108 protein-coding genes, 6 tRNA genes, 3 rRNA genes and 2 riboswitches (2 of these 119 running past the window's edge) are annotated in these 115343 nt (G+C 46.3%); of the genes, 25 read left to right on the top strand and 92 right to left on the bottom strand.

The genetic code is table 11. The features are described from left to right. From rplB to FLM48_RS01290, 21 genes are all read right to left on the bottom strand, one after another. Positions 1–541: the 5' portion of a 50S ribosomal protein L2 gene (gene rplB, locus FLM48_RS01390; RefSeq protein ID WP_028774665.1), read on the bottom strand. The gene continues 287 nt to the left of window position 1, outside the view; 541 of the gene's 828 nt are visible here — the first part of the coding sequence; the start codon lies at positions 539–541; its stop codon lies off the left edge, out of view. Between the two features lie 16 nt (positions 542–557). Continuing rightward, entirely contained in the window at positions 558–857 is a 300-nt protein-coding gene (gene rplW, locus FLM48_RS01385; protein ID WP_028774664.1) for a 50S ribosomal protein L23, read from the bottom strand. Then, entirely contained in the window at positions 854–1459 is a 606-nt protein-coding gene (gene rplD / locus FLM48_RS01380; RefSeq protein WP_028774663.1) for a 50S ribosomal protein L4, read from the bottom strand. The genes rplW and rplD overlap by 4 nt, the downstream gene beginning before the upstream one ends. Before the next feature lie 16 nt (positions 1460–1475). Continuing rightward, on the bottom strand, positions 1476–2114 hold the full coding sequence (gene rplC, locus FLM48_RS01375; protein ID WP_028774662.1) for a 50S ribosomal protein L3: 639 nt from the start codon (positions 2112–2114) through the stop codon (positions 1476–1478). A gap of 27 nt (positions 2115–2141) precedes the next feature. Then, positions 2142–2453, bottom strand: coding sequence for a 30S ribosomal protein S10 (gene rpsJ / locus FLM48_RS01370; protein WP_011070616.1), 312 nt, complete (start codon positions 2451–2453; stop codon positions 2142–2144). A gap of 368 nt (positions 2454–2821) precedes the next feature. Further along, on the bottom strand, positions 2822–4006 hold the full coding sequence (gene tuf, locus FLM48_RS01365; protein WP_179022988.1) for an elongation factor Tu: 1185 nt from the start codon (positions 4004–4006) through the stop codon (positions 2822–2824). Positions 4007–4096: 90 nt separating this feature from the next. After that, positions 4097–6193 carry an elongation factor G gene (gene fusA, locus FLM48_RS01360; protein ID WP_028774716.1) on the bottom strand — a complete coding sequence of 699 codons (2097 nt, stop codon included), beginning with the start codon at positions 6191–6193 and terminating at the stop codon, positions 4097–4099. A 75-nt stretch (positions 6194–6268) separates the two neighbouring features. After that, positions 6269–6739: a 30S ribosomal protein S7 gene (gene rpsG, locus FLM48_RS01355; RefSeq protein ID WP_028774715.1), complete on the bottom strand. Its 471-nt coding sequence runs from the start codon at positions 6737–6739 to the stop codon at positions 6269–6271. Between the two features lie 76 nt (positions 6740–6815). Next, positions 6816–7190: a 30S ribosomal protein S12 gene (rpsL, locus tag FLM48_RS01350; protein WP_028774714.1), complete on the bottom strand. Its 375-nt coding sequence runs from the start codon at positions 7188–7190 to the stop codon at positions 6816–6818. Between the two features lie 190 nt (positions 7191–7380). After that, complete coding sequence (gene rpoC / locus FLM48_RS01345; protein WP_179022992.1) at positions 7381–11595, bottom strand: DNA-directed RNA polymerase subunit beta'; 4215 nt, start codon at positions 11593–11595, stop codon at positions 7381–7383. 84 nt (positions 11596–11679) lie between these two features. Then, the gene (rpoB, locus tag FLM48_RS01340) at positions 11680–15711 is read right to left on the bottom strand and encodes a DNA-directed RNA polymerase subunit beta (RefSeq protein WP_179022990.1); all 4032 of its coding nucleotides are present in this window, start codon (positions 15709–15711) and stop codon (positions 11680–11682) included. A gap of 237 nt (positions 15712–15948) precedes the next feature. Continuing rightward, positions 15949–16317, bottom strand: a complete 369-nt coding sequence (gene rplL, locus FLM48_RS01335; protein WP_028774711.1) for a 50S ribosomal protein L7/L12 — start codon at positions 16315–16317, stop codon at positions 15949–15951. A gap of 56 nt (positions 16318–16373) precedes the next feature. Then, positions 16374–16871, bottom strand: a complete 498-nt coding sequence (gene rplJ / locus FLM48_RS01330) for a 50S ribosomal protein L10 (RefSeq protein ID WP_028774710.1) — start codon at positions 16869–16871, stop codon at positions 16374–16376. Between the two features lie 280 nt (positions 16872–17151). Then, positions 17152–17853: a 50S ribosomal protein L1 gene (rplA, locus tag FLM48_RS01325; protein ID WP_028774709.1), complete on the bottom strand. Its 702-nt coding sequence runs from the start codon at positions 17851–17853 to the stop codon at positions 17152–17154. Between the two features lie 4 nt (positions 17854–17857). Beyond that, the gene (gene rplK / locus FLM48_RS01320; RefSeq protein ID WP_028774708.1) at positions 17858–18286 is read right to left on the bottom strand and encodes a 50S ribosomal protein L11; all 429 of its coding nucleotides are present in this window, start codon (positions 18284–18286) and stop codon (positions 17858–17860) included. 127 nt (positions 18287–18413) lie between these two features. After that, positions 18414–18965 carry a transcription termination/antitermination protein NusG gene (gene nusG / locus FLM48_RS01315; RefSeq protein ID WP_028774707.1) on the bottom strand — a complete coding sequence of 184 codons (552 nt, stop codon included), beginning with the start codon at positions 18963–18965 and terminating at the stop codon, positions 18414–18416. A gap of 9 nt (positions 18966–18974) precedes the next feature. Then, positions 18975–19346 carry a preprotein translocase subunit SecE gene (secE, locus tag FLM48_RS01310; protein ID WP_028774706.1) on the bottom strand — a complete coding sequence of 124 codons (372 nt, stop codon included), beginning with the start codon at positions 19344–19346 and terminating at the stop codon, positions 18975–18977. Positions 19347–19608: 262 nt separating this feature from the next. After that, on the bottom strand, positions 19609–20793 hold the full coding sequence (gene tuf / locus FLM48_RS01305) for an elongation factor Tu (RefSeq protein WP_179022988.1): 1185 nt from the start codon (positions 20791–20793) through the stop codon (positions 19609–19611). Between the two features lie 194 nt (positions 20794–20987). After that, positions 20988–21061, bottom strand: a tRNA-Gly gene (locus tag FLM48_RS01300). 35 nt (positions 21062–21096) lie between these two features. Further along, positions 21097–21181: transfer RNA gene (locus FLM48_RS01295), tRNA-Tyr, on the bottom strand. A gap of 7 nt (positions 21182–21188) precedes the next feature. After that, a tRNA-Thr gene (locus FLM48_RS01290) sits at positions 21189–21264 on the bottom strand. Between the two features lie 233 nt (positions 21265–21497). On the opposite strand from FLM48_RS01290, the gene coaA reads away from it, so the two are divergent. Beyond that, the gene (gene coaA, locus FLM48_RS01285) at positions 21498–22448 is read left to right on the top strand and encodes a type I pantothenate kinase (RefSeq protein WP_179022986.1); all 951 of its coding nucleotides are present in this window, start codon (positions 21498–21500) and stop codon (positions 22446–22448) included. A 24-nt stretch (positions 22449–22472) separates the two neighbouring features. Here coaA and birA read toward each other — a convergent pair whose 3' ends face one another. The 8 genes from birA to FLM48_RS01245 form a co-directional block, all read right to left on the bottom strand. Next, positions 22473–23432: a bifunctional biotin--[acetyl-CoA-carboxylase] ligase/biotin operon repressor BirA gene (birA, locus tag FLM48_RS01280; RefSeq protein WP_179022984.1), complete on the bottom strand. Its 960-nt coding sequence runs from the start codon at positions 23430–23432 to the stop codon at positions 22473–22475. Between the two features lie 3 nt (positions 23433–23435). Next, on the bottom strand, positions 23436–24452 hold the full coding sequence (murB, locus tag FLM48_RS01275; protein ID WP_179022982.1) for a UDP-N-acetylmuramate dehydrogenase: 1017 nt from the start codon (positions 24450–24452) through the stop codon (positions 23436–23438). Positions 24453–24906: 454 nt separating this feature from the next. After that, positions 24907–24983: transfer RNA gene (locus FLM48_RS01270), tRNA-Asp, on the bottom strand. Between the two features lie 95 nt (positions 24984–25078). Then, positions 25079–25194, bottom strand: a 5S ribosomal RNA gene (rrf, locus tag FLM48_RS01265). A 118-nt stretch (positions 25195–25312) separates the two neighbouring features. Next, positions 25313–28205 (bottom strand): 23S ribosomal RNA (locus tag FLM48_RS01260). 343 nt (positions 28206–28548) lie between these two features. Next, a tRNA-Ala gene (locus tag FLM48_RS01255) sits at positions 28549–28624 on the bottom strand. Positions 28625–28757: 133 nt separating this feature from the next. Continuing rightward, positions 28758–28834: transfer RNA gene (locus tag FLM48_RS01250), tRNA-Ile, on the bottom strand. Positions 28835–29033: 199 nt separating this feature from the next. Continuing rightward, positions 29034–30578, bottom strand: a 16S ribosomal RNA gene (locus tag FLM48_RS01245). Together the 16S, 23S and 5S rRNA genes with 3 tRNA genes alongside form the textbook arrangement of a ribosomal RNA operon. A 744-nt stretch (positions 30579–31322) precedes the next feature. On the opposite strand from FLM48_RS01245, the gene FLM48_RS01240 reads away from it, so the two are divergent. Next, positions 31323–31781 (top strand): RNA-binding protein, encoded by a 459-nt coding sequence (locus tag FLM48_RS01240; protein ID WP_028772903.1) that lies wholly within the window; start codon positions 31323–31325, stop codon positions 31779–31781. A 28-nt stretch (positions 31782–31809) separates the two neighbouring features. On the opposite strand, the gene murI is transcribed toward FLM48_RS01240, so the two are convergent. Further along, positions 31810–32586 (bottom strand): glutamate racemase, encoded by a 777-nt coding sequence (murI, locus tag FLM48_RS01235; RefSeq protein WP_179022980.1) that lies wholly within the window; start codon positions 32584–32586, stop codon positions 31810–31812. Between the two features lie 164 nt (positions 32587–32750). Between murI and trmA the strand changes: the two genes are divergently transcribed. Further along, positions 32751–33848, top strand: a complete 1098-nt coding sequence (gene trmA, locus FLM48_RS01230; RefSeq protein ID WP_179022978.1) for a tRNA (uridine(54)-C5)-methyltransferase TrmA — start codon at positions 32751–32753, stop codon at positions 33846–33848. A gap of 42 nt (positions 33849–33890) precedes the next feature. On the opposite strand, the gene fabR is transcribed toward trmA, so the two are convergent. Then, positions 33891–34505 (bottom strand): HTH-type transcriptional repressor FabR, encoded by a 615-nt coding sequence (fabR, locus tag FLM48_RS01225; RefSeq protein ID WP_028772900.1) that lies wholly within the window; start codon positions 34503–34505, stop codon positions 33891–33893. Positions 34506–34646: 141 nt separating this feature from the next. On the opposite strand from fabR, the gene FLM48_RS01220 reads away from it, so the two are divergent. The 3 genes from FLM48_RS01220 to mnmH all read left to right on the top strand — a co-directional run bounded on the left by FLM48_RS01220 (position 34647) and on the right by mnmH (position 38005). Beyond that, positions 34647–35768, top strand: a complete 1122-nt coding sequence (locus FLM48_RS01220) for a fatty acid desaturase (protein WP_179022976.1) — start codon at positions 34647–34649, stop codon at positions 35766–35768. Between the two features lie 93 nt (positions 35769–35861). Beyond that, on the top strand, positions 35862–36902 hold the full coding sequence (selD, locus tag FLM48_RS01215; RefSeq protein WP_179022974.1) for a selenide, water dikinase SelD: 1041 nt from the start codon (positions 35862–35864) through the stop codon (positions 36900–36902). Further along, positions 36902–38005 carry a tRNA 2-selenouridine(34) synthase MnmH gene (gene mnmH, locus FLM48_RS01210; protein WP_256871013.1) on the top strand — a complete coding sequence of 368 codons (1104 nt, stop codon included), beginning with the start codon at positions 36902–36904 and terminating at the stop codon, positions 38003–38005. Before selD ends, mnmH begins: the two co-directional genes overlap by 1 nt. 15 nt (positions 38006–38020) lie before the next feature. On the opposite strand, the gene FLM48_RS01205 is transcribed toward mnmH, so the two are convergent. From FLM48_RS01205 to nudE, 3 genes are all read right to left on the bottom strand, one after another. Next, positions 38021–39637: an MFS transporter gene (locus FLM48_RS01205; protein ID WP_179022971.1), complete on the bottom strand. Its 1617-nt coding sequence runs from the start codon at positions 39635–39637 to the stop codon at positions 38021–38023. 78 nt (positions 39638–39715) lie between these two features. Next, positions 39716–40525 (bottom strand): 3'(2'),5'-bisphosphate nucleotidase CysQ, encoded by an 810-nt coding sequence (gene cysQ / locus FLM48_RS01200; protein ID WP_028772896.1) that lies wholly within the window; start codon positions 40523–40525, stop codon positions 39716–39718. Positions 40526–40580: 55 nt separating this feature from the next. Continuing rightward, positions 40581–41126: an ADP compounds hydrolase NudE gene (nudE, locus tag FLM48_RS01195; protein ID WP_028772895.1), complete on the bottom strand. Its 546-nt coding sequence runs from the start codon at positions 41124–41126 to the stop codon at positions 40581–40583. A 190-nt stretch (positions 41127–41316) separates the two neighbouring features. Between nudE and yrfG the strand changes: the two genes are divergently transcribed. Further along, on the top strand, positions 41317–41979 hold the full coding sequence (yrfG, locus tag FLM48_RS01190; RefSeq protein ID WP_179022969.1) for a GMP/IMP nucleotidase: 663 nt from the start codon (positions 41317–41319) through the stop codon (positions 41977–41979). Between the two features lie 53 nt (positions 41980–42032). Here the strand turns inward: yrfG and FLM48_RS01185 are convergent, their stop codons facing one another. The 12 genes from FLM48_RS01185 to gspC form a co-directional block, all read right to left on the bottom strand. Continuing rightward, positions 42033–42794: a type II secretion system protein N gene (locus tag FLM48_RS01185; protein WP_179022968.1), complete on the bottom strand. Its 762-nt coding sequence runs from the start codon at positions 42792–42794 to the stop codon at positions 42033–42035. Positions 42795–42815: 21 nt separating this feature from the next. Then, positions 42816–43292 carry a type II secretion system protein M gene (locus tag FLM48_RS01180; protein WP_028772892.1) on the bottom strand — a complete coding sequence of 159 codons (477 nt, stop codon included), beginning with the start codon at positions 43290–43292 and terminating at the stop codon, positions 42816–42818. Between the two features lies 1 nt (position 43293). Further along, positions 43294–44484 carry a type II secretion system protein GspL gene (gspL, locus tag FLM48_RS01175; RefSeq protein ID WP_028772891.1) on the bottom strand — a complete coding sequence of 397 codons (1191 nt, stop codon included), beginning with the start codon at positions 44482–44484 and terminating at the stop codon, positions 43294–43296. Between the two features lie 105 nt (positions 44485–44589). Then, positions 44590–45594 carry a type II secretion system minor pseudopilin GspK gene (gspK, locus tag FLM48_RS01170; protein ID WP_179022966.1) on the bottom strand — a complete coding sequence of 335 codons (1005 nt, stop codon included), beginning with the start codon at positions 45592–45594 and terminating at the stop codon, positions 44590–44592. A 2-nt stretch (positions 45595–45596) separates the two neighbouring features. Continuing rightward, complete coding sequence (gene gspJ / locus FLM48_RS01165; RefSeq protein WP_179022964.1) at positions 45597–46343, bottom strand: type II secretion system minor pseudopilin GspJ; 747 nt, start codon at positions 46341–46343, stop codon at positions 45597–45599. Beyond that, positions 46333–46710, bottom strand: coding sequence for a type II secretion system minor pseudopilin GspI (gene gspI, locus FLM48_RS01160; protein ID WP_179022962.1), 378 nt, complete (start codon positions 46708–46710; stop codon positions 46333–46335). Before gspI ends, gspJ begins: the two co-directional genes overlap by 11 nt. Before the next feature lie 53 nt (positions 46711–46763). Beyond that, positions 46764–47342: a type II secretion system minor pseudopilin GspH gene (gspH, locus tag FLM48_RS01155; protein ID WP_028772887.1), complete on the bottom strand. Its 579-nt coding sequence runs from the start codon at positions 47340–47342 to the stop codon at positions 46764–46766. Positions 47343–47356: 14 nt separating this feature from the next. Further along, complete coding sequence (gspG, locus tag FLM48_RS01150; RefSeq protein WP_179022960.1) at positions 47357–47791, bottom strand: type II secretion system major pseudopilin GspG; 435 nt, start codon at positions 47789–47791, stop codon at positions 47357–47359. 75 nt (positions 47792–47866) lie between these two features. Then, positions 47867–49087: a type II secretion system inner membrane protein GspF gene (gene gspF / locus FLM48_RS01145; protein ID WP_179022958.1), complete on the bottom strand. Its 1221-nt coding sequence runs from the start codon at positions 49085–49087 to the stop codon at positions 47867–47869. Positions 49088–49089: 2 nt separating this feature from the next. Next, positions 49090–50661: a type II secretion system ATPase GspE gene (gspE, locus tag FLM48_RS01140; RefSeq protein ID WP_256871012.1), complete on the bottom strand. Its 1572-nt coding sequence runs from the start codon at positions 50659–50661 to the stop codon at positions 49090–49092. Continuing rightward, positions 50654–52822, bottom strand: a complete 2169-nt coding sequence (gspD, locus tag FLM48_RS01135) for a type II secretion system secretin GspD (protein ID WP_179022956.1) — start codon at positions 52820–52822, stop codon at positions 50654–50656. Before gspD ends, gspE begins: the two co-directional genes overlap by 8 nt. Before the next feature lie 27 nt (positions 52823–52849). Next, on the bottom strand, positions 52850–53767 hold the full coding sequence (gene gspC / locus FLM48_RS01130; RefSeq protein ID WP_028772882.1) for a type II secretion system protein GspC: 918 nt from the start codon (positions 53765–53767) through the stop codon (positions 52850–52852). A 256-nt stretch (positions 53768–54023) separates the two neighbouring features. Between gspC and hslR the strand changes: the two genes are divergently transcribed. The 7 genes from hslR to FLM48_RS01095 all read left to right on the top strand — a co-directional run bounded on the left by hslR (position 54024) and on the right by FLM48_RS01095 (position 60799). Further along, the gene (gene hslR / locus FLM48_RS01125) at positions 54024–54422 is read left to right on the top strand and encodes a ribosome-associated heat shock protein Hsp15 (RefSeq protein WP_028772881.1); all 399 of its coding nucleotides are present in this window, start codon (positions 54024–54026) and stop codon (positions 54420–54422) included. Positions 54423–54434: 12 nt separating this feature from the next. Then, positions 54435–55298, top strand: coding sequence for an Hsp33 family molecular chaperone HslO (gene hslO / locus FLM48_RS01120; protein ID WP_179022954.1), 864 nt, complete (start codon positions 54435–54437; stop codon positions 55296–55298). Between the two features lie 208 nt (positions 55299–55506). Beyond that, positions 55507–57063: a phosphoenolpyruvate carboxykinase gene (locus tag FLM48_RS01115; protein WP_179022952.1), complete on the top strand. Its 1557-nt coding sequence runs from the start codon at positions 55507–55509 to the stop codon at positions 57061–57063. 193 nt (positions 57064–57256) lie between these two features. Beyond that, a complete protein-coding gene (locus FLM48_RS01110) occupies positions 57257–57682 on the top strand; it encodes a hypothetical protein (protein ID WP_179022950.1) in 426 nt (141 codons plus the stop codon). Then, a complete protein-coding gene (locus FLM48_RS01105; RefSeq protein ID WP_179022948.1) occupies positions 57679–57888 on the top strand; it encodes a helix-turn-helix transcriptional regulator in 210 nt (69 codons plus the stop codon). Before FLM48_RS01110 ends, FLM48_RS01105 begins: the two co-directional genes overlap by 4 nt. 215 nt (positions 57889–58103) lie before the next feature. Beyond that, positions 58104–58844, top strand: coding sequence for a helix-turn-helix domain-containing protein (locus tag FLM48_RS01100; RefSeq protein WP_179022946.1), 741 nt, complete (start codon positions 58104–58106; stop codon positions 58842–58844). A 113-nt stretch (positions 58845–58957) separates the two neighbouring features. Further along, complete coding sequence (locus FLM48_RS01095) at positions 58958–60799, top strand: M14 family metallopeptidase (protein ID WP_028772875.1); 1842 nt, start codon at positions 58958–58960, stop codon at positions 60797–60799. 45 nt (positions 60800–60844) lie between these two features. Here FLM48_RS01095 and FLM48_RS01090 read toward each other — a convergent pair whose 3' ends face one another. Continuing rightward, entirely contained in the window at positions 60845–61630 is a 786-nt protein-coding gene (locus tag FLM48_RS01090) for a bifunctional 2-polyprenyl-6-hydroxyphenol methylase/3-demethylubiquinol 3-O-methyltransferase UbiG (RefSeq protein WP_179022945.1), read from the bottom strand. A gap of 217 nt (positions 61631–61847) precedes the next feature. On the opposite strand from FLM48_RS01090, the gene FLM48_RS01085 reads away from it, so the two are divergent. Further along, complete coding sequence (locus FLM48_RS01085) at positions 61848–62600, top strand: DUF4097 family beta strand repeat-containing protein (protein WP_179022944.1); 753 nt, start codon at positions 61848–61850, stop codon at positions 62598–62600. A 134-nt stretch (positions 62601–62734) separates the two neighbouring features. Here FLM48_RS01085 and FLM48_RS01080 read toward each other — a convergent pair whose 3' ends face one another. The 5 genes from FLM48_RS01080 to FLM48_RS01060 all read right to left on the bottom strand — a co-directional run bounded on the left by FLM48_RS01080 (position 62735) and on the right by FLM48_RS01060 (position 66838). Then, complete coding sequence (locus tag FLM48_RS01080; protein WP_179022942.1) at positions 62735–63538, bottom strand: phosphatase PAP2 family protein; 804 nt, start codon at positions 63536–63538, stop codon at positions 62735–62737. Between the two features lie 219 nt (positions 63539–63757). Continuing rightward, on the bottom strand, positions 63758–64039 hold the full coding sequence (locus FLM48_RS01075) for a GIY-YIG nuclease family protein (protein WP_179022940.1): 282 nt from the start codon (positions 64037–64039) through the stop codon (positions 63758–63760). After that, positions 64032–64226 carry a hypothetical protein gene (locus FLM48_RS01070; RefSeq protein WP_179022938.1) on the bottom strand — a complete coding sequence of 65 codons (195 nt, stop codon included), beginning with the start codon at positions 64224–64226 and terminating at the stop codon, positions 64032–64034. Before FLM48_RS01070 ends, FLM48_RS01075 begins: the two co-directional genes overlap by 8 nt. Before the next feature lie 8 nt (positions 64227–64234). Then, entirely contained in the window at positions 64235–64447 is a 213-nt protein-coding gene (locus FLM48_RS01065; protein WP_179022936.1) for a hypothetical protein, read from the bottom strand. A 282-nt stretch (positions 64448–64729) separates the two neighbouring features. Then, the gene (locus FLM48_RS01060; protein ID WP_179022934.1) at positions 64730–66838 is read right to left on the bottom strand and encodes a S9 family peptidase; all 2109 of its coding nucleotides are present in this window, start codon (positions 66836–66838) and stop codon (positions 64730–64732) included. Between the two features lie 146 nt (positions 66839–66984). Beyond that, positions 66985–67168: riboswitch (FMN riboswitch) on the top strand. A 141-nt stretch (positions 67169–67309) separates the two neighbouring features. On the opposite strand from FLM48_RS01060, the gene ribB reads away from it, so the two are divergent. Together ribB and FLM48_RS01050 are read left to right on the top strand one after the other, a co-directional pair. Beyond that, a complete protein-coding gene (gene ribB / locus FLM48_RS01055) occupies positions 67310–67963 on the top strand; it encodes a 3,4-dihydroxy-2-butanone-4-phosphate synthase (protein ID WP_179022932.1) in 654 nt (217 codons plus the stop codon). Between the two features lie 289 nt (positions 67964–68252). Beyond that, entirely contained in the window at positions 68253–71477 is a 3225-nt protein-coding gene (locus FLM48_RS01050) for an EAL domain-containing protein (RefSeq protein ID WP_179022930.1), read from the top strand. Between the two features lie 38 nt (positions 71478–71515). Here the strand turns inward: FLM48_RS01050 and ftnA are convergent, their stop codons facing one another. Then, positions 71516–72043 carry a non-heme ferritin gene (gene ftnA / locus FLM48_RS01045; RefSeq protein WP_028772868.1) on the bottom strand — a complete coding sequence of 176 codons (528 nt, stop codon included), beginning with the start codon at positions 72041–72043 and terminating at the stop codon, positions 71516–71518. 268 nt (positions 72044–72311) lie between these two features. On the opposite strand from ftnA, the gene FLM48_RS01040 reads away from it, so the two are divergent. The 4 genes from FLM48_RS01040 (at position 72312) to moeB (ending at position 78695) form a co-directional block, all read left to right on the top strand. After that, the gene (locus FLM48_RS01040) at positions 72312–75419 is read left to right on the top strand and encodes an efflux RND transporter permease subunit (protein ID WP_179022929.1); all 3108 of its coding nucleotides are present in this window, start codon (positions 72312–72314) and stop codon (positions 75417–75419) included. Continuing rightward, the gene (locus FLM48_RS01035; protein ID WP_179022927.1) at positions 75416–76498 is read left to right on the top strand and encodes an efflux RND transporter periplasmic adaptor subunit; all 1083 of its coding nucleotides are present in this window, start codon (positions 75416–75418) and stop codon (positions 76496–76498) included. Before FLM48_RS01040 ends, FLM48_RS01035 begins: the two co-directional genes overlap by 4 nt. A 176-nt stretch (positions 76499–76674) precedes the next feature. Continuing rightward, on the top strand, positions 76675–77919 hold the full coding sequence (gene moeA, locus FLM48_RS01030; RefSeq protein ID WP_179022925.1) for a molybdopterin molybdotransferase MoeA: 1245 nt from the start codon (positions 76675–76677) through the stop codon (positions 77917–77919). Between the two features lie 14 nt (positions 77920–77933). Next, entirely contained in the window at positions 77934–78695 is a 762-nt protein-coding gene (gene moeB / locus FLM48_RS01025) for a molybdopterin-synthase adenylyltransferase MoeB (RefSeq protein ID WP_179022923.1), read from the top strand. Between the two features lie 57 nt (positions 78696–78752). On the opposite strand, the gene FLM48_RS01020 is transcribed toward moeB, so the two are convergent. The 21 genes from FLM48_RS01020 to moaA all read right to left on the bottom strand — a co-directional run bounded on the left by FLM48_RS01020 (position 78753) and on the right by moaA (position 93215). Next, positions 78753–79424, bottom strand: coding sequence for a hypothetical protein (locus tag FLM48_RS01020; protein WP_179022921.1), 672 nt, complete (start codon positions 79422–79424; stop codon positions 78753–78755). After that, positions 79424–79906, bottom strand: coding sequence for an RNA polymerase sigma factor (locus tag FLM48_RS01015; RefSeq protein WP_179022919.1), 483 nt, complete (start codon positions 79904–79906; stop codon positions 79424–79426). The genes FLM48_RS01020 and FLM48_RS01015 overlap by 1 nt, the downstream gene beginning before the upstream one ends. After that, positions 79899–80672 (bottom strand): DNA-binding domain-containing protein, encoded by a 774-nt coding sequence (locus FLM48_RS01010; RefSeq protein ID WP_179022917.1) that lies wholly within the window; start codon positions 80670–80672, stop codon positions 79899–79901. Before FLM48_RS01010 ends, FLM48_RS01015 begins: the two co-directional genes overlap by 8 nt. After that, positions 80672–81511: a DUF692 domain-containing protein gene (locus FLM48_RS01005; RefSeq protein ID WP_179022915.1), complete on the bottom strand. Its 840-nt coding sequence runs from the start codon at positions 81509–81511 to the stop codon at positions 80672–80674. Before FLM48_RS01005 ends, FLM48_RS01010 begins: the two co-directional genes overlap by 1 nt. Beyond that, a complete protein-coding gene (locus FLM48_RS01000) occupies positions 81511–81795 on the bottom strand; it encodes a DUF2282 domain-containing protein (RefSeq protein ID WP_179022914.1) in 285 nt (94 codons plus the stop codon). The genes FLM48_RS01005 and FLM48_RS01000 overlap by 1 nt, the downstream gene beginning before the upstream one ends. A gap of 169 nt (positions 81796–81964) precedes the next feature. After that, on the bottom strand, positions 81965–83188 hold the full coding sequence (gltS, locus tag FLM48_RS00995) for a sodium/glutamate symporter (RefSeq protein WP_028772860.1): 1224 nt from the start codon (positions 83186–83188) through the stop codon (positions 81965–81967). Positions 83189–83471: 283 nt separating this feature from the next. After that, the gene (locus FLM48_RS00990) at positions 83472–83636 is read right to left on the bottom strand and encodes a DUF2986 domain-containing protein (RefSeq protein ID WP_084632502.1); all 165 of its coding nucleotides are present in this window, start codon (positions 83634–83636) and stop codon (positions 83472–83474) included. A 91-nt stretch (positions 83637–83727) separates the two neighbouring features. After that, the gene (locus FLM48_RS00985) at positions 83728–83895 is read right to left on the bottom strand and encodes a YqaE/Pmp3 family membrane protein (RefSeq protein WP_028772859.1); all 168 of its coding nucleotides are present in this window, start codon (positions 83893–83895) and stop codon (positions 83728–83730) included. Positions 83896–83920: 25 nt separating this feature from the next. Beyond that, a complete protein-coding gene (locus tag FLM48_RS00980; RefSeq protein ID WP_179022912.1) occupies positions 83921–84595 on the bottom strand; it encodes a TIGR01621 family pseudouridine synthase in 675 nt (224 codons plus the stop codon). A 7-nt stretch (positions 84596–84602) separates the two neighbouring features. Continuing rightward, the gene (locus FLM48_RS00975; RefSeq protein ID WP_179026237.1) at positions 84603–85826 is read right to left on the bottom strand and encodes a HAMP domain-containing sensor histidine kinase; all 1224 of its coding nucleotides are present in this window, start codon (positions 85824–85826) and stop codon (positions 84603–84605) included. An 82-nt stretch (positions 85827–85908) separates the two neighbouring features. Then, positions 85909–86586, bottom strand: coding sequence for a response regulator transcription factor (locus FLM48_RS00970; RefSeq protein WP_028772856.1), 678 nt, complete (start codon positions 86584–86586; stop codon positions 85909–85911). 3 nt (positions 86587–86589) lie between these two features. Then, positions 86590–87126 (bottom strand): PepSY domain-containing protein, encoded by a 537-nt coding sequence (locus tag FLM48_RS00965; RefSeq protein ID WP_028772855.1) that lies wholly within the window; start codon positions 87124–87126, stop codon positions 86590–86592. Between the two features lie 96 nt (positions 87127–87222). Next, complete coding sequence (locus tag FLM48_RS00960; protein ID WP_179022910.1) at positions 87223–87573, bottom strand: NirD/YgiW/YdeI family stress tolerance protein; 351 nt, start codon at positions 87571–87573, stop codon at positions 87223–87225. 148 nt (positions 87574–87721) lie between these two features. Next, a complete protein-coding gene (locus FLM48_RS00955) occupies positions 87722–88840 on the bottom strand; it encodes an ABC transporter ATP-binding protein (RefSeq protein WP_028772853.1) in 1119 nt (372 codons plus the stop codon). Beyond that, entirely contained in the window at positions 88821–89501 is a 681-nt protein-coding gene (gene modB, locus FLM48_RS00950; protein ID WP_179022908.1) for a molybdate ABC transporter permease subunit, read from the bottom strand. The genes FLM48_RS00955 and modB overlap by 20 nt, the downstream gene beginning before the upstream one ends. 3 nt (positions 89502–89504) lie before the next feature. Next, on the bottom strand, positions 89505–90257 hold the full coding sequence (modA, locus tag FLM48_RS00945; RefSeq protein ID WP_179026236.1) for a molybdate ABC transporter substrate-binding protein: 753 nt from the start codon (positions 90255–90257) through the stop codon (positions 89505–89507). Positions 90258–90335: 78 nt separating this feature from the next. Then, on the bottom strand, positions 90336–90803 hold the full coding sequence (gene moaE, locus FLM48_RS00940; protein ID WP_179022906.1) for a molybdopterin synthase catalytic subunit MoaE: 468 nt from the start codon (positions 90801–90803) through the stop codon (positions 90336–90338). Between the two features lies 1 nt (position 90804). Then, on the bottom strand, positions 90805–91056 hold the full coding sequence (gene moaD / locus FLM48_RS00935) for a molybdopterin synthase sulfur carrier subunit (RefSeq protein WP_179022905.1): 252 nt from the start codon (positions 91054–91056) through the stop codon (positions 90805–90807). Positions 91057–91074: 18 nt separating this feature from the next. Next, on the bottom strand, positions 91075–91506 hold the full coding sequence (gene moaC / locus FLM48_RS00930; protein WP_372847441.1) for a cyclic pyranopterin monophosphate synthase MoaC: 432 nt from the start codon (positions 91504–91506) through the stop codon (positions 91075–91077). A gap of 117 nt (positions 91507–91623) precedes the next feature. After that, positions 91624–92142, bottom strand: coding sequence for a molybdenum cofactor biosynthesis protein B (gene moaB / locus FLM48_RS00925; protein ID WP_179022903.1), 519 nt, complete (start codon positions 92140–92142; stop codon positions 91624–91626). Positions 92143–92234: 92 nt separating this feature from the next. Next, positions 92235–93215, bottom strand: coding sequence for a GTP 3',8-cyclase MoaA (gene moaA, locus FLM48_RS00920; RefSeq protein ID WP_028772846.1), 981 nt, complete (start codon positions 93213–93215; stop codon positions 92235–92237). Continuing rightward, a riboswitch (molybdenum cofactor riboswitch) is annotated at positions 93203–93338 on the bottom strand. It overlaps the preceding gene by 13 nt. A gap of 225 nt (positions 93339–93563) precedes the next feature. Here moaA and FLM48_RS00915 point away from each other — a divergent pair. Then, positions 93564–95213 carry an electron transfer flavoprotein-ubiquinone oxidoreductase gene (locus FLM48_RS00915; protein ID WP_179022901.1) on the top strand — a complete coding sequence of 550 codons (1650 nt, stop codon included), beginning with the start codon at positions 93564–93566 and terminating at the stop codon, positions 95211–95213. 378 nt (positions 95214–95591) lie between these two features. After that, on the top strand, positions 95592–97508 hold the full coding sequence (locus tag FLM48_RS00910; RefSeq protein ID WP_179022899.1) for a methyl-accepting chemotaxis protein: 1917 nt from the start codon (positions 95592–95594) through the stop codon (positions 97506–97508). Between the two features lie 63 nt (positions 97509–97571). On the opposite strand, the gene FLM48_RS00905 is transcribed toward FLM48_RS00910, so the two are convergent. From FLM48_RS00905 to FLM48_RS00875, 7 genes are all read right to left on the bottom strand, one after another. After that, positions 97572–97898, bottom strand: coding sequence for a DUF4870 domain-containing protein (locus FLM48_RS00905; RefSeq protein WP_179026235.1), 327 nt, complete (start codon positions 97896–97898; stop codon positions 97572–97574). Between the two features lie 72 nt (positions 97899–97970). After that, positions 97971–98660, bottom strand: coding sequence for an MOSC domain-containing protein (locus tag FLM48_RS00900; RefSeq protein WP_256871011.1), 690 nt, complete (start codon positions 98658–98660; stop codon positions 97971–97973). A 23-nt stretch (positions 98661–98683) separates the two neighbouring features. Further along, positions 98684–100141: a sensor domain-containing diguanylate cyclase gene (locus FLM48_RS00895; protein ID WP_179022897.1), complete on the bottom strand. Its 1458-nt coding sequence runs from the start codon at positions 100139–100141 to the stop codon at positions 98684–98686. Between the two features lie 301 nt (positions 100142–100442). Continuing rightward, positions 100443–101291, bottom strand: coding sequence for a PfkB family carbohydrate kinase (locus tag FLM48_RS00890; RefSeq protein WP_179022895.1), 849 nt, complete (start codon positions 101289–101291; stop codon positions 100443–100445). Positions 101292–101413: 122 nt separating this feature from the next. After that, a complete protein-coding gene (locus tag FLM48_RS00885) occupies positions 101414–101809 on the bottom strand; it encodes a GNAT family N-acetyltransferase (RefSeq protein ID WP_028772839.1) in 396 nt (131 codons plus the stop codon). After that, complete coding sequence (locus FLM48_RS00880; RefSeq protein WP_179022893.1) at positions 101797–102357, bottom strand: GNAT family N-acetyltransferase; 561 nt, start codon at positions 102355–102357, stop codon at positions 101797–101799. The genes FLM48_RS00885 and FLM48_RS00880 overlap by 13 nt, the downstream gene beginning before the upstream one ends. 4 nt (positions 102358–102361) lie before the next feature. After that, complete coding sequence (locus FLM48_RS00875) at positions 102362–102646, bottom strand: putative quinol monooxygenase (protein WP_179022891.1); 285 nt, start codon at positions 102644–102646, stop codon at positions 102362–102364. Positions 102647–102934: 288 nt separating this feature from the next. Here FLM48_RS00875 and FLM48_RS00870 point away from each other — a divergent pair, with 288 nt between their 5' ends. Beyond that, positions 102935–103093, top strand: coding sequence for a hypothetical protein (locus tag FLM48_RS00870; protein WP_157577497.1), 159 nt, complete (start codon positions 102935–102937; stop codon positions 103091–103093). A gap of 49 nt (positions 103094–103142) precedes the next feature. Here the strand turns inward: FLM48_RS00870 and FLM48_RS00865 are convergent, their stop codons facing one another. Beyond that, positions 103143–104480, bottom strand: a complete 1338-nt coding sequence (locus FLM48_RS00865; RefSeq protein ID WP_179022889.1) for a coproporphyrinogen III oxidase family protein — start codon at positions 104478–104480, stop codon at positions 103143–103145. Positions 104481–104804: 324 nt separating this feature from the next. Here FLM48_RS00865 and FLM48_RS00860 point away from each other — a divergent pair, with 324 nt between their 5' ends. Then, the gene (locus FLM48_RS00860) at positions 104805–105329 is read left to right on the top strand and encodes a hypothetical protein (RefSeq protein ID WP_179022887.1); all 525 of its coding nucleotides are present in this window, start codon (positions 104805–104807) and stop codon (positions 105327–105329) included. Between the two features lie 75 nt (positions 105330–105404). On the opposite strand, the gene FLM48_RS00855 is transcribed toward FLM48_RS00860, so the two are convergent. The 10 genes from FLM48_RS00855 to FLM48_RS00810 form a co-directional block, all read right to left on the bottom strand. Next, positions 105405–105734 carry a hypothetical protein gene (locus FLM48_RS00855; RefSeq protein ID WP_179022885.1) on the bottom strand — a complete coding sequence of 110 codons (330 nt, stop codon included), beginning with the start codon at positions 105732–105734 and terminating at the stop codon, positions 105405–105407. Between the two features lie 137 nt (positions 105735–105871). After that, positions 105872–107104 (bottom strand): MalY/PatB family protein, encoded by a 1233-nt coding sequence (locus FLM48_RS00850; protein ID WP_179022884.1) that lies wholly within the window; start codon positions 107102–107104, stop codon positions 105872–105874. Positions 107105–107511: 407 nt separating this feature from the next. Continuing rightward, on the bottom strand, positions 107512–107946 hold the full coding sequence (locus tag FLM48_RS00845) for an HNH endonuclease (protein WP_179022882.1): 435 nt from the start codon (positions 107944–107946) through the stop codon (positions 107512–107514). A gap of 103 nt (positions 107947–108049) precedes the next feature. Then, positions 108050–109042 (bottom strand): formate dehydrogenase subunit gamma, encoded by a 993-nt coding sequence (locus tag FLM48_RS00840; protein ID WP_179022880.1) that lies wholly within the window; start codon positions 109040–109042, stop codon positions 108050–108052. Positions 109043–109108: 66 nt separating this feature from the next. Continuing rightward, on the bottom strand, positions 109109–109678 hold the full coding sequence (gene fdh3B, locus FLM48_RS00835) for a formate dehydrogenase FDH3 subunit beta (protein WP_028772832.1): 570 nt from the start codon (positions 109676–109678) through the stop codon (positions 109109–109111). Positions 109679–109707: 29 nt separating this feature from the next. Further along, positions 109708–112563, bottom strand: coding sequence for a molybdopterin-dependent oxidoreductase (locus FLM48_RS00830; protein ID WP_028772831.1), 2856 nt, complete (start codon positions 112561–112563; stop codon positions 109708–109710). An 18-nt stretch (positions 112564–112581) separates the two neighbouring features. After that, complete coding sequence (locus tag FLM48_RS00825) at positions 112582–112779, bottom strand: twin-arginine translocation signal domain-containing protein (protein WP_028772830.1); 198 nt, start codon at positions 112777–112779, stop codon at positions 112582–112584. A gap of 476 nt (positions 112780–113255) precedes the next feature. Then, entirely contained in the window at positions 113256–114242 is a 987-nt protein-coding gene (locus FLM48_RS00820) for a formate dehydrogenase subunit gamma (protein WP_179022878.1), read from the bottom strand. Positions 114243–114321: 79 nt separating this feature from the next. Beyond that, entirely contained in the window at positions 114322–114891 is a 570-nt protein-coding gene (gene fdh3B, locus FLM48_RS00815; protein ID WP_179022876.1) for a formate dehydrogenase FDH3 subunit beta, read from the bottom strand. A 28-nt stretch (positions 114892–114919) separates the two neighbouring features. Then, on the bottom strand, positions 114920–115343 hold the end of the coding sequence (locus FLM48_RS00810; protein WP_028772827.1) for a formate dehydrogenase subunit alpha. It continues 2444 nt past the right edge of the window; the window shows 424 of its 2868 coding nt (coding positions 2445–2868); its start codon lies off the right edge, out of view; its stop codon occupies positions 114920–114922.

The raw sequence follows: 115343 nt of genomic DNA, 5'->3' as shown, positions 1-115343 counted from the left end.
TTTCGCCTGAGCGAAGACGTAGAGTAGCGTATTCGCCATCACGAGCAACAACTTGAACATAAGTACCAGCTGAACGCGCGATTTGAGCACCTTTACCAGGCTTCATTTCGACTGCGTGTACAACGCTACCCACTGGGATGCTGCGTAATGGAAGAGCGTTACCACTCTTGATTTCAGCGTCGATACCAGACTGGATTTGATCACCAGCTTGCATGCCTTTAGCAGCAAGGATATAACGACGCTCACCATCAGCATACAGAACCAATGCGATATGAGCTGTACGGTTTGGATCATATTCCAAACGCTCAACTTTAGCAGGGATACCGTCTTTGTTGCGCTTAAAGTCAACAATACGGTAATGCTGCTTGTGTCCACCACCTACGTGACGAACAGTGATACGACCAGTGTTATTACGGCCACCACTTTTAGACTTTTTCGCCAACAGGCCAGCAAAAGGTTTACCCTTGTGCAGATCGCTGTTTACCACTTTAACTACGTGGCGACGACCAGCAGAGGTTGGCTTACACTTAATAACTGCCATGATAATTCTCCTTTGCTTACTCAGCGCCGACGAAATCGATGTCAGCACCAGCAGCTAAAGTCACATAGGCTTTTTTCCAGTCGCTACGACGGCCAGTACGGGCACCGTGACGCTTGGTTTTACCTTTGTTAACTAGAGTGCGAACTGAATCTACTTCAACTTCGAACAACTTAGCTACTGCAGCTTTAATTTCAGCTTTAGTCGCGTCGATAGCTACACGGAAAACTACCGTGTTGTTATTTTCTGCGCAAACAGTACTCTTTTCAGAGATATGCGGCGCTAGAATAACTTTTAGCAAACGTTCTTCGCTTATCATCCCAGCATCTCCTCGATTTGCTTAACAGCATCAGCAGTCACTAGTACTTTGTTGAACGCGATTAGACTTACTGGATCGATACCAGCTACGTCACGAACGTCAACTTTGTATAGGTTACGTGCAGCTAAGAACAAGTTCTCGTCAATTTCTGGAGTAACAATCAACACGTCTTCCAGTTTCATTTCAGCCAATTTAGCTTTCAGCTCTTTAGTTTTAGGAGCTTCAACACCAAATGACTCAACAACAACAAGACGGTCTTGACGTACTAACTCAGACAGAATGCTCTTAAGCGCTCCGCGGTACATCTTCTTGTTAACTTTTTGGCTGTGATCTTGTGCTTTAGCAGCGAAAGTTACGCCACCGCCACGCCAGATTGGGCCTTTAACAGTACCAGCACGTGCACGGCCAGTACCTTTTTGACGCCATGGCTTTTTGCCAGAGCCAGTTACTTCTGCGCGAGTCTTTTGAGCACGAGTGCCCTGACGCGCGTTTGCAGCATATGCTACAACTACCTGATGAACCAGTGCTTCATTAAAGTCACGGCCGAAGGTAGTTTCGGAAACTTCCAGAGCACTTTGTGCGTCTTTCAATACCAATTCCATTACTATCTCCTCAGACCTAAGCTTTAACGGCAGGCTTGATGATCAGGTCGCCATTAGTAGCGCCTGGAACTGCACCCTTAACCAGAAGCAAGTTACGCTCTGCATCTACACGTACTACGTCTAGATTTTGAGTCGTTACACGCTCTGCACCCATGTGGCCTGACATTTTCTTACCTTTGAAAACGCGACCAGGTGTCTGGTTTTGACCGATAGAACCGTTGGCTCTATGTGCCAATGAGTTACCATGTGTTGCATCTTGGGTACGGAAATTCCAACGCTTAATACCGCCTTGGAAACCTTTACCTTTAGATTGACCAGTAACATCAACTTTCGCTACATCAGCGAAGATATCAACATTTAGCTCAGCACCTACTTCAATGCCTTCGCCTTCACCATCTGCCAAACGCAGTTCCCACAAACCACGACCAGCTTCTACGCCAGCCTTAGCAAAGTGACCTGCTTCTGGTTTAGTGATGCGATTAGCTTTTTTGGTGCCAGTAGTAACCTGAAGTGCACGGTAACCGTCTGTCTCTAAAGTTTTCACTTGAGCAACGCGGTTAGCTGCGATTTCGATTACTGTTACAGGTATAGACGCACCATCTTCTGTGAAGATACGAGTCATACCTACTTTACGACCGATAAGACCGATAGCCATCTCTCAAACCTCTTCTAAGGATCTCAATTAACCTAAGCTAATCTGAACGTCAACACCAGCCGCAAGATCAAGACGCATAAGTGCGTCTACAGTCTTTTCAGTCGGCTCTACGATGTCAACAAGACGCTTATGAGTACGAAGTTCGTACTGATCACGCGCATCTTTATTAACGTGTGGAGAGATCAAAACGGTATAACGCTCTTTACGCGTTGGTAGTGGGATTGGACCACGTACCTGTGCGCCTGTACGCTTAGCAGTTTCAACGATTTCCGCAGTAGACTGATCGATCAGACGATGATCAAATCCTTTTAAGCGGATACGGATTCTTTGGTTCTGCATTGACCAGAGCTCCTAAAATGGACACATAAAAAATCACCCTCTAGCTTCTTCCTTATTGGAAAAGCAGAGCGAGATGATTTAACCGTTCGACTCCAAATCGGAGTCGCTGTATTATTTTACGTCGGCTTCAAGAACCGACAATGTTTCGCCTAATGGTTAAGGCGAGGGGGTATTATACTGATCTAATAGTAGAGATCAACCCCGTTGTGTGAATTACCAACAATTTCATCTGCGGTGCATCAAGTGGCCGCTATTATACTGAGGAAATACAAAATAGCTAGTACCTTGTTTATCGCCTCTCTGAAAAATCGCAGCCAATAAAAAAGGCAGCCTAAGCTGCCTTTTCTTATCACTAAATCGACGACATATTAGTCGATGATTTTAGCTACAACACCAGCACCAACTGTACGGCCACCTTCACGGATTGCGAAGCGTAAACCTTCGTCCATCGCGATTGGGCAGATTAGTGTAACAGTCATCTTGATGTTATCACCTGGCATTACCATTTCTACGCCTTCTGGTAGCTCGATAGTACCAGTTACGTCAGTTGTACGGAAGTAGAACTGTGGACGGTAGCCTTTGAAGAATGGAGTGTGACGTCCACCTTCTTCTTTCGAAAGTACGTATACTTCTGATTCGAAAGTTGTGTGTGGAGTGATTGAACCTGGAGCTGCTAGTACTTGACCACGCTCTACGTCTTCACGCTTAGTACCACGTAGTAGTACACCACAGTTCTCACCTGCACGACCTTCGTCAAGCAGCTTACGGAACATTTCAACACCAGTACAAGTAGTCTTAGTAGTTTCTTTGATACCTACGATTTCTACTTCTTCACCAACTTTGATGATACCGCGCTCTACACGACCTGTTACTACTGTACCACGGCCTGAGATTGAGAATACATCTTCAATTGGAAGAATGAATGCACCATCGATTGCACGCTCTGGCTCTGGGATATAAGTATCTAGAGCTTCTGCTAGTTCAATGATTTTCGCTTCCCATTCTGCTTCGCCTTCAAGCGCTTTAAGTGCAGAACCTTGGATAACTGGTAGGTCATCACCTGGGAATTCATATTCTGAAAGAAGTTCACGAACTTCCATTTCTACTAGTTCAAGTAGCTCTTCATCGTCAACCATGTCACATTTGTTCATGAATACGATGATGAAAGGTACACCTACCTGACGTGAAAGCAGGATGTGCTCACGTGTTTGTGGCATTGGGCCATCTGTAGAAGCAACTACTAGGATTGCGCCGTCCATCTGTGCAGCACCGGTGATCATGTTTTTAACATAATCCGCGTGACCTGGGCAGTCTACGTGTGCGTAGTGACGAGTTGGAGTGTCATATTCGATGTGAGAAGTATTAATTGTAATACCACGCTCGCGCTCTTCTGGAGCGTTATCGATTTGTGCGAAATCACGTGCTTCACCACCGTATGTCTTAGTCAATACAGCAGAGATAGCAGCAGTTAGAGTTGTTTTACCATGGTCAACGTGTCCGATAGTACCAACGTTTACATGGGGTTTATTACGTTCAAATTTTTCTTTAGCCACGATATATTCCTTTCTTTTCAGAAGTGCCCACTTTGTTTAGTGAGCAATAGCAATCAATATAGCAGTTATGGCACTTAGCCGCGATTAATCTTAACCGCGCGCTTCCATAACTGATTTAGCAACATTTTGAGGTGCGTCAGAGTACTTCAAAAACTCCATAGAGTATGAAGCGCGACCTTGTGTCGCACTGCGCAAGTCAGTTGCATAACCAAACATTTCAGATAGAGGTACTACGGCTCGAACGATTTTGACGCCACCAATGCCGTCTTCCATACCTTCGATTAATCCGCGTCGTCTATTTAAGTCGCCAACCACATCACCCATATAATCTTCAGGTGTTGTTACCTCAACTTTCATACAAGGTTCTAACAAGGCAGGGTCTGCTTCAAGCGCACCCTTTTTAAAGCCCATAGAGCCCGCGACTTTAAACGCCATCTCATTTGAATCGACATCATGATATGAGCCGTCATACAAGGTGACTTTAACGTCCAATACAGGGAAGCCAGCTAATACGCCGTTCTTCATCTGCTCTTGGATACCTTTATCAACTGCAGGGATGTATTCTCTTGGAACCACACCACCAACAATCTCGTTGACAAATTCGTAACCAAAACCTTCTTCTTGAGGTTCTAGCTTCAACCAAACATGACCAAATTGACCACGTCCACCTGACTGACGAACAAACTTGCCTTCTACTTCTACAGCTGAGCGAATTGTCTCGCGGTAGGCCACTTGTGGTTTACCCACATTACACTCAACACTAAATTCGCGACGCATACGGTCGACGATGATGTCTAAGTGTAGCTCACCCATACCAGAGATCAGTGTTTGACCAGACTCTTCATCTGTTTCAACACGGAAAGACGGATCTTCGGCTGCCAATTTTTGCAGCGCAATGGCCATTTTCTCTTGGTCTGCTTGAGAGCGAGGCTCTACAGCAATCGTAATTACTGGCTCAGGGAACTCCATACGTTCCAGGATAACTTTGTGGTTAGCATCACATAAGGTATCACCAGTGGTGACGTCTTTAAGACCAATAGCTGCGGCGATGTCGCCAGCGCGCACTTCTTTGATCTCTTGACGGTCGTTAGCGTGCATTTGCACCATACGACCTATACGCTCACGTTTTTGCTTAACAGAGTTGTATACACCAGAACCGGTTTCTAATACGCCCGAATAAACGCGCATAAAGGTTAAGGTGCCAACGAATGGGTCAGTAGCAATTTTAAATGCCAACGCTGAAAACGGTTCATTGTCATCTGAATGACGCTCAACTTCGTTTTCATTGTCATCGATACCCTTAATAGCAGGTACTTCGACAGGTGATGGCAAGTAGTCAATCACTGCATCCAATACAGCCTGCACACCCTTGTTCTTAAAAGCAGAACCACAGGTCGCTAAGACTATCTCGTTCGCTAGAGTACGTTGACGTAGCGCTTGCTTAATTTCAGCTTCTGATAACTCGCCCTCTTCGAGGTACTTGTCCATCAGTTCTTCTGAAGCTTCAGCTGCACTCTCAACAAGGTATTCACGCATTTCAGCTGCTTTATCAGCAAGCTCAGCGGGAATATCTTCATAGGTGAACGTTGTGCCTTGATCAGCTTCAGACCAGTTAATGGCCTTCATCTTGATTAAGTCTACGACACCTTTGAACTCTTCTTCTGCACCAATATTCAAATGAATAGGTACACAAGTTGCGCCCAAACGGTTACGAATCTGCTCTACCACACTTTCAAAGTCTGCACCGGCTCGATCCATCTTATTGACGAATACGATGCGGGGTACATGATACTTATCGGCTTGACGCCAAACAGTCTCTGACTGTGGTTCAACACCCGAAGAACCACAGAACACAACAACAGCGCCATCGAGTACACGCAAAGAACGCTCAACTTCAATAGTGAAGTCAACGTGACCTGGAGTGTCGATGATATTGATACGGTGCTCAGTATACTGGGCATCCATACCACGCCAAAACGTAGTTGTTGCAGCTGAGGTGATAGTAATACCACGCTCCTGCTCTTGTTCCATCCAATCCATAGTGGCTGCGCCATCATGAACTTCACCGATTTTATGAGACATACCGGTATAGAACAAAACTCGTTCAGTTGTTGTGGTTTTTCCTGCGTCAACATGAGCACAAATACCGATATTACGGTAACGCTCAATAGGAGTTGTACGAGCCACGATTAAACCCTCTTTACTAGTGATAGCACACTAGTGATGTAAAACATGGTGCAGGCAAATGCCTGCACCAAGAGATTACCAGCGGTAATGTGCGAACGCTTTGTTCGCTTCTGCCATACGATGCACGTCTTCGCGCTTCTTAACAGCAGTACCTTTGTTTTCAGCAGCGTCTAGCATTTCACCGGCTAGACGTAGAGCCATAGATTTTTCACCACGCTTACGAGCAGCTTCAACTAACCAACGCATACCCAACGCGTTACGACGAACTGGGCGTACTTCACATGGTACCTGGTAAGTAGAACCACCAACACGACGAGATTTAACCTCGACTGATGGGCGAACGTTTTCCAGGGCTGCTTCAAGGATCACTAGGTGGTCTTCGCCTTTTTTCTCAGCGACAACATCTAGTGCCTTATAGATAATTTTTTCTGCAGTAGACTTTTTGCCATCCTGCATAATGACGTTGATGAACTTAGCCAGCAACTCACTATTGAACTTTGGATCTGGTAGGATTTTACGTTGTCCTACAACGCGACGTCTTGGCATAACAATTTCTCCGTATGCTTCAGGGACCCCAAAACTGGAATCAAAATATTAGCTTGGCCTTACTTAACGGAAAACGTTAAGACTTAGGACGCTTAGCTCCGTACTTAGAACGACCTTGACGACGCTCACTTACACCAGCACAGTCTAATGCGCCACGAACAGTGTGATAACGAACACCAGGTAAGTCTTTAACACGACCACCACGGATTAGAATCACGCTGTGTTCCTGCAGGTTGTGGCCTTCACCGCCGATGTACGAAGTTACTTCGAAACCGTTAGTTAGACGCACACGAGCTACTTTACGTAGTGCAGAGTTAGGTTTTTTTGGTGTGGTTGTGTATACGCGAGTACAAACACCACGTTTTTGTGGACACGCAGCCAGCGCTGGCACATTAGTCTTTTCGACTTTAGGCGCGCGAGGCTTACGTACCAACTGGTTTACAGTTGCCATGTATAGCTCCGAATCAGTTGAATTAACTCAACAGTAAGGTGTGAAAAATCTATGTCCCACAAATGTGGGAGGCGAAATTTTAGAAAGGTAATGCCCGCCTGTCAAGAAATAGCCAACTTTTAAGCGATTTAATGTAAAAAAAAGGCGCCAAAGGCGCCTTTTTTACATTCTATTTACCAAACTAGGTGAATTAATCTGAACTACCAGCAAGATTTAATAGATCTGCTAGGTTCTGTTCAGCTTCACTTGCGCTGATAGTTGGTGCTTCTTCGACAGCTGCATTCGGTGCCGCTTGAGAACGGTTCTGGTGATAGGCATAACCTGTACCAGCAGGGATCAAACGACCCACGATTACGTTCTCTTTCAAGCCGCGTAGCTTATCACTCTTACCACCAACAGCCGCTTCAGTAAGAACACGTGTGGTCTCCTGGAACGATGCTGCAGAGATAAACGACTCAGTTGCAAGCGATGCTTTGGTAATACCCAATAGTTCACGCTCGAACTTAGCAGGCAGCTTACCTTGTGCTTCCAACTCACGGTTAGCAATCTTAACGCGAGAAACTTCAACTTGTTCACCCGCTAAGAATTCGCTATCACCCGCTTCAGTGATCTCACACTTACGTAGCATCTGACGAATAATCACTTCAATGTGCTTATCGTTAATTTTTACGCCCTGTAGACGGTATACGTCTTGGACTTCGTTAACGATATAGTTAGCCACTTTATGAATACCGCGTAGACGCAGGATATCGTGTGCTGCTTCTGGACCGTCTGCAATAACCTCACCGCGTTCAACTTTTTCACCTTCGAACACGTTTAGGTTACGCCACTTCGGAATCATCTCTTCGTATGGCTTACCACCATCTGCAGGCGTGATCACTAGACGACGCTTACCTTTGGTTTCTTTACCAAACGAGATAGTACCTGAGTGCTCAGCAAGAATTGCAGGCTCTTTAGGCTTACGTGCTTCGAACAAGTCAGCAACACGTGGTAGACCACCGGTAATATCACGAGTCTTCGAAGACTCCTGAGGGATACGTGCCAAGGCGTCACCAACGTTAATTGGTGCGTTATCGTCTTGGTTAACGATCGCGTTACCTGGTAAGAAGTATTGAGCAGGTACTTCAGTACCTGGAATCATTAAGTCATTACCATCGGCGCCAACAAGACGAATCGCAGGACGCATCTCTTTACCAGCAGTAGGACGTTGACCCACTTCTAGTACTACGATTGACGATAGACCCGTTAGTTCGTCTGTTTGACGGTTCATGGTGACACCTTCAATCATATCAACGAACTTAATACTACCGGCAACCTCAGAAACGATTGGGTGAGTATGTGGATCCCAGTTAGCAATGATTTCGCCAGCTTCTACGCTCGCGTCTTCTAGCTTCTCAAGCACAGTACCGTAAGGCACTTTATAACGCTCTTTCTCACGACCTAGCTCATCAATAATGGCTAGTTCAGAAGAACGAGAAACAATCACTAACTTGCCGTCACTGTTAGTTACATGCTTAGCATTGTGTAGTTTCAGTGTACCAACGTTCTTAACTTGAACGTTGTTTTCAGCTGAAGCTCGAGATGCCGCACCACCAATGTGGAAAGTACGCATCGTAAGCTGTGTACCTGGCTCACCAATTGATTGTGCTGCAACAACACCAATGGCTTCACCTTGGTTGATGATATGACCACGTGCAAGGTCACGACCATAACAAGCGGCACACACACCAAAGTCAGTATCACAGCTGATCACAGAGCGAACAATCACTTCGTCAACTGAGTTTTCTTCTAACTTGTCACACCATGCTTCATCTAGCAGCGTGTTACGTGGTGCAAGTACGTCTTCAGTACCTGGATAGTAAACATCTTCAGCAACAACACGACCTAGTACACGTTCACGTAACGGCTCAACTACATCACCACCTTCAATAAGCGGCTTCATAGTTAGACCTTCGTGGGTACCACAATCTTCTTCGATAACAACCAAATCTTGTGCTACGTCAACTAGACGACGAGTTAGGTAACCCGAGTTAGCTGTCTTCAATGCGGTATCGGCAAGACCTTTACGCGCACCGTGAGTAGAAATAAAGTACTGTAGTACGTTTAGACCTTCACGGAAGTTAGCAACAATTGGGGTTTCGATGATTGAGCCATCTGGCTTAGCCATCAGACCACGCATACCCGCTAGCTGACGAATCTGTGCCGCACTACCACGAGCGCCTGAGTCGGCCATCATGTAGATGCTGTTGAAAGAATCTTGAGTTTCCTCTTCGCCTTCACGGTTAAGCACTGTCTCAGTAGACAGGTTATCCATCATCGCTTTAGATACTTTCTCGTTAGCACTTGCCCAGATATCAATGACTTTGTTGTAACGCTCACCGGCAGTTACTAGACCAGATTGGAACTGCTCTTGAATTTCAAGAACTTCAGCTTCCGCATCTGATACCAAAGTGTATTTCTCATCTGGAATCACCATGTCATTGATACCCACAGATGCGCCCGATACGGTTGCAAAGTGGAAACCGGTGTACATCAATTGGTCAGCAAAGATAACAGTATCTTTTAGACCCAATTGGCGATAACAGGTGTTCAACAGTTTAGAGATCTGCTTCTTACCCATGTTTTGGTTAACCAAATCATACGATAAGCCTTTAGGCAGAATTTGTGAAAGCAGTGCACGACCCACAGTCGTATCAACGATACGGCGTGTTTCGACTGGCTCACCATTGTCAGTAAACTGAGTTTCAGTAATACGAACTTTAACGCGTGCATGAATCTCGGCAACACCAGTACGATAAGCTTTTTCAACTTCATCGACTGATTCAAATGCCATCGCTTCACCTTTACCATTGACGCATTCGCGGCTGGTATAGTAAAGACCCAATACAACGTCTTGAGAAGGAACGATGATTGGCTCACCATTCGCTGGAGACAAGATGTTGTTGGTAGACATCATTAGCGAGCGTGCTTCTAACTGCGCTTCAAGCGTTAGCGGCACGTGAACAGCCATTTGGTCACCATCGAAGTCAGCGTTGTACGCCGCACAAACGAGTGGATGTAGCTGAATCGCTTTACCTTCAATGAGTACTGGCTCAAACGCCTGGATACCAAGACGGTGAAGTGTTGGTGCACGGTTAAGCATGACTGGATGTTCACGAATCACTTCGTCTAGTACATCCCATACTTCAGCCACTTCGCGCTCTACCATTTTCTTAGCAGCTTTAATCGTTGTCGCTAAACCACGACCTTCAAGCTTGCCATAAATAAACGGCTTAAATAGCTCAAGCGCCATCTTCTTAGGAAGACCACACTGATGCAGACGCAAAGTTGGGCCTACGGTAATTACCGAACGACCAGAGTAATCAACACGCTTACCTAGCAGGTTCTGACGGAAACGACCTTGCTTACCTTTGATCATATCAGCCAAAGATTTAAGCGGGCGCTTATTAGAACCGGTAATTGCACGACCACGACGACCATTATCTAATAGTGCATCAACAGACTCTTGTAACATACGCTTTTCGTTACGTACGATGATGTCTGGAGCAGCAAGGTCCAATAGACGTTTTAGACGGTTGTTACGGTTAATCACACGACGGTAAAGGTCGTTCAGATCAGACGTAGCAAAACGGCCACCATCTAGTGGAACTAATGGACGAAGATCAGGTGGCAGAACCGGAAGAACCTTAAGGATCATCCACTCTGGCTTATTACCTGAGTTGAAGAAGGCTTCAATAAGCTTAAGACGCTTAGTGATCTTCTTACGACGAGTCTCAGAATTGATTGATGGCAACTCTTCGCGCATCATTTCAATTTCTTTCTCTAGATCGATAGCACGTAGCAATTCAAGAACCGCTTCGGCACCCATCTTAGCTTCAAACTCATCGCCATATTCTTCTAGCGCGTCTAAGTAGTTTTCTTCAGTTAGCATTTGACCGCGCTCAAGGCTGGTCATGCCAGGCTCAATCACAACAAATGATTCGAAATAAAGTACGCGCTCGATGTCACGCAATGTCATATCTAGCATTAGGCCGATACGAGATGGCAGAGACTTCAAGAACCAAATATGCGCAACCGGGCTAGCGAGATCAATGTGACCCATACGCTCACGACGTACTTTAGTCTGTGTAACTTCAACGCCACACTTTTCACAGATCACACCACGGTGCTTAAGGCGCTTATACTTACCGCATAAACACTCATAATCTTTAACTGGGCCAAAAATACGCGCACAGAACAAACCTTCACGCTCAGGCTTGAAAGTACGGTAGTTGATGGTTTCTGGCTTCTTAACTTCACCAAATGACCAAGAGCGGATCAAGTCTGGCGACGCTAGGCCAATCTTGATACCTTCAAATTCTTCAGTCTTACTTTGCTGTTTCAGAAACTTTAATAAGTCTTTCACGTTTCTCTCCTGAAGGAGTTAAACCGGGTGCCCCGCTCGCGCAGAGCACCAATTTATCGCCGATAAATCGGCAGTCGCCAAGTGTTACTCTTGATCCAACTCGATATTAATACCGAGTGAACGGATCTCCTTCAGCAATACGTTGAAGGACTCAGGCATACCTGGTTGCATCTGGTGGTTACCGTCGACGATGTTCTTATACATCTGAGTACGACCGTTAACATCATCAGACTTAACAGTAAGCATTTCTTGAAGCGTGTAAGCGGCACCGTATGCTTCTAGTGCCCAAACTTCCATCTCACCGAAACGCTGACCACCAAACTGTGCTTTACCGCCCAGTGGTTGCTGAGTAACAAGACTATAAGAACCCGTTGAACGAGCATGCATCTTATCGTCTACCAAGTGGTTCAGTTTCAGCATGTACATGTAACCTACAGTTACTTGACGCTCAAACTCATTACCAGTACGACCATCATAAAGGGTACGCTGACCAGAGGTAGGCAGACCAGCAAGCGCTAGCATGTCCTTAATCTCTTTCTCTTTCGCACCATCAAATGCTGGAGTCGCTGTTGGCACACCACCTTTTAGGTTCTTAGCAAGACGTAAAACCTCTTCATCAGTAAATGAATCGATATCGACCTGCTGCTGCACGTCTTCACCTAACTCATATACTTGTTTGATGTAATTACGAAGCTCTGCTAATTCGCGCTGCTCTTCAAGCATAGCAGTGATTTGATCACCGATACCCTTAGCGGCTGCACCTAAATGCACTTCAAGAACCTGACCGATGTTCATACGAGATGGTACACCTAGTGGGTTCAATACGATGTCTACAGGGTTACCGTTTTCATCGTAAGGCATGTCTTCAACAGGGTTAATCTTAGAGATAACACCCTTGTTACCGTGACGACCCGCCATCTTATCACCAGGCTGGATAGTACGCTTAACCGCAAGGTAAACCTTAACGATCTTCAATACGCCAGGTGCTAAGTCATCGCCTTGAGTAATCTTGCGACGCTTGATTTCAAACTTCTTGTCGAAATCAGCTTTCAGCTCTTCATGCTGCTCGGCTAACTGCTCAAGTTCAGTTTGCTTAGCTTCATCATCAATAGATTGAACTAGCAACTGAGGGCGAGGAATCGCATCAAGTTGTGCTTCACTGAAACCCGCGGTTAATAGCAGGTTACGTGCACGGCCAAAGACACCTTCTTCAAGGATCTTGAACTCTTCAGTCAAATCTTTCTTAGCTTGACCGATATGCATCTCTTCAATTTCTACAGCACGCTTATCTTTCTCAACGCCGTCACGAGTAAATACTTGTACGTCGATGATAGTACCTTTAACAGAGTTAGGTACACGTAGTGAACTGTCTTTAACATCAGATGCTTTTTCACCGAAGATAGCACGCAGTAGCTTTTCTTCTGGAGTCAGCTGAGTTTCACCTTTAGGTGTTACTTTACCAACTAGGATGTCGCCACCCTTAACTTCTGCACCGATATAAACGATACCAGACTCATCTAGCTTAGAAAGCGCAGACTCACCTACGTTTGGAATATCAGCTGTGATCTCTTCGCTACCCAACTTAGTATCACGAGCAATACAAGAAAGCTCTTGAATGTGGATAGTTGTGAAGCGGTCTTCCTGAGCAACACGCTCAGAGATAAGGATTGAATCCTCAAAGTTGTAACCGTTCCAAGGCATGAACGCGATACGCATGTTCTGACCAAGCGCCAAATCACCTAAATCGGTAGATGGACCATCGGCAAGTACGTCGCCACGAACCACTGGATCGCCAACTGAACAACAAGGACGCTGGTTAATACAAGTGTTCTGGTTAGAACGCGTGTATTTGGTCAAGTTGTAGATGTCGATACCCGCTTCGCCTGGTGTTAGTTCAGCTTCGTTGACTTTAACAACGATACGGCTGGCATCAACGTAGTCGATGTAACCACCGCGTTTAGCAGCAACAACAACGCCAGAGTCAACAGCAAGTGTACGCTCAATACCGGTACCAACTAATGGCTTGTCAGCCTTCAGTGTTGGTACTGCTTGACGTTGCATGTTCGCACCCATCAATGCACGGTTAGCATCATCGTGTTCTAGGAACGGAATCAACGACGCAGCAACAGAAATAATCTGTTGTGGTGAAACGTCCATGTATTGAACATCTGCAGCGCGCATAAAGGTGGCTTCACCTTTGTGACGACATGCAATTTGCTCTTCAATCATGCGACCGTCGTTATCAACTTCGATGTTTGCCTGTGCAATCACATAACGACCTTCTTCGATTGCTGATAGGTAATCTACCTGATCAGTAATCACACCATCTACAACCTTACGGTAAGGTGTTTCTAAGAAGCCGTACGAGTTGGTACGTGCAAAACTTGCTAGCGAGTTAATTAGACCAATGTTTGGACCTTCAGGGGTCTCAATTGGACATAGACGACCATAGTGAGTTGGGTGAACATCTCGAACTTCGAAGCCCGCACGTTCACGTGTCAAACCACCAGGACCTAAAGCAGAAATACGACGCTTATGCGTCACTTCTGACAATGGGTTGTTTTGGTCCATGAATTGAGACAGCTGAGAAGAACCGAAAAATTCTTTAACAGCAGCAGAAATTGGCTTAGCGTTGATCAAGTCCTGAGGCATAAGCTCATTCAGATCGCCTAGGCTTAAACGCTCACGTACGGCACGTTCTACACGAACTAGGCCAACGCGGAATTGGTTTTCAGCCATTTCGCCAACACTACGGATACGACGGTTACCCAAGTGATCGATATCATCAACTTCATCTAGACCGTTACGGATCTTGATGATGTTTTGCATAACTGCAACGATATCTTCTTTAGTTAGGATACCAGTACCTTCATCATCGTCGATGCTTAGACGACGATTGAACTTCATACGACCTACTTTAGATAGGTCATAACGCTCTTCACTGAAGAACAAGTTCTGGAACAATGCTTCTGCCGCATCTTTGGTTGGTGGCTCGCCTGGACGCATCATACGATAAATTTCAACCAACGCTTCTAAGCGGTTAGTGGTTGAATCGATGCGCAGCGTGTCAGAAATGTAAGCGCCATTATCAAGATCGTTGATATATAGCGTGTCAATTTCTTTAATGCCTGCCATAGACAGCTTAGCAAGATCTTCTAAGCTAATCTCACCGTTAGCAGATACCAACACTTCGCCTGTATCAGGATCGATGTAGTCTTGAGCAGAAATCTTACCAGCGATGTATTCTACTGGTACTTCTAACTCAGTGGTGTTGGTCTTTTCTAGCTGACGAATATGACGTGCAGTAATGCGACGGCCCTTCTCTACAAGAACGGTACCTTCAGCATCTTTAATGTCATAGCTTGCTGTTTCACCACGTAGGCGATCAGCAACCAAGTTCATCACTAGTGAATCTTTCTTGATCTTATACTGAACACGATCGAAGAACAGATCTAGGATATCTTGGGTTGAGTAGTCTAGTGCACGTAAGATGATTGACGCGGCCAATTTACGACGACGGTCAATACGAACGAACAGTGCATCTTTTGGATCAAACTCAAAATCTAACCATGAGCCACGGTAAGGAATAATACGTGCGTTATAAAGCACCTTACCAGAAGAGTGGGTCTTACCACGGTCGTGATCGAAGAATACACCAGGACTACGGTGTAACTGAGATACGATTACACGCTCAGTACCATTGATAACAAAGGTACCGTTATCAGTCATAAGAGGGATATCCCCCATATAGACTTCTTGTTCTTTAATGTCTTTGACTGTACCAGGTGCAGCTTCACGGTCATACAGAACCATACGCAATTTAACGCGTAATGGCGCAGAGTATGTAACACCGCGGATTTGACACTCTTTCACATCAAAAACTGGCTCACCTAGCTTGTAGCTAACGTACTGTAGCTCTGAGTTACCAGAAAAGCTCTTGATGGGAAAAACGCTACGGAATGCAGCTTCTAAGCCGCGCTCACCCGTAGGATCTTGATCGGTGAACTTCTTAAAAGAGTCCAACTGAATTGACAACAGGTAAGGGATATCCAGCACTTGTGGACGCTTACCAAAGTCTTTGCGAATACGCTTCTTTTCAGAATAGGAGTAAACCATGGGTTTCCTCTGATTGCGAGATGTGACCAAGACTGAAACAACCTAATGTTGTAACAGCACGTTTGCCCATCACCGTTGAAAGCAAGAACCTAGCCAGTAATCTCTGCCAGGAACTGCAACATTTGGCGACAAACGGTGAATAAAAAATCGCCAACGCTTACAGCGCAAAAAAGGCCGACGGTTAAAAAACCGCCAGCCTCCGCCCGATTGCTCGGGGGTAGTAAGTTAAATTATAACTTACTTGATCTCAACAGCAGCACCAGCCGCTTCTAGATCAGTCTTAAGAGCTTCAGCTTCTTCTTTAGAGATAGCTTCTTTAACTGCTACTGGAGCAGATTCAGCCATGCCTTTAGCTTCTTTCAGGCCTAGACCTGTAGCGCCACGAAGAGCTTTAATTACTGCAACTTTGTTGTCGCCGTGAGAAGTAAGAATTACGTCGAATTCTGTTTTCTCTTCAGCAGCGCCAGCATCGCCAGCACCACCAGAAACAACAGCAGCAGCGGCAGATACGCCGAACTTCTCTTCCATTGCTTCGATTAGTTCAACAACTTCCATTACAGACATTTCTGCAAGGGCTTCTAAGATTTGGTCTTTAGTGATAGACATAACAAAAAATTCCTAATTGTACTGAATTCAATTTAATTAAGCGGCTAATCGTGTGATTAAGCTGCTTCTTTCTGATCGCGAAGAGCGGCCAATGTACGAACCAACTTGCCAGCAGATGCTTCTTTTAGAGTCATCATGAACTGAGCTAGTGCTTCTTCGTATGTTGGTAGTTTCGCTAAACGATCAATATCCGCTGCAGGGATTAGTTCCCCTTCAAAGGCTGCTGCTTTGATTTCAAACTTCTCTTGCTCTTTAGCGAAGTCTTTAAGAAGACGCGCTGCAGCACCTGGGTGCTCGTTAGAGAATGCAATCAAAGTAGGACCAGTAAACGTGTCAGCTAGGCACTCAAAATCAGTACCTTCAACAGCGCGCTTAGCTAGAGTGTTACGTACAACTTTAACGTATACACCAGCTTCACGAGCAGCTTTACGAAGACCAGTCATATCACCTACAGTCACACCGCGTGAATCGGCAACTACTGCAGATAAAGCACCCTTGGCAGCTTCGCTGACTTCAGCAACAATCGCTTTTTTGTCTTCGAGTCTTAATGCCATTGGCTTTACTCCTGGATTCTATCTAGGGATTTCCCCTAGCAATTACCATACTAAGCAATCAATTGCTTAGTTACTTACGGCGCGAATTTCCAGGCAGAAAAAATCTATCTGGGGTCCGACACCGTCTACGTAGGAAATTAAGTTAATCGTATGAAAAACACCTACGGTCTTGGACGGAAGTCTAAAAATCAACCACTTAGTGATTAAAAATTAGACCTCAACCCACAAAGTGCGCGAATTATAAATGAATTCACCCACTTTGTAAAACAAGCTTAAGAAATTAGCTTGAAGTAGTTAGGCTAGCCTGATCTACTGCAACACCTGCACCCATAGTGGTAGAGATGCTAACTTTCTTAAGGAAAACACCTTTAGCTGAAGCAGGCTTAGCCTTAACTAGAGCAACTAGAAGTGCTTCTAAGTTTTCTTTCAGCTGTGCAGGTTCAAAGTCAACCTTACCGATTGTAGAATGGATGATACCATTCTTATCGTTACGGTAGCGTACTTGACCCGCTTTAGCGTTCTTAACTGCTTCTGCAACGTTTGGAGTTACAGTGCCAGTCTTAGGGTTAGGCATAAGACCACGTGGGCCTAAGATTTGACCTAACTGACCAACAACGCGCATAGCATCCGGAGATGCGATAACAACGTCGAAGTTCATTTCACCAGCTTTAACTTGTGCAGCAAGCTCGTCCATACCGACTAGCTCAGCGCCAGCTTCTGTAGCTGCTTCTGCGTTTGCACCTTGAGTGAACACAGCAACACGAACTTCACGACCAGTACCGTGTGGTAGTACAGTAGCACCACGAACGTTTTGGTCAGATTTACGTGGGTCAACACCTAGGTTAACCGCTACATCAACACTTTCTACGAACTTAGCAGTAGCAAGCTCTTTAAGCAGTGCAACAGCTTCATTGATTTCGTAGTTTTTAGTCACTTCGACTTTTTCGCGGATCAAACGAGCGCGTTTAGTTAGCTTTGCCATTATATTAGTCCTCTACTACCAAACCCATTGAACGCGCAGTACCTTCAATAGAACGCATCATCGCTTCCATATCAGCACCAGTCATATCAGCTTGCTTAACTTCAGCAATCTCTTGAACAGCGCTACGCTTGATAGTGCCCACTTTCTCAGTGTTAGGACGGCCAGAACCAGATTTCAGACCTGCTGCTTTAAGCAGTAGGAAAGAAGCAGGTGGCGTCTTAGTTTCGAAAGTGAAAGAACGGTCGGTGTATACCGTAATAACAACAGGAATTGGCATACCTTTGTCGAACTTTTCAGTACGAGCGTTGAATGCTTTACAGAATTCCATGATGTTAACACCTTTTTGACCCAATGCAGGACCAACTGGTGGCGACGGATTTGCAGCACCGGCTGCTACTTGTAGTTTGATGTAACCATCAACTTTTTTAGCCATGAGACATTTTCCTCAAGTATGGGTACAAACGCTAAAGACGACATGTCTTATAGCTCCCCGAAAACAATGGGTGCGGATTATATAAAAAATCCGCACCCATTCCAAATAAATTTTGTACTTTAATTAATCAGCTTTTTTCGATCTGACTAAAGTCGAGTTCTACTGGTGTAGAGCGACCGAAGATCATCACAGAAACCTTAACGCGGTTCTTCTCGTAATCCACTTCTTCAACTGTACCGTTAAAGTCGGCAAAAGGACCGTCAGTAACGCGAACAATTTCACCAGGCTCAAACATAACGCGATGAGTTGGAGACTCTGTCGTTTCTTGTAGACGCTGCAAGATAGCATTAGCTTCTTTGTCAGAAATAGGCGCAGGTCGATCAGAAGTACCACCAATGAAGCCCATTACACGTGGAATGCTTTTCACTAGATGCCAGCTTTCGTCATTCATATCCATCTGAACTAACACGTAGCCAGGGAAAAATTTACGTTCGCTCTTACGACGCTGACCAGCACGCATCTCTACCACTTCTTCGGTCGGTACAAGTACCTCACCGAAATGGTGTTCCATGCTATGCATTTTGATGTGCTCTAGAAGAGACTTACATACTCGTCCTTCATAGCCTGAAAAAGCTTGAACAACATACCATCTCTTTTTAGCTTCAGTTGCTTCAGTCATGCGAAATGCCTATACGCCTGTAATAAAATTAACAATTCTTAGTAGTACTGCGTCCATACCCCAAAGGATAAGTGCTAGTACACCTGTCGCCGCTAGTACGATGAAAGTCGTGTTAAGTGCTTCTTGGCGAGTAGGCCAGACAACTTTACGAACTTCAATATGTGATTCACGGGCAAAAACAAGCGCCTGCTTGCCTTTCTCGGTTTGTAGTGCAATGAAACCAGCAATAGCAAAAGCAACCACCACACTAATAGCGCGAACCAACACACTCGCTTCGCTATACATTTGGTTACCAACAATAGCGGCAGCCAACAAAATGACCACTAGGCCCCATTTTACGATATCCAAGGAGTTGCCTTGGTTTTCTGTATTTGTTGTCATCGGTTAATTCCGTTACTTACTGCGACCTGAGCCTAACAGGCCAAACTTTATAGGCAAAACGATATCAAGAATTGATTTCTTGATACCTCACCCCGAGCCTACATCATAGATTGACATAATCCCAGAGGGTCAAAAATCGGCCATAGATTGTATGCTTATTCAGACCAATTGGCAAGGCGCGCAGTCTGGTTATCATTAAATATAACCTAAAACAAAAAAGGCAGCCTAAGCTGCCTTTTCTTATCACTAAATCGACGACATATTAGTCGATGATTTTAGCTACAACACCAGCACCAACTGTACGGCCACCTTCACGGATTGCGAAGCGTAAACCTTCGTCCATCGCGATTGGGCAGATTAGTGTAACAGTCATCTTGATGTTATCACCTGGCATTACCATTTCTACGCCTTCTGGTAGCTCGATAGTACCAGTTACGTCAGTTGTACGGAAGTAGAACTGTGGACGGTAGCCTTTGAAGAATGGAGTGTGACGTCCACCTTCTTCTTTCGAAAGTACGTATACTTCTGATTCGAAAGTTGTGTGTGGAGTGATTGAACCTGGAGCTGCTAGTACTTGACCACGCTCTACGTCTTCACGCTTAGTACCACGTAGTAGTACACCACAGTTCTCACCTGCACGACCTTCGTCAAGCAGCTTACGGAACATTTCAACACCAGTACAAGTAGTCTTAGTAGTTTCTTTGATACCTACGATTTCTACTTCTTCACCAACTTTGATGATACCGCGCTCTACACGACCTGTTACTACTGTACCACGGCCTGAGATTGAGAATACATCTTCAATTGGAAGAATGAATGCACCATCGATTGCACGCTCTGGCTCTGGGATATAAGTATCTAGAGCTTCTGCTAGTTCAATGATTTTCGCTTCCCATTCTGCTTCGCCTTCAAGCGCTTTAAGTGCAGAACCTTGGATAACTGGTAGGTCATCACCTGGGAATTCATATTCTGAAAGAAGTTCACGAACTTCCATTTCTACTAGTTCAAGTAGCTCTTCATCGTCAACCATGTCACATTTGTTCATGAATACGATGATGAAAGGTACACCTACCTGACGTGAAAGCAGGATGTGCTCACGTGTTTGTGGCATTGGGCCATCTGTAGAAGCAACTACTAGGATTGCGCCGTCCATCTGTGCAGCACCGGTGATCATGTTTTTAACATAATCCGCGTGACCTGGGCAGTCTACGTGTGCGTAGTGACGAGTTGGAGTGTCATATTCGATGTGAGAAGTATTAATTGTAATACCACGCTCGCGCTCTTCTGGAGCGTTATCGATTTGTGCGAAATCACGTGCTTCACCACCGTATGTCTTAGTCAATACAGCAGAGATAGCAGCAGTTAGAGTTGTTTTACCATGGTCAACGTGACCAATGGTGCCCACGTTCACGTGGGGTTTATTACGTTCAAATTTTTCTTTAGCCATGGTATTGCCCCAATCCAAAGTATTTGGTGATGAAACTGCATATAGCAAAAAATCCGATGCATTTAATGACATCGAATCAGTTAAAAAGATAATTGGGAAGTGAGAAGTAGGTCGGTGCTGATAGGTAGCCTTAAACCGGAAAAAGCACTCGATACCGAGTGCTTTCTACTGATTAAGTATTATCAGCAAGATTTTGGAGCGGATGGCGGGAATCGAACCCGCGTTATCAGCTTGGAAGGCTGGAGTAATACCATTATACGACATCCGCGCAACCTACTTCAGGTTACCTAACTACCTAGAATATGGTGGAGGGAGAAGGATTCGAACCTTCGAAGGCTGAGCCGTCAGATTTACAGTCTGATCCCTTTGGCCACTCGGGAACCCCTCCAGAGAAATGGTGCCGGCACCAAGAGTCGAACTCGGGACCTACTGATTACAAGTCAGTTGCTCTACCAACTGAGCTATGCCGGCGTGTCATTTCGGTAGCGGATATTAGGTAAATGTGAGCATAAGTGCAATACCTATTTTTAATTTTTCTCAAAAAAAGCGTCAAACGTTGCTTTTTCAGCCATAAAAAGGCGGTTTGGTGCATTTTTCACACTATCGTTGTAGCGACTAGGCGAATTCAATATCGCAAAGCTATGTTTGATGTTGTTCACATAATCACGATGGTGTACTGTGCGACTCCTAATGGGAGAGAATCAATGACATCGACAAATCAGATTCATCAAGCGCTCTATTTAGCGTTTGGTCGGCAGCAATGGGCAGAATTACGTAAATCTGTTCCGCTTACGCTCAGCGAAATAGATTTGGCCAACCTTCGTGGTATTAACGAGAATATCTCGCTGTCTGAAGTAACAGATATATACCTGCCATTAAGTCGTCTATTAAATCTTATCGTTGGTGCCAAACAAAAGCGCGGTGTCGTGCTCAATGAATTTCTCGGCCGTACGCCCCCCAAACGACCTTATATCATTAGTATCGCCGGCAGCGTTGCTGTCGGGAAAAGTACTACGGCGCGAATATTACAAGCGCTACTGCGTCAGTGGCCGGAGCACCCTAAAGTAGAATTAGTCACCACAGATGGGTTTCTTTATCCCTTAGCAGAGTTAAAACGCCGCGGTTTGCTGCAACGTAAGGGATTTCCAGAAAGCTATGACATGAAACTCTTAGTAGAGTTTATCGCTAAGGTTAAATCGGGAGAAGAGCAAGTCAGTGCCCCACTGTACAGCCACATCACTTACGACCGACTGGCCCAACAGCAAGTAATTAACCAGCCTGATATTTTAATCATAGAAGGGCTCAATGTGCTGCAAACAGGGCAAGACTCTCATCTGCCAATGCAAGAACCTTACGTTTCTGATTTTGTAGATTTTTCTATATTTGTTGATGCCAATGAAGCCTTACTAAAAGACTGGTATATACAGCGCTTTTTACAGTTTAGACAAGGGGCATTTAGCGACACAAATTCCTACTTTCATCATTACTCCAAACTGAATGATCAAGAAGCAAAACGCATTGCCGCCAACATCTGGGACAGTATCAATGGACCCAATCTCAACCTCAACATATTGCCCACGCGTGATCGCGCCAGTTTAATTTTACAAAAAGGCGCAGATCACTTAATGAGCCAAGTATTAATGCGTAAAAAATAACGTTTGCCGTCGAGCTAACTGCGGTTAGTTAGCTCGCAAACTGATCTCTCCGCCCACATAAGCACGCACTTCACCTTCAGATTCAAGTAACAAAGCGCCTTGCTCATCAATCCCTCGGCAAATACCCGAAATGCTTTTATCACCCATCGACAACTTAACTTGCTGATTCTCAAAAATGTCAGCCTGTTGCCAACGCGGCAAGAAGGCACCGAGCCCAGATTGCTCAAACAGTTTCAGGTCTTTTATTAATTGTGCGTGTAACGCTAAAGCTAACTCAGTCTTATTAGGCAGGTCGGTTTGCTGGCTAAGGTCACTCCATGGCTGATCAATCTGTTGTGCTTGTGCGGGAGACATTGCTAGGTTTATCCCTATGCCAATCACGAGATTACACTCGCTGTCTGCTTGGCCGCTCATCTCAACCAGTACGCCTGCCAACTTTTTATGATCGAGATAGATGTCATTAGGCCACTTAACCCCGACACCCGCTACACCGAACTGTTCAAGCACTTTAGATAAGGAACAGGCAACAACTAAGCTTAACCCCATCGCTTGTGCCATCCCCTGAGGAAAGCGCCAGAACAGCGAAAAGTACAGGTGGCCGCCATAAGGTGAAACCCATGTTCTTCCCCGTCTACCGCGCCCAGCCGATTGGTATTCTGCAACACATAAATCGCCGCTAGATAGCTCTTCAACATGCTTTAATAAAAAGCCATTGGTTGAAGCGACTTCATCAAAGTAAAAGCAACGCCCTTGAGAGCGCTCAAGCAGGGCTTTCTCATCTATCATCGATATAGGCGTGGCCAACTTATAACCTTTACCTTTGACGCTAAAAATATCGACACCGTACTCTTCAAGGCCGCCAATATGTTTACCAATTGCCGCACGGCTTATGGATAGCTCTGTGGCTAACTCTTCACCTGACACAAATTGCCCACTGCTCAGTAATTTGATAATTGCTCGCTTGCGAATCCATTGATCTTGCATCAACTACTCCTTTTCACCTTCAGCGCCAATAATTCTTGGCTCTATTTCTAAAGCAACACCAAAAAGGCGGCTAATTTGTTGTTTTACATACGACGCTAGCTGACAGATATCATCACCGCTAGCTTGCCCTTGATTGACCAACACTAACGCTTGCTGATCATGTACCGCAGCATCACCCAGCACATATCCTTTTAAACCAGCTTGTTCGATTAGCCAGCCCGCAGCAAGTTTATAGTCACCTTCAGTAAGCCGATAGGCAACCATGCTAGGATATTGTTCAAGCAATTGATGATAGTGCGCACTGTTGATCACAGGGTTTTTAAAAAAACTGCCAGCATTACCCAGTTGATTAGGATCTGGCAATTTAGTTGACCTTACCTGGCAGACCGTATCGAAAACCTCTTGGGCTGACACCGCTTTGCCTACGAAGCCTTTAAGTGGGCCATAATCTAGGCGAGGTTGCCACTGCTTGGGCAAGCGCAAGCCTACCTGAGTAATCACCGCTTTGCCTTTTAAGCGCCCTTTAAAAACCGATTCACGGTAAGCAAACTCGCATTCTTTGCCGCTTATCCTCTTTATGGCAAGGTCGGTTAAATCGAGATATTCGACCCAATCACAAACCTCTGCAAGCTCCAGACCATAGGCACCAATATTCTGTACAGGTGCAGCACCAACGCTACCAGGGATTAAACCTAGGTTCTCTAAACCACCTACCCCTTGCTGTAATGTCCATTCGACCAAGTCATGCCAATTCTCTCCAGCAGCCACCGACAAAAGGTAATCCTGCCCATTATCGGTCATGACTTTCCCTGTCGTTCTAATGACAATAACCGTACCAGCAAAATCTGCAGTTAGTACTACATTACTGCCGCCTCCCAAGATTAAATAAGGCCCATTAATCCCCTTGGTAAATAGCGCCTTTAGTTCCTGTGTAGAATCAATAAGGCATAAATGCTGGCATTGGTAGTCTAAGCCCAAGGTGTTATAGGGTTTCAACGAGGCGACGGGGAGTAGTTGCATGATCAGTTCTTTGAACAAAAAAAGTTATTGTAACGGAAATGGCTAACAGTGAATATCTTCAGTTCAAAGTTTTGCCCACCGACTTAACGGCTTGATGAGAGGTGCTTAATATAGCCAGGGCAATATAAGCCCCACTGAACCACAGATTATTTAGCGAATTGCAGATACGAAAAAGCCCTAGCATTGCTGCTAGGGCTTATCGTAATGTTGGCGGAGCGGACTTGCTCTTATCAAGAGACGAATCCGCGACCCCCGGCGAGACAGGTCGCTTTCTATTCAAAAGAGTCTAATGTCTCCATCGATAGAGATTGTGCTAAACATTGTCGGGAACAATTTAAGCCCCACTGAACCACAGCTTATTTGGCGAATTGCTTTTTAATTTCGACATGGTTTTCTTTCAAAATCACATACGAAAAAAGCCTCTGCATTGCTGCAGAGGCTTTCGTCTTAATGTTGGCGGAGCGGACGGGACTCGAACCCGCGACCCCCGGCGTGACAGGCCGGTATTCTAACCAACTGAACTACCGCTCCTTTAGCAAAGTGCTTACGCATCATGCTAAATTCTTTTTAAGTCGCTAGCTTGTCAGAGCTAGGAGACTCGATTTTCTAAGAAAATCTAAATAGGCGCCTGGAAATGACCTACTCTCACATGGGGAGACCCCACACTACCATCGGCGCAATTGCGTTTCACTTCTGAGTTCGGGATGGGATCAGGTGGGACCACAATGCTATGGTTTCCAGACAAATTAGGTACAATTTAGAAAGCTAATTATTTACGCCCTATTCAGGCTAAGTCCACTTCAATCAAGTGTTTGTATTCTTCTGTAAGTTTCACCACCAGTAAAACCCATTAGGGTTGTATGGTTAAGCCTCACGAGTCATTAGTACATGTTAGCTCAACGCCTCACAACGCTTACACACCATGCCTATCAACGTCCTAGTCTCGAACGGCTCTTTAGAGGAATTAAATTCCTAGGGATGACTCATCTTAGGACTCGCTTCCCGCTTAGATGCTTTCAGCGGTTATCGATTCCGAACGTAGCTACCGGGCAATGCTATTGGCATAACAACCCGAACACCAGCGGTTCGTCCACTCCGGTCCTCTCGTACTAGGAGCAGCTTCCTTCAATCATCCAACGCCCACGGCAGATAGGGACCGAACTGTCTCACGACGTTCTGAACCCAGCTCGCGTACCACTTTAAATGGCGAACAGCCATACCCTTGGGACCGACTTCAGCCCCAGGATGTGATGAGCCGACATCGAGGTGCCAAACACCGCCGTCGATATGAACTCTTGGGCGGTATCAGCCTGTTATCCCCGGAGTACCTTTTATCCGTTGAGCGATGGCCCTTCCATTCAGAACCACCGGATCACTATGACCTGCTTTCGCACCTGCTCGACGTGTATGTCTCGCAGTTAAGCTGGCTTATGCCATTGCACTAACCGTACGATGTCCGACCGTACTTAGCCAACCTTCGTGCTCCTCCGTTACTCTTTGGGAGGAGACCGCCCCAGTCAAACTACCCACCAGGCACTGTCCTCAACCCCGATTCAGGGGCCAGAGTTAGAACATCAACACTACAAGGGTGGTATTTCAAGGTTGACTCCACAAGAACTGGCGTTCCTGCTTCAAAGTCTCCCACCTATCCTACACATGTAGGGTCAATGTTCAGTGCCAAGCTATAGTAAAGGTTCACGGGGTCTTTCCGTCTAGCCGCGGGTATACGGCATCTTCACCGCAATTTCAACTTCACTGAGTCTCGGCTGGAGACAGCGTGGCCATCATTACGCCATTCGTGCAGGTCGGAACTTACCCGACAAGGAATTTCGCTACCTTAGGACCGTTATAGTTACGGCCGCCGTTTACCGGGGCTTCGATCATGAGCTTCTCCGAAGATAACCCAATCAATTAACCTTCCGGCACCGGGCAGGCGTCATACCGTATACGTCATCTTGCGATTTTGCACAGTACTGTGTTTTTGATAAACAGTTGCAGCCACCTGGTATCTGCGACTGCCGTCAGCTTAGGGAGCAAGTCCCATCACCAACAGCAGCGTACCTTCTCCCGAAGTTACGGTACCATTTTGCCTAGTTCCTTCAGCCGAGTTCTCTCAAGCGCCTTGGTATTCTCTACCCGACCACCTGTGTCGGTTTGGGGTACGATTCCTACTAACCTGAAGCTTAGAAGATTTTCCTGGAAGCATGGCATCAACTACTTCAGTCCCTTAGGACCTCGTCATCAACTCTCAGTGTATGCGCACCCGGATTTGCCTAAGTGCACCACCTACAGCCTTAAACGCGGACAACCAACGCCGCGCTAGCCTAGCCTTCTCCGTCTCTCCATCGCAGTTAGCAGAAGTACGGGAATATTAACCCGTTTCCCATCGACTACGCCTTTCGGCCTCGCCTTAGGGGTCGACTCACCCTGCCCCGATTAACGTTGGACAGGAACCCTTGGTCTTTCGGCGAGGGAGTTTTTCACTCCCTTTATCGTTACTCATGTCAGCATTCGCACTTCTGATACGTCCAGTGTGGGTTACCCCTTCACCTTCAACCGCTTACAGAACGCTCCTCTACCGCTCAATACAAAGTATTGAACCCATAGCTTCGGTGTATTGCTTAGCCCCGTTAAATCTTCCGCGCAGGCCGACTCGACTAGTGAGCTATTACGCTTTCTTTAAATGATGGCTGCTTCTAAGCCAACATCCTAGCTGTCTAAGCCTTCCCACATCGTTTCCCACTTAGCAATAACTTTGGGACCTTAGCTGATGGTCTGGGTTGTTTCCCTTTCCACGACGGACGTTAGCACCCGCCGTGTGTCTCCCGAGTAGTACTCATTGGTATTCGGAGTTTGCAAAGGGTTGGTAAGTCGGGATGACCCCCTAGCCTTAACAGTGCTCTACCCCCAATGGTATTCGCTCGAGGCGCTACCTAAATAGCTTTCGAGGAGAACCAGATATCTCCCGGTTTGATTGGCCTTTCACCCCCAGCCACAAGTCATCACCGCATTTTTCAACATACGTGTGTTCGGTCCTCCAGTTGATGTTACTCAACCTTCAACCTGCCCATGGCTAGATCACCGGGTTTCGGGTCTACACCTTGCAACTAAACGCGCAGTTAACACTCGGTTTCCCTACGGCTCCGCTATTCGCTTAACCTCGCTACAAAATGTAAGTCGCTGACCCATTATACAAAAGGTACGCAGTCACGGTCTCAAGGACCGCTCCCACTGCTTGTACGTATACGGTTTCAGGTTCTATTTCACTCCCCTCACAGGGGTTCTTTTCGCCTTTCCCTCACGGTACTGGTTCACTATCGGTCAGTCAGGAGTATTTAGCCTTGGAGGATGGTCCCCCCATGTTCAGACAAGATGTCACGTGTCCCGTCCTACTCGATTTCACGTAAAGTTAGTTTTCATGTACGGGGCTATCACCCTGTGCCGCTGTGCTTTCCAACACATTCCACTAACACCCTCTACGCTTAAGGGCTAATCCCCGTTCGCTCGCCGCTACTAGGGGAATCTCGGTTGATTTCTTTTCCTCCGGGTACTTAGATGTTTCAGTTCCCCGGGTTTGCCTCATAACGCTATGTATTCACGTTATGATACTCACTTATGTGAGTGGGTTTCCCCATTCGGACATCGTTAGCTCAAATGCTTGTTACTAGCTCGCCAACGCTTTTCGCAAGTTACTACGTCCTTCATCGCCTCTGACTGCCAAGGCATCCACCGTATACGCTTAGTCACTTAACCATACAACCCAAATAAGTTTCATAATGAAACCAACGCCCAAGCGGGTAAGCTCGGTGGTTGTATTGCAACTAATGGTGTTTACTTTCGCCAAAAGAATACTCATGAACACCCACCTTACGGTGTGTATTCGGCACTTGATTAAAGTGTTTGAGAACTCAATTATAAATAATTTCGCATTAATGCTATAAACAACAACTTAACTTAAGTCATCGTCCCTTTCACATTAATACTATCAGCTTTCCAAATTGTTAAAGAACGGGCTTAAAAAAGCCAAAGATAAATTCTGCATTTATCTTTGGCATCTCTATCCATGTGCATGACTTCAAGTAAAACAAGAAGTAAATGGTGGAGCTATGCGGGATCGAACCGCAGACCTCCTGCGTGCAAGGCAGGCGCTCTCCCAGCTGAGCTATAGCCCCATTTACATGCAGTCAAACAAAAATATCGAATACCAATTAGATTGGCTTGCCAATTCGTATGCTAATCAAGGCAGTTTAATGCGACGTTTAGCCTGCTAAACGAGTATTAAACTAACGAAGAGTAGAAAAGAATTGGTGGGTCAGAGTGGACTTGAACCACCGACCTCACCCTTATCAGGGGTGCGCTCTAACCAGCTGAGCTACAGACCCATTCTTTTTGGTCTTTTAATCCTTACTCGGCGTTACTTTCTTCGTTTCTCAGTCATGTGCTAAAGCACACTCCCTGCGAGACTCATCAAGTGCCTTGATTAAGAACTAAAATCCTCAAAAATATCTTTCGATACTTTGCTCTTTCTTCTATCAAGTAATCTGTGTGAACACTCAACAAACATTAAGTTAGTCGTATAGGTAAGGAGGTGATCCAGCCCCAGGTTCCCCTAGGGCTACCTTGTTACGACTTCACCCCAGTCATGAACCACACCGTGGTAAACGCCCTCCCGAAGGTTAAGCTATCTACTTCTGGTGCAGCCCACTCCCATGGTGTGACGGGCGGTGTGTACAAGGCCCGGGAACGTATTCACCGTGGCATTCTGATCCACGATTACTAGCGATTCCGACTTCATGGAGTCGAGTTGCAGACTCCAATCCGGACTACGACGAGCTTTCTGGGATTAGCTTCACCTCGCGGCTTCGCAACCCTCTGTACTCGCCATTGTAGCACGTGTGTAGCCCTACTCGTAAGGGCCATGATGACTTGACGTCGTCCCCACCTTCCTCCGGTTTATCACCGGCAGTCTCCCTAAAGTTCCCACCATTACGTGCTGGCAAATAAGGATAAGGGTTGCGCTCGTTGCGGGACTTAACCCAACATTTCACAACACGAGCTGACGACAGCCATGCAGCACCTGTCTCAGAGTTCCCGAAGGCACTAAACCATCTCTGGTAAATTCTCTGGATGTCAAGAGTAGGTAAGGTTCTTCGCGTTGCATCGAATTAAACCACATGCTCCACCGCTTGTGCGGGCCCCCGTCAATTCATTTGAGTTTTAACCTTGCGGCCGTACTCCCCAGGCGGTCTACTTAATGCGTTAGCTTGAGAACCCAGTGTTCAAGACACCAAATTCCGAGTAGACATCGTTTACGGCGTGGACTACCAGGGTATCTAATCCTGTTTGCTCCCCACGCTTTCGTACCTGAGCGTCAGTCTTTGTCCAGGGGGCCGCCTTCGCCACCGGTATTCCTTCAGATCTCTACGCATTTCACCGCTACACCTGAAATTCTACCCCCCTCTACAAGACTCTAGTTTGCCAGTTCGAAATGCAGTTCCCAGGTTGAGCCCGGGGCTTTCACATCTCGCTTAACAAACCGCCTGCGTACGCTTTACGCCCAGTAATTCCGATTAACGCTTGCACCCCTCGTATTACCGCGGCTGCTGGCACGAAGTTAGCCGGTGCTTCTTCTGCGAGTAACGTCACAGCTAACGGGTATTAACCGTTAACCTTTCCTCCTCGCTGAAAGTGCTTTACAACCCGAAGGCCTTCTTCACACACGCGGCATGGCTGCATCAGGCTTTCGCCCATTGTGCAATATTCCCCACTGCTGCCTCCCGTAGGAGTCTGGGCCGTGTCTCAGTCCCAGTGTGGCTGATCATCCTCTCAGAACAGCTAGGGATCGTCGCCTTGGTGAGCTCTTACCTCACCAACAAGCTAATCCCACCTAGGTACATCCAATCGCGAAAGGTCCGAAGAGCCCCTCCTTTCCCCCGTAGGGCGTATGCGGTATTAGCAGTCGTTTCCAACTGTTATCCCCCTCGACTGGGCAGTTCCCTAGGCATTACTCACCCGTCCGCCGCTCGTCAGCAAAGAAAGCAAGCTTTCTTTCTGTTACCGCTCGACTTGCATGTGTTAGGCCTGCCGCCAGCGTTCAATCTGAGCCATGATCAAACTCTTCAATTAAAGTTTTTTGTTCGACTACGTCGAACGGCTCAATGGAATTCTACTGTTTTGAATTCACTTCGTTCATAAAGAAGTTGGTGAATTCAATAACTACATTTCTGTAATTACATATTGCTATGAACACTCACTATTTCTAGTAAAGAATCATTGAGTAAAATTTTTGATTACCCGCTTTACGAATAAAGAATGGTAATTTCGAATAACTCAACACCTGTGAGTGTCCACACAGATTACTTGATAAATTGTTAAAGAGCGTTAGCACATCTCGGTAAGCCCGAGTGGCTAGGGCTGCGTATTCTACGCTTTCCCTTGTTGGCGTCAAGTAGTTTTTTAAATAAAGTTTCAATTAATCAGTTTGCATTGCAAAAGAAACTTGAAGACTCTATTTCCTACATTACGCTACACTTTGCTTGCTACGTTTAGGGTAACGAGTTTAGTGCAACTGATTCGGCAACATTCGCTATACCGCGCCGTTTGCCGTGTCAGTGGGAGCGCATTATAGGGAGCGCAATTCATTACGCAAGTGCTTTTTTTGTTTTTAAGTTTCGCATGTCGATCTTTTGCTCACATTGCTGTTTTTTGTGTCTAAAAGGCTAATTTTGAGGCTATGAGAGCAACTAGACCTTGGTTATAGGTGTTACCCCAAGGTCACTTTTTCGTCAATGGACTAGTGTAATGGTAAATAATTCATTACCATATACGAGCTATTAACAGTTATTTATCAATTCTTCAGAGAATCTATTTATGCAAAAGCCATTTCTTATTGTTTTGATCATCGCCGTTGTAGGGGCGTTGGCACTTTTTCAAATCGTAGACGTTAATGCTGCTATCGCTTTTTTCACCGGTGCTATTATTGCTAGTGCAGTTTTTACAATGCAGCCATCAAGCGCAGCCACGACTTCAAGCAGTCAATATAAAGGCCCTACAATGACACTTTATGTTGGTAATCTGCCTTACCGCGTTCATGAGGGGGAAGTTAAAGAGTTATTTGGTAAGTACGGCCCTGTCAATTCAGTGCGATTAGTACGTGACCGTAAAACAGGACGCCGCAAAGGTTTCGGTTTTATTGAGATGTCAGAAGCTGGCGCTAAAAAAGCGATGTCAAAGTTAAACGAATTTGATTTCCAAGAGCGCACGCTAAAAGTAAGAGAAGCTAAGTCGCAAGATGCCGATAAGTCAGAGAAAGCTGACACTAACGCATAATGATCTAGCTTACATTAACCAAGTGAATTTAAGCCTGATGTGGCAACACCTGGCTAAATCCCCACTTGGTTAATGTCTTCATTAATCCTGGCTCAATTCCCTCTGTTGTAAAATACGCTTGTTTGCTACCTTGCAATTGCGTGTCCATCGCCTCATCACACAAATCGACCACTCTCGCGGCTATCGCATAGGATGAATCAAGCAGCGTCACTTTTGAATCCAATAATGTATTGAGCTCTGTCGCCAATAAAGGAAAGTGGGTACAGCCTAATACCAAGGTGTCGATATCATCAGCAATAATAGGCTTAATAACAGCGTCCAATTGCTCTATATCGAATGTTCGTCCTGCCATTTTTGCTTCAGCCATTTCCACTAATTCGGAGCTGCCATATAGGCCAACATAGCAATGGCTGGCAAAACGCTTAATTAGATCGTGGGTATAACTTCTTGATACGGTCGCAGGGGTAGCCAGTAATCCAATTCGTTTTGAGCTTGATGTCTGAGCAGCGGGTTTAATCGCTGGTACAACCCCTACTATAGGTATTGAGGTTCGTGACCTTAATTGCGGCAGCAATATTGTACTGGCAGTATTACAGGCAATCACAATAATATCGGGTTGATGTTTAGCAATCATCGCCAGTATCAGCTTTAATGCACCGCTAACTAATGCTTGTTCAGCAAGCTCGCCATAGGGCAACCTCGCATTATCAAATAGATAATAGTAATTGGCTTGTGGTAACCGTTGCTGAATTTTCTCTAATACGGTCAAACCACCAATACCTGAATCAAACACCAGTATATTCAAGCAAGCAACTCCCTATTCTCTATGACCCGCCATGCGGCTTAAAGGTGAAACGCTACCTTGCCCTTGTTAACCTTGCAGGTAGTTAATTTTGTCATCCTGATACTGGACTTAAATACTAGGTAGTATACTATTTGCGCCCCAAATAAGACGAACGGTGATCAGAAATGAATTTAGCAGCGATGGATCCTAGCAAGTATGAAGCACAACTAGAAGCAAAAAGTGCCAAGCTTCAGCAGGCTTTTGGTACTTTTGAAACCCCAGCGCTAGAAGTCTACAGTTCTGATAAAGCCCATTACCGTATGCGCGCAGAGTTTCGCGTTTGGCATGATGGCGAAGACCTGTACTACTACATGTTTGACAAAGCGCTCAATCAAAAAGTGCGTTGTGAACAGTTTTTGCCCGCCAGTGAGCTGATCAATCAAATGATGCCTAAGCTCATGCAAGCATTAAAGCCCAATCAAGTGCTGCGCCATAAGCTATTTCAGGTCGATTTTCTATCAACACTTAGCGGCGAGATATTGGTGTCTCTGCTTTATCATAAGCAGCTAGATGAGCAATGGCAGCAACAAGCGCTCGCGTTAAAAGCAACGCTCAGTGAAGAGTTTAACGTTAACTTTATTGGCCGCGCACGTAAGCAAAAAATTGTATTAGACCAAGACTTCGTAATTGAGAGTTTGCAAGTCAACCAGCAAACCTTGACCTACAAACAAGTCGAAAACAGTTTTACTCAGCCCAATGGTAATGTATCGATTAAGATGCTTGAATGGGCTATCGATTGCACCAAGAACAGCCAAGGTGATCTGCTTGAGTTGTACTGTGGTAATGGCAACTTCTCCATCGCGCTGGCACAAAACTTTGAGCGAGTATTGGCGACCGAACTGGCTAAACCCTCAGTGGATTCAGCGCAATATAATATTGCGGCCAACCATATCGACAACTTGCAGATCATTCGCATGTCAGCAGAAGACTTCACCGATGCTTTGGCAAAGAAACGCAGTTATCGCCGTTTAGAGGGAATTGATTTAGACAGCTATAACTGTGAAACCATTTTTGTCGATCCACCTCGAGCCGGTTTAGACGACAATACGTTAAAGATGGTTCAGGGTTATCAGCGTATTATGTACATCTCTTGTAATCCAGATACGTTAAAAGCCAACCTAGAGGTGCTTAACGAAACACACAAGATCACCCGTTTCGCATTATTTGACCAGTTTCCCTATACCGACCATATGGAGTCGGGTGTGTTACTCGAGCGTCGATAGTTCAGTTGGTCATAAAAAAGGGTCCATCGCGGACCCTTTTTGTTAACGATTTTCCATTTTATGCTGCAAGGCTTCGGCGCCCTTAGCGACCATACGCAGCTGAATGACTAACCTGTCGGCTAAAACCTTACGGTCGACTCGCTTCATATCTAAAGCTGCTGCACCGGCATTAAAAACCAAAGTGACTAAAGCTTCTGCTTGAGCACGAGCAAAATCAGGTGCTCTGCCGGCGGTTGCTTCGGTGTAATGCGCCAGTTCAGAGATAAAATGCTCAATTTCTCGCGCGACTGCCGCCCTAAAAGGTGCAGAGGTGCCAGAACGTTCATGAAGTAAAATGCGAAAAACGTTAGGGTTAGACTCTAATACTTCCATAAAGGTATCGACAGAGATACGAATCACACTACCGCCAGCTTCGGCACGCTGACGTCCTTTACGCATCATCTGACGTAAGGTTAATCCACCTTCATCGACCATGGTCAGTCCCAGTTCATTCATATCTTTAAAATGACGATAAAAAGATGTCGGTGCAATATTGGCCTCGCGGGCCACTTCTCGCAAACTCAAACTAGAAAAACTTCGCTCAGCACTCAACTGATTAAAGGCCGCATCGACAAGTGCCCGCCGCGTCTTCTCTTTTTGTTGTGCTCTCACGCCCATCATGATCAACCTACTAAAATCCGCAATGTGCAAATCATACCTTCTTTAGCACAAAAACGCAGCCCAACTTGACCCATACTCACAAGCAAGTTAAATTAGCGTACAGATGTACGCTCAAAAAATTGATGTTGGAAAACTATAATGAAAAAACCACCGCTCATCTGGACCAATGTCCTGCTATTTGCCATCACTTTTGCTGGCGCCCTCATTGCCGTGCCTTGGTATGCAATAACGATAGGAATAAGCGCAACCGAGTGGATAGCCTTTATCCTACTCGCCTTTGCCAGTGGCCTTTCTATTACAGCCGGTTACCACCGTTTATGGTCTCATAAAACTTATAAAGCCCATGCTTCTATGCGCTTTTTGTTTGCCCTAGGCGGTGCTTTAGCGCTACAAAATAGTGCATTACATTGGTCATCTGATCATCGCGTGCACCATAAGCACGTTGATAACAATGACAAAGATCCCTATTCAGCTAACATGGGTTTTTGGTATAGCCACATAGGTTGGATGCTTAGGGAGTACCAAGCACAGCGCTACCACGATTATAAAAATGTCCGCGACCTGCAAAATGATGCCATCGTCATGTGGCAGCATAAATACTACTTACCTTTAATGCTGCTGATGAACATAGGTCTGCCGATATTGCTTGGCTGGCTCAATGGCAACATACTTGGCATGGTGTTGATTGCAGGATTACTGCGCTTAGTAGTGGTCCATCATTGCACGTTTTTCATTAACTCTTTGGCCCATGTTTGGGGCTCACAACCATACACTGATAAAAATACCGCTCGTGATAATGGCATTATTGCCCTGTTCACTTATGGAGAAGGTTACCATAACTTCCATCACATTTTTGAGAACGATTATCGCAATGGCATTAAGTGGTGGCACTATGATCCAACCAAATGGCTAATTAATGCTATGGCCTTTGTCGGCTTGGCCAGTCACCGACGTGTGACCCCGCAAGAGCGGATAGAAAAAGCCCAACTGCAAATGCAGCTTCAACGCACTGAAAGCTCTATTAAACAGTTAGCGAACTATGATGAAGTGATGGAACGGCTTCACCAAGAATATGAGTTAATGAAAACCCAGCTTAGCGAATACTACAATGCTAAAAAGGCATTGCTTGAAGCCCGAAAAAGCAAACTGGCCAATCATCAGCTTGCTGCGCAAGTCATACAACTCAAAAAACAGGTGCGGGCACAGCGCAAAGCCTGGCGCGCATTCACCGCAAATTACGCTAAATACCAAGTGGCGTAATCCCCCTAAAAAGCACAAATACTTAATTGACCGTATTGCACCGCGGTCAATTAAGTCTATGATGTTGAACAACAGCTATTTAGGATCAACATCATGGCAACTGCTCATATCAAACTCACCGAATACAGCCATGGTGCTGGTTGCGGTTGTAAAATATCGCCCAAAGTACTCGGCACTATTTTAGCTTCTCAGCTGCCAGTATTTCATGATGAAAACTTGCTAGTGGGTCACCAAAGCCGTGATGACGCCGCCGTGTATAAGCTCAATGATGACACGGGTATTATCAGCACCACTGACTTTTTCATGCCGATAGTCGATGACCCCTTTACCTTTGGCAGAATTGCCGCCACCAACGCCATTAGTGATATTTACGCCATGGGTGGGACACCTATGATGGCCATTGCGATTCTTGGTTGGCCGGTGGATAAACTGCCAGCTGAAATAGCCCAGCAAGTTGTTGATGGTGGCAGACAAGCCTGTGCAGACGCAGGCATCATGCTTGCTGGCGGCCATAGTATCGACTCACCAGAACCCATTTTTGGCTTGGCCGTTACCGGACAAATTCCACTTACAGAGCTCAAACAAAACAATACAGCTAAAGTCGGCGACAAACTCTATCTCACTAAGCCGATAGGCATCGGTATTTTAACCACGGCCCAGAAACAAAAAAAATTAGCCGAGGCTGACCAACATATTGCCCCTGAGGCTATGTGCCAACTCAATAAACTTGGGCCACAAATCGCTAAACTTACCGGCGTCAATGCGATGACCGATGTCACAGGCTTTGGCTTAGCTGGACACCTACTGGAAGTCTGCCTCGGTGCTGGCGTACATGCACAAGTCAATATTAAGCAAGTACCAGTACTACCACGTGCAATAGAATATCTGCATATGGGATGCATCCCAGGTGGTACCGAACGAAACTTTGATAGCTACGCGGCATATTTACCGCCACTCAGTGATATTGATAAAGCCTTATTATGTGACCCACAAACTAGCGGCGGACTGCTGATCGCCGTTAACGCTGACGATGAAGACAAGTTGGTACAGCTGCTTAATACCCACCAACTACCGAGTCAATGCATCGGTCAATTGTGCGCACCAGATACCACCAGTGTTATCGAGTTAATTTAATGAGCAATATTATCCCTAAGCAAGCATTTGCTCAGCTGCTTGCTAACGATCATCCACTGATCGATGTTCGCGCTCCCGTCGAATTTAATAAAGGCGCATTTCCTAGCAGTCACAACTGCCCTCTAATGGTCGACAGCGAACGCCAAAAAGTCGGGACATGCTACAAAAAGCAAGGGCAACAAGCGGCAATTGAGCTTGGGCATCGCTTAGTGTCTGGCAAGATAAAACAGCAGCGAATTGACGCTTGGCTGAGTCACATCAGCGCGCAATCCAATAGCTACCTGTACTGTTTTCGCGGTGGATTACGCTCTCAGTTGTCGCAGCAATGGATCAAAGATAGCCAGATTGATATTGCCTTCATTGAAGGTGGCTACAAGGCAATGCGCCAGTTCTTAATTGAAGTCATCGCTAAGCCAACCAAACAGCCGTTCTACGTGCTAAGTGGCGCAACTGGTTGCGGTAAAACCGATTTTATTCAACAACGTGCAGACGCCATCGATTTAGAAGCTATCGCTCATCATCGTGGATCGAGTTTTGGCCGTCGCCATGAGGCGCAACCTTCACAAATCAACTTCGAAAATCAGCTAGCAGTTGACCTGCTTAAACATGCACGGCGGCAAGAGGCTTGTTTAGTAGTAGAAGATGAGAGCTTTTTGATTGGCCGCTCTGCCATTCCGCAGCCCTTTTATCAAAGAATGTTACAAGCCGAACTGTTAATACTTGAAGAAAATGAAGCTGCCAGATTATCACGGCTGCTTGATGAGTATGTGCACAAAATGCATCAAGGCTTTGTCAGTCGACAAGGTGAAGAGGCAGGATTTGAAGCCTTTAGTCAGTACTTACAGCAAAGTATTCATAGCATTAAAAAACGGCTAGGTGGGCTGCAGCACGACCAATTAATTACCTTAATCAATCAAGCACTACAAACCCAACAGCAAAATGGCGATACCCAAGCACACCTCACTTGGATTCAAATTCTGCTCACGCAATACTACGATCCTATGTATCAGTACCAGTTAGAAAAGAAGCAACGCCCCATCAAGTTCCAAGGCGATCAACACGCCATTGGCCAATGGCTAGATGAGCAACAAAGCCAGCAATAATTGCCCATACAATCATTAACGCAACCGACTTAGGGTCATCGTGACTTTTTGGCGCCAGCTCGATTGAGCTTCAGTGCTATATTGCAATCTAAAACAGGGATTCTGCATTAAAAAACTCGGATCACGGATCAACAACTCAGACAGCTGCTTATCATCAATTAATATCATCTTGTGTTGCTGCAGCGCCTCTTTAACCTGCAAGGTTTGCTGGCCAACAATAATTGGCCGCAGTGAAATGGTCGACAGCAGCGCCCTTGGTATACGTTGCGCTTTCTCACTGACTAACAAGCACGCCCCTTCATAGGGCAAAATTACGCTATCAATACTGACTCGGTAGCGCAGCACACTGAGCAAATAGTGTTTAACCCGTACCCGAAACTCTAAATTGGCTGTAAAGATAGCCAGTCCAGCCAGCACGTTTGCGCAAGCTAAGGCTAAGAAAAGTTCACTAATTTGCCATTGCATCGCACCTAGCAGCACCATAGCAAGTATTGCTGAAATCACCATAAACAACGCGTTAAGTATATTGTTGGCAGCGATCATTTGAGCCCGCTGACTCGGTACAGCTCGCGCTTGCACAAAGGCGTATAAAGGTACGATATAAACCCCACCACTGATCCCAATACACAGTAAGTCGAATAAAAGTCGGTAGTGATTGGGTTGAGAAAGAAAGTCGCTCACCGACATTAATGGCTGCGCCGTCATAGTTGGTATCGCGTAATAGAGGTCGACACCAAAAATCCATAAACCCAACAAGCCTAGCGGCACCACGCCAATTTCAACCCGTTGCCTTGATAACCGGGTACATAACATCGACCCTAGCGCAATACCCACCGAAAACAACACCAATAACAGCGACACAACTGTCGCATCACCGTTTAAATGTACCCGCGAGAAATTAGCAAACTGAGTTAAGTAAGTCGCCCCCACAAACCAAAACCAACTGATAGCGATAATGGCTATCCAAATTACTGGCTGTTGGCGGCAAAGTGTCAAAGTACGCAGCATGCCAGAAAAAGGCGCAAAAGGGACATCATCGACTTGGTGTACTGGCGGCAATGGCGGAATTTGGCGGCTATAAAATACCCCTAGCAAAGCAAACGCCACCACACTAGCTGCGGCAACAACTTCCGCATAGGATTGGGTTAATATTAACCCCGCGCCAATGGTGCCAAGCAAAATCGATACAAAGGTGCCAACTTCAACCCAAGCATTACCTCGCACTAAATCTTCAGCGGTTAAGATTTGCGGCAACAACGAGTACTTTACTGGCCCAAAAAAAGCAGACTGCGTGCCCATAAGAAATAACAATACCAGCATCAGCAAGTAGCTGTGGGTCACTATCGCCGCAGCAGCGCAAGCCATAATCACAAATTCCAGCAGCTTGAGTCGCCTTATCAGTAGCGCTTTGTCCATATTATCGGCTACTAAGCCGGCATAGGCTGAAAACAGAAAGAAAGGCAGAATGAATAGGCCCGCGGCCAAATTGACAAACAGATTGACATCAAACGGCAAACTACTGACTTGTGAATAGGTCACCATCAGTAGCAGCACATTCTTATAGACATTATCGTTTAATGCACCTAGGCATTGAGTAACAAAATAGGGGAAAAAGCGTCGCGATAATAACATGTTACTCTCACTGTCTATCTAGCAAATAATAAAAAGCCATCCAACGGGATGGCCTTTAAAGAGTTAACCCGATTATCATCAGGAGATCAACAGTTCATCCCACGCTAAATGGGGCGAGCCAACCACGATAAAGTTGGGATTCTCTAACGATTCACGTTCATTGTAGCTCAGCGGTTGCAGGGTCAAATCCATAATTTGCCCGCCAGCTTCTTCGACAATAATTTGCGCCGCTCCGGTATCCCACTCACCTGTTGGGCCAATGCGAACATAACAATCTGCGCGTCCTTCAGCCACCAAGCAGCTTTTCAACGCTGCGCCACCAAGCACCACCAAATCACAATGCTTACCATGATTAAATAACTTAAGGACTGACTTAGGATCTTGCCGGCGACTAACAGCCAAACGTAATGACTGACTTTGCTCAGCGGTCAATTGTTTACTACTGATGCGCATGTCCGCACCATTGTCTCGTCGATAAGCGCCTAAGCCCGCAATGGCGTAGTAGCAAACATCTGTCATCGGCACATAAACGATGCCCATAATGGGACGATTATGCTCAACTAACGCGATAATGACCGAAAAGTCGCCGCTACCCGCAATAAACTCGCCAGTACCATCTAAAGGATCAACTAACCAATAACGCTGCCACTCACAACGTTGGCTAAAGGGAATATCGGCATCTTCTTCCGACAGCACTGGAATATCAGGGGTCAATTTAGCTAATGAAGCCGTGATTATTTTATGGGCCGCGATGTCGGCTGAGGTCACCGGAGTATTATCTTGCTTGATCTCGCGATCGAAACTTCCTTCAAGGTAGATATCTTTTATCTCCTTGCCCGCTTTTACCGCGATAGCGATCGCTGCTTCAACAATCTCTTCTGGCTTCATAACAACTCCAACAGCCTATGACTACGACATAATATCAATTCGACAAAAATGCCAACTACTTTAGTTTTAGATGTTCTTGCGCTAAAAACAAGGCGCTAACACTACGAGATTCAGAAAAATCGTCTTGCTGCAGCAACTCTCGCCACTTTTCTAATGGCCAAGGCACCATCTCGATGGGCTCGGGCTCATCACCTTCTAAACGACTTTGATACAGATCTTCGGCAATGAAGATCTGCATTTTGCTGGCAAAATACCCCGGCGCTAAACTCAGCTCCATCAGATGGGTTAAGCGGTGGCTACCAAAACCAATCTCTTCTTGTAACTCACGGTTGGCAGCTTGTGCGGCAGTTTCGCCGGGATCGACCAAACCTTTAGGAAAGCCAAGCTCATAACTGTGGGTACCTGCGGCGTATTCACGGCCTAACAGTAGCTGCCCTTGATGCACAGGTACAACCATCACCGCACCACGGTTGTTGCCTTTCATACGCTCGTACTGGCGTTCAACCTGGTTAGAAAACCGCAAATGCACCTGCTCTATCTGAAATAAGCGACTCTTAGCGACCACTTCTGCGTGCAGTATTTCTGGCTTATTATCCGACATGACAGTCCTTGGTAAAATGGCTTTTGCTTAACAATATAATCTTACTACTATGTTGCTAATCCACAACTGAAAAATCAATACTCAATAGCTCTGGATAGCATAATATAGAAATCTATGCGGCAGTTAGTGATTTATCGAAGCGCTTTTTTGGCTATACTGCCATCAAACTCCGCAGTCAGATTTCACACCTATGTTTCCATGGCAACAGATAGATACCGTACTACTCGATATGGATGGCACCTTACTCGACCTGCATTTCGATAATCATTTCTGGTTGCGATTGGTACCGCAAACCCTTAGCCAACAGAGAGGGATCAGCCTCAATGAGGCACAGACATTGGTTGAAACCGCCTACGAAAAAGTCAGCGGTACTTTAGATTGGTATTGCTTAGATTATTGGCAAACTGAGCTGCAACTCGACATTATTGCACTGCACCATACCTTGGTAGACCGTATCGCACTGCGCCAAGACAGCTTGCCCTTTTTGCAGGCCTTACAACAGCAAGGCAAACAACGGATTTTAGTCACCAACGCCCACCCCAAAAGTCTGGCGCTCAAACTACAACACACCGAACTACAAAGCGGGTTAGATGCCATGATTTCGAGCCATGAAACAGGTCACCCTAAAGAGCATCCGCACTTTTGGCAGCAACTCATTCAGCGCTTTGATTTAGATCCACAGCGTTGTTTATTTATTGATGACAGCGAAGTGATTCTCGCCGCGGCGAAAAAAGCCGGCATAGGCTATCAGTTGGGGATCAGCAATCCCGATAGCCAAAAGCCCAATAAAGTATTTAGTGATTTTCCGGCAATCCACGACTACCAAATGCTGTTTAAAGAGTTAATGGCTTAGACGATTGCAGCCAATAAAAAGGCTCCTTAAGGAGCCTTTTTAAATACTGATAATTACAAACCGGGCACTCGCCCTTGATAAGAGATGGGGTAATAGCCCTGGCTATCTTTTTTGCCAAGAAACGCCAACGCTTGCTTTAAGTCTTTAGGCTGCTGGGCCGTCTCTTTAACTTTGGCACTCACTTGCAATTGGCTATCTGCTTTTAACAACACATTACCCACAAAACCAAGCTGATTCATCGACTCATCAGATTGAAGTTTGACGTTGCCATCCACACAACTTAAACCAATTTCCATATCGCCAAGCGGATATTGACCAAACTGGTTATTCACTTGAGCACGGTTAACAAATAACTTGCCGCTTAACTGTTCACACCATGGTCTTCCTTGCGCGAGCTCATCAATAAACAGACTGATACTGCCATCGACTTCCGTTCTAAAAGGCAGACGGGTATTGCCAAGTAAAAATTCACTGGGTGCTTCAAAACGCAAACCTTGCGCATTGATGCCTCCCATCGATAGCGACACATTGCCCCGACCATTTACCGCGGTGGCGCGGTTGCCAATGACTACGTCTAAATTGGCGGTCGCCATTAGCAGCCCCCATGGGGACAATTGCCACTGCACAGACTCAAGTTGGCGCTGCTGTACCGTTAAATTAGCAATACTGCCGTTCCAAATAGTCCCACTCACGCCTGACACTGCCACCGAGTTAGGTAGCGGAGCCAAAGATAACGCCAGTTGCGCCGGAAACAATACCAGCAAAAATATCAGGTAAATGAATACACCGATTACAATCTTTTTAACTAAACTCACAGTTTATTCCTACTACTGGCTTTATTTAGACAATTGAATACGACGAACCCGCACTAAGCCCGGGGTGTCAGCTTCGGCTAAATCGATACTGTCTAGCGATAAGCCTTTGTCTTGCACTAGGTTATTTAAGTAATTCAACAGGGCTTCAAATGGCACATCATCCATCCAGATCTGTACCCTATCGCCCTGCGGCTGCATACGCGTGATCTCTAATCCATATGCACCTGCTGCTTGGTTAACCGTGGCGCTGATGCTACCTGAGGCTTTCGGACGATTACCTGCTTCACGCAGACCCGCTATTTTGTTCGCCGTCTGCTTAACATAATTGAGGGTACTTTGTTGGGCCTGCAACGAGCGTTCGGCATTTTCTTCCGCATTTGCGATAGGGGTCCATACACCCCAATACAAAATACCTATCACCAAGACAACGGCACAGGCTGCAACCATCTGTTGCTCTCGTTGTACTAACCCGCTCCACCACACTTTAAGGTTTTCCATACTATTTTCTCCTCAAAGTAATGGTACTGGTGACTTGATCTTCACCACTATTCATCGAACCGGTATCGACACGAAAATCCGCCGATGCTAGCTGCTGGAACTGTTCAATTTGTGCATAACTCTTGGCCGAGACCTGCATGCGTAGCTCGCCTCGTCCGGCATCAAACCGCAGCGTGCTTGGTTTAAGATCAGGAATTTTAACGAAGGTCGGCTCAAGGCTTTCTAACATGGTGAAGAATTCGCCGCCGGCTCCCTGCCCTTTAAGACTGCGTAATTCTCTATCCATTTGCGAGCGCAGATTAACAATGCGCGAACTGCCTGGGATCACTTGCTTGTAAATGGCTTCACTTTGCACCCGTAAGCGCTCTTGCTCGGCATTTAACTGATGAATATTCAATCCTTTATTGACCATCGCCAGTACCAGGCCGACCACAATCACAATGGCCGCATTACGCCACAGTGTCAGATGCTTGCCGTATTCACGTTTGGGCGTATAAGCGCCGCTAAGTAAGTTAAGCGGCGCGTTAACAATCCCTTGAGCGAGGACTAGCATAGGCAAATCAAGCGGTTGCGGCTCAATGTTAATGCCCTCAACGTTAAGCTCGGTATACCCCGCCACGGTAGGCGTATCGCTTTGTTTAGCCAGCATTTGCGGTAACGCCGCATTAAGCCAAGTTCCATTGAGGCTCATGCCTTCACCGGCACTGGTGCGAACTAAATAGTCTTGGTTAAAGGCCATCATAGCCCAATCACATTCGGCTAATGGTAGCGCCAGACAATCCGGTACGATTTGCTTGGGCTTAAGTCCCGCCTCTGTTAGCCAAGATAACCACTCTTGCATCTGCTCGTGAGCAACCACAGCCACACTGAGTGACTCACCTTCTCTTGGGCCTGTGACGAAATGCAGTTCATCTACATCTTCTGCCAATGTCTCTTCCAGCATAAACGGTAAGGCTTTAACCGCTTGGCGCTGACCTTTCTCTGGTAATTCAACCGCGGTTAAAGTGATAGCAGAAGACGGCACTAAAACATCAACGGGTCGCTGACCAGCGCGTTCAGAAAGCGTAGATAATGCCGCAGCATCAGGTAGCTCTCCCGAAGCAATAATTTCTCGCTCCTGTTCAGACCAAACCAGCCAAGAGCATGGTTGCTCTGCGGTTCTGCCTAAACGGATAAATAATCGTTCACTCACTGTCGTTCTCCGTGGTGTTATCGTTGCTGTAGGCCTTAGCACTGGCTAAGTACCGCAAACACCCTATTTGTTCTATTTGTTAGTCGTTACACAGTAGGAAAAATACTACTTTTGCCCGCCAAATTGCCGGGTAACAATTTCTAAGTTATTGCCGCCACCCAACTTCATCACACTTTCTAAGCGGAAGGTGGCATTATCAACAATCGCGCCAGCATCCAGTAAAAAGTAGCTACTCTTTAGTGCGAACGCAGACTTGTTAAAGTCAGGCTGTGACTGCACATTCCCTAGCGATGAATTAGACCAAAAGTCATCTATCGAATCATAGCCGTCACCAGGACGCTGGTTAATAATACTTTCGGCTTCGCCAATACCAATGTTGTTATCCATCATGCCCGCGAGCAATGCCGCTTGCTCAACCTCAATGGTATTCACATTCAATACCATGGTTTCTACCCCTGGAATCACACAAATATAAGGTAGCAGCTTAAGATAAATATCTTGGGTATACCCCATTACTGCGCGCAGTTCACTGCGGTGATTCATCAAGGTATTTGCCGCTCGATAAGGCACAGCACGCGACTCATACTCGGCATCTTCAGCACCAAACGGACTCGCTGTCGTATCTTCGTCAATATAATCTTGCAAGGTGTGAGTCAATCGCTCAGCGGCAAAATCATCCATACCTAGCGCGACTAATAAGCCTTTATACTGCACAGCTGGCGGTGAAAGTTTAGGCTGACCACCCTGCACTTCTGTGCTCTTTGTCGCTAATGAGTTTAAATTAAAACAAGACTGTAAATCGCTTATCTTACCGCCTATTTGGCCCTGCTCGGCAGGAAATACCACATCAGCCTGTGCCCAGTACTGTTGTAGATGCACTTCACCATCATCGGCATCTTCCATGTCTTGCTTGATCACTTTTTTGGCCAGCTCTTCAGCAGAAATCGCATACCAAAATGCTTGTTCATACTGCGCCAAATTCAATGTGCGCCTGACCGACAGCTGGTTGCGGCCATTAATGTTGGTAGCAATAATCGCTACCATCGCCACAATTAACATCACAACAATTAACGCAACCCCACGCTGCTTAGAGGGCAATCGACGTTTCATGGCTAATTACCTTGCCTATTGTTACCGGTATTATTGTTGCCACCGTTATTGTTGCCGCCATTTTCAGTGTCGTCGCTTTCGTTATCATTGCCGCCATTATTATTGCCACCGTTATTATTGCCGCCATTGTCATCACCACTGCTCTGTGATGTACCCGCTGGCAATAAGAACTTACGCTGAATAAGACCTAAACCTTCGACTTCAATTTCCACGGCAATCGCTTTGGGCAGCTTGGTCGCGTCAACTTTTCGCTCCCACTTATCTTCCATAAAGAAAGAGTATTCCACTGAGACCACATTTTCGATCACCACAGTTTTAATTGGCTCGGCACCAAACTCGGGTTCTGGGTAAGGAAAATGCCAACGCTCTAAATTACCTTCAACCACGACATAGGCCACCGATTGCAGACTGCCGCGGGGTAAGATCCCTTCAGGGTTTAACCAGCCAATTCTAAAAAACACTAACGATTCAGATTCTGAATCAAACATATCTGAGCCGGTTTGAAATACCGTGGTACCGCGACCACCTTCGAGTAAACGCGGTGTGCGAGCGACCATTTGCCCTAAGTCGCGCTGCAGCGCCCCAAACCCTTGTTGCATCGCTTTTAGGCGCACGGCAAAATCTTTGGTGGCTTCATCATTTTTCATTACCGTTTGCAGCACCGAATTCGCAGCTAGACCAATCATGGCAAAAATAGCGATTGCCACTAACATCTCAAGTAAGGTAAAACCACCACGTCTATTTGGCATCGGGGTTCAGCACATAGCTGCTCACTTGCGCAACAATTCGGTCGTAGCGTGAATCGTCACTAACACTGATACGGATCATCCGAAAATTATCATCGGTGGTTTTAATCACTTCTTTACGCCAAAACCACTCTTGATCAGCCAACTCTGTTGAGCCCTCTTTCTTGCCCAACTCGGGAAACTTACTTTCCAAGCGTGCTTCAACCATTTCGTTGCCAGCCACCCACTGAGCTAGAGTGCGCTGCTCTAAAATAGGCATATTGGCCATTTGGTCACCCAAGCTTTTTGTGATTGACACCGCGGCGATAGAAAATACCGCTAGCGCGACAATCACTTCTAGCAACGTCATCCCCTGCTGACTAGCACGCATGAGCAGACCCCACCATTAATGCGGTGATGTTACATCGGGCCCTATGGCATTGACTAATCGTCAAAACCATCGTCTCTCCCCAGAGTCATCCGACCCAATGCATCACCAACAACCAAAGCTTCAATCTCTTCACCGAGTTCATTTTCAGCCAAAAAACTCAGCTCAAAGCTACTCATTTCGCCGCTCGGAAACAGCATGATTTGCGGTTCTGGAAACTTCTTCTTGTCATCTTCTGACTTTTCAATCAAAGGTTCATCGAACCAAGACTCATCTTCTTCGTCTTCCTGAGTCAACGGTAAACCTTCAAGTATCAAGCTTAACGTCACGCCATATTCCATCTCTCTGGCGGTTAACATGCGATCGGCTTGCAGTGGCTTCCATTGACCATCATCATAAAACACATACTCATAGCGATTATCGTCAACAACAATGCCAAGAAAGTGGCCACTTAATACCGTTTCATCCAACACCATCTCTGTGGTGGCCATAAACTGATTGGCGATACGGTTGAGTTCTTGCTGACGATCTGCACCACTAATTGATAGGGTCACAGCCGCTGCTGCAAGCCCCATCAATAAAGCAACTAACATTACCTCCAGTAAGGTAAAGCCACGTTGGTGTGATGCGCGCATGATGTAGCTGTCGATTACTGGAAGTTTTGTAGGTTCCAGTTACCGATATCATCTTCGGTACCTGGTTGACGATCTGCGCCAGCACTAAAAATGTCTAAAGTGCCATTTTCACCTGGGCTCAATAGTAAATACTCATTGCCCCATGGATCTTGCGGTAAACGTCTAATGTAGCCGCCTTCACGATAGTTACGTGGCTCTGGAGAAAGCGTAGGTTTTTGAACGAGTGCTTCTAAGCCTTGTTCAGTTGTTGGGTATACGCTGTTATCGAGCTTATACATATCCAATGCATTTTCTAATGCCACAATATCTGAAACCGCTTTTTGCTGATCAGCTTTGTCTTTGTTACCCATTAGATTGGGGACGACCATAGAGGCCAAAATACCAAGAATCACGATTACAACCATGACTTCTAGCAAGGTAAAACCTCGATGTTTTTTGCTCATTTGCATTGATTACTTCCTCTGACGGTATTGCCCTTCAGCTGCCAGTATTCGTTAGCTAAAGGAAATGAAATTAATATCTGCTTAACCACTGATCATGTTGTTAAGCTCTAATATCGGCTGCAAAATAGCCAATACAATAAACAGCACCACGGCAGCCATACTGACAACCAGTAACGGCTCAAACACACCCAAGGCGATGTTAACATTTGACTCAAACTCACGATCTTGGTTGTCGGCAGCGCGCTCTAACATATGTTCTAGCTGGCCACTTTTCTCACCCGATGTGATCATATAGAGCATCATAGGCGGGAAAAGTTTCGTGTTACCTAAGGCGGCGCCCAAACTGGTACCTTCACGAACACGCGCAGTCGCTTCTTCAACGGCGGCGCGTACTTTAACGTTCATCAATACTTCGCTTGCAATGCGCATGGCATCAAGCAGCGGCACAGAACTGGCCGTCAAGATACTCAAGGTGCGAGCAAAACGAGCGGTGTTCAAGCCTTTACTGACACGACCAATCACTGGCAAGTGCAGCAGTAACGTATCGAACTTCATTCGATATTCGCTTTTACGCAATAGCTGCTTGATGACAAAAAATATCGCAACCATCACACCAAGAATAACTAAACCATAATCGCGGATGAAATCAGACGACACAATCAGCAACTGGGTTGTCCAAGGTAACTCTTGGCCCATGTGTTCAAACTGACCCACAACCTGCGGTACAACCGCGGCGAGCAAAATAGCAATAACCGTAATGGCGACCACAGTGAGTACCACTGGGTATATCATGGCTTGGGTCATCTTGCTTTTGAGCTGTTGACGGCGTTCGGTGTAATCAGCCAAACGATTAAGGACGACTTCTAAGTGGCCTGATTTCTCACCAGATGCCACCATGGCACGATAAAGATCATCAAAGATATGCGGAAACTCAGCCATAGAATCGGCCAAGCTGTAACCTTCAACAACCCGTGAGCGTACTGCCATCACCATACTGGCTAAGCGATCTTTCTCACATTGTTGACCAACGGCCTTTAACGCTTCTTCAACGGGTAGACCCGCTGCTACCAAAGTCGCGATTTGGCGAGTAATAAGGGCCAACTCGGCCACTGAAATGCCGCGCTTAAAATTGAAGCCGCCAGATTTAGCCTTACGCTCTTTTTCGACAACTGGGGTGATATCCAGCGGCATAAGGCGTTGTTCACGTAGCTGACTACGGGCATGACGAGCCGTATCAGCTTCAACCACGCCCTTTTGCTGCTTACCCGCCGTATCTAACGCTTTATACTCAAATGCTGGCATGATTATTCCTCGCGGGTGACACGCAGTACTTCTTCAAGCGTGGTCACACCGGCTAGCACTTTACTCATACCATCATGACGAATACTGGGCACTTCTGTGCGAATATACTTTTCAATGGCCAACTCACCACGGCCAGTGTGAATAAGCTCACGGACATTGTCATCAACCAGCAATAACTCATGAATACCGGTTCGGCCACGGTAGCCATTGAAACCACATGACTTACAACCCACCGCACGATAAATAGTGCGAGTATCACTGGCGTCGATGCCTAGTAATTCACGCTCACGCTCATCTGGTTGATGCTCAGACTTACACTCCTTACACAGCGTACGAATAAGACGCTGTGCTAGTACGCCCAGCAAACTCGACGATACCAAGAAGGGCTCTACGCCCATATCTTGTAGACGGGTAATCGCACCAGAAGCGGTATTGGTGTGCAAAGTTGAAATCACCAAGTGACCGGTTAACGAGGCTTGTACCGCAATTTGCGCGGTTTCTAAATCACGAATCTCACCAATCATCACCACATCGGGATCTTGACGCAAAATAGCACGTAATCCCCGCGCAAAGGTCATATCAACCTTAGTATTAACTTGCGTTTGGCCAATACCTTCAAGTTCGTACTCAATGGGATCTTCAACCGTGAGAATATTGGTATCTTTCGAGTTAATCTCGGTCAAACCGGCGTACAAGGTGGTACTTTTACCTGAACCAGTAGGACCGGTCACCAAAATAATACCGTGGGGCTTGCGGATTAAGTCATCAAATTGCACCCGAATATTTTCGGTCATACCCAGCTGCAGTAAATCTAAGTTACCGGCATTTTTATCCAACAAACGTAATACAACCCGCTCACCATGGCTTGATGGCATGGTTGATACACGCACATCAACTGCACGTCCCGCGATACGCAAAGAGATACGACCATCTTGTGGTACGCGCTTCTCCGCAATATCTAAGCGAGCCATGACCTTGATACGTGAAACTAATAACGATGAAAGCTTGCGGTTTGGCTTAAGCACTTCTTTAAGCACACCATCAACCCGGAAACGCACGACGAGCTGTTTCTCGTAGGTTTCAATATGGATATCTGAGGCTTCTTCTTTAATTGCTTCAGACAATAATGCGTTAATCAGCTTAATGATCGGCGCATCATCATCGCCTTCAAGCAGATCTTCAGTCTGGGGCAACTCTTCGGCTAGGGTGAACAAATCCATTTCATTACCAATATCTTCCATCAGCTGCTGCGCTTCTGAAGAGTTGGCTTGATAGACTTGCGTCAGTTTAGCTTCGAAGATAATGGGATCTAACTGGGCGATATTGAGCTCTTGGCCAGTATAGCGACGCACCTCAAGCATTGCTGCCAAAGGTGTCGTGGGGGTGTGATACAAGGTTAGCGCATCGTGTTCATCTTTATCTAACACTAACGCGTAGCGATGGGCAAACGCGAACGGTAAACGCTCGCGACTACTAGAGTGAAACACCTCATCCGACTCGGTTTCACTGGCCAACCCAAGCTCCGAGGAAACTTGGGTCAACTCTTCATTCGGAGTCGCTTGATTATCACTCATCTTCAGACTTTTCTGCCGCTTTTGCTTCTGTTTCAGCTTGCTCTACCGCTGCCGCATCGGCCGCTTTTGACTCGCTAATATGTCGCAATGCTGGGTCTGTTTCACGCATCTTGGTTTCTAAGCCTTTACCGTCTTTATAACGCTGCAGGACTTCGTTAACCTCTGGAGGCAGATACGCTTCTTGATCCCATTCTTCTAAAATCGGTACGTCAGCATTAGGCATTAAGTTCACACCACGTTCTTGCTGCTCAAGCTGCAATGCGCGGAAATAGTTGTACTTACGCCCGGCAATGCCTTCCATAGTGATACCGTCACGGATAATCGTTGGCTTAATAAACACCATTAAGTTCTTTTTCTTCTTACCGCTAGAAGAAGACTTAAATAAGTGACCGATAATAGGAATATCGCCTAAGAATGGCACTTTCTGCACACTTTCTTGAGTTTCTTCGTTAATCAAACCGCCTAATACAACAATTTGGCCCGAGTCAGCCATGACCGTAGTAGTAAGTCGGCGTGTCGCAAAGGTCACATCGACCCCGGTTTTACCGTTAATGCCTGATACTTCTTGCTCAATAGTGAGCTTAACCGTGGTGCCTTCGTTAATCTGTGGCACAACTTTTAATTTAACCCCAACTTCCTTACGCTCAACCGTTTGGAATGGGTTGTTATTGTTCGAGCTCGATGTTGAACCGGTTAGAATCGGTACTTCATCACCCACAATGAACGAGGCTTCTTGGTTATCAAGGGTGGTAATTGATGGTGTTGCTAATACGTTAGACTTGGTATCGCTCGACACTGCTTGAATCAAGGCGCCAAAATCGCCCATGGCTACACCCCATGCCATACCGTTTACCTTGCCCAGCGCTTGCGCTAGCAAAGTAATGTCACCTTGTACTTCTGGGTTGTCGGTACACGTTAGGTTGTCACCAGAACCAGTACAGGTTTGCGAGGCTTCTTGTGGCTGCGCTTGCCAAACACCCGCACCAATTTCACCAATGGTTGGACCTAAGTTGTTAAACTGTGTTCCGCCACCTGCGGCACTGGCCCACTGCACACCAAAACCAACGTCATCACCTTCGGCAACTTCTACAATAATGGCTTCAACCAATACTTGCGCACGGCGAATATCCAGTTGATTGACCACGCTCTCGATGGTACGCATCTGATCAGGCTCAGCACTGATCACCAAGGCATTGGTATCTGCGTGGGCCATAATGTTAATTTCGTTGCGGCGCTTACTACGACCCGCTTGTGGTTGACCGCCATCTTGATCATTAACCAGTTTTTCTGCAAATCCAGTTAACACTTCAACCAGATCTTCCGCTTTGGCATAACGCAGGTAACGAACTTTAGTGTTGCCCGTATTGGCTTGCTCAGCATCTAATTTACGAATTAGGCTAACAACACGCTGACGGCTTTTTTCATCACCACTAACAATCACTGCGTTGGTTCGTTCATCGGCAACGACTTTAGGTGCTTGTCCAGGTAACTGAGATTGGTTAGCAGTAGAACGGTATAGGGTATCGACAATACGCACTATTTCACCGGCAGAGGCATGTTCAAGCGGGACAACTTGAACCTCTGTATCACCTTGCTTATCAACACGACGAACAATCTCAACGAGCTTGTTCACTACCGCTGCTCGGCCAGAAATCATTAATACATTGGAAGGGTCATAGTTAACAACGTTACCGCCACCGGCGTTGTCATTAAGCTGCCTAAGCAATGGCGCCAGCTGTTTAGCTTCGGTGTTATAAAGTGCCACGATACGTGTCACCATCTCATCACCTAGACCGGGTGCATCATCATCTGCAACACGAATAGCAGATGTTTTCGCGTCTTTGTCTTTAATGACTTTAATGATGTTGTTGTCCATTTCGACAACCGCATAGCCGTAGACTTGCAATACATTGAGGAAGAATTGGTAATATTGTTCGTCATTAAGCAGATCATAGCTACGAACATTAATCTTACCGCGCACCGTCGGGTCAACGATGATAGTACGATTTAAGTTTTTACCAACAATGTTGATAAATTCTTGAATATCGGTGCCTTTAAAATTGGCCGCGTATTGCTCTGACCAAGCGAGTGTTGGTGCAAACAGCGAAGCACCCGCTATCACGCCAGCAATTAGCTTACGGCGAATCTTTTTATTATTCATTGTCGTTACGTCCCCTAAACCCTTTCTCTATTGCGGCAAACTAAACATGATCTCAACCAACTGATTATCTCGCTCGACCATAAGTGAGATTTCCGTCAGTTCGGGCAGCTGTGCCATGACTTCTAATGCTTGGCTCATATCGGTGAGATCATAGCCGTTCATTGATTTTGCTAAATCGTTGGCTTTAAAGCCAGCTTGTTTAAATAAGTCTCTATCTTTACCCGGGTTTAATCGATACCCGCTAAGCTCACCACCACTGCGCACGGGTGAAATGGCTAAATAATCGGTAATTTTGCTGGGATCAGCCAATAACTCATCCCGTGACTGTTGCAACTCAGCCGCCACTTTGCGGTTGGTACGTTGGTCAACTTGGGTCACTTTACGGTCGACTTTAGCTTGCTGAAGCTGCTGATTTGCTTGACTTTGTGTTTCATACTCTAAGCCATCAAGCATTAACGTCTCATAGCGACCGCTGTTGGTAATAATGATGCGATCAGCGTACACCTCTTTCAGTGACGCGGATGTGCCTTTAATTTTGTCACCTAAGCCATAGGTGTTTTGACTGCCGCTTGAGGCAATAACCGCTAAGCCTTTTTGCTCAGACGTGGACGCAACCACTCCGGTCAATTGAATCGACAGTGAAGTTTTGGGTGCATCGGTTATCATTTCGACAACATGCTCAACTTTGGCGTTACTTGAATCTTCATCATGTTGACCAAATAAGCCCAATTTTTGCAGCCCAGCAATATTGGCCGGTCCAGAACCCGAAGATGAAACCGGAGTTGGACGCCAATTTTGAGGCGAATCAGCGCCTGGAATGAGCTTCCATGTGATTTGCGCCAACAGGTAAAGAGCAATGACCAAACCAAGCCAAAATGTGGCTATACTCAAAGGCTTATGTGGTATCCCTGCCGCCTTGTTTAATACTTTATCTAATAAATCCATATAATGCGGACCCTCTACACAGGCCTCTGTTCTGATTAAGATAATTTAGGAATCTCTGACTCATGCTAACCTAGACAGCTAATAGCAACAAGCCCATAACAGTAGCTAAATTGGCGCACGCCTAGTAAATATGCTAACTTTACGCGCCTAAAAAGGGTGTGAAGTGAGTCGCTATATTAGGTGAAACCTGATTAAAAATACCGACTTCTTCCTCAGCTTGTGAGCTTGCCCACGCTACAGTGTAAATGGAGACGTCATGAGTCATTCCCATGAACCACAGCACACCGTCCGTCTCGATAAATGGCTATGGGCTGCACGATTTTATAAAACGCGTGCCATAGCCAAAGAGATGATAAATGGCGGTAAGGTTCACTACAATGGTCAGCGAACCAAATCCAGTAAACTAGCAGAGCTAGATGCTGTAATAAAATTAAGACAGGGATATGACGAAAAAGAGATTGTCATAAAAAAACTGTCCGATCAGCGTCAAAAAGCGCAGATCGCCCAAACCTTATACGAAGAAACGCCTCAAAGCATAGCGAAAAGAGAAACCTATGCTGAAGCTAGACGTTTAAACGCGCTTAATAATCCTGCGCCGGATACTAAGCCCGACAAGAAACAACGTCGTCAATTAATACGCTTTAAAGAAAGCTAACGTGAGATTGAAATGAGTAAAGATACATTACACCGTTACCTATTCGACAACGCCGATGTGCGTGGTGAAATCGTGCAATTGGAAAGCAGCTACCAAGAGATCTTGGCTGCCCACCAATACCCAGTAGCGATTCAAATTCTGCTTGGTCAGCTAATGGCCGCAACCTCACTGCTGACCGCCACACTAAAGTTCTCAGGTGATATCAGCGTCCAAGTTCAAGGTAATGGACCCGTTTCTCTTGCGGTTATTAATGGCAATAACCTGCAACAACTACGTGGCGTCTCACGTTGGCAAGGTGAGGTGGCTGATGATGCAAGCCTAGCCGAACTGATGGGCACTCAAGCTCATATGGTTATTACCTTAACGCCAACTAAAGGTGAGCGCTACCAAGGTGTTGTTGCCTTAGATAAAGAGACACTAGCCCAGTGCTTAGAACAGTATTTTGCTCAATCAGAGCAGTTGCCTACCAGTATCCACCTGTTTGCCAATGGCCAACAGGCAGCGGGCATGTTGCTTCAGGTTCTGCCGACCGACAATGACCACAATGCTGAATTTGAGCACTTAGAACAGCTAACGGCGACAATTAAAGCAGAAGAGTTGTTCGAACTGCCAGCTACCGATGTATTGCATCGACTTTATCATCAAGAACAAGTGCGCTTGTTTGACCCGATCACAGTGAGCTTTAGCTGTACCTGTTCACGTGAGCGCAGCGCCCAGGCGATAAAGACAGTAGCAAAGGCGGAAATTGACAGCATCATCGCTGAAATGGGTAAAGTGGATATGGGTTGTGAGTATTGCAATAGCAACTACAGCTTCGACTCTATCGATATTGAAGCCATTTTTGCTAATACGGAAGCGCCAGCGGCTAAACAATAATTATCCGCAAGATTGCCAAAATAAGAGGTAGCCGTGTGCTACCTCTTTTTTTTGGTCAATTTAGCGATCTTCCTCACACATTGCGCAACGCATAAGTTACAATCACGCCAAAGGCTAAATTACCAAAGAGTGATCAGCCTAAAAATAATTATAAAGTAGCAAAAAATAACTGGCGTAAGACCAGAAACATAATCATCCCGACCTCAAAATGGAGACCTTACAAATGGCGGATGGATCTAACCAAACTCACAGAAATCCCTCAACAGCACAGCTTGTCGAATTTGCCCTTGCACGCCAAGAAGGTCAATTGACTGCCAATGGTGCACTTGTCGCGAAAACAGGCGAACGTACCGGACGCTCTCCTAACGATCGCTTTATCGTCAAAGAGCCTAGCAGCGAAAATGATATTGATTGGGGCGCAGTTAATAAGCCGTTCGAAATGACAGCTTTTAACGCCCTATGGGACCGCGTTCAGGACTACTTAGCAGATAAAGAGACCTTTCAATCTGACTTAGAAGTAGGCGCCGAACCTGCACATTATCAACCGATACAAGTCACCACCGAAACCGCTTGGCATCAACTGTTTGCTCGCAACTTATTTATCGTTCCTGAGCAGTTTAATCCAGCTGACAAGCCTGTATGGCAAATCGTTAATGCACCTGGTTTTGAATGTGTGCCCGAGCGAGACGGCACCCACTCTGATGCCACTGTGATTATCAATTTTGCCGATCGTAAAGTGCTGCTTGCAGGCTTGAAATACGCTGGCGAAATGAAGAAGTCGATGTTCTCTGTACAGAACTTCTTATTGCCAGCCAAAGGCGTATTGCCTATGCACTGTTCTGCCAACGTGGGCAGCGATGGCGATACTACACTATTCTTTGGCCTATCAGGCACAGGGAAAACCACCTTGTCAGCCGATCCTAAACGTTTCTTGATTGGTGATGATGAACACGGTTGGGCTCCCGGTGGCGTATTTAACATTGAAGGCGGCTGCTACGCCAAGTGCATCGATTTGAGTCAAAAGAATGAACCGGTTATTTGGGATGCGATTCGTTTTGGCACAGTACTGGAAAATGTCACTATGGATGAGCAACGCATCCCTGACTACAGTAATTCAACGCTAACTGAAAACAGTCGTGCGGCTTATCCTTTAGAGCATATTGCCCAGCGTAAAGAGGAAAACCGCGGCAATGAACCCCACGCAGTGGTCTTTTTGACCTGCGATGTTTCAGGGGTACTGCCACCGGTTTCAGTATTAACCAAAGAACAAGCGGCCTATCACTTCCTGTCAGGCTATACCGCTAAAGTTGGCTCAACTGAAATGGGATCAACCTCGGCTATTCAGTCTACGTTCTCAACCTGCTTTGGTGCGCCTTTCTTCCCGCGTCCAGCTGGCGTTTATGCTGAGCTATTGATGAAGCGTATCGAAGCATTTGACAGCCAAGTCTATCTCGTGAATACCGGGTGGACAGGTGGTCCTTATGGCGTAGGTAAACGTTTTGATATCCCGACAACTCGAGCCATTGTTGACGCGATTGTAAGCGGTGAACTCAAAGGGGTTGCAACTGAGCATCTTGAAAAGCTTAACTTGCATGTTCCTACCGCGGTAAGCGGCGTTGATAGCCAACTACTTAACCCTATCAACACATGGGAAGACCAAGCGCTATACAACGAGTATGCACAAAAGTTGGCCCAGAGCTTTAGCGATAACTTTGCTAAGTACCAAGTGCCTGACTCGATTAAAGATGCTGGCCCAAAAGCCTGATCGCTAGCACTTAAAGCACGGCTTTATTACCGATAAACATCCCGGTTTCAGCTTCGCTGCGCCGGGATTTTTTATGCTCGCAACACAAAAAGTAAAGCAAGCTTGACTTATTGTTCAGCTCAGCCTAAATTAAAGTCAAGCAAGCTTTACATTTGAGTTTGACTATTTGATACACGAATGAGTAAGGAGACTTATGCGAGCCATAATAGAAGCAATCTGCGCCAAGGGGTTACCCAAGCGCGACATTCACAACGCAAATCGAGTCAATCTGTTGGCCTTGTTATGGGCCAGTACCATGTTACTCGGTACCGTGATTATTGGATTAGAGTTTCCATTACGTGATGTGGTTTTTACTGCAGTGTTGCTGCTACACATTACCATCAGTATTATGATGTTGTTGGCCTTTAAACGCTTTATCACTGAGCTTGATGAGCTAGAGAAAAAAGTCCAGTTAGATGCGCTAGCAATCGCGGTGGGAGTCGCTATTATCGTATTCTCTAGCGGCTCAATACTGGCAAATGCTGCCTTAGTGCCTGAACTTAAGCCGTGGCTGCTCATTATCATTATCGCTGTGACCTACATGGTTGGCATCATTAAAGGAAGATTGGCTTACCGATGAATAATCGCCTCAAAGAATTACGGGCGCAGCGCCGCTGGACTCAAGCTGACTTAGCCGACAAATTGGAAGTATCACGTCAGACCGTTAACGCTATTGAAAAGGGTAAGTATGACCCGAGTTTACCGTTGGCATTTAAACTGGCGCGGCTGTTTGACAGCCCGATAGAATCAATCTTTCAAGAAGAGACTTTAGAACCCAACCGTTAATATTAATATCGCTTGCACTCCACGGTACAAGCGATACCTAATCTGCTAGAACAAAGCTTGAGTTAACTGAAAGCTCAAGCCAACTTGATTAGCGCTGATTTCGTTAATATTCCTTGTTATGCTGCAATATTCATCTTCATATTAATTGATGAATAACCAAGAGTAGTCACTGTTTAATCACTCAATTTAATTCACAGTTAAACAAGGACAGCAGCATGACATTAGGAAAACGACTTAAACAGTGCAGAACCGAGCGTAACCTCAGTCAGCCTGAGTTAGCTGAGCTCGCTGGTATTGAACAATCTTATCTCTCTAAACTGGAAAATGATAAGTCGCTGCCATCCAACGACGTATTTCGCCAACTATTAACAGCATTGGCAATGACAACTTCAGAGTTTATCGAATCTATTGATACACAAAAGTATCGCCAGCAACTGATGCAAATTTCAGACATTGAAACCGTCATTAATCATCGCAAAGTAAATCAATTCATTTACCAGCGTCGGGTCCTTTACCTCTGTGCACTATTAATCGTTGCCGGAGTCACGGTGTTCTATACCGGTGTCAGTAAACAGCTATTTCCTCAGCAGCAGTTTCAGTATCAATCGTTAGGGATTGTGTTACCTGGAGAGCCACTCGATATTTTCTCATCCTGGTCACACCGAATGGCGATGACAACTGAGAATGACCGCCAACTACGCAGTCAAAAGCGGCTAGAAATGGAACAACGCCGAGACGTCCACTTTATACTCACAGCAGTGAACCAAAGCCAACAATTCGTCGCCGATGATCCACAAGGAAAAAGACTCTATACCTTAGATAAACAGGTGGAAGTACCGCAACCCATTAACGCATGGCTACAAATTATTGGCGTCATGCTGTTTATTAGCGGTGTGGTCGGTTTTGGGTTAGAAAGGCGGCTGTATCAACTCTTCACCTATAATCAATCACTTTAAACCAATGTAACCATGAGCAATGTGGCGGTTGCTCAGTGGTTGCACTTGTCAGCAAATTAATGAAATATAACGGAGTCTTAATACTAAATCTGCCTCAAGATGGATGACTAATCATGCGCCTACGATCACTTACCGCATTTGTCAGCATACTCGCCGGTAGCACTGCTTTTTGTGCCCTCGCCGCTGACCACACTCATACGCCAACACGCGCCAACACCTACGTAAACGATGCTATTTTACCGCCCATTATGCAATGGCAAGGTAACAGCGAATCCCTTATTGTCGCCGCCGATAATGAATGGGCGACCCCTTTTGAACAACACGGACTAAAAACCAGCCCGAGTTACGACGAAACCTTTAGCTGGCTGGATAAGCTTATTGAACAGACCGACATGTTCAAAAAAGTCAGTTTAGGTAAAAGCCCTCAAGGCCGGGACATCTGGATGATTGTCGCCTCCAAAGAGGGCATCGATGATCCGCAAAAGTTGCAAGAGCTTGGCAAACCCACTTTGCTCGTGCAAGCCGGTATTCACTCGGGTGAAATTGACGGTAAAGATGCCGGTATGATGTTGCTGCGTGATATGGTGTTTGGCAACAAAGCCGAGTTGCTCGACAATGCTAATTTATTATTTGTACCAATTTTCAGTGTTGACGGGCACGAGCGTAGCACCGATGTAAACCGCGTCAATCAACGTGGTCCGGTAGAGATGGGCTGGCGAACGACAGCTAACAATCTCAATCTCAATCGCGATTACGCCAAAGCTGATGCGCTGGAAATGCAGCACATGCTAGCCGCTATCAACCTTTGGCAACCTGACCTATATATTGATGTGCATGTGACTGACGGCATTGATTATCAGTATGACGTCACTTTTGGCTACAACCTGTCCCAAGGCATGAGCCCCAGCGGCTACCAATGGTTAGAAAAGCAATATCGCCCTGCCGTAGAGCAAGCGTTAACCGCGCAAGGTCACGTGCCAGGGCCACTCGTATTTGCGATGGATAACCGCGATATGAGTAAAGGCCTGTCACTATGGAACCCCAGTCCACGTTACTCAAACGGTTACGGTGATGCCAGACATTTGCCAACAATTCTCATTGAAAATCATAGTCTCAAGCCGTTTAAACAACGAGTGTTAGGCACCTATGTGATGTTAGAAGCCAGTCTTAAAGTCGTTAGCCAGCAAAAGAGTAAGCTTCGAGCGGCAATTCAGCAAGACAATTTCCGCTACCCGCAAATGGTAACGCTCACCTGGAAGCAAGAACAACAGGCACAAGGTTGGGATTTTAAAGGCATCGACTATAGCGTAGAAAAGAGTGAGATTAGCGGTGCGGATGTCGTGCGCTGGAATGGCCAACCTAAGTTATACCCTAACTTACCTGTGATTGGTTCCACTAAAGCTGATATTCGCATTAAACGCCCTAGCGCCTATTATATTCCGCCGCAATGGCAACAAGTGATAGAACGTTTAGCGATCCACGGCGTACGTATGACAACGCTCAGTCAACCAACCACATTGGCATTGCAGCAAACAACTTTTACTGACTATGACTTTTCAGAGTCAAGTTATGAAAGCCGCCAGCGCGTTGAGGTGACGACAGACCAAGCTAAGATCACCACCACCTTAATGCCAGGTACAGTGAAAATAGACACCAAGCAACCGCTGGGTGATCTAGCAATATTGCTGCTCGAACCTCAGTCTCCAGATTCCTTCCTGCAGTGGGGGTTCTTCAACCCCATCTTTACCCGAACTGAGTATATTGAAGAATATGCTGTGGAGCCATTAGCCGCGCAGATGCTGGCCGACAACCCAGCCTTACAAGCAGAGTTTGATACTGCGCTGCTTGACCCCATGTTTGCCACTAACCCTAAGGCCCGTCTACGTTGGTTTTATGAGCGCAGCCCCTACTATGATCAGCAATATCGTGTTTATCCGGTATTAAGCGCACAGTAGCCAGCAGCGGTACCAGTAATCATTAACGAATAGCTGGTGCCAATACTAAGCTGGTTTGGTCGCTGCAATGGAAAAGCATAATGGAATACGCTGTTGCTGATGCAAAATATAATAGCGCTCATCGCTTTCACCCAGCTGGCCACCGGCAATCATATCGGCAAAGCAATTGTAGGGTGAGTAGTCAAACTCACTAAATTGTTGCAAACAGAGCCCAGCCTTGAGCAATGCACTAATCACATTCGCCAAAGAATGTGGCCAAGTGACCATGGTGTGCTTCTCATCGCTGGCGTTCTCAGTGTAGGTCCCCTCCTGCTCAACATCAGCTTGCTCCTGAGCAAAATAACTGTAGCCCTCTAGCATCGCCTCAACGGGGTGAAACTCCACCATATAAAACTGACCACCCGCCTTAAGACTACTGGCGATAACCTCAGCCCATTTGTCTAAGTCGGGCAGCCAACAGATGGCACCGTATGAGGTAAACACTACATCAAACTGGCGTTGTAACGTCGCTGCTGCCGAATAGAGATCGCAACATACAAACTCAGCGTCAATATCGGTTTTTGTGGCTAACTGCTGCGCCTGTTCAATGGCCACCGATGATAAATCAACACCCGTGACCTTGGCACCTTCCCTTGCCCACGATAAAGTGTCTAAGCCGAAATGACATTGCAGATGCAACAAGGACTTGCCCTTAACATCTAAGGCACTGAGCTCAATTTCATTCAGCGAACTTTTACCTTCAAGAAAGCCCGCAACATCATAAAATTTTGAGCCCACATGAGTTTTAGTCCGCGCATCCCACGCGGCTTTATTTAATGCTAAATAGTCCATATCTTCCTATTGGCTTCCTATCTCTGTGCACTTGGTCAATTGTGCTAATAATTGCGGTAAAAGCTAACACCTTTCGATAAATCGCGCCAATTACAGCAGACGCCCACGCATGTAGCAGGAGGTAAAAGCCAATAAATACAGCAAGATAAAAATCTGGCATAAAGTCTGCTTTATAAACAGCATATGAGGAAATAATTAGATTAAAAAGGGAATACACATGCTAAAACGCTCGATACTATTGTCTACTGTTTGCGCTATCAGCTTATCTGGCTGCATCATCAATGTCAGCAAAGCCAACATGGCACCACTTGAACATAAACACCAATCCTTGCAGCTCGATGCCACTGAGCTAGAGGGCTTGATTGCGACCACTGGTGCCGGAGCGCTCAATATTCAAGGTGTGGCTGGTTTGAATCATGTCAAACTAGAAGCCGATATCTATACCCGCGACGGCATCAGCCCAAATTTATCTTTAAAACGCCAAGGTAATCAGGCCATTGTTGTCGCTGATTTCAACGACCAATCACACTCAGGGCGCTCACCTTATATCGACGTAACGCTCAGAGTTCCGGCACGCTTTAACATGGAAATCGAAGATGGTTCTGGCTCCATTGACATCGATGGCGTCAACGCCAACATTGCCATCAGCGATGGTTCAGGCAGCCTGTCCGTCACCAATGGTAACAACCTCACCATTAATGATGGTTCCGGTTCTATTGCGGTGCGCGATATTCAAGGTGAAGTGTCGGTTGACGATGGTTCAGGCTCTATGGAGCTAGTAAACATTGGCGGTGATGTAATGATTAACGACGGTTCGGGCGATCTCAGTGTTAGAGATGTCGCCGGTAAAGTCACCATCGATGACGGCTCAGGAGATATCGATATCAACAATGCACAAGCCTTGAACATCATCGATGCTGGCTCTGGTGATGTTACCGTCGACAATGTTGAACGGAGTATGGCGATGTAAACTGGCTCGCCCAGTCCCATACGCAGTTCCAAACACAAGCGCAGTCACAATCTTCCCGGCGCAGCGACATCAATCTAGTTAGAACATGTCGCTGCCCACCCTAGTTAAATAATCCCCCAAAGCTTAGCATTTACTTACGTAGCAGAAAACTTGGCGGGATATCGCCAGCGATAAACTAATAGCGCTGCAGTTAACACAATCAATCCGACCCGCAACCCAACGACCTGCCACAGCAAAGCTTGATCAATCAGCTTTTCGCCAATACAGACCACCAGCACTAAATACAGGAAACCAAATACTTGCAGTACTCGAGTTTGGCTCAATGTCACCAAAGGGATGAAGCGACAAGCCACAAAAGCGCAAAATAGCCCCACAAATGCGCCCATCACCACATCAACAGGCCAATGCGCTCCCACCATTACACGTGACATTGCGACCATCAATGCGACGCCAATAACAGTCAATTGCACCGAAAGTTGACGCGTTGCCAACACAATCAGACCCGCTAACAAGAAAGCGGTCGCAGCATGCCCAGAGGGAAAGCTATGACTTAAACGAGTCTCACCAATAATATGTAGAAAATCTAACACTGCAGCAGGCCGAGGCGCATCGTAATAGCCCTTCAAAGCGGGCACCAACAATAGAGACATGATACTGGCGACAACCACTCTCGCCACCATGTCGGGGCGATAAACTAAATAGGCAAGTGCCAGAAAACCAAGTGTTGCACCGTCACCAATATCGGTCAACATGGCGAGTAAGCCCGGCGCAAATAGTTGGCCAAATTGATTAAGTTGGCTAAATACCGCCAAATTAGTCGCATCATTGAGTAGTAATAGATGCAGCGCAAACAAGAGCAATACTAAGAGTTTAAAACTCACATCGGTGAGTACGCTTGGCGATACTATCGCTTTTGGGTAGATGACCTGCTCTGTCACAGGGTGTTCCTCGCAATAAGTCTATCTTGCCAGCTTAAACACAGCACTGTGAAATTTTAGTGAATGCCGACCTCAATCTGCAGCAAAATAGCTGCAGATAAACAGTCGTGTGTGGATATATTCATCTATTTAACTAAACAATAAATAGTAAAAATAGTTTATTAGCGGTAAATACTAACCAATAATGTGAGCATGCAAGCAATGACAGCATCATTTTATCTATGATGCGATCAGAGCTAACTTTTGTGTTTTATTCAGCTTTTTAATCGCCGCCTCGCGTTTAGAGGCACTGGAGCGATCTGCCTGTGGCTCTTGATAAACCAAAGCTAATGGGCCCTTGCCTCGCAAAAACTTAGCCCCTTTAGGGGCCCCGTCACTGTGCTCAGCAAATCGCCGCGCCACATCGGTGGTAATACCGGTATAAAGCTGGCCTTTTGCGCAGCGAATGATGTACACCCACCATTGTGTTGGCTTAGCAACACCTGTAGCAGCTTCAGTCATTCCCCAACCTTAGCGGCTTAAATTTAGCCAGTTTATGTGCCAACTTTGGCGTTAATTCAAACATATTCCACATTGCGTAAGACACCATCAGGCCACTATATACGATTAAGGCCTGGCGCATCCATTGCACTTGAGGGAAATTAGCAAAGCCATCTCCACTTTGGCTGTCGACGACAATCAAGACCAACAAAATCCCTAAATAGCATAACGACTGCCTGCTTCGATTAAGTTGCCAGTCAGTGCAGCAGCGGCTGGACGCGGCGCATCGAAATAGTGTTTCAGCAAAGGTACCATGACCAAACTCAGCACGGCGGCCAGCAACACTTTGCCGGTGCGCTGTGAATATCGCACCAAATAACACAGGGCAACCGCCCCCGTAGTAATGCCATTGCCGAGGTCATTGATCATGGCGATCACACTCTCTGGAATCCATAAGTGGCTTTGATTGAGCAGGTAAAACAGGCTCTGATTGACCTATGAGTTGAGCATTAATATATGTATAAACAACAAACCTACCAAGGCGACTAGAAATGCTTGTTGGGTGTCATTGCTATTTTCAGTTTGAAGCTGTGTTACTGCCATGTAAGTATCGCCATCTAGCTAAAAGTATGGCGATACTACTGTCGTGCATGTCGATGAAATGGCTTCGACAAAAACTTCACACCCGTTGTAGATATAGGTTGCTGACGCTTAGCTTGCTATCCCGAGAACGGTAAACATAAAAGCGTATTCGGTCGCCACATCTTCATAGTGTTTATAGCGACCACTTTTCCCCCCATGTCCGGCACTAAGGTCAATATCAAACAGCACAGGTTGATCGCCACAGCTGTATTCTCGCAGTTTTGCTACCCACTTAGCAGGCTCAAAATACTGTACTTGTGAATCATGGAGGCCACTGGTCACCAATATTGGTGGATAAGGCTGTTCACTCACTTGATCGTAGGGCGAATAACTTAGCATATAATCAAAACTTGCCCGCTCATTCGGGTTGCCCCATTCATCATATTCATTGGTTGTCAGCGGTAACGTTTCATCGAGCATCGTTGAAACCACATCCACAAAAGGCACGTGGGCGGCAACAGCACAATATAAATCAGGCGCTTGATTCATGACACTACCGGTCAATAAACCACCAGCACTGCCACCCGAGGCCAGCAATTTTTGCGGATGGCAATAGCCCAGCTTAATCAGCTCGCGACTGACATCGATAAAGTCATTAAAGCTGTTCTGTTTATTGAACATGCGGCCACTATCATACCAATGACGCCCAAGCATCTCGCCGCCACGTACATGAGCGATAGCGTAGACCACGCCTCTATCAAGTAGCGACAATATCGCACTATCAAACCAAGGCTCTATGGTATGGCCATAGGCACCATAACCATATTGATAAAGTGAGTTGTTACCATCACCTTGAAAGGCATCACGGCGATATACGAGTGTCACGGGTATTTGGCAAGCATCACGGCTATCGATAAATAGTCGCTCACTGCAATAATCATCAGGGTTAAACCCACCCGCGACCTGCTGCTGTTTTAACAAGCGGGCTTGGCCGCCATGGCTAAGTTCGTATTCATACACCGACTCTGGCGTAGTCAGGCTGGAATAATAGACTCGTAATTTGTCACTGTCTTGACGTGGGTTAACATCTAAACCTGCAACATAGGCACTGTCGTTGAAAGGCAGTTCAAACAGTAGTTTCATATCTAAGTCATAGACGTAGATATGGGTTAAACCTTGCTCACGTGTCTGCACGACCAAATGATTTTGTAGCGCCAGCACATCTTCAATACGCACATCGTCGCGCCCGGGTATTAACACCTGCCACTCAGCACGGTCGGCAATATTGGCCGCATCAGCACGTAACAATTGAAAGTTACTCGCCTGCCAGTTAGTTAAAATGAAGTAGCTTTGGTGGTGCTTTGCGAGCGCATATTCCACGCCGGTTTGCCGAGGTATTAGTGGCTTGAAATCCGCCGTTGGTGCATCTGCAGCCAGCACTGACACTTCTGAGGTAACGGTACTCTCGTGACACAGCGTAATTAAGGATTCATCTAAGGTTTTGCCGAGGCTTAAGTAAAAGCTGTCGTCTTGTTCTTGGTAAACCAGCCGGTCTGCAGACTGCGGCGTACCTAAACGATGGCAGTAAACCTTATTACCCAACAAGGTTTGCGGATCTTTAGCAATATAGAACAAGTGATAGTTATCTTGCGACCACACGATTTGACCATCAATGCCATCCAGCTGGTCTTCGAATAGTTCGCCACTGTGCAGATCTTTAATATACACCCGATAGATACGTCGACTTAAAGTATCTTCTGCAAACGCAAGCAACTGCTCATTGGGACTTACTGCGAGGCCCCCCAAATCATAAAACTCATGCCCCTTGGCACGCTCATTGAGGTCGAGCATTAATTGATACTCACCTTGGTATTGACGGCTACGCTCAAACAAAGGGTATTCATTGTCGGCGCAATATCGCTGCTGATACCAGTGCTGATGCCAATAATAGGGCACACTCGACTCATCTTTATCTAATCGGCTGGTCAATTCAGTGAACAACTGCTGCTTTAACGGCTCAATCGGTGCCATGACCGCATCACAGTAGTCTTTTTCTGCCTGCAGGTGGGCTAACACTTGCGGGTCTTGGCGTTGATCATCTCTAAGCCAGTGATAATGATCGGTACGATTGACGCCATGCTGCTTGTGCACATGCAATCTTTTCTCCGCAACGGGCGGGCAAACTTGAGTATTAAACTGGGTCACGGTGAGCGTATCCTCGCCAGCACCTAAGCTCACTTAGATGCATCTATGGGTTAATCATCTTAGTGTACGCCTTTATTGACTCCAATCACTACAGTAATTAATGGCCAACTTGTGATCAATCGTGGTTGTTATTTGGCTTAAATCAGTTCAACATACGCCCATCTGCAAATCACTAGCAGATACATTCTCAGGGCGGGGTGTGACTCCCCACCGGCGGTGATAGTGTTTTCACTTAAGCCCGCGAGCGCCTGTACTGAGCATACTCAATACAGGGTCAGCAGATCTGGTGCGCATAACTGCAACTCCAGAGCCGACGGTAATGAACGCATGGTGCGTACTAAGTCCGGATGAAAGAGAATATAAGATAACTGCATGCAGTCCACACTGTAAGCAGACCTATGCTTATACATCTATCACAATAGGCTTATTGTCTAGCGTTAGATGACTTTTCCAATGCCCTGATTCTGGCTAAACCCATGTTTAAGTATTACTAAGGAATAAACCATGAATCAGTCACTATTAGCCCCTTATGGCAATGCCATTGAACGTGTAGAGACGGCGCTAGAAGCCCTCAAACAAGGACAAGGTGTACTTGTTGTTGATGACGAAGATCGAGAAAATGAGGGCGACCTAATTTTTTCAGCTGAGCATCTCACTAATGCGCAAATGGCCATGTTGATTCGCGAATGCAGCGGCATCGTCTGTCTTTGTCTAACTGATGAGCAATGTCAGCATTTAGCACTGCCACCTATGGTAAGCGACAACTCGAGCCAATATGGCACAGCCTTTACTGTGAGCATTGAAGCCAAAGAGGGAGTCACCACCGGCGTCAGTGCCGCAGACAGAGTCACCACCATCAAAACCGCCATTGCCGACAATGCCGTCGCTAGCGATCTAGCACGACCAGGACATGTCTACCCTTTGCGCGCCCAACCCGGTGGAGTATTTACTCGACGTGGCCACACTGAGGGCACAATTGATTTAATGATACTCGCAGGCTTAAAGCCAGCGGGCGTATTATGTGAAGTAACCAACCCAGATGGCACGATGGCACGCTTGCCGCAAATCATTGAGTTTGCAAAGCAACACGCAATGCCGGTATTAAGCATTGAAGATATTGTCGCTTATCGTAAAGCCAGTTTAGCGCAAGCAAGCTAAGCATTTATTTACTATGGCTAAACAATAAATACCATATCTAGTTTATTGTTTAGCCTTTAAGCCATCAAGGCTTAGCTTCTAGCCGTATCTGCCTTAAAAATCAACAACAGCAATAAGTTGCAAACTATTACAATACGTTGCTAATTAACCCTGCTGACATTAATTTCGTGACCTAGATTAGACTTTGGTGAAATAACCATGACATCGGATAACGGCTATGATAATTATCCTACTCTTCTTTTTCAGCGGTGCGATACCTCTGGCGCAATTTATCAACAGGGAGTGATCCATGGCGTCAATGTTGAATCGAATGAGCCTTAAACAAAAGCTTATTCTGTTTGCAGCCATTCCAACTGTGGTAGTGCTTATTTTTGGCACTTTGCGCATGTTAACCTTGTTTGAACGTTTCCATGTTGCTCATACCAATTCGACCGCAATCACTATCACTCAGCAAATTGAGTCGTTAATTTTTGAAGTGCAAAAAGAGCGCGGCTTATCGGCCGGCTATCTCAGCAGTCAAGACAACCAATATCAACGCAAGTTGATTTCACAACGCGAAATTACCGACAGCCACATCGCGGCGTTACTCGATAACGCCAACCTAACCAGTTTGTTGCAGTGGTTCGACAATGCTGACCACAACAAGAGCTTAGCCGTCAAAATTCAACGCATCATGCTATTGACGCAGCAACTGACAACTGTACGACAACAAGTTGATAGCAAGCAAGGCAATCAGAGTTTTGACTATTATTCAGAGTTAAACCTCAACTTACTGCGCTTTATCGACCAGTTACAAATCAGATCCAATAGTATTGCCCAAAGCCAAGCATACAACGACCTGTTGCACGTACTGCACATTCAAGAGCTCGCTGGCAAGCAACGCGGACTGGTTAATCGTTTACTGTCTTCAAAACAACTCGAGTCAGAGACTTTTCTGGCAATTAATCACGTTGAAAGCGAGCTACAAGAACAGACTGTAGAGGCGTTATCGACAATGCGGCCTCAACACCGACAGGTACTAGACCAAATACTCAATAGCAACAGTAATAGCACTCTGCTGAGCATGCGCGACAATATTGCCGTACAAATGCGCATTGTCGACCAAGCCCATGAAATTAATAAATTAATGGGCTACGGCGGCCTTATCCACGCTTTTAAAAACTACCTGTTACGCGGTGAAGACCACTACTATCAGCTGTTTCATACCCACCTAGAAACCTTGCAGCAATACCTCAACCAGCTCAGCAATACTCCCGGGTTAACCGAAGCGCAGCAGGCTGCCGTGGCAGCAATCAAATCTACGATCAGCTTGTACAAGCACAATCTAGATGAGCTCAGCGTGTTAAAGCAGACCGGCAACGACATTAGCGCCCAAGACAAACACGTGCGAATTAATGATCAACCTATGCTAAAAGCATTAGAAGTGCTGCAAGCACAGCAGCCTTTGGTATCGAATGTGCAATGGTGGAATACGGCAAGTCATCGTATTGAAGCGCTTTACCAATTAAGTACGTCTATTACCCAAGAGTTAGCGACATTGAGCGCCACTGAAAGACAACAGGCAGTCAGCTACCTGATTATTGGTTTTAGCATTGCCATACTGAACTTGGTTTTATTACTGTTTTTTGGCCGCAACCTCATTAGAAGCTTAGTGGGTAGTATCACTCAAATTGTTAACGCCATGGGGAATATGGCTAAAGATCCGCAGCTTGAACATCGCTTTACCGTCCGTGGCAATGATGAAATTGCGCAGCTATCGCAGTCACTCAATACCATGCTGGACGAACGGAAAAAATCCCATTCACAACTGGAACTCGCCGCGGCAGTATTTGAGTATTCCGCCGAAGGCATTGTGGTCACCAACAAAGATAACTTGATTGAACTGATCAACCCCGCCTTTACCCAAATAACCGGCTATACCCTAGATGAAGTAAAAGGCCGCAGCCCAGCAATACTTAATTCTAACCAACAGCCACGCCGTTTTTATGATTCAATGTGGCAATCCTTACAAGAGAAAGATCGTTGGGAAGGTGAGATTTGGAATCGCCGCAAAGATGGACAGATTTATCCGGAATATCTGGCAATCACTGTGGTTCGTGATGACGATGGCAATATTGTGCATCACATCGGGCTGTTTTTGGATATCAGTAAACGCAAGAAATATGAACACGACATTTGGTACAAAACCAATTTTGACGCATTAACCAATCTGCCTAATCGACACTTATATAACACCCGTTTTCAAGAAGCACTGGACGCGGCCACTCAAGACAGGCAACCAATTGCCATTTTGTTTATTGATCTTGATAGATTTAAATACACCAATGATATTTATGGCCACAACACGGGTAATGAGTTACTCAAACTGGTCGCCGCGCGCTTAGAAACCTTACTCGGTAAAGAAGATTTTCTGGCTCGATTAAGCGGCGATGAGTTTGTTATCATCATGCAGAAAATTGCCAACCCCCAAGCAATTCAACGTATGGCCGATCAAATTGTGCAGCACCTATCATCACCATTCGGTGTACTGAATAATGAAGTGATGATCTCAGCGAGTGTGGGCATCAGTCAGTTCCCTGATAATGGCGACGATATTGAAACCCTCACCCGCAATGCAGAAACCGCAATGTACCAAGCCAAAGGGGAAGGACGTAACACGTACCGATATTTCTCTTCAACAATGAACCAGCAAATGATAGCGCGAATTGAGCTAGAACAGCATTTGCGCCATGCGGTGATTCATCATCACTTTTGCCTGCATTATCAGCCAATTATCGATATGCACAGCGGTGATATCGTGGCGGTAGAGGCGCTGATCCGATGGAACGACCCCAAACAGGGACTCATTTCACCCGATGCGTTTATCCCGATTGCTGAAGAGACCGGCTTGATAGAACCCGTAGGTGAATGGGTGGTCCAGCAGGCACTAACTGATTTGCGTCAATGGCATGACCAAGGTCATATGATCAACATGGCAATCAATGTCTCTGGCCGCCAGTTGATTAACGCCCAACAAAAGTCGTTTCATTGCCTACTACAAGGTTGGCTGCAAAAGCTAGATATTGAGCCTAGCTATGTCCACGTTGAAATCACTGAATCAATGTTGATGGCAGACAAAGAGCTTAGCCTGCAAGCGCTGGCATCGATTCGTGCTTTGGGAATCGATATCTATATTGATGACTTTGGTACCGGCTTCTCTTCACTGAGCTACTTAACCCGCTTCCCTATTTCGGTGATTAAAATCGATAAGAGCTTTATCGACAATATGATTGAGAAAAACTCAGACGCAAACCTGATTAAAGCCATAATCCAAATGGGTAAAAGCTTAGAATTAAACTTAGTGGCGGAAGGGATTGAAACGTTAGAGCAGCACGCCTATCTACAACAATTAGGCTGCGATTATGGCCAAGGTTACTATATTTCTAAGCCATTGCCTGCTGTGCAGTTACTCAATTTACTAAAAACAAAAACCGATGATAAACATCGGTTTGAAGGGCAATCTTTTAATATTTAGGCAAGCAATCGTGCTTGCCTAAACCAACTTACTCGCAGTTAAGCTTCAGTTGATGTCATAACGCTGGCTGATTCTTCTACCGCCATTTGCGCCAAATCTTTATCAACAAAGAACAATGCCTTGCCGTCTTCGCCCACTAGGCGAATCTTATCAACAATAGATTTAAACAGTTTTTCTTCTTCGTGTTGCTCAGACACATACCACTGCAAGAAATTAAACGTTGAATAGTCTTGGTTGGTAAATGCCACATGAGCCAACGCGTTGATTTTAGCAGTGATCATCTGCTCATGTTCGTAGGTGTATTCAAATAGCGCTAATAGCGAATTGAACTCTGCCTGTGGTGCTTCAATCGCACCGAGTAACGGCATACCGCCAGTTTCGCTGACATAAGTAAACAAGCGATGCATATGTTGCATCTCTTCATCAGCATGGGCACGCATAAATTTTGCTGCGCCTTCAAAGCCCTTATCTTCACACCATGCACTCATCTGTAAATACAAGTTAGAAGAGAAAAACTCGACATTAATCTGTTCATTTAACTGATCAATCATTGTTTGCGTCAGCATATTCCGTCCTCATCAATCACGATTTATATTTTTGTTGACGCATATTGTGTTTTAGCCCTTGATGAATTGCAAACTTATTTACTCTATTGCCGCAATCTAAATCCTTGTTTATAAAATACAAATTATTATCATTCCCAATGGGTTACTCACTAACACGTACCACCGCAACATTTACTAACTTTTTCGTACAGACCTATTAACATTTACCTTCTAGTCTATATAGGACATCAATCGGTCATAGCAAACATCCCCGTGGTAAAGGATACCCATGAACCTCACTAAGATAAGCACCAGTAATCCAGCAGGCACTTTAGTCACTTTGCTGCTGATCGCCATTTTTGGTGTGCTTGCTATTACCCAATTGCCGATCCAATTGCTGCCCGATATTGAACGACCACAAGTCTCAGTATTTAATAACTGGCGCTCCGCTGCGCCACAAGAGATGGAATCTAATATCATTGAGCCGCAAGAAAACGTGCTGCGCCAAGTGCCAGGCGTAGTGGAGATGACATCCAACATCTCCCAAGGTTTTGGTGGTGTGACCCTCACCTTTGAGGTGGGCAGTAATATGCAAGAGGCAATGATTAATGTAATCAATGCTTTAAATCAAACTCCGCCACGCCCGCTCGATGCCAACGAGCCGTTTATCAACGTCGGGGGCGGCAGCGGTTCTCCCAATTTAGCCTCACTTTTAATCCGGATGGCACCGGGTAATCCCAATACCGATTTTGGCCAGTATCAAAAACTAATTGATGATCAGGTAGAGCCTAGACTGCGCAGAATTACCGGTGTTGGCGCGGTGCAACTACAAAGCCGCCTGCCAAAAGAGTTACACATCGAATTTGACCCTTACCGAGCTGCCGCTTTAGGCATCACCTTAGACCAACTGCGCAGCACCTTGTCTCGCGCAGCAGATATTTCTGGCGGCACAGCCAATGTGGGGCGTCGCCAATACACAGTGCGTTTTATTGGCCAGTATACGCCTGACAATTTAGGCAACCTGATTGTCGCCTATAACGAAGGCCGCCCCATTTATCTCAATGAGCTGGCCGAGGTATCAATCTCAACAGCCGAAGTACAAGGCTTTACCAAACGCAATGGTTATCCTGCCTACTACATGACATTAGAGGGCACCTTCGATGCCAACACCGTAGAAGTACTCGATGGCGTCAATCAAGCAATTAAAGAGCTCAATGCTGGGGTGTTACAAGAAGCAGGCTTAGTCATTGATTTATCCTTTGATGCGTCGGTGCACATTAAGCGCGCCATCTTGCTGGTTAAAGGTAACTTGGCCATCGGCGTCTTGTTGGCACTCGTGATTCTGTTTAGCTTTTTACGTAGTTTTCGCGCCACATTAATGATTGCCTCAACCATTCCCGTTGCTCTACTCATTGCCTTTTTCGCACTTGAAGCCATGGGCCGAACACTGAATGTGATCTCTTTAGCTGGCTTAGCCTTTGCCGTAGGACTAGTCCTAGATGCGGCCATTATCGTGCAAGAGAACATTGTTCGATTGTTACAGCAAGGCCAAGATCTCAAACGGGCTATCGCCGAGGGCACTGCTCAGGTCAAAGGTGCGTTAATGGCTTCTACCGCCACCACGGTGGCCATTTTCTTGCCCATTTTATTTATGCCAGGTGTAGAAGGTCAGCTGTTTTCTGATCTTGCCCTTACTTTGTCAGTTGCCGTGGTGTCATCACTACTCAGTGCCATTACATTGATACCAGTATTTAGCCTGTTGTGGCTAAAACTCACGCCAGCCAATCAACAGTCCCAGCAAGATAGCTTATGGCAAAGACTCACTCAGGTGATTCGACTACTTACCGGGGATAAGAAACGTGCGAGCTTATGGTGCGCCGTTTTAATACTGGGGAGCTTAGTACTAACAGTTGCATTAATGCCGCGGCCAGATTTTTTACCGCAAGCCCGTTCTGATGGCATATTCGCTTTTTTCTCCTTGCCACCGGGGGCTAACGTTAAAACCTTAGAAAAAGAGGTAGGCGACACCATCATTGCACGGCTTAGACCCTACTATGACAAAGAGAAACAGCCCTATATCCGCGGCTACAACTTCTCGATGTACTCGGCTTTTAACGTGCTATTTATCTACCCAGAAGACCCACAGCAAGCCGATGAAATGATTGACTTGTTAAACCAAGAGATCCTAATTGGCCTGCCCGACACTCAAGCTTTTACCAACCGCGGTTCGCTGCTGCAATTTGGTTTTAATGGTGGCCGAGCAATCAATATCGATCTACAGGGCGCCGACATGGAAGCGCTAATGGCCTCAGCATCTGCAGGTATGGGGCTGATTCAAGAAGCATTGCCCGGTGCTGTGGTGCGCCCTATTCCAGGGTTATCTATGGCACAACCTGAATTACAACTGCTACCTAACGAGCGTCGCTTAGCCCAAGCTGGCGTTGATCGCACCCAAATCGCCAATGCGGTGCGCGCCTACACTTCCGGCTTATTTGTTGGCGAGTATTTTGATGGCAATGAGCGTATGGATGTATTGCTCAAGGGGCCTAAATGGCAGGTGCCAGAGCAACTCGCCGCCACGCCGGTTTATACTCAGGCTGCTGGTATTCAAACCATTGGCGAGCTCGCCACATTAAAGCGCACCGTCGGCCCCACGCAACTGCAACGTGTTAATGGCAAACGTAGCGTGAGTTTACTTATTTTCCCTCCAGCTGATATGTCTTTAGACGAGGCGCTGGAGATCCTAAATGCCGATGCTATACCCGCCTTGAAAAAGACCCTACCTAGCGACAGTTCACTGATGTTTAGAGGTAGCGCCGATAAGCTCGATCAAACCATCAAAGATATGGGCGCCAACTTTGCTTTAGCTGTGGTCATTTTATTCCTGTTAATGTCTGCCATGTTTAAATCTGCCAAAGACAGTTTGTTAGTATTGCTGTCGATGCCGATGGCAATTTGTGGTGGGGTGGTCAGCCTGCGCATCCTCAATCTATTTAGCTTTCAGAGTCTGGATCTGTTGACCATGATTGGCTTTATTATTTTGCTCGGTCTGGTGGTCAATAATGCCATTTTGCTGGTTGACCAAACCCGTCAAGGTCATCAAAGTGGTTTACCCATCGACGCCGCGATTTATCAAGCAGTAGCAACACGAGCGCGGCCGGTATACATGAGTACATTGACATCGATTTTCGGCATGCTGCCGCTCATGCTAGTGCCAGGGGTTGGTAGTGAAATTTACCGAGGCTTAGCCGCAGTGATTGTTGGCGGTATGACCTTCAGTGCACTGTTTACATTAATATTGATGCCCAGCTTATTGCGCTTAACCCATCGAGAACAGCGCCCTTTACCGGCATCAGCCACCGATATTGCTTTACCTCAATCAGGAGCCAAATCATGAATCCGCTAACATTAGTCTTAGCCTTATTGCTATTGCTAAGCCCTTACAGCGTAGCTGCCGATGCCCCTGAAACACCGCCAAGACTGGTGTCAGTGGTGCAGGTAGAGAATCGGCCTTTGTCACCTAAAATCATGGTGATTGGCTCGGTTCACTCACGCAATAATGCCGAGTTAACCGCTGGGATTGACGGCAAGCTTGAGTGGATTCAAGAGGCAGGTACCCGAGTGGCCGCGGGTGACACCATTGCCAAGCTAGAACAAACCCGATTGCTACTGCAGCGCGATCAACAACAGGCACAAATTGAGTACGAACAAGTCGGCCTAGCCCGTTTAGATCGTGATTTAGCGCGCTTAAAAAAGCTCATCGTCAATAAAAATGCCTCTGAGACAGAACTAGATAAGGCGCAATCAGATCGAGACTTAGCCGCAGCTAACTTAAAACTGGCGCAAATCAAATTACGCATGATTGCAGATGACCTGCGCAGAACAGAAGTCAAAGCACCGTTTGCCGGTATCATCACCGAGCGTATTCACCAAGCTGGGGAAGATGTCAGCCGAGCAATGTCAATTATCAGCATGACAGACCCTGATAACCTAGAAATTCGCTTGCATGCCCCACTGAAGCATAGCCGCCGAGTCAAAGTGGGTGATAATCTGCATATTTATCACACCCAAGGCGATTTCGATGCCAGTATTCGCGCCTTAATTCCGGTGTCAGATATTCGCTCACAGACTTTTGAAGCGCGCATTGACCTACCCTACGATATGCAGGAGTCATTTAATGTTGGCGAGCTAGTGTCATTGGCACTGCCCATTGCTCCGAAAAAGATGACCACCTTAGTACCACGTGATGCCATCATTTTACGTTCAACGGGGGCCTATGTATTTAAAATTGATGCCGAGGAAAAAGCGGTTAAAATCGCCGTTGAACTGGGTGATGGTGACGGTGACTGGATAGCGGTGAATGGCCAGTTACAACCACAAGATTTTGTGGTGATCCGCGGTGCAGAAACACTGCAGGATGGCCAACAAGTACAGCGCCAATCTTTGCCACAAACTGAGCAACTAGGCGCAGGGTAACGGGCAGTAAAAAGTTCTCTCCGGCGTCCATCTTGGGCGCTTTTTTTTGCCACAAAAATACCAAGGCAAAAACTGTAGCAAAGATCATAGTCTTCTGCCGTCACCGTGGCATAATGAGCGACTATATTCGATATGACTAATCTCGTCATTAACTCACAGTCGCTTAAGGTAAATCGATGTCAAAACATGCTGATCCTTGTTCAACACCCAGTCTTATGCATCCCGACGAGGCTATCGTTAAATTGTTGGCCCAAGTTGATACCCTAACGGATTCAGAAATGGTGCAATTACCCCAGGCATTAGGCCGGGTTCTTGCAGAAGATCTCGCTTCAAGCATCGACTTGCCACCGTTTAACAACTCAGCGATGGATGGCTACGCCTTTCGCTTTAAAGATCTGGCCACCAGCAGCACCTTAAGCTTAATTGGCGAATCATTTGCCGGTCATCCGTTTACCGGTAAACCTCAGCCCAATACCTGTATCCGAATTATGACTGGCGCTCCGGTACCAGACGGCTATGACACAGTGCAAATGCAAGAGAAAGTCACCGCTGAAGGCACTACTATTAGTATTGAAGCCCCCAAAGCCCTCGGTGCTAACGTGCGTTCCCGCGGCGAAGAGGTCAAAACCGGTGGTAAAGTGCTAAAAGCAGGCACTCAAGTTGGCGCCGCCGAAATGGGCGTATTAGCCACCATTGGCGCAAGCCAAGTACGGGTAACCCGTCAGGTGAAAGTGGCATTTTTCTCAACCGGTGACGAGCTGCGCCCTGTAGGGACTGAGCTGGCACCGGGGCAAATTTACGACTCAAACCGCTACAGCATTCAAGGGCTACTTAGCCGGGCTAATGTTGAGTGGATTGACCTCGGCGTCATTGAAGATGACCGCGAAGCCATTCGCCAAGCATTTCGCAGCGCCGCGGCGCAGGCCGATATGGTGATCACATCAGGTGGTGTTTCGGTTGGTGATGCTGACTACACTAAGCAAATTCTCGACGAAGAGGGTGAAATTACTTTCTGGAAACTGGCCATTAAACCCGGTAAGCCGTTCGCCTTTGGCAAGTTAGGCAAAGCGGTATTCTGTGGTTTACCAGGCAATCCGGTGTCGTCTATGGTGACCTTTTATAAGCTGGTTTGGCCGCTGCTCAATAAGATGCAAGGTCTCACACCCGCAAAGCCTGTGCAGCTCAAAGCCAAGCTGAGCGGCGACCTGCGCAAATTCCCGGGTCGAGTTGAGTATCAACGCGGCATTCTAAGCCAAAACGAGCAAGGCGAAGCGGAAGTGACGATCACTGGTGGCCAAGGCTCTGGCATGCTGACATCAATGAGTTTAGCCAACTGCTTTGTTATTCTCGCCCAAGAGCAAGGTGACACCCCAGCAGGCACCTTGGTCACTGTTGAGCCGTTCAACACCGTATTGAGTTAAGGCAAAGGATCACTATGAACGTCGACAACGAAGAGATCTTATCCGATGAAGAGACGCTGCGTTATAGCCGCCATATCTCTATTAAAGCGATGGATTTCGATGGTCAAGAACGATTAAAGCTGGCAAAAGTTTTAGTCATTGGTGCAGGCGGGCTCGGTTGTGCCGCAACCCAATATTTGGCGGTTGCCGGTATAGGGCAAATGACGCTGGTCGATTTTGATACTGTTGAGTTATCTAACTTGCAGCGCCAAGTACTGCATCAAGACCACAATATTGGCCAAGCTAAAGTGGACTCAGCCAAACAAACCCTGTGCCAGCTCAATCCGCATATTCAAGTTGATACCATTAATAAGGTACTCGACGACGATGAAATTGATGCGCTAGTGGCACAGCACAGTTTAGTACTGGATTGTACCGACAATGTCATGGTGAGAGAGCAGCTTAACCGTAGCTGCTTTAGGCATAAAATCCCGTTAGTTTCCGCAGCGGCAATCCGTATGGAAGGAACCGTCACTGTGTTTGATTATCACAGTGACACCCCCTGCTATCAATGTTTTAGCCAGTTATTTGGTGAGCAGCAATTAACCTGTGTAGAATCGGGCATTTTGGCGCCTGTGGTAGGAATGATCGGTTGCTTGCAAGCCACAGAAGCTATCAAAGTAATCGCCAAAATGGGCAGACCACTGGCAGGGCGAATCTTAATGATTGATGCCATGACCATGGAGTTTCGAGAAATGAAACTGCCTAAACAGCCTAGCTGTCCAGTATGTAGCTAGAGCCAACCATGCACCGCTGACCCAGCGGTGCATATTATTAAGGGTATTGGCATGCCACTAGGACTTGCCATTAGCCGTTATCTCACTGACTTGCGCCATCAATAGCCCGTGTTCAACCCATAACGACACCGCAATTCCTCTTACGGTGATATCCAGTGGTTCTTGCCCTTGAGCCAGTTGCGGTATTCCTTTATGCAGTATGGGATCAAACGGCACTTCATATAACGTCACTAACGGCCCATTGGCTTGTTGGTAACGTAACTGCGCTGCGCTGACACCTTGAATCGAGCAGTAACGGCCACCCAGCAGTGCCACTGGCATAGATGCTAGCCGCTGACTGGCTATCACGGAAAAATCTAACTGAGTAAAATAGTCACGTAGAGGCACCAAAGTGCGACTCTTTACCTCCAGTGGTTTCATTTTAATATGATTAACCGCCACCTCATTGGCAATGTCCCAAACATGAGTTGGCGAATCACTGTCATTGACGTTAAACAACACCAACAATAATAGACTGGCGGCAACCGCAAATAGCGCTTGGCGTGTCTGTGCTCGCACGCGCGCCATTATTGATGGCGATAGCGCAGCCCCCTCGGGCGCTACTTGAGCGTGCTCACCTAACAGCTGTTGCAGCTTGTCGAACTGCGCTGAATTCAATGATTGCTCAGCAAAGTAGTGTTTTGTCGCCTGCTTTAACGGCACCGATTTTGACTCTGGTGGGTGATTCATTAGCTTACTCCCCGCCCAATATGGTCAGGTTCATCCGACCATTGTGCAACTTTCGATTTGATTCGATGCAAACGTGACAATATGGTGCCGCGTGGTTGCGCAAGCTCTGTGGCTATTTCATTGGCCGTAAACCCAACAACAGCCCAAAGATAGAGGACTTCCCGTTCAGATATCGACAACTGCACGATGACTTTCTCAATTAAGTCCTGCGCTATGGTCAATTGCTCCAAATTATGTTCATCGAGTAATACCGGCGCGTGTTGCTCAATGCTGTCAAATGCCACACATTGTTGGTGACGGCAGTCATCGATATATTGGTTACGGATCATCTTGCGCACGTAACTCGGCTGATAATTGCCACTATCAGCTCGCCTTAGCCACTTTTCCAACACCGTTTGCAGCAGATCTTCGGCGCGGCTTTTATCTAACGTAAGACAGAAGCAATATCGATAAAGGCTATTGAGCAAACTGGCATCAAACATGGCTATCCTTAGGTAGGTGAAACCCTACCAGCCAGCCTTGCTCAATGGCGCTAAAGAGCTGAGCTGCCCACTCGGCATTAGCACTAATTTGTGCCAAAGATTGTTTTGCCCTAACCGCTAACAAGAGTTGATAGGCAGGCGGTGCTATTGCAGTCACCTTTGCCCTGTCACTGACTCGATGCACCATGAGATAGTACTCACTAGACGGATTCGCTATCACCTTATCTGTCGGTACGGTACTTTGGTGCCGCGACCATAATGCATGTAATGGAAAGCGACTGCTCAGCAGTGATATATCAGCCCGCAGCACTAAGCTCACACTCTGTTGAGTATCAACGGGCAACGACGCCAATGCTGGCCATAACTGGCACGGGATATTGTCTTTAGCATAGTAGCTTTGCTGTACCAGCCACTCTAGCTTAGCCAGCTCACTCAAATAGGCCAGTTGGCTCAAGCTATGGTGTTGGCGCATCAGTGGCTGCAAGAATTCGCTAAACTGAGCACCATATTGATTCAGATTGTTGCCCAGCGGCGGATGGTGCTCAACGTAATCGCGCGCCAGTTGCGCAAAGCAGTGCTCACCCACAATGGTACGACAACATCGATAGCAGTTCGCTAATACACTAACTAACGCTTGTTGATAGTTATTACGGTACACCGCAAAGCGCGACGGTGGTGTGGAGGCTAAGTGGTTGCAAAAATCAGCCGCGCTGTCAGCCGAGATGATCCCGGCCACAAACCGCTGGCGCCATTGTGCCAAATTCATTAGCCGGCGACCCTGTGCTGGGTGGTCTGCATCAAGTCTTCTACCTGTTGCCGCTCCTGCAATAAGCGCGACAAACTCGGTAAATCACTGTCCCACTCAATCATACTGGGTACCACTCCATGTTGATGAATGTAGGCTGAGAATGCTTGCCATACTGGCTCAGCAACCGGGTGATTGTGGGCATCAAGCAAGTAATCACCTTTATCTTCAAAGCCCGCAAGGTGGATCTGTTTTACCCTATCGGGATCAATATCGCTTAATAGCTGTGGCAAGGATTGATCTAAATTTTGGCAAGTAACGTAAGCATTGTTGATATCTAACAGCAGCTCACAATCGGCTTCACCTGCCAGGGCGGATAAGAATTGGCCCTCACTCATCTCATTATCAGGATAAGCTAAATAAGTAGACACGTTTTCGAGCAAAATTCTTTCACCAAGCACATCTTGCACTTGCTTGATCCGCGCCGCCATATAGCTCACCGCTTCTTGGGTGTATGGCATAGGTAACAGATCGGGTACCTGCACGCTGCCATCACTGCAAAAGCAAGCATGCTCTGAATACCACACAGCGCCACTACGCTGCTTCAGGCTTTTTATAGCTCGTAGATAATCGAAATCGATGGGTTTAGCGCCACCTAACGATAACCCGACACCATGCAGTACCAGCGGATAACGCTCGGCAATAGCATCGAGCATACGGAGGTTGAGTCCGCCCTCAACCAACCAGTTATCTACCAATAACTCAAACCAAGGCGCAACACAGTCTGGCTGCGCTAACACCTCATGGGCATGGGGCAGGCGCAAGCCAATGCCGGCGCCACTAATTTTGGCTGCGGCCATTAGCTTTTTGCAGGTTTAACAGCTTTCACTTCCCCGCCAGCGATTTTGTCACAGGTACCAGCAGGCACATACACCCACTCCGTCGGCAGGTTGTCACTTTTGGCTTGGCCGGCGCAGCCATGGCTGCCATCGAGTGCACCGCAGTCATTGCCTCCCGCTTTGGCTATACCGGCACATTTTTCCCACTGCTTAGGTTGCTCTGGCACCGCATTGGCATTGGCAGCGAGACCTGCGGCCAACATGCCGGCTACGGTGATGCTTAGGGCTTTGTTTGATGAGTTCATAGCTATATTCCTTATCGCGTTTAACTAGGGTTCAGTTGCTATAACGAATAAGTGGCCAACTTGATTGCATCACGCTGCAAATAAAAAGCTGCGCTGGATGAGGAAATGAACACTCGCATACAAAAAAACGCACCCTAAGGTGCGTTTTAGCTGTCTGCATGATTGCGGCTTAACCAATAAAGCTTAAGTAACCTTGCAAGATAATGGCATTGACAATATCGATGAAGAAGGCCCCGACAATCGGCACCACCATAAACGCCTGTGGAGAAGGACCGGTACGCGAAACTAACGCCCCCATGTTCATCACAGCTGTAGGCGTCGCTCCCATACCAAAACCACAGTGACCGCCAGCAATAACCGCAGCATCATAGTTGCTGCCCATCACCTTGAAAGTCACGAAATAGGCAAAGGTGGCCAAAATAATGGTCTGCAATAACAAAATGATGAGCAGCGGGATCGCCAGATCAAAAATTTCCCACAGCTTTAGGTTCATCAAGGCCATGGCTAAAAACAGTGACAGAGATACCGTACCCAAGACATCGACACTCTCCGCTTTAATTTTGTAGCCACGAGACAGCTCAGTGATATTGGTGATCACCACGCCAAGAAACAGGGCGTAAACAAAGTCAGGCATTTTCAGCCAACCAATGTCCAATGTTTGTACTAAGCTGCCAATCCATTTCGCACTGGCCACACACAACAGCAAAATAAACAACACTTCAAGAATGCTCTTCGCCGTGACTCTATCTTCCTCTAACTGATCATACGTGACCAAATCAGGATGATCAGTATGGTGATTACCACCTACGCCATAGGATGACTCTAAGCCATTTTTGTTGATCAAACGCTGTGCAACTGGGCCGCCAATAATACCGCCCATCACCAGACCGAAAGTCGCGGCTGCCATAGCAAACTCTAAGGTATTGATACCATAGTTATCGCTAAAAGTTTGTGCCCATGCCGCGCCAGTACCATGGCCGCCCGACAAGGTAATCGAACCGGCAATTAAGCCCATTAATGGCTCTAACCCCAGCATGGTAGCCACCGACACACCCACAGCATTTTGAATGACGATATACAATGATGCGACACCGAGAAAAACAAATACCTTACTGCCGCCTTTAAGCAGCTGTTTATAGCTGGCGGCCAAACCAACGGTACTGAAAAACATCAGCATCAAGGTATTTTGCATCGACAGGGTAAACTGCAAAGATATCTGGTTGAAATGCAATATGGTGATCACCGCAGCCACAATTAGGCCACCGACAATCGGCTCAGGGATATTGTACTTTCTAAAGAGTGCCACATGGCGGTTAACGCTATGGCCAATAAACAACACAAGAATGGCGATGAGAAATGACTCTAACTCACCGATAGCATAAACAGTATTCATGAATCTCCCACTAAGATGACGTCGGTCTGTGGATTTATCGACAACCTCAGATAAATGCTATTCCTTGACCCTAGGTTCAATATGATTTGTCTGTATCAAAATGTAATACAGCCCGCTATTTTGCCATAAAAAAATAGCTGAACGTTATCATCAATTTAGCAAAACACGATATAGGTTGGCTTCTAAGAAAGTGTAATACAGTTTTTGCACATTAACTGAGCAATCAGCGGCTTTTTATTGATTGGATTTTAACCAGCAAAGAAAACGGGCAACAAGTAAGTACTTACTTTGACGCTATAGTAGATTCAACTTGATCAGCTTCTAACGCCTCTAGTCGAGCGCGCTCAGCTTTTGATACATAGGCAGGTTTGCCATTGCTATGTAACTTAGCATTGGCTTTTTTGGCTTTATTCTTTAGCGTTTGGTTAATCTTTTTACGTCGGTTCATATCACGGCCTTGGTTAGTCGCCGCTATTATACGATGTGAAAAAACAAAACGCAGCCTGTAGGCTGCGTTTATTCACTTGCTAAGCTCACACTTAAGATTTGGTCACAACCCAAAGTGCGTGTAATAGCCCTGGTATAAAGAACAACAAACATAAAATGATGTTGATAAGCAGGTCTTTGCCAACACCACTTTTTAGAAATACGGCAACAGGTGGTAGCAAAATAGCGATGATAATCAATAACAGCTTATTTGTATCCATTGGACCAACTCCCTTTTATGAGCAATTATTTTTGTTTAGGCCATGCTAACTTCTCAGGGTTAGCCCAAGTTTGCAACTGCTTTATGGTGTTATCTGTAGTAAAACTCTCGCCCTGAGTCGGCTGACAGAAATATTCGAACTGTTGATTATTATAAACAAAATTCACGCTATACGCGTGTAAATAGCCGCGCTGTGCTGGCTCACCACCATAAAGTGCATCACCTAAAATCGGCACCCCTAAACTGGCAAGTGCCACTCTAATTTGATGGGTTTTACCCGTTAACGGCTTAAGCAAATAGAGTCGCAACCCAGGATCCACTGACTGCGAAAAAAACTGAGTAATGGCAGGATTATCTTTGCTTCGTAGCAGTTTATGCATACTACGCCTGGCTTTAGCCATATCACCGACCACCGCGCCTTGCTTCTTTTTAGGCTTACCTGTGGCTAATGCAACATAGTATTTTTGGATTTGATGGGCGGTAAACATCTGCGTAAACATGGCGGCGGCAACCGCATGTTTAGCAAAGAGCAGTAACCCAGAGGTGAGCGTATCGAGGCGATGAACCGAAAACAATTTAACGCCTAAATCAGCTTCTAACTGTGCCATCACCCCAGCCTGACCATCTTGGCTATGGAAGTGCACCCCTGCCGACTTGTCGATAACAATAAAATCAGCCTCATCGGCAACGATACGATACATATATACCTTAAAAATCTATCACAACCATCAAACCGGGTTGGGCATCTTGCAAACTAATACGCCCATTGTGGCGGCTGATAATCGCTTTCACAAGCGACAAACCCAAACCAGTGCCTTTGTGATGACGGCTAGGATCGAGACGCACTAGACGATCAAAGACTTTATCTTTCGCCTCATCGACAATTCCCGGCCCATTATCTCTAATGATGATCTGTTTGCCTTGTTGCACTATGTGTACCTGTGCACCTTCGCCTGAGTATTTAATCGCGTTATCGACCAAGTTAAATAATGCTTGGAACAACAGGTATTTGTCGCCTGTCACTGTGGCATCGTCACCTAACTGCAAGGTCAATTGCTGCTCTTTAAGCTCAGCCATCGCTTCGGCCATTTCATACAAATCTTGGCAAATAGCGTGCAAACTCAAAGGTTGCAGCTCCAGCGTTTGCTGGCCTTCTTCAATGCGGGTAAGCGACAACATCGCATCAAAGGTTGCTAAGCAGTGATCGAGCTCTTCGGTCAAAATGGCGCACGCCTCGTCGAGCTCGTGGGCCGGTTTACTCGGTAACTGCTCTAAACCAATACGTAGATGCGACAACGGCGTACGTAAATCATGGGCAATATTGTCTGTTGCCCCACGGACCGCATGCAAATTGTCCTCTAAGGTATCGAGTACCCGATTGAACTTGCGCGCCAGCATATCGAATTCATCTTGGCGCCAACTGACAGGCAACCGTGTTGAGTATTCGCCTTTCTCAATCCGGCGACTCAAGCGGTTATATTGCACCAGTCGTCGTAAAATGGCTTTGGAAAACAGGTACCCCAGTGCCAATGTCAGCACAATTGTTAGCATCATGGCAGTAATGGCGGCATTAACAAACCGCTCAATCAAGGTCGCCAACTGATCAGTACGGGTGGCAATTAACACTGGACCATAACGAGTCATCACCAAGCCACCGGTTAAAATATGTAGCTTGTCTGGTCCACCGGTCAAAATCGGGAAGTCGCGGGTTTGCGGTAACAGCGGCATGTTGTCGGGCATTAAACTCAATGCGCCAACCAGATCGTATGAGTTACGCCATGCCACCAGCGCGACCTTAGGGTCTGCATTACGAATTTGGGTAGCAAAGCTGCGTCTATCTAAGGTGAGAGCCATCTGTTGATAGCGCGCTTTTTCAGCAGCAAGATGCTGATTAAGCTGCAACTCTTGCTCATTCATCAACTGGCGATACATGCCAAATAGCAAGGTGCCAATAATCAGCGTGACTAACCCAGAAAAGATAATGGTGATGCGCCACGCACTGCTTTGGTAGGGTCTAATTCCCTTGACGGAGACGATAGCCTGCACCTCTGACGGTCTCGATTAACTCGCCAAATCCCAGCTCTTCAAATTTACGTCGTAACTTGGCGATATGCACATCAATCACGTTAGTTCGCGGATCAAAGTGATAGTCCCATACCGCTTCAAACAGCAATGTACGGCTAATCACTTGATTAGGATGTTCCATCAAGTATTTGAGCAGTTGAAATTCTTTAGGCTGTAGCAGTATCTCGTTGCCGTCCAAGGTCACTTTACGGGTGAGTAGTTCCATCACCAGATTCCCCACCGCCAGCTCTGTTTTAGCAGGCTGTGATTGGCCGCGATGCATCAGTTTTTCAGCGCGAACCAAGAGTTCTGAAAACGCAAAAGGCTTGGTCATGTAATCGTCGCCACCGGCGCGCAAACCTTTCACTCGCTCATCAACATGGCTTAACGCCGATAAGATTAGCACTGGCGTTTGGCACCCTGTGGCGCGTACAGCAGCAAGCACTTTTAAACCATCAAGCTGCGGTAGCATGCGATCGAGAATGATCAAATCGTACTGCATACTGGTCGCTAGCAGCAGCCCCTGATGACCATCACTTGCCGTTTCAATGTTATGCCCTTGCTCGGCAAATCCTTTTACCACGTATTCAATCGTGGTGGCATCATCTTCAACTAGCAATATTTTCATCTGTTAATCCCACTTCAACATAGGTAATGGGCGTTGATTTTTAATATCATACGCCAAAGTCCGTTTGCCGGTTTCATCTATTAGCTTAAGCTCTAAATAGCTGATGCCCAAATCATGATCCAGTTGCGCTTCAAGCACATAAGCTTGGCGGTCGTGCATCGCTTGTTCAACCAGTTGTGAAAATGTCAGTGCTTGATCTTGAATCAATACTACCGCTTTTAAACTGTCTTGATCATCAGCCTCTAAGGCGGATATTTTCTGATCAATGAGGCTGCCATCTTTAGCTAAAAACTCAAACTCAGTGATGGTCTCAAGCTGACTGTTGATAACGCTAATTTCGTAAACGAGCTCACCGTCTTCAACATCTATTTCAAATTCGCAAATAACCCCAGAATAATCTCGTTCTACTTGCGACAGTAACACTTCAGGAGTCAGACCTTGATTATTAGAAAGTAGTTCAAGCACTTCCTTTGCCGCCCAACTAGGCGCAGAAAACCCGATGCTTGATAGGACCATAGCCCCAACTAACCAACGCGTCATAACTCCTCCGAAAAAATATTATGAGCCATCATCTTACCGTAATTAGGGATAAAAGTGACCCCAAAAAAGCTAACACAACGACCAAATGCTTGCCGATCAGTCCGCAAGCACGTTGATACTATCGATTTCGATTTCAATACCTTGCCACTCATCATCCACTTCACCGCGCAACGTCACTGTGGTTTCATCCGATACTTCAATATCGCGCCATAGTGCATCATCAATCTCAACTTCAATCTCACCCGTTTCATCACGGAACAAGTATTTTTCATCACCTAAACTTTTAACTAGCTTGCCGGTAAGCTCTACCGGCATGTCATCTTTAGCTTTATCAGCCTCAGACACATGTTTCATCACCTTCTCAGCACTTGGGCCGGTGTAAGCTGCAAAAGCAGGTAGAGTGAGTACACAAGATAAAATGAGTGTTCCAGTTAGTTTCTTTGACATAGCGTTTTCCCCCGTTAAATGTGGTTGCATAATAACGGGGATTGGATAACGCAGAGATGGCAATGAGATTAAGATTTGATCATGTTGCAATCAGTGATTAATAAGCTAAATAGCACGCTGGCAGCAACCCGTGGTCATGCTCACGTTGCTAGCTAGCAGAGTCGGTTTCAAGTATCTGAATAAGCTCTGATTTAAGTGCGACTTCAGTTGCTACACCCGGTGCTAAATTTAGCTTTTGCGCTAAGTGCAATGGCACTTCGGCATTGAGCTGATGTTTAACCCCTTGCATACTGGCCACAATGCGCACTGACTCGCCCATGACCAACATCGAATCTATGCTAATGTCGAGCTTATTGAAACTGCGGCACAAACGTCCCTTGGTAATGGAGTTAAATCGTACCCCTTGATTGGGGATCACCCAACGCACTTTAGTCCCAACATCAAGTTGGTCAATATAGCTGGCAGCTATTAGGTGCTCGCCAAACTTAAGCCAAGTAATTTTCCGCTCGGTTTCTTGCGCCACGACATGCGCATCAAAAATGTTTCTCAGGCCCATCTGCTTGGCCACCGCTTCATTGCGTGGCTTAGTGAGCACTTCTCGCGGCGCCCCTTGCTGCAACAACTTACCTTGGCTGATCAGAATCATCTTGTCGGCCAGCAGCATGGCCTCGTTTAAATCATGGGTAACCATAATCACAGGTATCGACAACTGCTCTTTTAAGCGGGCTAACTCAAGGTACAAGCGCTCACGGGTTTCTCTGTCTACCGCACTAAAAGGTTCATCAAGCAACAACACCGATGGTTCACGGGCCAAAGCACGTGCCAACGCCACACGCTGACGTTGACCGCCAGAAAGGTTGGCGGGTAAGCGCTCGGGTAGACCATGCAAATTAACTCGCTCTAGCCAAGTTCTGGCTCGAGTTTCACGTTCGCTTTTGGGGATATGGTCAAGCGCAGCAATCACATTGTCTAAGGCACTCAGGTTAGGAAATAAACCAAAATGCTGAGGCACATAACCTAGGTGACGTTGTTGTGGAGTTAAAAACTGTTTACTGCTGGAGCTGAACCAAACTTGCTCACCATAGCTAATCTCGCCTTGCTGTGGTTTATTGAGCCCGGCAATCATGCGCAGTAAAGTTGACTTACCGCCACCAGAAGGACCAACAACAGCCAGCAACTCCCCTGCTTTACAGGTAAATTCAGCTTCAAGTTTAATGAATTTTTGCTGGGAAATATTGCAGTGTAGATCAGCGACCTGTTGTGCCACGGGCGCCTCCCATTCTGCGGGACATACTGGTCGTTAACGCCAACGCCGTAATCGCAAAGACCAACAACACCAACGACATCTGACCGGCACTGGCAAAGTCAAATGCCTGTACGCTGTCATATATTGAGATAGCGATGGTTTTAGTTTCGCCCTCAATATTGCCACCCATCATTAACACCACACCAAATTCACCCAGTACATGGGAAAAGCACAATACTAATGCGGTTAACACCCCCGGCCAAACCAAAGGGATCTCAATTTTAAATAGTGCCTTTGGTGGGCTCATGCCGCAGCATGCAGCCGCGTCTCGCACATCTTCAGGTACCGCTTCAAATGCGCGTTGAATAGGTTGGATGGCGAATGGAATATTAACAATCACCGAAGCCACCACCAGACCAGCAAAGCTAAAGACCAGTTGCTGACCAAATAGCCGTTCAATCCATTGGCCAAGCCAAGATTGACTGCCCAAGCCAACTAACAGGTAATAGCCAATAACGGTTGGAGGCAGCACTAACGGCACCATAATCAGCGCCTCAACCCAAGACTTACCTTTAAACTGACGATAAGCCAAGAAGCGGCTCACAATGATGGAAAACGGAATTAAGATCAGTACTGTGACAGTACTAAGCTTGATTGAAAGCATCAATGCTTGCCAATCCATACCTTAATCCTCTGCGGTTGGTTTGTCTGGCAAACCAAAGCCGTACTTAACGAAAATCTCGCCAGCACGAGGGCTTTGCAAGTATTGATAGAACTGCTTGGCGGTCTCCCCCGCTTTTTCCGTCAGTACCATACGCTGCAACATCGGCGAGTGCATGGATTCAGGCAGGGCCACATAGTGCGCATTGGCTTTGAACTGCGGTGCGATGGCTAAAGAAAGCGCCACAATTCCACCTTGTGTTGAACCACTGAGTGCAAATTGCGCGGCTTGAGAGACATTTTCGCCAAATATGAGCTTAGGCTCGATTGCTTGCCATAAACCTTGTTTGAGTAGGATTTCTTTGGCCCGTTCACCGTAAGGAGCATGCTCAGGGTTGGCAATGGCAAAGCGGCGCAAACTGCCGTCCGCAATCATCTGCTGCAATCCTTTAAGCTCACTGTCGAGTGTTAGCGTCGATGACTTAGGGGCGGCGAGCGCCAATCGACCAATCGCATACAAGGAGCCTTCGCTAGTCGTGACTCCAAGGCTTTTCAACTGTTTGATGTATCGTTCATCTGCCGATAAAAACAGTTCAAAAGGCGCGCCATGGCGTATTTGAGCAACAAAGTTACCCGACGACCCATAGGAGATCCGCACTCGTTTGCCCGTATCTTGGGTAAATGCCTGATGTACTTCATCCAAGGCAAACTTGATATTGGCCGCCGCCGCAATGGCAGGCATATCAGCGGCAAAGGCGGCTGACAAGCTGCAGCTCATCCATATCGTTAACGCTACTAGCACGTGCTTAATTGAGCCTAGCAATGATTTCACCACAATGGCGACAACTCCCAAGGTTTAGTCTTTTTGCCACATTTTTGCAGCTTGTTCGTCGGCGTCTTTAGCCTCAACCCAATTGGCTCCTTGATCACCGGCTTCTAGCTTCCAAAACGGCGCTTTGGTTTTCAAGAAATCAATTAGAAACTCACAGGCAGCAAACGCCGCTTTGCGGTGGGCACTGGTGACACCAATAAACACAATTTGCTCGCCTAGCGCCATGGTGCCAACGCGGTGAATAATGGTGACATTATTGAGTGGCCAACGCTCACGTGCTTCTGCTGCAATTTGATTAAGCACCGCTTCGGTCATACCAGGATAGTGCTCTAATGTTAAGTCAGTGACAACACTGCCATCATTAAAATCACGCACCTTACCTACGAAGTTCACTGCTGCGCCATCACTGTTGTCAGCTGCAATTAAGCCATATTCATCTGCGACACTAAAGTCTTCGGTTTGTACCCGAACCACATTCAGTTTAGAGGTCATATTAGCCTCCTGTTACCGGCGGGAAAAATGCCACTTCGTCGCCGTCTTGCACCGGGGTATCCCAGCTACTGATCGTCTGGTTCACGGCAACTAAAAGCTTATCTGACGCAAGTACTTTGCCCCACTTGTCGTCTTTGGCGGCAAGTTGTGCTCGAAGGCCTTCGGCGGTGTTATTGGTATCGTTAGCTTCTACACTCACATTACCATCACCTAACAATTCCCGTACTTGAGCAAAAAACAATACATTTATCATCTATCTATACCTTGGCAATTACGCTTTAAAGTGGCCTGACTTTCCGCCACGCTTTTCAGTTAACCGTGTCTGGGAAATGATCATATCTTTCTGCACAGCTTTACACATATCATAAATGGTTAATGCTGCGACAGAGGCTGCAGTTAATGCTTCCATCTCTACACCGGTTTTCCCCGATAGCTTGCACAAACTGGTGATACGTACGCGGTTATGTTCAGGCTGTGCTTCTAAATCCACTTCGACTTTAGTGAGCATCAGTGGGTGACACAGTGGAATCAGATCGGAGGTTTTCTTTGCCGCTTGAATACCGGCGATACGCGCAGTCGCAAACACATCACCCTTATGGTGAGCGCCGCTCATGATCATTTGCAGTGTTTCCGGGGCCATCTCAATAAATGCTTCCGCACGGGCTTCACGTTCGGTGACATTCTTCTCGGTCACATCCACCATGTGGGCATTACCGTCTGCATTAATATGGGTAAATTCATTACTCATGAGTTGTTAAACCTTAAATAGTTGTCGATTCGCGCCTGTAGCAGTGTAGCCGATATTATCGGTGTAAAACGATTACACCTGCTTGACATGCATCACGAAATTGCAGGGTCGATGGGTTGCATCAAGCTGCTCTTTAATAATTTTGTTCCAACCGGTACGGCATGCGCCAGTGGAACCTGGCAAACAGAAAATCGCAGTCTGATTGGCAAAGCCGCCCAGCGCTCTTGACTGTACCGTGGAGGTCCCCAGTTCGGTATAGGTAATGTGTCTAAAGAGCTCACCAAAACCTTCAATTTCACGATCGAACAGTGGCTTTACCGCTTCTGGCGTGTTGTCTCTTGGGGTAAAACCTGTACCACCTGTTGTCACAATCACTTGCACACTTTCATCAGCAACCCACTGCGAAATCACCGATCTAATCTGATACTTATCATCTTTGATTAATCGTCTTGCAGCAAGCTTGTGCCCCGCTTCAAGTAGCGCATCTTGTAAAAATTGTCCCGAAGTATCTTGGCTTAAATCCCGTGAATCAGACAAGGTTAAGACCGCGATATTGAGTGGTTTAAACTCAGTCGTATTACAATGTCCCATAGCTAATGTCTCGCAATAGATTTGGTTTTAAACAATGAAGAGTGCCAATAGCAGGCAGATTGCTGGACAAGCAGACTTGCCCAGCACCAAGGTTAGCCGCCAATAGAGGCTAAATGCTTGGTCACGCCAGTGATGCCATCGTGCAAGAAATGGGTTTCTTTTTTCTGGGCTAATTGACCGTGTAAGCGTTCAACCAACTCAGCTCGTTGGTCGTTATGCTGTAAAAGGTCGCGCAGATCGAGGCCATTTTCGGTAAATAAGCACAGGTGCAGTTTACCTTTAGCCGATACTCGCAGGCGGTTACAGCTGGCGCAGAAGTTCTTCTCGTACGGCATAATCAATCCAATACGCCCTTTATAGTCGTGATGACTAAAGTTTTGCGCAGGACCATCATCTGCTGCAGGGCGATCCATCTGCCAACCTTCCGCATACAATCGCGACTTAATATCGGCACCGGCTAAATGGTGTGCTTGGAAGTATTCACGCCCGAGACCGGTTTCCATTAACTCAATGAAACGCAGATCAATGGGGGTATTTTTAATCCAATGTAAGAAGCGCGGTAGGTCTTTGTCGTTAAGATCTTTAAGTAATACCGCATTAATCTTAACTCGCTCAAAGCCCGCATCCAGCGCAGCATCAATACCGCGCATTACTTCATCAAATTTATTCTCACCGGTGATTTGATAAAACATGCGTGGGTCTAGGCTATCGACCGACACATTTATGCGACGTAAGCCAGCATCAAACCACTCTTTGGCATGCTTTTCTAAGCGATAACCATTGGTAGTTGTGGCGATAGTGTCAATATTGCCGTTATCAGCAACAATGCGAATGATATCGCTAAAATCTTTACGCAGCGTAGGCTCACCACCCGTGATACGGATTTTTTTCGTGCCGACCTCTGCAAACGCGCCGACTAAGTTTTCAATTTCATTGAGATCAAGAAACTTAGGCTTACCATCTGGGCGGTAGCCATCGGGGAGGCAGTAAGTACATTTGAAATTACAAACGTCAGTGACTGACATTCGCAAATAGTGAAATCTTCGACCAAAATTGTCTTGTAGTTGAGACATGATCACCTTTCCAAGTAAGGGGAGGTGAGTCAATTTCTTTTCTCACCCCGGTGGCGTTATTGCCACGGCTAACAGTCCATATCATGGAGACGTAGGACTAAAAGCTCGGAGAACCGTCAACCTCAATTATAGGCAGATTTAGGCATATGCTGGAAGTAAAAACGGCAAAATAGTTGCGTTAGCCCCAATAACCGTTAATTTTTTGTGACACCGCTCACGAAGGCTAATCGACAAAATTTGCACTCAAGCACTGCCTAAACTCTGTGCTATCTTTGGTTTTTCAGGTAAGGTGAGCATACAAACTAAAACACCCGTTTCAATCGGGGGACGCAACAAAGAGGTGGAGTGATGGAACGCGAATCAATGGAGTTCGACGTAGTTATCGTCGGAGCAGGCCCTTCCGGTCTTGCAACAGCATGTAGGCTGATGCAGATCGCCCAAGACAGCAATAAAGAGCTGACCGTTTGTGTGGTAGAAAAAGGCTCGGAAGTCGGCGCCCACATCCTATCTGGTGCGGTATTTGAGCCCAAAGTATTGTCTGAATTATTTGATGATTGGCAAGAACGCGGCGCACCGCTACTAACACCGGTGACCGACGACGAGCTGCACATGCTCAGTTCAGAAACGGCTTCTCGCGCAATGCCCAATGCCTTTATTCCAAAAACCATGCATAACGATGGTAACTATATTATCAGTGTCGGTAACCTTGCTCGTTGGTTAGCGGAACAAGCTGAAGCCTTGGGCGTTGAAATCTTCCCTGGTTTCCCCGCAAGCGACTTGCTGTATCACGAAGACGGTAGTGTAAAAGGTATCATCATCGGTGATATGGGCGTAGGTGAAGATGGCCAACCCAAAGATAGTTATGAACCCGGCATGGAGCTACACGCTAAGTACACCGTCTTTAGTGAAGGCTGCCGCGGCCATTTGGGCAAGCAACTAATTGATAAGTATCATCTAGATAATGGCAAGACCCCACAGCACTATGGACTCGGATTTAAAGAGATTTGGAAAATCCCTAGTGAGCAGCATCATCAAGGTAAAGTAATCCATACTGGCGGCTGGCCATTGATTGATGGTTCATCGGGGGGCGGCTTTTTGTACCACCTTGAAGATAATCAGGTAGCAGTTGGACTGATAGTTGACCTCAATTACCAAAACCCACATTTAAGCCCGTTTGACGAGTTCCAGCGTTATAAAACTCATCCAACTATCGCTAAACACTTAACCGGTGGTGAGCGAGTCAGCTATGGCGCCCGAGCAATCACCAAAGGGGGACTCAACTCCCTGCCGAAAATGAGCTTTCCAGGCGGCCTGATAGTCGGCTGCGATGCCGGCACGTTAAACTTTGCCAAAATTAAAGGCACCCACACAGCCATGAAGAGTGGCATTCTTGCGGCAGAAACCATCTCTCATGCGCTACATGCTGGTGTTGACGGTGGTAAAGATCTTGATTGCTATCAAGAGCGCTTTGAGAAGAGCTGGTTACAGGAAGAGCTATATACCTCACGTAACTTCGGCCCTGCAATGCACAAGTTTGGCGCGTATCTGGGCGGAGCATTTAACTACATTGACCAAAATTGGTTTGCTGGCAAGTTCCCAATCACCCTGCGTGATGAAAAGCCCGACCACAGCCAGATGGCAGATGTAAATAGTTACAGCAAGATTGACTATCCTAAGCCTGATGGCAAGTTAAGCTTTGATAAACTCTCTTCTGTTTATTTATCTAATACCTTCCATGAAGAAGACCAGTTGTGCCATTTGCGCCTAAAAGATAGCACTATTCCGGTTGCAGTTAACTTACCGAGATTTGATGAACCTGCGCAGCGATATTGCCCTGCAGGCGTTTATGAAATCATCGAAGAGAACGGTGAAAACAAGTTTGTTATCAACAGTCAAAACTGCATTCACTGTAAGACTTGCGACATTAAAGACCCGAGCCAAAACATCACTTGGGTGACCCCAGAAGGCGGCGGTGGGCCCAACTACCCTAATATGTAACGTCCCCGATGCGACGCTATGCCACGGCATAGCGTCGCTGCCTTTCAGCACAAACGCCTCAGCTAAAGCTTAGCAGTCATGTATCCGGCTAATCAGCAACGCGAAAGACTGTCGCAATTTATTGCCAACGAGTTCACAACTATTGATAGTTTTTTAATCAACAACTGTTGCTTTCTGTTACAAAGCTGCTCATAATCCGCGCCACTTAAAGAGACGTAGCAAACCTAACTACACGTCCAGTTAATATCTGAAACACGTACCTATACCTCTACAAAAATAATCTATGCTTAGATGGGTAAGACAATAACGTCACTCATCGAGTGACTCATTAAGTGCAACCAAAGCAAATGCACATATTTGATGCGAGCCGAATAAACTATGCAATTTAATAAGTTAACTATCAAACAAAAGATATTGTTGACGGTAACCTTAGCGGTGTTTTTGTCAACCGTACTCGTGGGAGTACTCAGTCAACGCAGCGCTAAGCAAGTGGTTGAACAACGTATGCTCAACTCTGAGCTACCTAATATGCTGCAGCAGATCCGCAATAAAGTAGAGATGGACATCTCCACGTTATTCAACGCCGCAGAGCAGCTCGCCACCAGCGAAATGTTAACGGATTGGCTAATTGATGGGCGCCCAGCTGAAGAAGAAGGCTTAGTGATCCAGCAATTACGCGGCATTCAGCAGCAATATGAGTTAACCCAAGCCTCATACGCTGACCGTGACACCGCCGCTTATTACACCCAAGACGGTTTTTTGCGTATCTTAACCCCAGGCCAAGATAGCTGGTTTTTTGATTACAAAAATAGCCGCCAAGAGCGCATGCTCAATGTCTTTACTGAGTCCAATGGCGACGTAAAGCTATTCATTAACTATCAAGAGCCTGATGGCCGTGGCCTAGTGGGTCTGGCTAAATCGCTTGATGACATGGTGCGCTTACTGGATTCATTCCAAATTGAACAAACAGGGTTTGTCTATCTGGTTGATGCTCAAGGGCAGGTAAAACTGCATAAAGATACCGCCCAGATTGACCGTGCAACTTTGGCCTCATTGTACCCAAATAGCCAAACCAATAATCTGATAAACCGTAGTGACTTTAGTTTATTGGAGACCGAGCTTGACGGTGAATCAACCTTTGTCGCCACCAGCTATATTCCATCAATGGACTGGTATATTGTCGCACAAGTGCCTGAAGCTGAAGTCTTTGCCTTACTGCAAGAGTCAGCCTATCAAATCTTAATCTGGACTGTGGTCATTGCCGTGGCATTTATTTTACTTGCCTCTGTAGTCGCAAGCTCAGTTAGCCAACCTATCGCTAAGGTTGCCGCTATGCTGCAAGATATTGGTGAAGGTGAAGGCGATCTGCGCCAACGCTTACCGGTTAATGGTAACGATGAACTGGCGCAACTGGCCAAGGGTTTTAATAGTTTTATTACCAAGATTCAGGCATCAATTGTTGAAGTCACCGATACCAGTGAGCAGCTTAGCAAGGCGGCCAAAGAGGTTGCCAGCCAAGCGCAGCAAACCTTAGATGATAGCCAGTTGCAAAAAGACCAAACCATGATGGTGGTAACCGCCATTAATGAAATGGGCGCAACGGTACATGAGATTGCGGGGAACGCCGCTCAAGCAGCCGACAACGCCAAAGATGCTGACAATGAATCTAATACCGGACAAGAAGTAGTGACTCGCGCCCGTGGCACGATTAACCAGCTGTCTGATGATGTCGAACAGGTGGGCACGGTGATTGAATCATTGGCGACTCACACGACTTCGATAGGCAGTATTCTTGACGTCATTCGTGCGGTATCCGATCAAACCAACCTATTGGCGCTTAATGCCGCTATTGAAGCAGCCCGTGCTGGTGAGGCGGGTCGTGGGTTTGCAGTTGTGGCCGATGAAGTGCGTGACCTGGCTTCTCGTACCGCAGCCTCAACTGACGAAGTGCAAAAAATGATTGATAACTTGCAGGCAGAAGCAAGCCGCGCTGTAGAGGCAATGACTCAAAGCCGCAGTCGCAGTCAGGAAGGTGTGCTCGCCGTTGATGAAGCAAGCCAAACTCTAACCGCGATTAGTGAGCGGATTGGGTCGATCACCGATATGAATATCCAAGTGGCTGCGGCGACTGAGGAACAATCAACGGTTGTTGAAGATATTAACCGCAATGTCACTGAAATCAGTGAGATCACTCAGCGCACAGCTGAGACCTCACATGCTGTTGCGCAAGCCAGTGCCGATTTAAACGACTTGGCTCGCCGCCTTGATAGTTTAGTGGCAGGATTCAAAGTTTAAGCTTTAGGTGTTATCTCATTAAAAAAGCCCGCTATTGCGGGCTTTTTTGTATCAGTTTTTTGGTTATTGGCGCGCTTTTAAAAACTGAATGCTCAACGGATAACGGTAACTTTCGCCTTCGCTGGCTTTCATTGCGGCAATAATCGTTAGCACAATATCCGCAATAGCAATAAGGCCTAACAAGATAAAACCTATGCCGACAAACGCGAGAATAAGGCTAATAAACACATACACAACCAAGCTTAATTTAAAGTTTAAACAGTTGCGGCCACAGGTATCAACAAAGGCAATTTCATCGCGTTTCATTAACCACACAATAAGCGGTCCTAAAATAGAACCAAACGGGATAAGGTAGCCTGAAAAGCTGGCTAAATGCACAGCAACACCCATGTTTTTGTCATCTTTCGATAACGCTGTTTGCCCTTCTTCTATCACTGTATCTCTCCTTGAATTAAATAACCATTAAAAGCCAAACAGGCGAATTTTCCAATTTTCAATCTTACGGCTATCAAGTCGTTTAGCCAAACTTTGTCGCCACGACATCGCCAACCCTTCAGCGGCCAGCAGTCGTTGATATTCTGCTTCATCAAATTCGGTACTAAAATATATCGCCATCGCCTGCTTAACCGATATGTCACTGCGACGCTCTATGAGTTGCATCGCATCGTGTGGGTAAATCTTACCCGGCTGCAGCACGCGGTAAAACCAGCCACACAAACTACTGGTCTGCATCGCCAGCGCGAACTCTGGGTGACCAAATTGCTTATTAAGTTTAAAGCAGGGTGAACGCGGCTGAGTCACCTGTAAGACTACTTCACCTATTTGCACAATGTCGCCAATATGCACCATAGATTCATCAACGCCAACGGTACTGATGTTCTCGCCCATCGCTGGGGAATCTTTAAAGCCGGTTATCATGTCCCAGCGGCGGTATTGGCCATAATGTTCACGTGGAAAATGATGCAGTACCCGATCTACGCCACCATGATGTTTAGGATCCGCTTGAGCATCGCCTTGCACATCGCAACTGTTAACCTCGAGGTATTCACGGCGGCTTTTACCATTTATTCCGCTTTCAATGCCATCAAATGACATCATAGATTCGCCAGCGTAAACCCCAGATAAACTATTCACTAATACTGCTTGTGTCACGACGCACGACTCCTTTTAAGTGACTAATGCGATAATACTACCTGATTTCTTCCCAACTCTTTAGCTTGATATAATGCGGTATCTGCACGATTGAGTAGCTGATCACGTTGCTCTTCATCGCGTAAGCTTGCCACACCAATACTGATGGTCACCCGCACTTCAGAACCATTAACACGAATCGAACGCTGGGCGACATTATTGCGTATCTGCTCCGCCAGTTGATTGGATTTGGCCAAATCAAATTCAGGTAATAAAAGTAAAAACTCTTCTCCGCCCCAGCGACATACCAAACCTTGTTCGGCAACGGCATCCATCAGTGCATGGCTAATAGACTGAATGACCAAATCGCCAACATTATGTCCATGGCTGTCATTGACGGCTTTGAAGTGGTCAATATCAACCAACACAATACTCAATGGCTGCTGATTAGCCTGGCACTTTTGCAGCAAGCGGGTATAAGTCGCATCAAAGGCTTGCCGATTGGCGGCACCAGTCAGCTTGTCAGTCGATGCCATTAGCTCTAACCGCCGCTGATACCGGCCTAAGGTCAAGTTGGCAATAACAATGATAATAATCGTCACGGCGACACTGAGCATAATATTGAACCAAAAAGTGTTCATCAATTTTTGCTCACTTTCGACTTCAAATTGCTCGACTATCAAATACCACTTAAATTCAGAGACTAAACGGCTATTGAGGTAAACCGTTTTGCCTTGTTGTTGATAGGTTAGTGATGCACTTGGGCTGGTAAGAATGCGCGTGGCGTATTTGGTCAGGCCTTCGGTGCCCTGCAATGATTGGCCACCTTCATATTGGGCGCCATGCAAGGTAACTTTACCCTCTCGGTCAACAAAATAAACCCGGCGGTTGTAGCGCTGCTGGTATAGCTCAACTAGCTCTTTTACTTTGTCGACCGCAAGTCCGACCCCAGTCACACCAATAAAATTACCTTCAAAGTCGAACACCTTGTAATTTACATACACCACAGTGCGAGATTTATCGGCGCTGTCGGGGTCGATATTCACTTCATAAAGCTCGTCAGCAGGTAATGAGCGCACCCGAAAATACCATGCGTCATCGGGACTGGCGTCAGCAATCTGCTTCAAAACACCACTTGAGTGGTAATAGTTACGTGATTTTTCAGAGATAAAAAAGCTGGTTACTGTGTCATATTTATCTTGGATCTCTTTGAGGTAGCGAATCAGCTGTTCTGGCTCTTGCTCTTGGTTTAGTGTCCAGTCGCGCACAAAAGTGTCATGGGCCATTAATGAGGAGATAAAAATAGGACGCAGCAAATCTTGTTGGATTTCAGAATAGATATTGTCACTGGTTAATGGCAGTGCGTTATCGGCAATCTGCTCACGTAAAGACTCATGGGCAACTTGATAACTGATTGCACTGGTTAGTACAAAAGCACCTAAGAGCAATATGGATAATATCCAAGTGAATTTTCGCTTGTCACTCCACACCGTACTGCCCATAACTACCTCAACGCATTAATCTTGTTTGTTGTTATTCTGATTTAACCCAAATGTAACCGAATTCAAACAAGATCTCACTAATTAAAGCGATGTCTTTGCTGATGCCCGGTGTAAATCTGCACTGATATGGCGAGTAATCCCTAAGAAAATAGCGTTGAAAATTAGGATAAAAAAATGCCCCGATGGGGTTAGGGGCAAGAAGACGCTAAAACTTAGCACAACTGAATTAACAAGCACGGGAGTAATGGCCGCTAAATTTAACGGCCATTGATGACAGCTTCATGACAGTAATGAGTCTAAACTATGACTCGGGTTCACTGAGGTAGCGTTTAAGCGCTTTGCCAGGAATAGAGCTTTGTGTCGCCACGGCAAAAGCAGACCACCTAGAAGCTTCTTGCATTGATTTGATAATATCCCAGCCCTGCATTTGTCCATGCAATAAGCCTGCGGCATAGGCATCACCCGCCCCAGTGGTATCCACCACCGTGGCGGTGACCGCATCGACATGTCGGCTTTGGTCTGCCTCATGCACCACTGCGCCCTGCTCTCCATCTGTCACGATAAAGTATTTTAAGCTCTCACCCGCAATAGACTGACCAAATTGCCACGGCAACAACGCGCTACGGCCTGCCATATCGGTTTTTGATGCGATCAGAATATGACATGGACGAGGCCGCTCATCTTTGGCTAGCTGCGCCATCACCAGCGCTTGCTTAAGCGCTGTTTTTGCCCAACTTACCGCACCTTCAGCAGAGGAGTTAATATATAAAGCATCCCACTGCGACCATGTGGGTGGCGCGGCCAATTCAAAAATAGGTCTTTGAGGTCGAATAATCGTGCGCTCACCATCCGGTGTCATCACTAATAACATTTCATTAGTGTTGCCCTCGTGGCGCTGAATAAGGTGGCAATCTATACCTTGAGTACTGGCCTCGGCCAGCAACCAATCGCCGACCTTATCACGACCAACCTCACTCACCAGCGCTACCCGATGCCCGGCCCAGACGAGGCCTAGCCCAGTATTAGCTCCGCCGCCACCGAGTCGTTGCCCACCATCTTGATAGTGAAAGCGGCCACCGGTTTGCAATGGTTTATTCAATTTTAAAATGCGATCGCAATTGAGGTTAGCAACTAAAATAATATTGGCCATTAAGACTCCAAGATATGTGAGCAAGCGCCATGCCTTTAGGCTTCAGCGGCAACTAGCCATCGCGCGAGCATACTCATAATGATTGCAGTTATAGCAACTGGCTAACGCTACCTCAACTATTACTACTTAACAATGTACATACCTTCACTGGCAGGCCGACTGTATTTAAAACCAAATTTAAGATACAAAGCGGGCACATCGGCCATCAAGGTGATGTACGCCCCTTTAGGAGCTTGTTGATCGAGATAATCCATAATTGACTGCATGATTTTTCGCCCTAAACCTTGCCCTTGGAATTGCGGGTCGACCGCGATATCAACCACCTCAAAATTAAGTGCACCATCACCAACGACACGGCCCATCGCAACCACCTGATTGTCCTGCACGATATGCACACCATATAAACTGCGCGGCAAGCCTTTTTCCGCTGCCGACCTAGGACGTGGGGTTAACCCCGTGATCTGCCGTAGCCGTACAAAGTCATCAACACCAACCACCTGCTCAATCAATTGCTGCATAGTTGCGCTTTCAACTCCTGCCACTCTTTGGCCAATAAGGCATAACCATACTCACTGCCCCATTGCCCTTTAAAGAAAATATTCTCATGCCAATGTGCCTCTCGCCTAAATCCGACACTAGCTAATAGTCGCCATGATGGCTGATTATCGCAATCTGTTATGGCAGAGACTCGATGCTTACCCAGAGACTCAAACAACCAGGTTAAGCAACCTATAAGCGCTTCTTTTGCAAAACCTTGGCCTTGAAAGGCTGGCGCTAGCGTAAAGCCAATTTCTATTTGATGTTCATCGACAAAATGCACAGCTAAATCACCAATTAACTGTTCTGAGTCTTTCGCGATGATTGCCAACTGATACCAGTTACCCAACTGGGCGAACGGAGTTTGCTGCATCTGCTCAAACAGTGCCTGGCCGTCTGCTAGGGTATAGTTGTGCCAACTTTGATATCTTGCCACCTCAGGATCTTGCCGATAGCGCACAAACCCAGCGATATCATCAGCTTGAAACTGGCGAACATACACACGGTGGCAAGCAAATAATACGGTCATCAATTCAGCCTTCACTGTGGTAATAATGGCCTGTCGGCATGCCAGCAAACAACGGCATGACCGCCGCCATCTGCTCCTTAGGGTAAGCGGCCAACGAATCTTGATGCGCCTGTTTGGACTGCCAATGCTCTATCACCATAAACTTATCACTCGACTCATCGTCAGTTAACACCTGATAACCTAAATTGCCCGCTGATTGACTAATGTGATCTGATAACGACAGTAAAAATTGATACAGCGCTGCTGACTGGCCTGCAGCCGCTTGGAAGTGTCCGACACGAACAATCATGATTAAGGCTCCCTATACAGATAAAGTGATCAGGTTACACCCAATTTGACCTAAATATCCAATGCCTGTGTAAGCCATATCGCACGTCGATGTGAGTATTATCAGAATAGTAGGAAACAGTGTTTGCGCTTAACACCTATCTAATTGAATAAAAACAACAAATCACCAGTAGATATTTAGTTTACCTTGGTTTAATACTTAAGTGCTACATCTTGATGTTATGGCATCGAATTACAATGATCGCAGTCAAAAGTAGTATGCCTAAGGGAAAGGGATTTTATGATTAACATGGACGAGTTATTTGACATCGCCGATGGACCAGAACAACGTTTAGCGCGCTATCAAGCTTGTTTGCAAGAGTTTGAACGGCTGAATCACGAAGACAATTACGTCAAACAGATACGCCAAGAGATTCAATACTTACAGCGCGCTATCAAAAGCGACTAGACACAAAAAAGGCTGTCATTTGACAGCCTTTTCTTTATTGCAGCGTTATTTACATATCTGCTTCTTTCAGCGGTTTACGCAACTGGGCACGCACATTATCCATGCCTGAGTAAAACTCTTTCATCATCAATAGGCCCATCATTTTGCCGTTATCGGTGACAATGAGGTTATCGGGATCTTTAGGATCGTTTTTGATGGCACCAATGGCTTTCATGGAGGTCATCTCTTTAAACAAAGCAAAATCTAAGTTAACCCCAAATGTTTCGCGGAAATATTTACGCGACAAACGACCAGAGAACATACCCAACAAGAAACGGTACTGCATGACATCTTTCTTGCTATATTGCTTCTGTTGTTCCACACCCATGCGACCCGCAGCAATGTTCTCTTGATACTTACGCAGTGAGAAATTATTCACATACAAAGTATCATCTAGAAAACTGAACGAGCCCGAACCCACACCCAAGTACTCATCATAATCAATAACGTACTCATCAAAGCCTTCATTGTTGGCTTTACCAAATGCCCAAGAAGATAACTGGTTATATTGGCCATTGAGGCTATTGAGAATTTGACGATACTGGCGCGCCATATCACCATGAGGGGCAGCAAGCTTGCCTTTGACACTTTTACGTGTCTGGTGAGTAATCATCAAAGGATAAGTGGTGATTTGACGAGGATCGAGTTTCGACGCCATATCTAAATCGTGTTGAATCACTTCATCGGTTTGGCCGCGGAAACCAAATATCAAGTCAACGTTGATAATTGGAAACAGCTCTTTAGCTGCCATAATTTTATCGAAGGTTTCTTGCCCAGAACCAAACTTTTCGATGCGGTCAGTCATGGTCAAAATGTCATCGTTGAAGCTCTGTACACCGATCGACATACGATCAACCAGCCCCTTTAGCTGCTTAAAGCCTGGGCTATCAAGATGCTGCGGATCTGACTCGCAAGACACCTCTTTAATACCAGGGAACAAGGTTTTAGCATGTTCAATGGTGCGGGCTAGCTCATCTTCTAAAACGGTTGTGGTACCACCACCGATATACATAGACTCAAAATCGTAGCCGAGCGTCTTAACCATATCCATCTCTTTACGTAGTGAGATGAAATAAGCGCGAGCCTTGTCTTCTTTAAATAGAAAACGATGAAAAGTACAGAAAGAGCACAAGGTATGACAAAAGGGCACATGGGCATACAGCATGTACTTCTTACCCTCAACGGGCTTAGGCATCATCGAGGCTGACTGAGTATCGAGTCTTAGGTTTCTATCAACGTAAAACTGCATTACTCGTTCCATCGAGCTGAGCATCCAGTTCGGCACGGTAATATCTGCCTGATAAGGCGTAACTATTTCTGTGCTAGCTGATTGAATAATTGATGACATATTAATTCCTGACTAAAACAACTTTCCGTGACGGAACGACACACTTGTGAGGGACACATCCTATATGCGGAACACAAAAGTATCACTTAAGTTATAGATAAAACGTGAACTGGTTATAAATTACGACACCTAACATGAGTTTCAATCAATATTTGTTAAGCAAGTCATGTTTTAGCAAAAATCGATGTAATAAGCCAATTATAGTGGCAGTTAGTGACACCAGTATTTAATTAGTACCGTTAATCATTGAGTTACATTATAAACTCACGTAGCTTAATAGCAGCTGTCAGCCTGACAGATATTTAATGAATAAGGAAGTTAGCCGTGGTTAAATGGATTCTCGCACTAGTGCTAATAGTGAACGTCATTGTTGCAGGTTGGGGTTACGTGCAATGGCAATCATTGCAATCACAGGATCAGCAGCTGCAACAGCAACTCGATTCCCTGAGCTCCCAAATTGCTGATTCTGGCAGTATTATCCCCCGACACTCTGTAGGCTATTTCAATTTGTCAGCATGCCCTCAAGGCTGGCAGCCATTCAGCGCGGGAGCGGGTCGTTTCACCATTGCAACCAATCATGGCGATAATGAGCTGGCCGCCCATAACATAGGCCAAACGGGTGGTGCAGAAAAACATAAGCTCACCACATCCGAGATGCCACGCCACACCCATGTCTACTATGATTGGTATTTTCTTGATATGGGCAATGAACCAGAGTTTTCCACAGGTGAAGGCGATGATATTGGTATGCGTAAGAATAAAGCACGCCGCTCAGAGCCCAGTGGAGAAAGTGTCCCCCACAACAATATGCCGCCCTATATTGCGCTGACTCAGTGCATTAAAACTTAATGGCCTAATGAGCTTGCTTGTAAAAGTATTGGCCAGGAGTTAGGTGGTCACTAACACAGTTAAAACCAGCGCGGTCTAGGAAAGCGAAGTATTGGTGGCCATCTGTTTCAGTAAGGACTGTTTAATTACCATGGCACTTAAACGCTGCTCGGTTTTAGACAGCAGGCCAAAAAACACTAGCACCACGACAGCTCCGGCAAAGTAGCTAAGCAAACCGCCATGCTGAACTAACGCAGTAAACCCTATCGCCACCAATATGCCACCCACAAGATAACTCAATAGGCTAATCAGTATCCGCAATGTTTTGGTGCGCTGGCGAGCTTGGTTAATCAAGGCAAACGTCGTAGCACTGCTTACCTGATTAAGCTGCGGAAACCGGTTCACTAACCATTGGGTATAGGCCATGTCAGTCCTTAGATAAAATACTTAGCCAACAGGCTACGGGGTCAAAATAAGCGTTAGTGCTTATATCAACCCCGTAGTATGAACAAGCCATGTTACGGTTACATGACAGTTCAAAGCACAAAGAGCAAATACTGCAACTAACAGCAACTATGGGGGTTGGCACAGGCAGATGGTGCAGATAAACACAAAGTTCCCGCTGCAAGCTGCTTGACCGCCTCAGCCAATAGCGCCAACGATTTACCAATATTGTCTTGTGACGTAGCGATATTCATCCGCAAAAAATTATAGTCTTGCATACCAAACCAGCTACCTGGGGTGAGGCCCATTTTGGCATGTTCAAATAGCAGTTGGTTTAACTGTGCCTCCTCTAAGCTTAGACCCGAGAAATCAAACCAAACCTGATACGTGCCTTGTGGGCGGAACATTTTGACTTGGGGCAAATGTGTCTCAATATAGTCACTCATCCAATCTAGCGTTTGTTGTAGATAGTCCAACAGCCCATCTAGCCATTCACCACCTTTTTCGTAAGCCGTGATAGTGGCAAAGGTACTCAGGGCATTACCATGGTCTAAATACATCGCGCCAATGTTGGCCTTAATCGCCGCATGTAGCGTTTCATTGGCAGTATAAATGTAGCCATTAGCAATGCTGTGCATCCCAAATGTTTTGGCTGGCGAGCCAAGCAAAGTAATCATATTGTCATAATCAAAACTCGCCATGCTCGTGAACTTATGCCCTGAATAGATAATATCCGCATGAATTTCATCGCTAATAATCATCACATTGTGGCGCTTAGCGATAGCAATCAATTCAGTCAATTCAGCTGCGCGCCACACTCGCCCAGTGGGGTTATGAGGATTACACACAATCATTGCTTTGACGCGATTTTGCTTAATTTGTTGCTCAACGTCAGTAAAATCAATTAAATACTGCTCACCGTCATTGTGCAGCTCACTTCTTACCACCTTGCGCTGCGCCTTAGTAATCAAATTGGCAAACTGATGATAAGCCGGTGTGTGGATCAATACCGCATCCCCCTCTTGGGTAAACTGGCGCAATAAAATCGCCAGTGCAGACAATACACCTGGGGCTTGTACAAATTTATCGGTCGATAGCTTAAGTTGATGGCGCTGCTGATACCAATTGGCTATCGCAGTAAACACACCACTTTCATTGAACTCATAAGCGTAAACACCCCGCGCGGTTAAGCCGTTGAGTGTTTCGGTGATTGGTGCAGCAACTTGAAAGTCCATATCTGCAACCCAGTATGGAAATACCTCGGTGCTGCCATATATGCTTTGCAGCATCTCAGGCTTATGTTTGATAAAACGATTTTCTGCGGTAACAGGTTTGCTGCTAAAAGTAGACATAGGTCTCTCCATCAAATTAATCGCTCAACATTAATGAGCTTAACCTAATGAATGACGAACCAGAGGAGAAATAGATGCACGAAATTGTAAAAGTTTCGCAAAAACTAGCGAGTTGACCGCCTCAATTTATACCAATCAGTATAAGAATTTGATCTACTCAGCGCGCTTTTGGCAAACTAATTCAAGGCGAATAACTGAAACAATGGTTGCTCCCTTGTGAGGTTACTCAACGCAGAAGTAGGTAGCCAAAAACGCGCCAGAATGGCGAGTTTTAGCGATTTTGATGCTGTGTTAACGAGCTTAACCGTAGAATAACTATGCTCTTCACTCGTTGCCTTGCCTCAGAACCGCTAAACTCTCGCTGAGTGACTAAATGTTTATACTGATTGGTATTACATCACGTCGTGCTACTCAGCCTCATTGTGATCTAACTTGCCTTTGTTGCATTCACTACATAGTATCTGCAAATTATCGATATCTAATTCTAGTAAAGGATACTTCGAGCGCGGTTTAATATGATCCACTTCCAAGCGCACGCCATCATTGGCCGTTGCACCACAGTCGCGACACTTCTTATCGTACCGTATCAACGCCTGCCGCCGAAGGTGTCGCCAAGCTTGGGTATGATAAAAACTAGTGGTTTTAGGTGGCGTGAATGGTACCTGCTCAACACATTCAAATGTACTCGGATCGTGACCAGGACCAATGAGCACCACAGAGACAACTTGGTCTGACTGTATGGTTTGAAACCATTTGTAAATCGCCCGAAGCGCGCCCTGCTCCGTTTTATATTTTTTACGCTTTACGCCATCGCGAGTCTCATAACTAACAGAAAATATCATTGTCACCTCAATGCTAGAACACTCACTTTAGCGATTACAGCCAAAAAAATACCCTGTCAGTAACCTAACAGGGTATGGTGTTGCAACTCAAATCTAGCCGAGTTTAGTCTTTGTACTTTAATGTACCGTTTTCTTTGATTTCATCGAACCATAGGTTGTGATGCTGGCTCGCCCAGTTCTCATCACAGTAACCTGAAACCATACATTCCATACCACCTTCAGACATAACCGTTGCCATGAAGATATGTACGATTGAGAAAGCCGTAATAATGATGGCACTCACAGAGTGCAGTATCAGTGCAATTAGGCTTAAGGTACGGCTTGGTTCAAACAAGTTAGGGAACAACAGCAACATACCAGACGCTGAAATCACTAGACCAAATACCGCAAATGCCCAGAACCACAGTTTCTCACCGGCATTGGCAAAACCTGCATCAGGGTGCTTACCTTTAAATGGACCAAAGTTGATGTAACCACCAACGACCATCATCCACTTTAAATCGTACAGTTTAGGTAACTGGTTTTTCGCCCAGAGTACGGTCATCAATGCCCAACCAATCATGAACGGGATCGCCATGATGTCATGCACTTGCTTAGCACCGTAGACTAGCGCTGCCCAAAACCCTTCGCCAATGTATGGCTGGAAGAAAAAGCGACCGGCTAATAGCGTCAGACCTGTCAATATCAATAGTAGGCACGGAATCGCGCCCAGCCAGTGAATCGACACGTCAAACTTAGACCAGCGATACACCATCTTGCCAGAGAAGCCGCCATGCAGCTTGGAGATACCATTCACTTTAATGAACAGTACAAAGATGATGATCATACCAAACAGCGCCGCCATCAAAGCCGGTGCCAATAAATCACTGCGCAACTCAAGCACGCGTAGATCGTAGGTATTGATGGGTTGATTATGGAACTGACCGTGAGAGGTCGTTTCTCCCGTCGCTCCTGCTTTTAACTGTGCCCAAACTTGGCCTTCAGTCGCAGCATGAGTGTGATCAGTGGCGTCGTCATGGGCCATTGAAACGGGTGCAAATACCGTTGCCACGACTAACGCGAGAATCACGCTAAAACGTTTGAACAAATTGTTCATGTCACATCCTCTTAGGCCACAACATACATCAGTATGTTGTGGCTTTGGTGTCATACTAAATTGGGCTTAGCCCCAGATAGCATTTTTTGAACCACGGTATGCAACACGCTCACGGAAGATTGAAGAAACAACTTCAGCATCACCCGCTAGCAGTGCCTTAGTCGCACACAACTCAGCACACATTGGCAACTTACCTTCCGCTAGGCGGTTAGCACCGTACTTTTGACGTTCCGCATCAGAGTGGTTTTCTTCTGGGCCACCGGCGCAGAAAGTACACTTATCCATCTTGCCGCGGCTACCAAATGCACCCTGTTTAGGGAACTGAGGTGCGCCAAATGGGCAAGCATAGAGGCAGTAACCACAACCGATACAAGTATCTTTGTTGTGTAGCGTTAGGCCGTCTTCGGTTTTGTAGAAACAGTTCGCTGGGCAAACCGCTTCACAAGGTGCATCAGTACAGTGCATACATGCCACTGAGATAGACGCTTCACCTGGTTGACCGTCGTTAATCGTCACAACGCGACGACGTTGAATACCCCACTCTAACGCAGAGTCGTTTTCGTTTTTACAGGCAGTGACACAACCATTACATTCGATGCAGCGCTTGGTATCACATAAAAATTTCATTGTAGCCATAATGGCAATTCTCCTAGCTAATTCTGCGCTTACGCTTTAGTGATCTGACATAGCGATGCTTTAGTTTCTTGCATCTGTGTCACTGGGTCATAACCGTAAGTCAGTGCAGTGTTAGCTGATTCACCGATAACGTATGGAACCGTACCTTCTGGGTAGTTAGCCGCTAAGCTTTCGCCATGCATTTCACCCGCAAAGTGATAAGGCATCCAAGTCACACCCGGTTTAACCCGTGGCGTTACCATGGCCTTAATCTTGATACGTCCACCTTCAGCACCCTCTAGCCATACAGTATCGCCATCGCGAATCGCACGGTCAGCGGCATCGGCTGGGTTAATTTCAACAAACATTTCTTGTTGAAGCTCAGCTAGCCATGGGTTAGAACGTGATTCTTCACCACCACCTTCATACTCAACCAGACGACCAGAAGTCAGACCCAGTGGGTACTTGTCTGTGTTGTCGTTTTGCTGAATAGACTTGTACAGCGTTGGTAGACGGTGTACTTGCATATCATCATAAGTTGGGTACTTAGCCACAAGGTCACGACGAGGCGTATATAACGGCTCACGGTGAACAGGCACTTGGTCAGGGAAAGTCCAAACAATACAACGCGCTTTGGCGTTACCAAATGGAATACAACCGTGCTTCATCGCCACACGTTGGATACCACCTGACAAATCGGTCTTCCAGTTTTTACCTTCTGCTTCCGCTTTTTCTTCTGCAGTTAGGTCATCCCACCAGCCTAGTTGCTTAAGCAGTTTGTCAGAGAACTCTGGGTAACCGTCTTGGATTTCGCTGCCTTTAGAGAAGCTGCCTTCAGCCAATAGGTTCTTACCGTTGTACTCAACACCATAACGGGCACGGAAGTTACCACCACCTTCTAACACGTGTTTGTGCGTGTTATACAGAATTTGGGTACCTGGGTGCTTCTGCTCTGGTGTACCCCAACATGGCCAAGGTAGACCATAGGTTTCACCTTTCGCTGGACCGCCTTGTGCTTCCAGTGTCTTATTGCTAAATGTACCCCAGTTTTGGGTGTGCATTTTCAAACGCTCTGGGCTTTGGCCAGACATACCGATAGTCCACATACCGCGGTTAATTTCGCGAGTAATGTCTTCAATCACTAATAGGTCTTTCGCGTCTTTAGCAATACGCTTAGTGTATTCTTTGTCGAAACCAAGCTTTTGCGATAGGCGATACATGATCTCTAAGTCAGTCTTAGATTCAAATAGTGGCTCAACCACTTTTTCACGCCATTGTTGGCTACGACCTGAGTTAGAGACTGAACCTTCAGTTTCAAACTGGGTACAAGCTGGTAGTAAATAAACACCGTTTTGACGACGATGCATCACACCCGCCATTGTTGGGAATGGATCGACAACAACCACTGTGTCCATCTTGTCGAGTGCATCACGCACATCATTCTGACGAGACTCAGTGTTGACTGATTGACCCCAGAAGAAGCCCATACGAACACGGTCTTTTTGGGCCAATTTTTCAGGTGTCTCAAGTACACCATCATGCCAACGAGAACAAGGAATACCAGGGGTATTCATTGGAATGCGACCTAGATATTCGTTTTGGTCAAAGCGATTTTTAACCCAATCGAAATCAAGGTCCCAAACGTGAGACCAGTGCTTCCAAGAGCCTGTTTTTAGGCCGTAGTAACCAGGTAGAGTGTCAAACAATAGACCTAAGTCAGTTGCGCCCTGTACGTTATCGTGGCCACGGAAGATGTTAGTACCACCACCTTGCTTACCCATGTTACCCAGTGCTAATTGCAGTAAGCAGTATGCACGAGTATTGGCGTTACCGACGTGATGCTGAGTACCACCCATACACCAAACAACCGTACCTGGACGGTTTTCAGCCATCAGCTTAGCGGCTTGGTAAACTTCCTCTTCACTACAACCAGTGATATCTGCCACTTCTTTTGGTGGGAACTTCTTGGCTTCTTTACGAATTTCATCCATCGCGAATACACGCTGTTCGATGAAAGTCTTGTCTTCCCAACCATTTTCAAAGATGTGCCAAAGCATACCGTAGATAAATGGAATATCAGTACCAGGACGCAGACCACAATGCAGGTCAGCATGGGCAGCTGTGCGAGAGAAACGTGGGTCAACAACGATAATTTTGGCGTTGTTCTTTTCCTTCGCAATTAAGATGTGCTGCATCGCTACTGGGTGAGCTTCAGCTGGGTTTGAACCGATAAAGAAAATCGCATTCGCGTTTTGAATATCGTTGAAAGAGTTAGTTTGCGCACCGTAACCCCAAGTGTTAGCAACACCGGCTACCGTGGTAGAGTGACAAATACGTGCTGAGTGGTCGACGTTGTTGGTGCCCCACATAGCCGCAAACTTACGGTACATGTAGCAACCTTCGTTTGAGAACTTAGCACTACCCATAAAGTAAACTGAATCTGGACCAGACTCTTTGCGGATATCTAGCATCTTGTCGCCAACTTCGTTAAAAGCTTGCTCCCAAGAGAGTTTCTTCCACTTGCCATCAACCAGCTTCATTGGGTACTTAAGACGCTTTTCACCGTGGCCATGTTCACGCAGCGCAGCACCTTTAGCACAGTGGCCGCCAGCATTGAATGGGTGATCAAACGCAGGCTCTTGACCTGTCCACACACCGTTTTGTACTTCAGCGTATAAACCACAACCTACCGCACATGCACTACAAACAGTACGCTTGATTTCGATTGGTGCATCATGTGGAATGTCTTTGGCTTCTGCACGACGCATCATGCCAGTACCAAGAAGAGATGCAGCAGCAATACCACCAGAGGTGATACCAGCATGCTTCATGAATTGACGACGGCTAATGCCTAAAGTTTTCTTTTCTACTTTAGGTGCCTGATTAGATTTGCGAGTTAATTGCATCGCTCAAATTCTCCTAAACTAGCTACGCAAGCTGTTGTAATAACTGCGGATATGAGCAGTTTCGTGGTAGCCATCAGCATGCTTAGATGCTGCATTTTTCTCAGTTGCCTGTGCAGTGCTAATACCGGTTGCAGCAAGTGCTACACCAGCGCTGCCGCCTACAGTAAGGGCTTTCAGCAGTGATCTACGATTTAGATCTGGCTGTTGCTTCTTCATCATTACTCCTGACGAGTGGTAAAACTCTAATTGTCGGAACGTTAATCCACCGCAGACACACGTGTTACTAACTTGTTGTTTAACCGCGTGCTTTTGGTTGGTTTTGTTTATTTATTAAAAACATCCAATAAAATGCCGTTGCAATATAGAGAAGTTTTAACCTGCAAAAGTTGATCTAAATCCATTTAGGTGGGCGCGAGCGTGCGATGGATCATGAAATTGTTAACCAAGTCATGTTTCTTAAAGTAAAAGGTCAAAAACTTCACCTTGGTTTAATTTTCATTTCAGAGAAAAGTTGTAACAGTTTTGTGTTGCCTAAATCGTTGAATTAAGTGATTTAATGCAGTTGAGAATTATTCGTAATATCTAGAAGGGAGTGCGCTGAGAGCGTAAAAAGGTGATTGCAGCCTATAAAAAAACACCCTAACGCAGCGCATTAGGGTGTTTTCATTTTCGGTAAAATAAAGCCGTAGCGACTACGCTTGGTCTTTATATTTCAAGGTACCGTTTTCTTTAATTTCATCAAACCAAAGGTTATGGTGCTGAGTCGCCCAGGTTTCATCACAGTAGCCAGAAACCATACACTCCATGCCACCTTCAGACATTACCGTCGCCATAAAGATATGTACGATAGAGAATGCGGTAATGATGATTGCACTCACAGAGTGAAGTATCAGTGCAATCAGGCTTAAGGTACGGCTAGGTTCGAACAAGTTCGGGAAAAGTAACAGCATACCCGAAGCTGAAATCACTAGACCAAATGCCGCAAACGCCCAGAACCACAATTTCTCACCCGCATTGGCAAAGCCAGCATCAGGGTGCTTACCTTTAAATGGACCGAAGTTGATGTAACCACCGACTACCATCATCCACTTTAAATCGTACAGTTTAGGTAACTGGTTTTTCGCCCACAGTACGGTCATCAGTGCCCAACCAATCATGAACGGAATCGCCATGACATCGTGCACTTGTTTCGCACCATAAACCATCGACGACCACATGCCTTCACCAATGTATGGTTGGAAGAAATAGCGTCCTGATAGCAACACCAATCCGGTTAGAATCAGCAGCAAACAAGGAATCGCACCCAACCAGTGAATTGACACATCAAACTTCGACCAGCGATACACCATCTTGCCAGAGAAGCCACCATGTAACTTCGAAATACCATTAATCTTAATGAATACCACGAAGATGATGATCATCCCAAATAGCGCTAACATCAGGCCTGGAGCCAACCAGTCACTACGTACATCTAGCAGACGCAAGTCATAAGTGTTGATCGGTTGATTATGGAACTGACCGTGAGAGGTAGTCTCACCCGTTGCACCGGCTTTAAGCTGTGACCAGATCTGACCTTCAGTTTCAGCTGCTGGTGCTGATTGAGCAAAACTCACTGCACTAAATGCAGTCGTTAATGCCACAATCAAAACCAAGCCTAACTGTTTAAACCATCTGTTCATGTTACATCCTCAATAATCACAGCATGCCATGCATGCTGTGATGAGTTAAACAATGACTATCGATGACTAATCTAAATGATTAGCCCCAAATCGCACTGTTAGAACCACGATATGCAACACGCTCACGGAAGATTGAAGAAACAATCTCAGCGTCACCAGCAAGTAGTGACTTAGTTGCACACAGTTCAGCACACATAGGTAACTTGCCTTCCGCTAGGCGGTTAGCACCGTACTTTTGACGCTCTGCATCTGAATGGTCTTCTTCTGGGCCACCGGCACAGAAAGTACACTTGTCCATCTTGCCACGGCTACCAAATGCACCCTGTTTAGGGAACTGAGGTGCGCCAAATGGGCAAGCATAGAGGCAGTAACCACAACCGATACAAGTATCTTTGTTGTGCAGCGTTAGGCCGTCTTCGGTTTTGTAGAAACAGTTTGCTGGGCAAACCGCTTCACAAGGTGCGTCAGTACAGTGCATACATGCTACTGAGATAGACGCTTCACCTTTAACACCATCATTGATGGTGACAACACGACGACGTTGAATGCCCCACTCTAGAGCTGAATCGTTTTCGTTCTTACATGCAGTGACACAACCATTACATTCGATGCAGCGCTTGGTATCACATAAAAATTTCATTGTAGCCATAGTGGCTTATCTCCTCGCTAAACTGTGTTTAGGCTTTCTCAACCTGACACAGAGTCACTTTCGTTTCCTGCATCTGTGTTACTGGGTCATAACCGTAAGTCATTACCGTGTTAGCTGATTCACCAACCACGTATGGCTTAGTGCTAATGCCACCAGACTCAGGATACTGCAGTGCTTCACCGTGCATGACACCCGCAAAGTGGTATGGCATCCAAGTTTGACCTGGAAGTACACGCTCAGTCACCATGGCTTTAATCAAGATACGGCCACCTTCGGCGCCTTCAACCCAAACGTCATCGCCATTGCGAATACCGCGGTCAGTTGCATCAGCAGGGTGCATCTCGATAAACATCTCTTGTTGTAGCTCAGCAAGCCATGGGCAAGAACGAGACTCTTCACCACCACCTTCGTACTCAACAAGACGGCCAGAAGAAGCGATAAGTGGATACTTC

The organism is Shewanella sp. Scap07 (assembly GCF_013394145.1).
In the GTDB taxonomy this organism is placed as follows: domain Bacteria; phylum Pseudomonadota; class Gammaproteobacteria; order Enterobacterales; family Shewanellaceae; genus Shewanella; species Shewanella waksmanii.
This window is presented reverse-complemented; position numbering and strand designations above follow the sequence as displayed.

What these genes read in the sequence shown, in the direction of transcription:
- coaA (WP_179022986.1), top strand. Translation starts at nt 21,498, where the DNA reads ATGACATCGACAAATCAGATTCATCAAGCGCTCTATTTAGCGTTTGGT.
- rplW (WP_028774664.1), bottom strand. Translation starts at nt 857, where the DNA reads ATGATAAGCGAAGAACGTTTGCTAAAAGTTATTCTAGCGCCGCATATC.
- FLM48_RS00830 (WP_028772831.1), bottom strand. Translation starts at nt 112,563, where the DNA reads ATGCAATTAACTCGCAAATCTAATCAGGCACCTAAAGTAGAAAAGAAA.
- moaC (WP_372847441.1), bottom strand. Translation starts at nt 91,506, where the DNA reads ATGGTGGATGTGACCGAGAAGAATGTCACCGAACGTGAAGCCCGTGCG.
- gspC (WP_028772882.1), bottom strand. Translation starts at nt 53,767, where the DNA reads ATGGATTTATTAGATAAAGTATTAAACAAGGCGGCAGGGATACCACAT.
- FLM48_RS01010 (WP_179022917.1), bottom strand. Translation starts at nt 80,672, where the DNA reads ATGAATTTGGCACAATGGCGCCAGCGGTTTGTGGCCGGGATCATCTCG.
- FLM48_RS01050 (WP_179022930.1), top strand. Translation starts at nt 68,253, where the DNA reads ATGGCGTCAATGTTGAATCGAATGAGCCTTAAACAAAAGCTTATTCTG.
- FLM48_RS01040 (WP_179022929.1), top strand. Translation starts at nt 72,312, where the DNA reads ATGAACCTCACTAAGATAAGCACCAGTAATCCAGCAGGCACTTTAGTC.
- gspG (WP_179022960.1), bottom strand. Translation starts at nt 47,791, where the DNA reads ATGCAAATGAGCAAAAAACATCGAGGTTTTACCTTGCTAGAAGTCATG.
- FLM48_RS00820 (WP_179022878.1), bottom strand. Translation starts at nt 114,242, where the DNA reads ATGAACAGATGGTTTAAACAGTTAGGCTTGGTTTTGATTGTGGCATTA.
- rplD (WP_028774663.1), bottom strand. Translation starts at nt 1,459, where the DNA reads ATGGAATTGGTATTGAAAGACGCACAAAGTGCTCTGGAAGTTTCCGAA.
- modA (WP_179026236.1), bottom strand. Translation starts at nt 90,257, where the DNA reads ATGAGCTGCAGCTTGTCAGCCGCCTTTGCCGCTGATATGCCTGCCATT.
- FLM48_RS01220 (WP_179022976.1), top strand. Translation starts at nt 34,647, where the DNA reads ATGAAAAAACCACCGCTCATCTGGACCAATGTCCTGCTATTTGCCATC.
- FLM48_RS01035 (WP_179022927.1), top strand. Translation starts at nt 75,416, where the DNA reads ATGAATCCGCTAACATTAGTCTTAGCCTTATTGCTATTGCTAAGCCCT.
- FLM48_RS00875 (WP_179022891.1), bottom strand. Translation starts at nt 102,646, where the DNA reads ATGATTGTTCGTGTCGGACACTTCCAAGCGGCTGCAGGCCAGTCAGCA.
- gspJ (WP_179022964.1), bottom strand. Translation starts at nt 46,343, where the DNA reads ATGCCAAATAGACGTGGTGGTTTTACCTTACTTGAGATGTTAGTGGCA.
- birA (WP_179022984.1), bottom strand. Translation starts at nt 23,432, where the DNA reads ATGCAAGATCAATGGATTCGCAAGCGAGCAATTATCAAATTACTGAGC.
- FLM48_RS00960 (WP_179022910.1), bottom strand. Translation starts at nt 87,573, where the DNA reads ATGTCAAAGAAACTAACTGGAACACTCATTTTATCTTGTGTACTCACT.
- selD (WP_179022974.1), top strand. Translation starts at nt 35,862, where the DNA reads ATGGCAACTGCTCATATCAAACTCACCGAATACAGCCATGGTGCTGGT.
- fabR (WP_028772900.1), bottom strand. Translation starts at nt 34,505, where the DNA reads ATGGGCGTGAGAGCACAACAAAAAGAGAAGACGCGGCGGGCACTTGTC.
- FLM48_RS01015 (WP_179022919.1), bottom strand. Translation starts at nt 79,906, where the DNA reads ATGTTTGATGCCAGTTTGCTCAATAGCCTTTATCGATATTGCTTCTGT.
- rplK (WP_028774708.1), bottom strand. Translation starts at nt 18,286, where the DNA reads ATGGCTAAAAAAGTTGATGGTTACATCAAACTACAAGTAGCAGCCGGT.
- trmA (WP_179022978.1), top strand. Translation starts at nt 32,751, where the DNA reads ATGAATTTAGCAGCGATGGATCCTAGCAAGTATGAAGCACAACTAGAA.
- moaA (WP_028772846.1), bottom strand. Translation starts at nt 93,215, where the DNA reads ATGTCTCAACTACAAGACAATTTTGGTCGAAGATTTCACTATTTGCGA.
- fdh3B (WP_028772832.1), bottom strand. Translation starts at nt 109,678, where the DNA reads ATGGCTACAATGAAATTTTTATGTGATACCAAGCGCTGCATCGAATGT.
- FLM48_RS00965 (WP_028772855.1), bottom strand. Translation starts at nt 87,126, where the DNA reads ATGACGCGTTGGTTAGTTGGGGCTATGGTCCTATCAAGCATCGGGTTT.
- FLM48_RS01180 (WP_028772892.1), bottom strand. Translation starts at nt 43,292, where the DNA reads ATGGAAAACCTTAAAGTGTGGTGGAGCGGGTTAGTACAACGAGAGCAA.
- moeB (WP_179022923.1), top strand. Translation starts at nt 77,934, where the DNA reads ATGAACGTCGACAACGAAGAGATCTTATCCGATGAAGAGACGCTGCGT.
- rpsJ (WP_011070616.1), bottom strand. Translation starts at nt 2,453, where the DNA reads ATGCAGAACCAAAGAATCCGTATCCGCTTAAAAGGATTTGATCATCGT.
- gspE (WP_256871012.1), bottom strand. Translation starts at nt 50,661, where the DNA reads ATGAGTGATAATCAAGCGACTCCGAATGAAGAGTTGACCCAAGTTTCC.
- moaD (WP_179022905.1), bottom strand. Translation starts at nt 91,056, where the DNA reads ATGATAAATGTATTGTTTTTTGCTCAAGTACGGGAATTGTTAGGTGAT.
- FLM48_RS01095 (WP_028772875.1), top strand. Translation starts at nt 58,958, where the DNA reads ATGCGCCTACGATCACTTACCGCATTTGTCAGCATACTCGCCGGTAGC.
- FLM48_RS00910 (WP_179022899.1), top strand. Translation starts at nt 95,592, where the DNA reads ATGCAATTTAATAAGTTAACTATCAAACAAAAGATATTGTTGACGGTA.
- FLM48_RS00855 (WP_179022885.1), bottom strand. Translation starts at nt 105,734, where the DNA reads ATGGCCTATACCCAATGGTTAGTGAACCGGTTTCCGCAGCTTAATCAG.
- FLM48_RS01110 (WP_179022950.1), top strand. Translation starts at nt 57,257, where the DNA reads ATGCGAGCCATAATAGAAGCAATCTGCGCCAAGGGGTTACCCAAGCGC.
- FLM48_RS01090 (WP_179022945.1), bottom strand. Translation starts at nt 61,630, where the DNA reads ATGGACTATTTAGCATTAAATAAAGCCGCGTGGGATGCGCGGACTAAA.
- nusG (WP_028774707.1), bottom strand. Translation starts at nt 18,965, where the DNA reads ATGACTGAAGCAACTGAAGCTAAAAAGAGATGGTATGTTGTTCAAGCT.
- tuf (WP_179022988.1), bottom strand. Translation starts at nt 20,793, where the DNA reads ATGGCTAAAGAAAAATTTGAACGTAATAAACCCCACGTGAACGTGGGC.
- fdh3B (WP_179022876.1), bottom strand. Translation starts at nt 114,891, where the DNA reads ATGGCTACAATGAAATTTTTATGTGATACCAAGCGCTGCATCGAATGT.
- cysQ (WP_028772896.1), bottom strand. Translation starts at nt 40,525, where the DNA reads ATGAAGCCAGAAGAGATTGTTGAAGCAGCGATCGCTATCGCGGTAAAA.
- gspI (WP_179022962.1), bottom strand. Translation starts at nt 46,710, where the DNA reads ATGCGTGCTAGTCAGCAGGGGATGACGTTGCTAGAAGTGATTGTCGCG.
- FLM48_RS00915 (WP_179022901.1), top strand. Translation starts at nt 93,564, where the DNA reads ATGGAACGCGAATCAATGGAGTTCGACGTAGTTATCGTCGGAGCAGGC.
- ribB (WP_179022932.1), top strand. Translation starts at nt 67,310, where the DNA reads ATGAATCAGTCACTATTAGCCCCTTATGGCAATGCCATTGAACGTGTA.
- gspK (WP_179022966.1), bottom strand. Translation starts at nt 45,594, where the DNA reads ATGAAACGTCGATTGCCCTCTAAGCAGCGTGGGGTTGCGTTAATTGTT.
- FLM48_RS01005 (WP_179022915.1), bottom strand. Translation starts at nt 81,511, where the DNA reads ATGGCCGCAGCCAAAATTAGTGGCGCCGGCATTGGCTTGCGCCTGCCC.
- rpoB (WP_179022990.1), bottom strand. Translation starts at nt 15,711, where the DNA reads ATGGTTTACTCCTATTCTGAAAAGAAGCGTATTCGCAAAGACTTTGGT.
- FLM48_RS00985 (WP_028772859.1), bottom strand. Translation starts at nt 83,895, where the DNA reads ATGGATACAAATAAGCTGTTATTGATTATCATCGCTATTTTGCTACCA.
- FLM48_RS00880 (WP_179022893.1), bottom strand. Translation starts at nt 102,357, where the DNA reads ATGACCGTATTATTTGCTTGCCACCGTGTGTATGTTCGCCAGTTTCAA.
- FLM48_RS01240 (WP_028772903.1), top strand. Translation starts at nt 31,323, where the DNA reads ATGCAAAAGCCATTTCTTATTGTTTTGATCATCGCCGTTGTAGGGGCG.
- nudE (WP_028772895.1), bottom strand. Translation starts at nt 41,126, where the DNA reads ATGTCGGATAATAAGCCAGAAATACTGCACGCAGAAGTGGTCGCTAAG.
- modB (WP_179022908.1), bottom strand. Translation starts at nt 89,501, where the DNA reads ATGGATTGGCAAGCATTGATGCTTTCAATCAAGCTTAGTACTGTCACA.
- FLM48_RS01000 (WP_179022914.1), bottom strand. Translation starts at nt 81,795, where the DNA reads ATGAACTCATCAAACAAAGCCCTAAGCATCACCGTAGCCGGCATGTTG.
- gltS (WP_028772860.1), bottom strand. Translation starts at nt 83,188, where the DNA reads ATGAATACTGTTTATGCTATCGGTGAGTTAGAGTCATTTCTCATCGCC.
- rplJ (WP_028774710.1), bottom strand. Translation starts at nt 16,871, where the DNA reads ATGGCATTAAGACTCGAAGACAAAAAAGCGATTGTTGCTGAAGTCAGC.
- mnmH (WP_256871013.1), top strand. Translation starts at nt 36,902, where the DNA reads ATGAGCAATATTATCCCTAAGCAAGCATTTGCTCAGCTGCTTGCTAAC.
- FLM48_RS00865 (WP_179022889.1), bottom strand. Translation starts at nt 104,480, where the DNA reads ATGTCATCAATTATTCAATCAGCTAGCACAGAAATAGTTACGCCTTAT.
- rpsL (WP_028774714.1), bottom strand. Translation starts at nt 7,190, where the DNA reads ATGGCAACTGTAAACCAGTTGGTACGTAAGCCTCGCGCGCCTAAAGTC.
- murB (WP_179022982.1), bottom strand. Translation starts at nt 24,452, where the DNA reads ATGCAACTACTCCCCGTCGCCTCGTTGAAACCCTATAACACCTTGGGC.
- FLM48_RS00895 (WP_179022897.1), bottom strand. Translation starts at nt 100,141, where the DNA reads ATGGGCAGTACGGTGTGGAGTGACAAGCGAAAATTCACTTGGATATTA.
- moaE (WP_179022906.1), bottom strand. Translation starts at nt 90,803, where the DNA reads ATGACCTCTAAACTGAATGTGGTTCGGGTACAAACCGAAGACTTTAGT.
- gspH (WP_028772887.1), bottom strand. Translation starts at nt 47,342, where the DNA reads ATGCGCGCATCACACCAACGTGGCTTTACCTTACTGGAGGTAATGTTA.
- FLM48_RS00970 (WP_028772856.1), bottom strand. Translation starts at nt 86,586, where the DNA reads ATGAAAATATTGCTAGTTGAAGATGATGCCACCACGATTGAATACGTG.
- moaB (WP_179022903.1), bottom strand. Translation starts at nt 92,142, where the DNA reads ATGGGACATTGTAATACGACTGAGTTTAAACCACTCAATATCGCGGTC.
- hslR (WP_028772881.1), top strand. Translation starts at nt 54,024, where the DNA reads ATGAGTCATTCCCATGAACCACAGCACACCGTCCGTCTCGATAAATGG.
- FLM48_RS01065 (WP_179022936.1), bottom strand. Translation starts at nt 64,447, where the DNA reads ATGATCAATGACCTCGGCAATGGCATTACTACGGGGGCGGTTGCCCTG.
- FLM48_RS00845 (WP_179022882.1), bottom strand. Translation starts at nt 107,946, where the DNA reads ATGATATTTTCTGTTAGTTATGAGACTCGCGATGGCGTAAAGCGTAAA.
- rplA (WP_028774709.1), bottom strand. Translation starts at nt 17,853, where the DNA reads ATGGCAAAGCTAACTAAACGCGCTCGTTTGATCCGCGAAAAAGTCGAA.
- FLM48_RS00840 (WP_179022880.1), bottom strand. Translation starts at nt 109,042, where the DNA reads ATGAACAATTTGTTCAAACGTTTTAGCGTGATTCTCGCGTTAGTCGTG.
- rpsG (WP_028774715.1), bottom strand. Translation starts at nt 6,739, where the DNA reads ATGCCAAGACGTCGCGTTGTAGGACAACGTAAAATCCTACCAGATCCA.
- rplL (WP_028774711.1), bottom strand. Translation starts at nt 16,317, where the DNA reads ATGTCTATCACTAAAGACCAAATCTTAGAAGCCCTTGCAGAAATGTCT.
- secE (WP_028774706.1), bottom strand. Translation starts at nt 19,346, where the DNA reads ATGACAACAAATACAGAAAACCAAGGCAACTCCTTGGATATCGTAAAA.
- FLM48_RS00990 (WP_084632502.1), bottom strand. Translation starts at nt 83,636, where the DNA reads ATGAACCGACGTAAAAAGATTAACCAAACGCTAAAGAATAAAGCCAAA.
- gspF (WP_179022958.1), bottom strand. Translation starts at nt 49,087, where the DNA reads ATGCCAGCATTTGAGTATAAAGCGTTAGATACGGCGGGTAAGCAGCAA.
- FLM48_RS00885 (WP_028772839.1), bottom strand. Translation starts at nt 101,809, where the DNA reads ATGCAGCAATTGATTGAGCAGGTGGTTGGTGTTGATGACTTTGTACGG.
- FLM48_RS01085 (WP_179022944.1), top strand. Translation starts at nt 61,848, where the DNA reads ATGCTAAAACGCTCGATACTATTGTCTACTGTTTGCGCTATCAGCTTA.
- FLM48_RS00975 (WP_179026237.1), bottom strand. Translation starts at nt 85,826, where the DNA reads ATGTATCGCCAGTTGATGAATGAGCAAGAGTTGCAGCTTAATCAGCAT.
- ftnA (WP_028772868.1), bottom strand. Translation starts at nt 72,043, where the DNA reads ATGCTGACGCAAACAATGATTGATCAGTTAAATGAACAGATTAATGTC.
- FLM48_RS01020 (WP_179022921.1), bottom strand. Translation starts at nt 79,424, where the DNA reads ATGAATCACCCACCAGAGTCAAAATCGGTGCCGTTAAAGCAGGCGACA.
- FLM48_RS00890 (WP_179022895.1), bottom strand. Translation starts at nt 101,291, where the DNA reads ATGGCCAATATTATTTTAGTTGCTAACCTCAATTGCGATCGCATTTTA.
- yrfG (WP_179022969.1), top strand. Translation starts at nt 41,317, where the DNA reads ATGTTTCCATGGCAACAGATAGATACCGTACTACTCGATATGGATGGC.
- FLM48_RS00980 (WP_179022912.1), bottom strand. Translation starts at nt 84,595, where the DNA reads ATGTATCGTATCGTTGCCGATGAGGCTGATTTTATTGTTATCGACAAG.
- FLM48_RS00850 (WP_179022884.1), bottom strand. Translation starts at nt 107,104, where the DNA reads ATGTCTACTTTTAGCAGCAAACCTGTTACCGCAGAAAATCGTTTTATC.
- FLM48_RS00905 (WP_179026235.1), bottom strand. Translation starts at nt 97,898, where the DNA reads ATGGGTGTTGCTGTGCATTTAGCCAGCTTTTCAGGCTACCTTATCCCG.
- FLM48_RS01115 (WP_179022952.1), top strand. Translation starts at nt 55,507, where the DNA reads ATGGAGACCTTACAAATGGCGGATGGATCTAACCAAACTCACAGAAAT.
- FLM48_RS01205 (WP_179022971.1), bottom strand. Translation starts at nt 39,637, where the DNA reads ATGTTATTATCGCGACGCTTTTTCCCCTATTTTGTTACTCAATGCCTA.
- moeA (WP_179022925.1), top strand. Translation starts at nt 76,675, where the DNA reads ATGTCAAAACATGCTGATCCTTGTTCAACACCCAGTCTTATGCATCCC.
- FLM48_RS01075 (WP_179022940.1), bottom strand. Translation starts at nt 64,039, where the DNA reads ATGACTGAAGCTGCTACAGGTGTTGCTAAGCCAACACAATGGTGGGTG.
- FLM48_RS01105 (WP_179022948.1), top strand. Translation starts at nt 57,679, where the DNA reads ATGAATAATCGCCTCAAAGAATTACGGGCGCAGCGCCGCTGGACTCAA.
- FLM48_RS00825 (WP_028772830.1), bottom strand. Translation starts at nt 112,779, where the DNA reads ATGAAGAAGCAACAGCCAGATCTAAATCGTAGATCACTGCTGAAAGCC.
- FLM48_RS01100 (WP_179022946.1), top strand. Translation starts at nt 58,104, where the DNA reads ATGACATTAGGAAAACGACTTAAACAGTGCAGAACCGAGCGTAACCTC.
- FLM48_RS00870 (WP_157577497.1), top strand. Translation starts at nt 102,935, where the DNA reads ATGGACGAGTTATTTGACATCGCCGATGGACCAGAACAACGTTTAGCG.
- rplC (WP_028774662.1), bottom strand. Translation starts at nt 2,114, where the DNA reads ATGGCTATCGGTCTTATCGGTCGTAAAGTAGGTATGACTCGTATCTTC.
- gspD (WP_179022956.1), bottom strand. Translation starts at nt 52,822, where the DNA reads ATGAATAATAAAAAGATTCGCCGTAAGCTAATTGCTGGCGTGATAGCG.
- hslO (WP_179022954.1), top strand. Translation starts at nt 54,435, where the DNA reads ATGAGTAAAGATACATTACACCGTTACCTATTCGACAACGCCGATGTG.